Genomic DNA, 115,343 nt, shown 5'->3' with positions numbered 1-115,343 from the left:
CGCGGCGTCACCATCCTGATGATCGAGCAGAACGCGCGCTCGGCGCTGGAGATCTCCGACATCGGCATCGTGCTCGAGCTTGGCCAGACCCGCATGATCGATGACGCCAGGCGCATTCTGAACGATCCGCGCATCGGGCAGCTCTTCCTCGGCGGCGCCATGGAGGAGAGCGCGGCATGAGCGCGAAGATGCGGATCGCCGTGGCCGGCGCCGGCCTGATCGGCCGTCGGCATATCGAGTTGATCGAGTCCTCCGGGGATTGCGTGCTTGCCGGCATCGCGGACCCCTCGCCCGCTGCCAAGGAGTATGCGCGGGCGCATGGCGTGCCCTGCTACGCGGACCATCGTGCCCTGCTCGCAGAAGAGAAGCCCGACGGCCTCATCATTGCCTCGCCCAACACGCTGCACTTGCCGATGGCGCTCGACTGCGCCGAATCCGGCATACCGGCTCTGATCGAGAAGCCGGTGACCGAGACGGTTGCCACCGCGCAACGCCTGTGCGCGGCGGTGAGACGCACCGGCGTGCCGATGCTGGTCGGCCACCACCGGCGGCACAATCCGATCATCAAGTCGGCCCGAGAGGCCGTGACGAACGGAAAGCTCGGCCAGCTCACGGCCGTGGTCGGGCTGTGGCTCCTCAAGAAGCCCGACGATTATTTCGAGGTCGCCTGGCGGCGCGAGGCAGGCGGCGGGCCACTGCTGATCAATCTCATCCACGACATCGACAATCTCCGCTTCATCTGCGGTGAGATCGTCGAGGTGCAGGCGCTGACCTCGAACAAGGTGCGCGGCTTCGCGGTCGAAGACACCGCCGCGCTGCTGCTGCGCTTTGCCAACGGCGCGCTGGGCACGGTGACCGTGTCGGATGCGACGCCGGCGCCGTGGAGCTGGGAGCTCTCCTCGGGCGAGAACCCAGCCTATCCCAGGCAGGATCAGCCCTGCTACATCTTCGCAGGGACTGCGGGTTCGCTCTCCGTGCCGAACATGGAGCTGTGGTCATACATGGAGCAGCCCGGCTGGTACGCGCCGCTGTCGCGCGCGACCATCGCGCCGCCCGCGTTCGATCCGCTGATCGAGCAGCTCCGGCATTTCTGCGCAATGATTGCCGGCCACGAACAGCCGCTGATCTCGGTCAAGGACGCAATGGGAACGCTTGCCGTCGTCGAAGCCGTCAGCGCGGCCGCGCGTACCGGGCAAACGATCTCGCCGGGGCAGATTATGGAGCAGGCCGCATGAACAAGCGCTCGATCGCCACCGTCTCCCTCTCAGGCAGCCTCGACGAAAAGCTCCGCGCCATCGCCGCCGCGGGCTTCGATGCGGTCGAAATCTTCGAGAACGACCTGCTGTCGTTCGGCGCCGGCCCACGCGACATCGCGAAGATGTGCACGGACCTCAATCTCGAGATCTGTGCGTTCCAGCCGTTCCGCGATTTCGAGGGCATGCCGGAGCCGCAGCGCGCGCGCAACTTCGCCCGCGCGGAGCGGAAGTTCGATCTGATGCAGGAACTCGGCACCGATCTGTTGCTGATCTGCTCCAACGTCTCGCCCGCCGCGCTCGGCGGCATCGACCGCGCGGCTGACGATTTTCGCGAGCTCGGCGAGCGCGCCGCGAAACGTCGTTTGCGCGTCGGCTATGAGGCGCTGGCCTGGGGCCGCCACGTCAACGATTATCGCGACGCCTGGGAGATCGTGCGTCGCGCCGATCATCCCGCGATTGGCGTCATCCTCGACAGCTTTCATGCGCTGGCACCTGGCTTTCCGACCCGCGCCATGGCCTCGATCCCCGGCGACAAGATCTTTCTGGTGCAGCTCTCCGACGCGCCAAGGCTCGAGCTCGACATCCTGTCATTGAGCCGGCACTTCCGCTCCTTCCCCGGCCAGGGCGACCTTCCGGTCGGCGCGTTCATGGCGGCGATCGCAGCGACCGGCTATGCCGGACCGCTGTCGCTGGAAATCTTCAACGACCAGTTCCGCGCCGGCTCGGCCGCACAGACCGCCGTCGACGGCCTGCGCTCGCTGATCCTGCTGGAGGACCAGCTCGCACCGGACTGGCCGAATTTCGCCGGCAAGGCGCTGGCCCCGAAGGCGAAGAGCCGCGGCACCGGCTTCATCGAATTTGCCGTCAACGAGAGCAAGGCCGCCGAGCTTGGCCGCCTGTTCTCGCAGCTCGGCTTCCGCAAGAGCGGCCAGCACCGCAGCAAGGCGGTGGAGCGCTGGTCGCAGGGCAAGGTCGAACTCGTCATCAATTGCGAGACCGACGGCTTTGCGCATTCGCACTATGTCACCCACGGGCCCGGCGTCTGCGCCATCGCGCTCGACGTCGACGCTGCCGGCCGCGCCATGCAGCGCGCCGAGACGCTGAAGGCGCGCACCTTCTACCAGCCGGTCGGGCCGGGTGAACTCGAGATTCCCGCGATCCATGGCGTCGGCGGCAGCCTGCTCTATTTTCTCGACCAGGCCGGCAAGAACTGGGACACCGATTTCGAACCTGTCGCAAGCGATTCAAGCGCCGATGCCCTGCTCGCGGTCGACCACATCGCGCAGTCGATGCCCTATGACGAGATGCTGACCTGGCTGTTGTTCTACACCGGCATTCTCGATCTGAAGCGCCTGCCGCAGATGGAGATCGCCGACCCCAGGGGCCTCGTGCAGAGCCAGGCCGTCATCAACGCCGACCAAAGCCTGCGCTTCGTGCTCAACGGCTCCTCGGCCAACCGCACCCTGCCGGCGCGCTTCATCTCGGAGTTCTTCGGCTCGGGCGTGCAGCATGTCGCCTTCGCGTGTCAGGACATTTTTGCGACCGTCGCGGCGATGCGCCAGCGCGGCGCGGGTTTCCTGGACATCCCCGACAATTACTACGACGACATCGAAGCCAAATACGATCTTGCGCCCGAACTAATGGCGCAGCTGCGCGCCAACCACATCCTCTACGACCGCGAGGGCGACGGCGAGTTCTTCCAGGTCTACACCCACATCTTCGACGAGCGCTTCTTCTTCGAGATCGTCGAGCGCAGGAACTATCAGGGTTTTGGCGCGGCCAACGCCGGCATCAGGCTCGCAGCGCAAGCGCGCGAGGTGCGCCCCGCAAACATGCCGAGGGTGTAGGTCTTCGCCTCTCCCAATCTGCGGGAAGAGGCCGACGCGCGTAGCGCGGGTGAGCGGCCTCCGCGAGACACATATCCGCTGGGACGACGGTCTCTCAACACGTCATTGCGAGCGCAGCGAAGCAATCCAGAATCCCTCCGCGGAAAGACTCTGGATTGCTTCGCTGCGCGCTCGCAATGACGGTGTGGGACTGGCGAGGAATTCGAGCAACTCCGTCCTCGGGGAGAGAGCCCCTCACCCCACCCCTCTCCCGGTAAGAACGGGGAGAGGGAGAGGAGAGATCTCACTTCATCTTGCACTTCTCGTGGAAGCGATCCTGGTCGTTCTCGACGATGGTGGCGACGGTCTTCAGGGCGAGCTGGCCTTCGGAATCCTTGACCACGTCCTGCAGGTAGAAGTTCTGGATCGGGATGTGGTTGTTGCCGAACTTGAACGCGCCGCGCACCGACTTGAAGTTGGCCTTCTCCATCTCGGCCTTCATCTCGTCCTTCTTGGAGGTGTCACCCTTCACGGCGACGACGGCGCTGTTGATCAGGTTCGCGGCGTCATAGGATTGCGCACCGTAGAAGGTCGGGCGCAGGCCGGGATACTTCTTGCGGTAGTCGGCGACGAAGCGCTTGTTCTGCTCGTTGGGGAGGTCATTGACCCATTGCTGCGCACCGGGCACCCCGAGCGCATTCTCCTTCTGGAGCGGCAGCGAGAGCTCGTCGATGGTGAAGGCGGTGTAGAGCGGCATCGTGCTCTTCAGTCCGGCCTGCGCATATTGATTGAGGAATTGCACGCCGGCGGCACCGGGGTAGAACACGAAGATCGACTCGGCGCCGGAGGCGCGCGCCTTGGAGAGCTCGGCGGAGAAGTCGAGCTGGCTCGGCCACACCGTGTATTCCTCACCCACGACCTGTCCCTTGAAGGTGCTCTTGACGCCGGCCAGCATGTCCTTGCCGGCGGCGTAGTTCGGGCCGATAAGGAACACCGACTTGACACCCTTCTGGTTCATATAGGTGCCGACCGCCTGCGGGGTCTGGTCGTTCTGCCAGGAGGTCGAGAACACGTAAGGCGAGCACAGCTCGCCCGCGAGCTGCGACGGACCGGCATTGGCCGAGATCAGGAAGGTCTTCGAATCGACCGCGGTCTTGAGCGAGGCGAGCAGCACGTTCGACCAGATATAGCCGACGATGAAGTCGACCTTGTCCGACTGCACCAGCTTCTCGGTCTTCTGCTTGCCGACGTCGGGCTTCTGCCCGTCGTCCTCGTAGAGCACCTCCACCGGCTTGCCGCCCATCTTGCGGCCGAGATGATCGAGCGCGAGCTCGAACGAATTGCGCATGTCGTTGCCGATCACGGCGGTCGGGCCGCTGAAGGTCGAGACGAAGCCGATCTTGATGGTGTCTCCGGCGAATGCCTGATTTGCCAGCACCAGCGCCGCTGCGCCCGCCAGCCAGAATGCCGTCCTCATAACACTCCCTCCTTAATTATCGGTCCTGGAAGCAGGGTGATCGCCGCTCCAGGCCTGTCTCTATTGAACGCAAAATCTGTCGCGCCGCCAATGGCTCAGCGCCCGCCCTGCACCATATTTCGCCCCGATTGGAGATGGCAAGAATTATAATTCTACTCACTTCGGCCGAGGCCGGCCCAGGGCCGGTCCGGGAGGCCGCGGCGCTTTTTCGCGCCGGATCGATACAGCAGGCCTATGCGACGATTGATGACCTCTATTGGACCGCGGCGCCCAATCCGCACTTAAATGAAGGCGAGCAGCAGCGAGATTCGAGGGTTAAATCATGGCCGCAAATCCCCATCGCGTCGTCATCGTTGGCGCCGGCTTCGGCGGGCTGGAGGCGACTTACCGGCTTGCGGGCGCTCCCGTCGAGATCACGCTGATCGACCGCCGCAATCATCATCTATTCCAGCCCCTGCTCTACCAGGTCGCGACCGCCTCGCTCGCAACCAGCGAGATCGCCTGGCCGATCCGTCATCTCATGCGCGACCGGCGCGAGGTGACGACGCTGTTCGCCGCCGTGAGCGGCGTCGATGCCGAGCGACGCTGCGTGCTGATCGACGACGGCAGCGAGGTGCCCTACGACACGCTGGTGCTGGCCACCGGCGCGCGGCACGCCTATTTCGGCCACGATGAATGGGAGCAGTTCGCGCCCGGCCTGAAGACGCTGGAGGATGCGACCACCTTGCGCCGGCACATCCTGGTGGCGTTCGAGCGCGCCGAGCGCGAGACCGATCCGAAGCGGCGCGCGGCGCGGCTGACCTTCGTGATCGTCGGCGCCGGCCCGACCGGCGTCGAGCTCGCCGGCACCATCGCCGAGATGGCGCATCACACCTTGCCCGCCGATTTCCGCAACATCGACACGCACAAGGCCCGCGTCGTGCTGATCGAGGCGGGTCCGCGCGTGCTCGCCGGCTTTCCCGACGAGCTCTCGGCCTATGCGCAGGCCTCGCTGGAAAAGATCGGCGTCGAGGTCGTGCTCGGGCAGGCCGTCACCGAGATCAATCGCGAGGGCGTCGTGTTCGGCGGCAAGCTACTCGAGGCCAAGACGCGGATCTGGGCCGCCGGCGTGCGCGCCTCGCCCGCGGCCGAATGGCTCGGTGCGCCCAGCGATCGCGCCGGGCGCGTGCTGGTCGAGGCCGACCTCACCATATCAGGCCATCCCGAGATCTTCGCGATCGGGGATACCGTCAGCATCAACGCCTGGGACGGCAAGCCGGTGCCCGGCATCGCGCCGGCCGCCAAGCAGCAGGGCCGCCATGTCGCCGAGACCATCAAAGCGCGCCTGCGCGGTGCTGCGACCGGCCCGTTCCGCTACAAGCATGCCGGCAGCCTCGCCCAGATCGGCAAGCGGCTCGCGGTGATCGATTTCGGCAAGGTCAAGCTGCGCGGCACCATCGCCTGGTGGATCTGGGGCATCGCCCACATCTACTTCCTGATCGGCCTGCGCCACCGCCTCAGCGTCGCGCTGAGCTGGCTCTGGATCTACGCGCGAGACCAGCGCGCCGCGAGGTTGATCACGCAGGGGTCGAGCAAGGTGGTGTAGGAGTCACTGATGCAGCGCGGCCCTCTTACCCTCCCCTGGAGGGGGAGGGTCGGCTCACATTGAGCGCAGCGAAATGTGTGCCGGGGTGGGGTGACGGTCTCTCCACATCCAACACTGCCCGCGTGGAGAGATCACCCCACCCCGCTCGCGCTGCGCGCGATCGACCACGGGCGAGCTACGCTCGTCCCGGACCCCTCCAGGGGAGGGTCAAAGCAGATCGCGCTCGCGGCCGCTACTTCACCAGCTCACACCCACCTTCCGCGAGCGGGCGAAACGCCTGGTCTGCCGGAATCGTCGCGACCAGCTTGTAATAATCGTACGGATATTTCGACTCCTCCGGCTTCTTCACCTCGAACAGGTACATCGGATGCACGACGCGACCGTCCTGACGGATCGCGGTGTCGCCGAACAGCTTGTCCTTGCCCTTGAACTTCTTCATCTCGGGCACGACCTGCTTGGCATTGTCGCTGCCGGTGGCGGCGACGGCGTTGAGATAAGCGAGCGTGGAAGCATAGACTCCGGCCTGATTGCCGCTCGGCATCTTGCCGTTCATGCCGGGCCGTGCAGCAAAACGCTTGGCGAACGCGCGGGTATCATCGTTCATATCCCAGTAGAAGGCCTCCATGAGCTGGAGGCCCTGCGCGACCTTGATGCCCATGCCGTGAACGTCGTTGATGAAGAGCAGGAAGGCGACGAGCTTCTGGCCGCTTTGCTGGATGCCGAATTCGGAGGCCTGCTTCACCGCGTTGATGGTGTCGCCGCCTGCATTGGCGAGCCCGATGACCTGCGCCTTCGAGCTTTGCGCCTGCAGCAGGAAGGACGCGAAATCGGAGGTGCCGAGCGGATGCTTTGACGAGCCGATCACCTTGCCGCCGTGGCCCTCGATGTATTTCTGCGCCTCCGCCTCGATGCCCTTGCCGAGCGCGTAATCGACCGTGAGGAAATACCAGTCCTTGCCGCCGCGCGACACCATGGCAGCTGCGGTGGTGTTGCCGGTCGCCCAGGCATCGTTGACCCATTGGATGGTGTTGGGCGAGCACGCTTTGCCGGTCAGATCCGAGCTCGCCGTCGATGACGCCAGGAAGGTCATGCGGCTGTCGCGCAGAAGCGCGTTGATGGAAAGACCGACGGCCGAGTTCGGCACGTCGACGATCGCGTCGACGCCCTCGACGTCCAGCCATTTGCGCGCGATGGCGTTGCCGACATCGGCCTTGTTCTGGTGATCGGCATAGACGATCTCGACCTTGATGCCCTTGCCGCCGCCGTTGAAATCCTCCGCCGCCATCCGCGCGGCCTCGACCGAGCCCATGCCATTGGTGTCCTGGAAGATGCCGGAGATGTCGTTGAGCACGCCGATGCGCACGACGTTGTCCGATATTTCGGCGTTGGCCGCGCCGGTCACCAAGCTCGCAGCCAGCGCGAGCGTCCACTTCAGATGTTTCATCATTCCCTCCCTGTTTGATATTTTGCGAAGATCCGACGGCTTGGCAGATCAGACCTGCCGCTCTGGCAACTTCAGGACGAGCCCATTGAGATCGGGCGTGATCGTGATCTGACAGGACAGCCGGCTCGTCGGTCGCCGCTCAGCGGCGGTGCCGTCGAGCAGCGCATCCTCGTCGTCGGCCATCGCAGGCAGGCGCGCGAGCCAGCTCTCGTCGACATAGACATGGCAGGTCGCGCACATCGCGTTGCCGCCGCATTCGGCCAGAATGCCGTCGAGGCCGTGACGGGTCGCGGCCTGCATGGCGCTCTCACCGCCCGCGGTCTCGACGCGATCGGACTTGCCGTCGGGATGGATGAAGGTAATGGCAGGCATCAAGCTCCTCGTCAGGCCGGGGTGATCGTCACAGGCAGGCTGTCGAGCCCGCGCAGCGTGTTGTTGAAACGGCGCTTCGGCTCGCCCGTGATCTCGATTCTCGCGATGCGGCGCGCCAGCGCCGTCAGCATCACCTCGCCTTCGAGGCGGGCGACGAGCTGGCCGACGCACATGTGGATGCCGGAGCCGAAACCGACATGGCCGGAGGTGCGGCGGGTGATGTCGTACCTGTCGGGGGCATCCCAGCGCCGCGGATCGCGGTTGGCGGCGGCAAGGAACATCAGCACCTTCTCGCCCTCACCGATTCGCGCACCGGAGAGCTCGACCTCACGGGTGGTGGTGCGGAAGAAGGTCTGCACCGGGCTCTCGAAGCGCACGGCCTCCTCGAAGGCACCGCGCGCGAGCGTGAGGTCGTCGCGCAGTCGCTGCCATTGGCCGGGAAAGCGCGCGAGGCAATACACCGCAGCGCCGATGCCGTTGACTGTCGTGTCGAGTCCGGCCGACAGCAGCGAACGCACCAAGAGCGGCGCCTCAGTGGCCGTGATGGCGCCCTCTTCCACCTGCGCATGAATGCAGGCGCCGAAGCCGCCGGGTGCCAGGTTCTCGCGCTGGCACTGCTCGGCGACATAGGCCTGATGCGGCGCCGAGCGTTCAATCGCCTCCTGGCGCAGCTGGTTGGGCGGGCCGAACGCGTTGAATACCACGCTTGCGTAGGGAATCAGATGCTCGCGCCCTTCCGGTTTCAGGCCCAGCGCATCGGGAAAGATCGACAGCGGATAGGCCTCGGCAAGGTCGGTGATCGCGTCGAAGCTGCGCCGGTCGAGCAGCGCGTCGACCCGTTCCTCCGCCGCCGCGGCAAAACGGTCGCGCACCTGCTTCATCACGGTCGGCGACAACACTTTTGACAGGACGGCGCGGGTGCGGGTGTGCGCCGGCGGATCGGCCTCGAGGATCAGGCTCGGCGGTCGCCACGGCGCCTCCTTCTTGAAGTCGGAAAGGCCGACGCCGCGGCTGGAGCAGAAGGTCGCGGGATCGTTCAAGACGGCGTGGACCTCGGCATAGCGCGCCACGCCATAGACGTTCCACTTGTCGAGATAGACCACGGGGCCGGCTTCCCGCAGCAGCTCATGCGCCGGATAGGGGTCGGCAAAAAAGCTCATGTCGAAGGGGTCGACGTCGAGATGCGGGACGCCCGATCCCGCAGCACCGAATGCGGTCATGGAAGACCTCCCTCATTTTGATCTTGTGAAAGGGCGGCGCATGCCCTTAGGTCTTTGGGCCCGCCGCGAGTCAGAAACCCGATATGCCGCCGTCTTCGACCAGAGCCCGCCAGAAGCCCGCACCCAGTGATGCGGGGCCGACGCTCGATCTCGACCGTTACGTCCCGGCGTTCATCACCTTCATCGCCAACAAGCTGTCGAACAGCGCGACCGCGTTCTATCAGAAGCAATTCGGCGTCAACGTCACGGAATGGCGGATCATGTCGCTGCTGGCGATCGAACCCGGCATCCCGGCCTCGCGCATCTGCCACGTCATCGGCTTCGACAAAGGGCCGGTGAGCCGGACCTTGGCAGGGCTGGAAAAGCGTGGGCTGGTGTCGATCCGCACCGACCCGAACGACGGCCGCACCCACTCGATCTCGTTGACGGCAAGGGGCCGCGCCACCCATGACAAGGTGATCGTCGCTGCGTTCGAACGCGAGCGGCGGCTGTTGTCGTGCCTCAGCAAGGACGAGCGCGAGGTGCTGATCGATCTCTTGCGCCGGCTGCACGAGAACCTCGGTGCCGTGACGGACAGCAGCTATAGCTGACGCGTCGCGTCGCGGAAGCACCCTGTCTTCCGGCATGCGTCGGCATTTGCCGACGGCACCATTCCTGCCGCGCATTGTTTCCTCCACGATCGGACGCAGCGGTTCCGCCCGCCGTCATCTCTGTCTAGAAGGGTTCGCACAAATTAGTTGCTTAGGCAACAAAAGAATCGGCAAGATAATGCGGCAGGGTTGCTGAAGTATCCCACTCGTCATTCCGGGGCGCGTCTAGCGCGAACCCGGAATCCATCGTGCACTACCCTTGCGGTGAAATGGATTCCGGGCTCGCGCCAAGAGGCGCGCCCCGGAATGACAGCGGAATGTGGCGTCGCTAACTCGGCCTTACAATCCGATCCACTCACCCGACGCATCATCGTTCAGCCGCGCCACCGCATCGGCGCGGCGCGTCAGCACGGCGCGCTGGTTGATGTAGCCCTTGTCGGTGATCTCGCCGCCGTCGACCGAAGGTGGCTCGGCGAGCAGCAGCGCGCGGGTGGCGTGACCGGACGAGTTGGCGCTCTGCTGTTTCAGCTTCGCCAGACCCTGCGCGATGGCGCTGCGGACCTTGTCGTGCGCCAGCACGTCGCTGGCCGCCGCTGTTTCGGGCAGACCGGCATGGGCGCGGCAGGCCACGATGTTCGGAAACACGAGGAAACGCACCTCGTCACCGCCGTGACCGGCGACGACGATGTCCTGAGCCAGCGGCGCCAGCGCGGCGATGCCGGCAACGCGCAAGCCGCCGACGCTGACCCATGTGCCGGAATTGAGCTTGAAGTCTTCGGCAACGCGGCCGTCGAAGAACAGGCCGCGCTCGGGGCGCGCGCTATCGGCAAGCTTCACCGCATCTCCGATCAAGTAAAAGCCCTCCTCGTCGAACGCTTGCCTGGTCAGCTCGGGTGCCTTCCAATAGCCGGGCGTGACGTTGGGGCCGCGCACCCGCACCTCCAGCTTGTCGCCGGAGGTGACGAGCTTCAGCTCGGTGCCGGGAATGGGCACGCCGATGTTGCCGGAGCGCTCGGCGAGGAAATGACAGTCGGTGGCGAGCGGTGAGGTTTCCGTCGAGCCCCAGGCCGAGACCATCGGCAGCTTGCGGCCGACCGTCTCGAGTGAGAGCTCTTCGAGAGCATCCCACAGATTCTGCGGCAGCGCGGCCCCGGCATAGAAGGCGAATTTCACCTCGCCGAAAAAGCGGCGGCGCAATTCCTCGTCGCTGCGCAGTGCCGCGATCAGCATGTCGAAGCCGCGCGGCACGTTGAAATAGACCGTCGGCATCACGCTTCTGAGGTTGGCGAGCGAGGTCGCGAACAGGCCGGGCGCGGGCTTGCCGCCATCGATGTAGAGCGCGCCGCCGTTGCGCAGCACGAGGTTGAAATTGTGGTTGGCGCCGAAGGTGTGGCTCCAGGGCAGCCAATCGAGAATGACGAGATCGCGGCTCCGTTCGAGGAAGGTCCAGGTCTGCGCCTTGGCCTGCTGGCTCGACGTCAGCATGCGCTGGGTGTTGATGACGGCTTTCGGCGTGCCCGTCGAGCCCGAGGTGAACAGGAATTTTGCGATCGTATCAGGCGTCACCGCGGCGAAGGCTCTTGCGACGTCAGGCGTCTCGGGCGTTGCCGCAATGGCGTAGAACGCGAGCACGTCGACGTCATCGGCATTGCCGCTGATGATGTGTGCGTTGTGCAGCGGCTTGATGGCGGCCAGCGCTGGCGCGAACGGCTGGAGCGCAGAGACGTAGATCGCGCCGGGATCGAGCAGCGCAATCATGCTCTTGAGCTTGTCGAAATCTTTTGACATCAGCGAATAGGCTGGCGAGATCGCCGCCGAGGGCACGCCGACATGCTGGGCGGCGAGCGCGAGCAGCGCATGATCGATGCTGTTGTCCGAGAGGATCGCGACGGGGCGATCCGCGCTGAGCCCTTGCGCCAGGATCCAGGACGCGGCGGCGCGCACCTTCCGCAGCGCCTGCGCATAGGTGACGGTGGTCCAGGGCATTTCGACATTGCCGCGCTCGGCCAGGAAGATCGCATCCGGCCTTTGCTGCGCCCATTGCTCCAGCCAATCGCCGGTGCAGCGCGCACTCTCGCCGAGAGGCTCGGGCGAGCGCAGAACGATGCTGCCGTCGGGCCGATGCTCTGCGACGGTCCTTGGCGTTGCGAACAGGCCTGCAACGTCACCATGTGGGGCGGCTGTCATGTGCTTCCTCCTCCATCCCGGTTACAGGATCGGCCGCAGCCTCGTTCCGGGCTGCTTTGGCCTATAATGTTGGGCACGCCAATTGTTGTCGTCAACAACAATCTTTCGCTCTTGGCCCAAGGGCGCTAGGGTTGCGCGACAGGAGACACGACGTGACAGCCACAGCATCCCGGGCCGACGGCCGCCACGCCCCGCGCAAGCGCGCCGGCAACGGCGCAGCACCACGCGATGGTGCCGACGACGTTGGCCTCGACGCGCTGGTCGGCCATGCCGGCTATGCGGTACGGCGCTTCCAGATCTGGATCTTTCAGGACTTCATCAAGACGCTCGGCGAGGTCGACATCAGGCCGACGCAATATTCGGTGCTGACCGTGATCGGCGCCAATCCGGGCCTGTCGCAGATGGCGGTGGCAAAGCGCCTCGGCATCGAGCGCGCCCGGCTGGTACACCTGCTCGACAGCCTCGAACAGCGCAAGCTGGTGAAGCGGATCAAGTCGAAGCAGGACCGGCGCTCGCATGCGTTGCACCTCACCGCGCAGGGCGAGACGGCGCTTGAGAAGTTCAAGCGGCTCGCGGCCGAGCACGAGCGGCACGTCGAGGCGAAGATCGGCAAGGAGAACCGGGCACAGCTGCTCCGGATCCTTTCCGGCTTCACCTGATCCCGACTGCCTATGATTTGGGCAGATAGGTCACTGGGGCGACCGGCCGGGCGCCGGCCGAAATGTCCCCCAAGCCACTGATCGCACGATAGGATCCGGCACGATCCTCCTGCCCGGATTCTGTACACAATGGCACATCGCTTGCTTCACTCCGGGCGAAGACGAATTGCCGGAGTTTTGCCGCCATGGGGGCCGAGCAGCCTGAAACGATCGCCGCGATTGTGGCCGCGCACTGCGCGGGCCGGCTTTCGCCGGCAGAGACCGTCGCGCGGACCTATCGGCGCATCCGCGATTACGACGATCCCGCCGTGTTCATCAGCCTGCGCGAAGAGAAGGACGCGATCGCGGAAGCGGAGAAGCTCGCGGCCCGGGCGGATGCTGCCAGCCTGCCGCTTTACGGCGTGCCGGTCGCGGTGAAGGACAATATCGACGCGCTGGGCTTCCCTACCACCGCGGCCTGCCCGGCTTTCTCCTACACGCCCACCCACGACTCGACCGCCGTCGAGCGCCTGCGCGCGGCCGGGGCGATCATCATCGGCAAGACCAATCTCGACCAGTTCGCGACCGGCCTCGTCGGCGTCCGCTCGCCCTACGGCGTCCCCAGGAATTCGATCCGCGAGGATCTCATTCCCGGCGGCTCGAGCTCGGGCTCGGCCACCGCGGTCGGCGCCGGGCTGGTGCCGCTGTCGCTCGGCACGGATACCGCCGGCTCGGGCCGCGTGCCGGCGATGCTCAACAACATCGTCGGGCTGAAGCCGAGCCTCGGCATGATCTCGACCGCAGGCCTGGTGCCGGCCTGCCGCACGCTCGACTGCATCTCGGTGTTCGCACTGACGGTGGACGATGCCGCGCTTGCGCTGTCGGTGATGGCCGGGCCCGACCAAGCCGATCCATTCTCGCGCGACCGGCCGCTCGGCGCCATCACGCCGATGCCGGCAAACCTGCGCCTGGGTGTGCCGCGCAACGGGCAGTTGATCTTCTTCGGCGACAAGAAAGCGGAAGCCGCCTACAGCGATGCGCTGAAGCGATGGACCGCGCTTGGGGCAACGCTGGTCGAGTTCGACCTCGAGCCGTTCTACGAGACGGCGCGGCTGCTCTATGAGGGTCCCTGGGTCGCCGAGCGTTACCTCGTGATCAAGAACCTGCTGGCGTCCGCGCCTGACGCGATCCACCCCGTTACCCGCGAGATCACCGCGGCCGGCGCGCGGCTCACGGCCGCGGAAACCTTCTCCGCGCTCTATCGCCTGCAGGGCCTGCGCAAGATCGCAGAGCGCACGTTCGCCAACATCGATGCGCTGGTGCTGCCGACGGCGCCGACGGCCTATACGACCGCGCAGGTGCTCGCCAATCCGATCGAGCTCAACAGCCGGCTCGGCACCTACACCAATTTCGTCAACCTGCTCGACCTCTGCGGCCTCGCCGTGCCGGCTGCGATGCGCAGTGACGGCATTCCGTTCGGCATCACGCTGCTGGCGCCCGCAGGACGCGACGCGCTGCTCGCGAGCATCGGCCGGGTGTTCCACGCCGATACGAAACTGACGCTCGGCGCGAAGGGTGTGACGCAAGCCCCGCTCGCGCCGCTCCCGACCGGCGGCGACGACGAGATTCCCATCGCAGTGGTCGGCGCGCATCTCACCGGCATGGCGCTGAACGGGGAATTGACCGCGCTGAATGGCAAGCTGGTCGAGGCGACGAAAACCGCGCCCGACTACAAGCTCTATGCGCTCAAGACGACGCCGCCGAAGCCCGGCATGCTGCGCGTCGAGACCGGCACGGGCGCGGCGATCGAGCTGGAGATCTGGTCGCTGTCGTCGTCCGCCTTCGGCAAGTTCGTCAACGCGATCCCCGCGCCGATGGCGATCGGCACAATCAGGCTCGCCGACGGACGCAGCGTGAAGGGATTCCTCGTCGAGCCGGAAGTGCTGGGCGATGCGCGGGACATCACGGCGTATGGGGGATGGCGAAAATTTATGATGGAAGCTGCGAAGGCGTAGCTCTCGTAGGGTGGGCAAAGCGAAGCGTGCCCACCATCATCGTCAATTTGGAGAGACGGTGGGCACGGCGCTTCGCGCCTTTGCCCACCCTACGACACCGAGCGTGTCGTCCTACACCGACACCGCGTAGATCTCGTACTCTCCGCGCACCAGCTCGATATGCGCGCGCATGGCGGCGGCGGCGCCCTGCTTGTCGCCGCGCATGATGGCGACGACGACGCGGTCGTGCTCGGCCTGCGACTTGGCGAGGCGGCCGAGGTTGCGGAACTGGGCGCGGCGGAACGGCTGCACGCGGACGCGGGTCGCGAGCGTGATCTCGGCGATGTAGCCGTTCTGCGAGCCGGCATAGATCGCGTTGTGGAAGCGCTCGTTGACCTCGTGGAAACGCTCGGGATTGCCGGTGTAGCTCAGCACCCGCAGCTCCTCGTGGACGGCTTCCAGGCCATGACGCTCGGTCGCCGACATGCGTTCGGCGGCAAGACCCGCGCACAAGGCCTCGAGCTCCGCCATCGCCTCGAACATGCCTTTCAGCCGCTCGATCGAGGGCTGCGCCACCACGGCGCCGCGATGCGGTCGCGCCTCGACGAGGCCGCTCGCCACCAATTGCCGCAGCGCTTCGCGCACCGGCGTGCGCGAGACGTTGAAGCGCCGCGCGATATCGGTCTCGTCCAGCGGCGAGCCCGGCGCCAGCGTTCCGCGCACGATCTCGTCGGCAAGCTGCAGCCGCAGCTCCTCGGCGCGCGTGACCTTCAGCAGCGACGGCGATGCACGGTCGACGCGCGGCACCACCGGCTCGGCCGGCAATGCGCCCTGCGGAAGATCATCAAGCGTCATACGGTCTCTTTCGGCTCCTCGATGATGCTGACATGAGCGGCGACGACGCGCCAGCCCTCCGGGAAACGTATCCACGTCTGCATCTGCCGGCCGACCTTGCCGGGAGCCGTATCGCGATAGAACAAGGTGGACGCCACGGCCGTGTCGCGGCCATAGCTGGTGATCACGGTTTTGGCGGTGCGGCGGTTCAGCCCGACCGGCGAACGGCCGGCGCGGAAACCGGAGATTGCCTCGTAGCCATAGAGGTTCTCGCCGATGCCGTAGCGCAAGGTGCGCGGGTCGTTGCGGAAGAGCTCGCCGAGCACGGCGACGTCGTTGCTGACGAGGGCTTGCTCATAGCGCTCGAACGCGGCTTTGACTTCCGCGATCACGTCGGGGAGATCGATCTGCATCTTAGAACCCTCTCGGCGCGGGCGCAGCGACGACGCCCATCTTCTCCAATGCGTGCGCGACGCGCAGCGCGATGTCCTCGCGCCAGGGCGCACAAATGATCTGCACGCCGATCGGCAGCGGCTCGAGCGGCAAGGGGACCGCGACCACCGGCAAGCCGATGAAGGATATCGGCTGGGTGTGGATGCCGATATTGGCGCGCACCGGCAGCTCGACGCCGTCGAGATTGAAATTGACCTGTCCGAGTTTTGGCGCGGTGCAGGGCGTTGCGGGTGCCAGCAGAACATCGACCGATTTGAAGATCTCGGTGAGTTGCGCACGATACCAGCGACGGAATTTCTGGGCGCGATCGACCAGCGGCGCCGGAACCATGGCGCCCGCGATCAGCCGATCGCGCACCGCCGGATCGAAGTCGTTCGGGCGCTTGCGCAGGCGATCGAGATGGAGCGAAGCGCCTTCGGTGGTGGTGATGACATAGGCGGCGGCGCGGGCGCGCGAGGCTTCGGGAACATCCACCACTTGCGTTGCGCCCAGCGCCTTGGCGACGCGGCTGACGGCTTCGACCGCTTCCGGAAACACGTTCTTCTGGAAGTGGCCGCCGGCGATCGCAACGCGCAAGCCGGAGATGGACTCATCGAGCAGCGGCGTGACGGGCTCTGGCCCGCGCGTGGTGCAGGCGCCGTCGTCTGCGTCCGGACCCTGCATCGCGTCATAGGCGAGCGCGAGATCGGCGACGGAGCGCGCAAACGGGCCGAGATGATCGAGGCTCGCCACGAACGGGAACGAGCGCGCACGTGACAGCCGGCCATAGGTCGGCTTCAGGCCGAAGATGCCGCAGAAGGAGGACGGCACGCGGATCGAGCCGTTGGTGTCGGAGCCGAGCGCGATCGGCACCAGCGCGCCGCCGACGGCGCTGCCCGAGCCGCCGGAGGAGCCGCCGCTCATCCGCGTGGTGTCATGCGGATTGCGCGAGGGGCCGTCATGGATGTTCTCGCCCGTGAAATCGTAGGCGTATTCGCCCATGTTGAGCGCACCGACGAGAACGGCGCCGGCCGCTTCCATCCGCTCGATCAAGGTCGCATCGCGCCTGGCGGGCGCGAGGTCCCGGTTGATCTTCGAGCCGGCGCGCGTTGAAAGGCCCGCAACATCGAACAGGTTCTTGACGGCGAAGGGTACGCCGGCGAGCGGACCGATTGTCCTGCCCGCCGCGATATCCGCATCGATCGCGCGCGCTTTGGCGCGGGCGCGTTCGGCGGTGACGTCGGTGAAGGAATTGAGGATGCGGTCATGCTGCGCGATGCGGGCGAGCGCAGCTTCGGTGGCAGCGAGCGCGGTCATCTTGCGCCCCGCAACCGCACTCGCGATCTCGGAGGCCGTCATCTCTGGCTTGGTGGTCATGGCAGCATCAGGCCGTGAAGATCGGCGCCGGCTCGGTCTCGTCCGGCAGCGCGAATTCGTCGACCAGACGGCCAAGCCGCAGCGAGACCTCGAGGTTGGCGCGAACCGCAGGCCGCCAGGCCTCCTCGATCGACAGCGCCAGCGCCTTCGATACGGCGTCGATATAGTCGTCCAGGGGTTCGGCCATCACGCTCTCAAGCAATCCGTGTCTCAGTGTGTCGGCAACGGCGGATGCGGGATCGCCGTCAGCAGCTCCTTGGTGTAGTCGTCCTTGGGATCGCCGAGCACCTGCTCGGAAGAGCCCTCCTCGACGATCCGTCCCGTCCGCATCACAATGACACGATCGCACAACAAGCGCACCACATTCAAATCATGCGAGACGAACAGATAGCTCATACCTAGCCGCGCCTTGAGGTCCTGCAGCAGGTTGAGGACGACGGCCTGCACGGAGACGTCCAGCGCCGCGGTCGGCTCGTCCAGGATGACGAGCTTGGGATGCAGCGCGATCGCCCGGGCGATGCCGACGCGGGCCTTCTGGCCGCCGGACAATTGGTGCGGGAAGCGGTCGAGCAGATTGTGCGGCAGGCCGACCATGGTGGCGAGTTCCTCGCAGCGGGCGCGGAGCGCGTCGCGACCCCTGATATCGCCAAGCTGCATGATCGGGTCGGCGATCGCGCGCGCGGCGGTGAAGCGCGGGTTGAGGCTGTCGGTGGGGTCCTGGAACACCATCTGGATGCGGCTGCGCTGCGGCAGCCGGGCGAAGGCGGCAGGCTGAATGCCGCCGATGTCCTCGCCGTCGAACTGGATCAGGCCGGAGGTCTGGTCGAGCAGACGCATCACCATCATCGAGGCGGTCGATTTGCCGCAGCCGGACTCGCCGACGAGGCCGACGCTCTCGCCATGGCCGATCGAAAAGCTGATGCTGTCGACGGCGCGGAACACGTCCGGCTCCACCGGCGGCTTGCGGCCGAACAGTTTACCGAGCACGGCGGTCGCGCCCTGGCGGGGATATTCCTTGACGAGCTTTTCAACGCGGAGGAGGAGCGTCTTCTCCCTCTCCCCGCTTGCACCGCTCTGCTCCCTCTCCCCGTCCTTCACGGGGAGAGGGCTGGGGTGAGGGGCAGCCTCGGCGAGCTCGACTCGTGGAGAGTCCCCCTCACCCGCCACGCTCTGGAGCGCAACTGCGCTCCCGAGCGTGTCGGCTTCTCCCCGCGTGCGGGGAGAGGCAAGAGTCTCCTCCTCCGGCAGCAAGTCTCTCAGCGACACCCCGAGCCGCGGCGTCGCGCGCATCAGCTTCTTGGTGTAGGGGTGCTGAGGGTTGGCAAAAATGTCGGCAGCCGTGGCGGTCTCGACGACGCGGCCCTTCTCCATGACGACGACGCGGTCGCAATAGGCGGCAGCCAACCCGAGATCGTGCGTGATCAGGATGGTCGACATCGCGCGGCGTTTCGTCAGCTCGACGATCAGGTCCATCACCGCCTTCTGCGTGGTGACATCCAAACCGGTGGTCGGCTCGTCCGCGATGAGGAGCTGCGGATTGCAGGCCAGCGCGAGCGCGATGACGACGCGCTGGCACATGCCGCCCGACAGCTCGAACGGATAGGCGTGATAGCGCTCGCGCGGGCGGGCGATCTTGACCTGCTCCAGCGCCTCGATCGCCTTCTCGCCGTGATCTGCGACCTGGGCCTGCTGCACATGGGTGCGCAGCACGTCCTCGATCTGGTCGCCGACTTTGCGGATCGGGTTCAGCGCGGCGCGCGGGTTCTGGAAGATCATCGAGACTTCGCGGCCGCGCAGATCGCGCATCTGGTCTTCGGTCGCCGCCTTGACGTCGATGCCGGAGAACATCACCGAGCCCTCGGCGATCTTGCCGGCGCGGTCGAGGATGCGCATCACCGCGTAGGATGTCACCGACTTGCCGGAGCCGGACTCGCCGACGATGGCCAGCGTCTCGCCCTTGGCCACGGAGATGTTGACGTGCTGCACCGCCTTGACGATGCCGCGTCGGGTGGTGAATTCGACCGTGAGGTTCTGGACGTCGAGCAGGGGCTGGGCGGTCATGGACGGCTCCCGTCACTCAAACGGTCGAAAACAACCCCATGCACAGTAGAGCGGCGACTGAAATCATTGGAGAATTTCGGACGTACGTCTGCCATCACGTTCTCCGCTGGGGGTCGACGATGTCGCGCAGGCCGTCGCCGAGGAGGTTGAAGCAGAACACGGCAATCATCAGGGCAAGGCCGGGGAAGAGCGCGATCCACCATTCGCCCGACACCATGAAGCCCGCGCCTTCGGCGACCATGATGCCCCATTCGGCGGTCGGCGGACGGACGCCGAGGCCGATGAAGGACAGGCCTGCGGCATTGAGGATGGCGTAGCCCATGGTCAGCGACATCTGCACGATCATGATCGGCATGATGTTCGGCAGGATCTGCACCAGGAGGATGCGGAATTCGCCGTTACCTGAGAGACGCGCGGCCTGCACGAAGCCGGCATTGCGGCGGACATTGGCTTCGGCGCGCGCGACGCGGGCATAGAGCGGGAAGTTCACGATCGCGGTGGCCAGGATGATGTTCTGCACGGTGTTGCCGAGCGCGGCGACGATGCCCATCGCGAGCACGAACAGCGGGAACGCCATGATGGTGTCGGCGATGCGGCCGACGATGCGGTCGGTCCAGCCGCCGAAATAGCCGGCCGCGATGCCGGCAAGGCCGCCCATCAGGAACACCAGCGCGACCGAGGCGATCGCGATGAAGAAGTCGAGGCGCGTGGCGACGATGACGCGGCTGAAGATGTCGCGCCCCAGCTGGTCGGTGCCGAACCAGTGCGCCGCCGACGGCGGCTTCAGCGCGGCGGCGGTGTCGGAGGCAAGCGGGTCGTACGGCACCACGTAAGGGCCGAACAGCGCGGCGAACACGATGATCAGGAGCAGAGCGAAGGCAAAGGCCGTGACCTTGTTCTCGCTGAGGACATAGCGGGTCTGTTCAAGGATCGCGACGAGGCCTGACGTGCGGGCGGGGCCGACAGGTTCAACAGCAGGCGCAACGGAGCTCATTGTTCACTCCTGGTGCTTCATGACGAGCTGGGAGTTGACTTCACCTCTCCCGCTTGCGGGAGAGGTCGGCGCAACGCGCCGGGAGAGGGCTCTCGCCTCTTGGGGGTTCTCGACCGCGGATACACCCTCTCCCCAGCCCTCCCCCGCAGGCGGGGGAGGGAGCGCACCGTTCGCGTGGCTTGCATCGAACGCGACCATGATCGGGTTAGCCCTCCAACCGCACGCGCGGATCGATTACGCCGTACAAAATGTCGATGATCAGATTGAGCAGCACGTACATGACCGCCATGGTCAGCACGAAGCCCTGCACCGGCGCGAAGTCCGAGGAGATCAGCGCTTCCACCGCGTAGGAGCCGATGCCCGGCCAAGCGAACACTTTCTCGACGAGCACGTTGGCGCCCAGCAGGAACGAGAACACCATGCTGAGCGTGGTGATGACAGGCAGCATCGCGTTGCGGAACGCGTAGGTGACGATCACGGTTGCCGGCGACAGGCCGCTGGCGCGCGCGGTGCGGACGAAATCGGATGCGAGCACCGCGAGCATGGAGGCGCGGGTCATGCGCGCGATCGGCGCCAGCGAGAAGATCGCGAGCGTCGTTGCGGGAAGGATGAGCTGGCTCAGCGCCGAGCGGAACGCCTCGAGATCGCGCGCGATCAGGGTATCGATCAGATAGAAGCCCGTTACCGTCGGCGGCGCGCTGTAGAACACGTCGAGACGGCCGAGCGGCGCCGGCGACCAGCCGAGCCGGAAGTAGAAGACATAGACCAGCACGAGGCCGGTGAAGAACACCGGCAGCGACACGCCGGCCGTGGTCGTGATCCGGCAGAGATGGTCGATCCACGATCCCGGACGCGTTGCCGCGAGCACGCCGAGCGGAATGGCGATCGCAACGGACACGAACAGGCCGAGCAGCGTCAGCTCGGCTGACGCCGGCAGGCGGTTGCGGATCTCGGTGGCGACCGGCTGGCCCGTCGTCAGCGAGTTGCCGAAATCGCCATGCGCGAGATCGTTGGCATAGCGGAAGAACTGTTCGATCAGCGGCTTGTCGAAGCCGAGTTTTTTCCGGATCTGCTCGACGGCTTCCTTGGTCGCGGCGGGGCCGGCGAAGTAGGCCGCGGGATCGCCCGGCAGCGCACGCGTCAGCAGGAAGGTGACGATGACGACGCCGATCAACGACGGGATCGCGAACATCAGGCGCTTGCCGATCATGGTCAGCATGGGGCTCGCTCCGCTCGCGCGATTGGCGAATAGCGAGTGGCGAATGGACATTCGCTCCTGTCGACCATCACGTCCCCCTATTCGCTATTCGCCACTCCCTATTCGCTTTCCTCACCCCTTCGCCATCGCGCGATAATCGAGCCGCCGGTGGAACCAGTATTGGTAGCCGCTGATGTTCTTCTGCATCGCGACGTTGACGAAGGGCTGATAGAGCGGAATGCGCGGGACGTCGGCGAAGGCGAGATCGACGAAGCCTTTCACGTCGGCATCGTAAGCGGTCTTGTCGCCGGTGGCGGCCGCCGTACGCGCACCGTCGATGAACTTGTCCATCGCCGCCGACTTGTAGCTCATGGTGTTGAAGACGGAATTGTTGCCGTGATAGCACCAGTAGAAGAAGTACTCGGGGTAATCGAGCCAGCCCGAGAACACGTTGGTGAAGAGCGGCATCTCCTTCTTGTTGAGCTCGGTGCGCCAGTTGGCGCCGGGCACCTTGTTGATGGTGGTCTTGATGCCGAGCTGGGCGAGGCTTTCCTGCACCAGGATGCAGAGCGGCTCGTTGACGCCGGCGAAGTTGAGATCGAACGAGATCGTGGTCTCGAAGCCGTTGGCGTAACCGGCCTCAGCCAGCAGCGCCTTCGCCTTCTCCATGTCGGTGTTGTACTTGTGCGGCTGGGGCCAGGCGACTTCGGTCGCCTTGTCCTTTGCGCCGAACATGGGATTGCCGAGGCCGAACAGCACCGCGTCCATGATCTTCTGATACGGCAGCGCATAGGCGATGGCCTGCCGCACCTTGACGTTATCGAACGGCGGCTTGGTGACGTTCATGCCGATATACTGGATGCCGTTGGAGAACGGCAGCGACACCACGTTGAGCTTGCCGTTCGCCTTCATCTCCTGGAAATCCTTGAACGGCAGCTCGTACGAGATGTCGGCATCGCCGCGCTCGAGCAGTGCACGGCGGTTGCCGGCCTGCGGCACCATGCGCCAGATCACGCGCTTGATCTTGGGAAGCGGACCGCCGACCCAATCCTCATTGCGCTCCATGATCACTTCGGTGCCGGCGGTCCACTTCGTCACCTTGTAGGCGCCGGAGCCGGCGGTCTGCTGTTTTGTAAACTCGAGGCCCCAGGGATCCTTCTCGCTGGCATTCTTCTTCACCAGCTCGGAATTGACGATGCAGGGCACGATCACGGCGAGATCGGGGATCGTCAGCTTGTCCTTCTTCAGGAAGTCGACGCGCACGGTGTGATCGTCGACCACGACGAACTGCTCGGCCTTGGTGAGCGAACCCGCGCTCATCTGGAAGGTCGGGAAGCCGCCGACGCTGACGGCGCGGTCGAGCGACCATTTCACGTCTTTCGCGGTAACAGGCGTGCCGTCGTGGAATCTGGCGTTCTTCTTCAGCTTGAAGGTGACCGACATGTCGTCGATCTTCATGTCGTCGGCGAGCTCGCCCTTGAACTTGTCCCGGTCGTAATAGGGCACGCCGCCGGGACCGCTCTTCATCTCGTGGCTGATCAGGCGGTCGTAGCAATTCCAGGAGACTTCATAGCCGGGCACGTTGGTGCCGATGCCATGGATGTCGAGATTGTTCGGGCCGCCTTCGGAAACGATCAGCAAGGTCTCCGAGCGGGCATCGGCCTTGGCCGAGGAGATCACGGACGGCATGGCCGGAAGCGCCGCGCCAGCGGCCAACCCGGAAACGGATTTGAGGAAATCGCGGCGCTTCATGAAATTCGCTCCAACACAAAGGTTTTTTGGCTGGAGCTGGATTCGCAAGGTTTGTGCCAAGGCTTAACGGAAGACTAAAGTCCATATAAGCCACTGATATCACAAAGTATTCCTGTTCTCACCACTCTGCACCGCAACGCGCAATTGCATACAAAGATGCGCGATTGCGTAAAACTTAGGCTGTTCGGCTTGAGGGATCATTATGGAGACAGTCGCCGGCGCTCGCCCGGCCCCAGGAGTCATTCCGGGGCGATGCGCAGCATCGAACCCGGAATCCATCGGGCGGCAGAACGCACGGCACAATGGATTCCGGGCTCGCCGCTGCGCGGCGCCCGGAATGACGGAGGGGGCGCTCAGCCCGGCCAGATCAACTCCTGCAGTTCAACCAGATCATCCGCCCGCTCCTGCCAACCCTCGATGCAGATGTGGCTGTCGAGGTCGCTGGCGCGGTGCAGCAGCATCAGGGCCATCAGGCGGCGCTTGAGGGTGAAATCCAGCGTCGCATAGCCAAAGCCTTCGAGCAGGCTCTTCACTCTGCCCGGACGGCCCGCCGCCATGAAGGCGCTGGGGCCGAGCAGATCGTAGTCACGCCACCCCGTGAGCACGTCGCCGAAATCGAACAGGCCGCCGAGCGACCATTGGCCGTCGTCACAGGCGAGCAGAAAGTTCTCGGGGATGTATTCGCCGGTCAGGATCACGGGCGCTGCATCCATCGGGATCAGCTTGGCGGCGTCGCGCAGGAGATCATCGAGGCCGGCGAGGAATTTTGGTGCGAGGCCGAGACGCGTGTGCCGCGCGCGGCAGCCCTGCATCTGGGCGCGCATGAACGCGTCCCAGCGCGGCTCGATATGCGCGAGCGGTCCAAGCGGCGCGCGCTGCACGCTCGCAATGGTCTCGCCGATCTGGCGCAGCAGGCGCTCCTTCTGCGGCTCCGGCAGTGATGGCCAGACCTCCGAGCCCAGCGTGCCGGCAAGACGCGTGATGACGAGATAGGGCCAGCCGTTGCGCATCCCCTCCGCGACAATCTCGGGGATCGGCAGCTGCAGACGGCCTTTGAGCTGCGCCAGCGCGGCGCGCTCCGAGACGAATTGCGCTGCGAGCGGCGGCGGAAAGATCTTCAGGATCAGCTTGTCGCCGAGGCCGACCACGAGATTGGTGCCGGCCGCGAACACATGCGGCGAGCCGGCATCGAGGCCGTGGCTGCGCGCGATGTCGAGAGCGATTGGCAGCCATTGTAAGGGATCGGAGCGAAAGGCGCGGAGGCTTGCGGCGTCGGCGAGGTGAGGCAGCTGTTGCGGCGTGATTGTCATTGGCGCTTGCGTATTGAGAGCAGGGTTAACTTTGGTTGGCTCGATGCGAGCCAAGGAGACGGTGCACCTCTCCCGCTTGCGGGGGAGGTCGGCGCGAAGCGCCGGGTGGGGGCTCTCTCCACGTGGGGACACTCTCCGCAGACTTCAGGCAATCCCAACGTGGAGAGAGCCCTCTCCCCAACCCTCCCCCGCAAGCGGGGGAGGGAGCGCACCTCGTTCGCAGCGGCGGCGAAACCTAATCGCAACACACCCTACCGCTCGGGACTCGCGCGCTCGAACTGGCGCAACAGCTTGTTGCCGCGCTCGACGGCGGAATCGAGCGCTGATTGCGCGCTCTTGTGGCCGGCGAAGGCCTGCTCGAGCTCGTCCTCGATCACGCCGCGAATCAGGACGAAGGAGCCGAGCCGGATGCCCTTGGAGTTCTCGGTCGGCGGATTGAGCGTGATCTGCTCGAACGAGATCGCCGAGCCCGGATTGCGCTCATAGAAGCCCTGCGAGCGCGTCAGCTCGAAGGCGGCGCGGGTCACGGGGAGATAGCCGGTGTTCTGGTGCCAGGCGGCCTGCACGCCGGGCTGGGACAGATAGGCGAAGAAGCGCGCCACGCCCTTGTATTCCTCGCGCGGACGGTCGCGCAGCACCCACAGCGTGGCGCCGCCGATGATCGAGTTCTGCGGCGCGCCCTTCACGTCGGGCCAATAGGGCATCATGCCGTAGCCGATCTCGAACTTCGAATTGGCCTTGATGTCGGCGCGCGTCGCCGAGGAGCCGATGAAGATGCCGCACTCGCCCTTCTGGAAGCGCGGCTCGGCCGACTGGCCACGGCCGCTATAGTCGAACAGCTTGGTCTTCTGCCACTCGCTGAGCGCCGCGACGTGATGCACCAGCCTCGGATTGTTGATGGTCAATTCCGCATCCAGCCCGGCGAAGCCGTTGGCCCGGCTCGCTAGCGCCAGATTATGGAAGGCCGAAAAATTCTCGACATGGATCCAGGACGGCCAGGACGTGGTGAAGCCGCAAGCAGCGCCGCGGTCGCGCAGGCGCTTGGCGGCCGCTCCCAATTCCGGCCAGGTCTTCGGCGGCGCCTCCGGATCGAGGCCGGCGTCGCGGAACATGGTCTTGTTGTAGTACAGGATCGGGGTCGAGGAATTGAACGGGAACGACAACAGATTGCCGGCGGCATCGGTGTAATAGCCGGAGACCGCCGGCAGATAATCGCCCAGCGAGAACGGCTCGCCCTGGTCGCGCATCAGGCTGAACACCGGATAGATCGCGCCCTTGGCCGCAGTCATGGTGGCGGTGGCGACCTCGTTGACCTGCACGATGGCGGGCTGGCTGCGCGAGCGGAAGGCGAAGATCGCGGCCGTCACCGTCTCGGTGTAATTGCCCTTGTAGACGGGCACGATGCGGTAATCGGATTGCGAGGCGTTGAAGTCGGCGGCGAGCTTTTCCAGCTGCCGGCCGAGCTCGCCGGACATGGCGTGCCACCAGGCGATCTCGGTGGCAGCCCGCGCAGGGGCGGCCAATGCGAGGGCCGCAAAGACGGCAACGAGCTGCAAAAGGCGCAAGGCTGACATCAGGATGGCTCTTCCCAGGCCGCGGTCGACGTGGCGGCTGTCCTGCTTAAGGCCCGGCAGTGGCCGTTTCAACCGGGAATGAACGCCGGCCGCGCCGCACAATCAGCCCGCTGGCCGGGCGCGGGATGGCCTTCCCTTCACCATCTGCTAGAGCCCCGTTCCGATCGGAACAGGCTCTAGATTCTCAATTTGACGCGTTTTCTTTACGCGAACCGGTATCCACTTCGCTTGAAAACGCTTTAGATTGCATTGAACCTTTTCCTTCCGCCATAGACTCCACCACTGAGGGGTTGAGTGTGCCAGTGTTGAGCCGTGCCGAACTCTCGCGGACCGGGGTGGTCTTCGTTGCGCTTCTGCTTGCCGCAGTCTCGTCGAGCATGGGCACGACGAGCGCGGTTGCGCGCGAATTTCGCGCCGCCGACACCCAGGCCGAGGATTACCCGACCGTCCAGGCGCTGCGCTACATGGGCGCCCTGATCGCCGAGCGCACCAAGGGCCGCCACGAGATCAAGGTGTTCCACTCCCGCCAGCTCGGGGAGGAAAAGGAGACCATCGAGCAGACCCGGGCCGGTGCGATCGACCTCAACCGGACCAATGTCGCCCTGATCGGCAATTTCGTCCCGGCGATGAACGTGCTGGCGATGCCGTTCCTGTTCCGGTCCATCGAGCACATGCAGAAGGTGCTGGACGGACCTGTCGGCAGCGAGATCCTCGGTAGCTTCGAGCCCTACGGCTTCGTCGGGCTCGCCTTCTACGATTCGGGTGCGCGGTCGATCTATAACGGGGTCCGCCCGGTGAAGACCATCGCGGACCTCAAGGGATTGCGGATCCGCGTGCAGCAGTCGGAGTTAATGAGCCAGATGATGCGCGCGCTCGGCGCCGAACCGGTCGAGCTGCCCTACGGGCAGGTGCTCACCGGGCTTGCCAACCATCTGATCGACGGCGCCGAAAACAACTGGCCATCCTTCGTGACCACGAATCATTACAAGCATGCCGGCCATTACACGCTGACCGAGCACACGATGAGCCCGGAGGTGCTGGTGATCTCTCTGAAGGCCTGGAACAGCCTGTCGGCGGAGGAGCAGACGATCTTTAAGGAGGCCGCGCAGCGCTCCAGCCGGTTCATGCGCGAGAAGTGGCACGACCTCGAGGAACAGTCGCAGCGCAAGGCGCAGGAAGCCGGCGTGACCATCATCAGGGACATCGACCGCAAGCCGTTCGAGGACGCCATGGCCGCAATCTACGCCAAGGCCGCGCGCGACCCCGCGGCGGCCGCGCTGATCGAACGGATTCGCAAGGTGGAGTGAGGCCTGTTGGCTGCGCTTGGACATAGCGAACACGCGGACAAGCCGCCCGGCCCGATCGGGCAGCTGCGCGCGCGCATCGTCGGCCTCTTGCGGGCGGTGCCGATCCGCTGGCGCATCCTGTCGATCGCCGCGCTGAACTCCGCCGTGGTCGTGGTGCTGGTGGCGATGATCTGGAACGGCGCCAAGGTGCTCGGCTCAGCCTGGGACGACGTGCGCCAGGTGCGCGAGTCCGACCGGATCCTGGCGCTGCTCGAGAGCGAGACCGGGCGGCTGCAAAACCTGATCCACCGCTACATCAACCAGCCGAGCCCGGACCTGTTCGCCGAGATCCTGTTGCTGCGCGAGGCGGTGCTGGGCACGCTGACCAACCGCGCTGCCAAGGACCCGATGCTGTCGGGCTCGGTCGAGGAGCTGGAGCGCACCACCGACCGCTTCCTCAACGGCTTCGGCGAGCTGCGCAGCGTGCAGTCCACCATCGCCAAGACCTATGAGGAGCAGGTGCAGGGCCCGGCCAGGGACATGGCGGGCCTCTACTCCATCATCGAGGGTGCCACCGGCCATCGCGACGCGCTGATCTGGCCCTCGCTTGGCAAATCCCGCGAAGCCTTCACCGCGATGCTGGTCGCGGCCAATTCCTACTATCTGTCGCAGTCGTCGGGCGCCGCCGACGACGCGCGCCGCCACACCGAGACGATCGAGAGGACCATCCCGGTCATGATCGATCTCGCCGACAACGACCTGCAGAAGATGGCCTTGCAGCGGCTCGCGGCCCGCACCGCCGCACTTCGCGAGGGTTTTGCAAAACTCTCCGAGCAGCTTGCGAGCCGCACGGAGCTGTTGCGCAACACCATCGACGCCAGCCAGGCCGAGGCGATCGGCGCCATCGACGACCTCTCGACCAAGATGCGCCAGCGCGAGCAGAAGGCGCAGGAGGTGTTCGACCGCACGCTGGCGGATATCTCACGCCGGGTGCTGTCGATCGCGGTGATCTTCCTCGGCATCATCCTCACCGCGGGCGTCCTGATCGCGCTGTCGATCCGCCTGCCGCTGCAGCAGATCATGTCCGCGATGCGCGCGATCACGCTCGGCGATCTCGACCGCGAGGTGCAGGGCACGAAAGCGCGCGACGAGGTCGGGGCCATGGCACGCGCGGTGGAGGTGTTCCGCGAGAACGCGATCGCCAAGCGCCGGACCGAGGATGAGCTGCGCGCCTCGAAGGAAAAGGCCGAGAGTGCCCTGCTCGAGCTCAACACCGCGCAGCAGAACCTGATCGACGCCGAGCGGCTGGCCGCGCTCGGCGGCCTGGTTGCCGGCGTCGCGCACGAGGTCAACAACCCGATCGGCATCAGCCTGACCGTGGCATCGAGCTTTGCCCGGCGCACCGAGATTTTCGAAGCCCAGCTCAAGGGCGAGGGCGGCCTGCGCCGCTCGCAGCTGGAGGAGTTCGTGCAATCCTCGCGCGACGCCTCGCAGCAGCTCGTCGCCAATCTCCAGCGCGCCGGCGAGCTGATCCAGTCGTTCAAGCAGGTCGCGGTCGACCGCTCCCATGCCGAGCGGCGGCAGTTCTCCTTAAGCGAAGCCACCGACCAGATCATCGCCAGCCTCAAGCCCGTGCTGAAGCGCTCGCCGATCACGCTGGAGGTCGACGTCCCCGAGGGGCTGCTGCTCGACGGCTATCCCGGCTCCTACGGCCAGATCCTGACCAACCTCTTCCTCAACGCCGCCAACCACGCCTTCGCCGACGGCCGCGCCGGCCGGATCGCGATTTCGGCGCGGCCGCGCGGCACCGAGGACATCGAGATCAGCTTCTCCGACGACGGGGCCGGCATGACCCCGGACGTGCAGCGCCAGGCCTTTGACCCTTTCTTTACCACCCGGCGCAATGAAGGCGGCACGGGACTTGGCCTTCATATCGTCTATAACCTCGTCACCCAGCAGCTCGGCGGCCGGATGATGCTGGAATCCAAGCTGGGACAAGGCACTACTTTTCGCATTATCATGCCCCGCGTCGCCAAGGGCGGCGCGCAAAGCACAGAAAGTGACGGATCTTCGCAATGGCCGAACAGGACGATGTCCTCCACCTGATCGACGACACCGGTACCGCGTCGGAGGACAGCAACGCCCGGAAATGGAAGATCGCCGTCATCGATGACGATCCGGCCGTGCATGACGGCACGCGTTTCGCGCTGTCGGACTACAGCCTGAACGGCCAGAGCCTGGAGATCCTGTCGGCCTATTCCGCGGCCGAAGGGCGCAAGCTGATGGCCGAGCACCGCGACATCGCCGCCGTGCTGCTCGACGTCATCATGGAGACCGACGTCGCCGGCCTCGAGCTGGTCGAGTTCATTCGCAACGAGATCCGGAACGAGACCGTGCGCATCATCCTGCGCACCGGCCAGCCCGGCCAGGCGCCGGAGCGGCGCGTCATTGTTCAGTACGACATCAACGACTACAAGGCCAAGACCGAGCTCACCGCCGACAAGCTGTTCACCTCGCTGACCGCGGCGCTGCGCTCCTACCAGCAGCTCGAGCGCATGGTGCAGACCCGGCGCGGGCTCGAGATCATCATCGACGCGGCCTCGACGCTGTACGACTTCAAGTCGATGCAGCGGCTCGCCGAGGGCGTCCTGACCCAGCTCGCTTCGCTCCTCAACGTCGACTGCGCCGGCATCCTGGTGCTGCGCGACAATGGCGGCATCGATCCCGAGCTCTCGGTGCTCGCCGGCAGCGGCTGCTACAGCCGCTTCATCGGCACCACCTCGTCGAAGGCGCTCGACCCCGAGCTGCGCGAGATGGTGGAGGCCGCGTTCCAGCGCCGCAAGAACGAATTCGCCGACCACCGCAGCGTGATCTATTTGCGCACCGGATCGGGCCGCGAGGTCGTGGTGCTGCTCCAGGCCGAGCGCGAGCTGTCGGAGACCGACCGTTCGCTGGTCGAGATCTTCTCCTCCAGGCTCTCGATCGCCTTCGACAACGTCATCCTTTATCAGCAGCTGCAGGACGCCAACACCCAGCTGGAGGACCGCGTCGCCCAGCGCACCCGCGCCCTGATGCAGGCCAATCGCCGCCTCTCGGCGCAATGGCTGCGGCTGCAGCGCGCCAACGGCTTCAAGAACGAGATTCTCGGCACCGTCGCGCACGACCTGAAGAACCCGCTCGGCGTCATTCTCGGCCGCACCGAGATGCTCAAGGAGCTGATCTCGACCGGCGCCTCGGAAAGCGGGGTCGTCGCCCAGGTCGACCACATCCGCGACGCCACCAAGCGCCTGACCACGATGGTCGATCATTTGATCTCGGACGCGATGGCCGATGCCTTCGACATCACCATCCGCCGCGAGCCGGTCGACGTCGCCGCCCTGGTCAAGGAGGTCGCCGAGGCCAACCAGCCGCTCGCGGTCAACAAGCAGCAGGCGATCAGCGTCACCGCGCCGCCCAACATCGTCACCATGTGCGACACCGACCGCATCCGCGAAGCGATCGACAATCTCATCAGCAACGCCATCAAATACTCACCGATCGGCGGCAAGATCGACGTCACCGTGGTCCACGAGGGCAGCGACACCATCGTCAGCGTCAGCGACGAGGGCGCCGGCCTGTCGCCGGAGGATCTCGGCCGGCTGTTCGGCCGGTTCCAGCGGCTGTCGGCCAAGCCGACCGCCGGCGAGAGCTCGACGGGACTTGGTCTCTCCATCGTCAAGCGTATCATCGACATGCACGGCGGCGAGGTGACCGCCGAGAGCGAGGGCCCCGGCAAGGGCTCGACCTTCACCATCACCCTCCCTGCGACTGAAGCGCCGTGATGTCAAAGCCCGTGATGTCAAAGCCCGTGATGCAAAGCCCATGACCCAAAGCCAGCACATCATGATCGTCGACGATGAGGCTCCGGCCCGGGAGATGGTCGGCGATTACCTCAAGATGCACGGCTTCACCGTGACGCTGTGCGACGGCGGCAAGTCCTTGCGCGCCGCGATCCAGGGCAGCATGCCCGATCTCGTCGTGCTCGACCTCAACATGCCCGAGGAAGACGGGCTCTCGATCATCCGCGACCTCAAGAGCCGCATCAACGTGCCGGTCATCATGCTGACGGCGACCGCGAGCCCGATCGACCGCGTCGTCGGCCTCGAGCTCGGCGCCGACGATTACGTGGCAAAGCCCTGCGAGCTGCGCGAGCTGATGGCGCGCATCCGCTCGGTGCTGCGGCGGAGCGGACCGGCCAAGGCGGCCGACGCGCCGGCGGCGAAGTCGGACAAGGAGCAGCTGGTGCGCTTCGGCACCAAATGGCTCGACCTCGAAGCGCAGGCCTTGCGCGATGACGAGGGCAACGAGCATCCGCTGACCGCATCCGAGTTCGGGCTGCTCAAGGTGTTCGCGGCCAATCCGAAGCGCGTGCTGTCGCGCGAGCGCCTGCTCGAGCTTGCCAACGCCCGCGACGCCGAAGCCTTCGACCGCGCGGTCGATCTGCGCATCATGCGCATCCGCCGCAAGATCGAGCCCGATCCTGCCAAGCCCGCGGTGATCCGCACCATCCGCGGCGGCGGCTATCTGTTCTCGCCGCAGGGCGAGAAGGCGTAGGGCGAGCGGCACAGCCCGCTCTGCCGTAGCCCGGATGGAGCGCAGCGCAATCCGGGGTGCTGTAGCCGCGGATGGAGTTGCCCCGGATTTCGCTGCGCTTCATCCGGGCTACGGATTATCGCCACGGGACGACAGCGGTAGGTGTGGCGCGACCAAACGCAATCCCCCTAAATTCGTTCCGCGGCGCGCCCGTCCGGCCCCGAATCCCCACCCCGTATTTTCCGTACGTTGAAATCACAAGGTTTTTTGCCCCGAATGTTTCGTCGCGCCCTGTCCGGCGAAACAATTTGACGGCGCACGAAACCATTTTCCGCTTTTCGTGCAGACGTCCCGAAACGTTGGCTCATTAACACTTTGACCCAAGGAAACGCCGCTCGGTTGCGGCGCTACGGGGAGCCAAGTCCATGCCGAACGTCATTGCCATCAACGCCCAAGCCAGCCAGAGCATCATTGCCGCTCAGGCGACCTCGGACGACATGCTCCTCGCAAGCATTGCCGACGGCAACCGGACGGCCATGCACATCCTTTACTGCCGGCACAATGTACGGGTGTACCGCTTCATCCTGCGCATCGTGCGCGACGCCACCACGGCGGAAGATCTGGTCAGCCAGGTGTTTCTGGACGTGTGGCGGACCGCCGGCCAATTCCAGGGCCGCTCGCAGGTGTCCACCTGGCTGCTCTCGATCGCCCGCTTCAAGGCGCTGACCGCGATGCGCCAGCGCCGCTTCGAGGACATCGATCAGGAGGACGTGCGTCAGATCCCTGATGATTGCGACACGCCGGAGACTTCGCTCGACCGCAGCGACACCAGCGCCATCCTGCGCGCCTGCGTGCAGAAGCTGTCGCCGGCGCATCGGGAGATCATCAACCTCGTCTATTACCACGAGAAGTCGGTGGAGGAGGTCGGCCAGATCATCGGCATTCCCCAGAGCACGGTGAAGACGCGGATGTTCTACGCCCGCAAGCAACTCGCCGATTTGCTTAAGGGCGCCGGCGTCGACCGCTTCGCCGCTTAACAATAATGATTTCAAGGGGATAGGACCTCCGTTTTGGCCTCTCCCCGGACACGGAAGCGTTACCGCCGGCGAAACAATTGAAACAAACGACAACATCAGGCGGAAAAACTTCCCCTCTATAAAGCTCCCATACGGTTTCGTTAAACCTCCCAAGACCTCCAGCGACCCGGACGATGCCCCGTCCGGGTCGTTTTTATTTGGGGGTGGCGCGCAGCGCCGTCGTGTCGAACAGAATGCCTCAAAGCCCCGTCACGAAGCCGTGACGCTGCGTAACGACCGCCCCACCGCACGCGAACAGCCCTCGTGACCTCCCTCACGAGTGCCTCATGCTCGACCTGCTCTTTGCTCTCCTCGCCGGCATCCTCACCATCGCCGCGCCCTGTACGTTGCCGATGTTGCCGATCCTGCTCGGCGCCTCGATCGGGCGCGCGGGGCATCTGCGACCCGCGATGATCGCGCTCGGCTTCGTCGTTTCCTTCTCGGTGGTCGCGCTGGCGCTCGGCGCGATCACGCGGGCGTTCGATTTCGATCCGAACGTGCTGCGCGAGGCGGCAGCGGTCCTGCTGCTCGGCTTCGGCCTGTTGATGCTGTGGCCGGCGCCGTTCGAATGGCTGTCGATCCGGATCAACGGCTGGCTCGATCTCGGCAACACCGGCGTCACGCAGCGCGAGGGCGCAGTCGGAGGGCTGATCCTTGGCACGACGCTGGGCCTGGTCTGGACGCCCTGCGCAGGGCCCGTGCTCGGCTCGATCCTGACGCTGGTTGCGACATCGAAGAATCTCGGCTGGGCCGGCACGCTGCTGGTCGCCTATGCCATTGGTGCTGCGATCCCGATGCTGGGAATAGCCTACGGCGGACAGGCCGCGACCACGCGCGTGCGCAGCCTGGCCCGGATCTCACCGCGGCTGCAGCAGGGCTTTGGCGTCGTCGTGATCGGCTTCGCGGTCGCCGCCTATTTCCAATACGACACGCTGATCTTGGCGTGGCTCACCGGCTTCTACCCCACCGGCCAGATCGGCCTGTGATCCCACCTCATCTTCACCGGAGGACGCTTTCCATGACTCTCAAGCTGCTCGCAATGTCTGCTGCACTGATCGGCATCACAGTGACCGGCGCCGTCATCCCCGGCATCTGCGACGAGGCCGCACGCGCCGCGCCTGTCGTCACCGCCGCCGCGAACCAGCAGGCCGCGCCCGACTTCACCGGTATCACCAACTGGTTCAACTCGAAGCCGCTGAGCATCGCCGATCTCCGCGGCAAGGTCGTGCAGGTGGATTTCTGGACCTATGGCTGCGTCAACTGCGTCAACACGCTGCCGCACGTCACCGAGCTCTACGCCAAGTACCGGGATCGAGGCCTCGTCGTGGTCGGCGTGCACACGCCGGAATTCCCGTTCGAGCGCTCCGCCGCCAACGTGCAGGCCGCGCTGAAGCGCCATGGCATCACCTATCCGGTCGCGCAGGACAATGAGTCCAAGACCTGGAACGCCTATCGCAATCAATATTGGCCGGCGCAATACATCGTCGACCAGAGCGGCAAGATCGTGTTCCAGCACGCCGGCGAAGGCAGCTATGACGAGATCGATCGCACGGTGGCCAAGCTGCTGAACGCGAGCAGCTGACGCCGCACGGTCATCGCGCGGCGGGCTGCAATTGTCGCCCTTGTTGCTTGACTCCACGGAGCCGTCCGTGGAGGTTCGCAACCGACGCAATCAGCCGCCCGCAATGGACGCGACCACCAGCACCGACATCCGCCTTCGTGAAGGTTCCTCGATCGCGCAGCGGCTGGTCGTGGCCGGCTGTGCGGCTGCCGTCGCGCTCTGCTTCACGCCGGGTCTGTTCACGCAGGACCTCCTGGAAATCACGATATCGACGGTGGCGCTGCTGGTGGGAGCCGGATTCGTCGTCGGCATCATGATGGCGCCGGCGGTGGTGTGGATCATCACGGCGGACGAGATCCTGATCGGCCGGCAACGGCCGTTCGGAAAACTAAGGACGCGCCTCGTCGGGAAGGACGAGATCACGGCGCTGCAGGTCCCCGGCAGCAAGAGGGTGAAGGCCCGCTTCCAGCTCGTCTTCACCCTGGCCTCGGGCGAGCGGCTGACCTCGCCGCCGATTTCCGATGTCACTCATGTCCGCGACACCGTGGCGTGGATCGCGGCACATTTCGACGTTCCCAATGTCGAGGCGCCGAGCAACCCGCTCGATGCCAGCAATCCCGAGATGCATCTCGGCGAGCCGCTCGAGGCGTTTCCTGCACGGGAGATCCGCATCGTCGCACTGATCGCGGTGGCTTTGTCCGCGGCTCCCTATGCCTACAAGCTGTGGCGCGGCCTCTCGCCGAGCCATGTCGATATCCTGCTGCTGCCGCTGGGCGCGATCGCCGCATTCGCCGTCTATCGCTATGCCAACCTTGCGACCGGCGCGTTCTGGATCATCGGGCCGAACGATATTCGCGTCGAGCGCCTGTGGGGCGACGGCAGCCTGCGCGCCGACCGCATCGCCGGACCCGACGTGAAAACGATCACGGTCGAGCGCCGCGGCCGCTCCGAGGACGAGCATTGCATCGTGGTGATCCGGCTGCATTCGGGGCGGCGGTTTCGCAGCCCCCGCATCGGCTCGCGCGTCGAAGCCCGCGCCGTGGGAGCCGAGATCGTGCGGCGGCTCGGGATCCCGGCGGAGAGCAACAAGATCTGACTGGCGCAAATTGTCGGCCTCGATCTCACCGCGCGTTCGGTCTGGGCCTCTCCCGCTTGCGGGAGAGGTCGCCGCGAAGCGGCGGGTGAGGGTTCTATCCTCTCGGGGAATCCCATTGCAGAGACACCCTCTCCCCAGCCCTCCCCCGCAAGCGGGGGAGGGAGCGCACCTCCACCGCGGCGCAAATCACTGCTTTTCGCGCCAACCCACCCTGTTCATGGTGTTGATCTACGTCAAAAAACCAAAGCATTCTCGTGACATGCCGGGGCAGCGCGCCATCAACTTGCCATGAACTTGCCCCTCAGGTTTGATGGTTCCGAATGATTTGCGCTGTGTGGCAGCGGGGAGAGCTTGAATGACGGATTTTCGTCGCCTGACCGGGATTTTCGTGGCTGCGATGGGACTGGCCCTGTCCACACCGCACGCCTTCGCCCAGCAGCCGGACCGCGGCGACGAGCCAGGCCTGATCGCCGATGACGGATACCAGCTCGAGCCGGAATGGCAGAAGCAGGTGGTCTACTTCCGCACCACCGAGCCGCCGGGCACGATCATCGTCTCGACGGCCGAGCGTCACCTCTATTTGGTGCAGCCCGGCGGGCGCGCCATCCGCTACGGCATCGGCGTCGGCCGCGACGGATTCCAGTGGCAGGGGCTGGTGACCATCACCAACAAGAAGGAGTGGCCGGACTGGACACCGCCGCCGGAGATGATCCAGCGCCAGCCCTATCTGCCGCGCTTCATGGCCGGCGGCCCGGGCAACCCGCTGGGGGCCCGCGCCATGTATCTCGGCACCACGGTCTACCGCATCCATGGCACCAACCGACCCGACACGATCGGCACCAAGGTGTCGTCGGGCTGCTTCCGCCTGGTCAACGCCGATGTCGCCGACCTCTACGATCGCGTCCCTGTCGGCACCAAGGTGGTCATCCGGCAGAAGCCCGAGCTCTAAGGTTCATGATCCCGGCATGATTGCTTCGGACGGCCGCAGCGTGCCTTGCGCCAACGCGGCTGTCCGGATCCGGATCATGCACTCCGTCCTCGCCTGATTCCTTTTCCCGATTTTTCGAGAGAGCAACATGATGCGCACTTTTCGTGGCGGCCTATTGATCGGGGTCGCCATCGCCGTGCTGGTCGCCATCGGCGCGATCATTTACGAGTTTTACGACACCCGCACCCTGAGGCGCACGGTTCGCCGCGGCGAGGTGCTGTGCGGCGTCAACAAGGGCCTGCCGGGCTTCTCGATCCCCGACGACAAGGGCAACTGGACCGGCTTCGACGTCGATTTCTGCCGTGCGGTGGCCGCTGCGATCTTCAACGACCCCGGCAAGGCGAAGTTCGTTCCGCTCGACGCCAACGAGCGTTTCAAGGAGCTGCAGAGCCGCAAGGTGGACATCCTCTCGCGCAACACGACCTGGAGCATGGCGCGCGAGCTCGACTTCGACCTGTATTTCCCGGCCGTAGCCTATTACGACGGCGTCGGCTTCATGGTGCCGCGCACGCGCAACAAGGAGACCTCGCTGGACCTGGCAGACAGCAAGGTCTGCGTGCAGAACGGAACCACGACGACACTCAACGTCGCCGATTACTTCCGCATCAACAACATGAAGTATGAAGAGGTGAAGTTCGATAACCTCAACGACGTGGTGAAGGCCTACGACACCGGCAAGTGCGACACGTTCTCCGCCGACGTTTCTCAGCTCTATGCTCTCAGGTTGAACCTGACGAAGCCCGGCGACCACATGATCCTGCCCGACATGATCTCCAAGGAGCCGCTCGCCCCCGTGGTGCGTCAGCGCGACGACGACTGGATGATGATCGTGAAGTGGACGCTTTACGCGATGATCAACGCCGAGGAGCTGGGCGTGACCTCCGAGAACATCGACGAAGCCCTGAAGTCGAAGAAGCCGGAAGTCATGCGCCTCGTCGGCACCGAAGGCCGCTACGGCGAGCAGCTCGGCCTCACCAAGGACTGGGCCGCCCGCATCATCCGCCACGTCGGCAATTACGGCGAGATGTATGATCGCAACATCGGCGAGAAGTCGAAGCTGAAGATCCCGCGCGGCATGAACCAGCTGTGGAACGCAGGTGGCGTGCAGTACGCACCGCCGATGCGGTAGGGCGGTCTCTCCGCCGTCATTGCGAGCGAAGCGAAGCAATCCGGAGTCTTTCCACGGCGACAGTCTGGATTGCTTCGTCGCAAGCGCTCCTCGCAATGACGAGGTTGATACAGGCTCGCGCCACACTTCATTCGTCGTGCCCGGGCGTCCCGCCTGCGCGGCCGAAGCCGCTTCGGCGAGGCGAAGGCCCGGGCATCCACGTTTCCGAGGCACCAAAGAACGTGGATGGCCGGGACAACCCCGGCCATGACGGTTCGCGCTATTGCCCCAGCCTCAATAGCCCCGCGCCCTGGCCAGCTGCTCGGTGTGGTAGTTCGCATCGCCGAACAGCTCCTCGCAGACACGGGCGCGCTTCATGAAGAAGCCGATGTCGAACTGGTCGGTCATGCCCATGCCGCCGTGCATCTGCACGCCTTCCTGCACCGCGCGTGTGGCGGTGGTGCCGGCGCGGGCTTTTGCCACGGCGACGGCGGGTGCGGCCTTGACAACGTCGGCATCGAGCGCCTGCAGCGCCTTCATGGTGGCAGCGCGGGTGATCTCGATGTCGATGTAGAGCTCGGCGGCGCGATGCTGCAGCGCCTGGAATTCGCCGATCAGCTTGCCGAACTGCTTGCGGCTCTTCAGATACTCGACGGTGCGGCCAAACACTTCATCGCTGAGGCCGACCATTTCGGCGGCGACCGCGCCGCGGCCGATATCGAGCACGCCATCGAGCAGGCCGGCCGCCTGGTCGACCTCGCCGAGCACGCTGTCGGCGGTGACCTCGACATTGGCGAACTCGATTCGCGCCGCATTGTGCGCATCGACCATGATGGTGCGCTCGATCGCAACGCCCTTGGCCTTGGGGTTAACCAGGAACAGCGTCAGGCCCTCGCGCTCGCCGGCAGAGCCCGCGGTGCGCGCGGCGACGATGAGGAGATCGGCGACATGACCGTCGACCACCAGCGCCTTGGCGCCGGAGAGCTTGAAGCCGTTGCCGGCGCGCACGGCCTTGAGGCTGGTCTGCAGCGGGCGATGCTTGGCGCCCTCGTCGATCGCGAGCGTCGCGAGCAGCGAGCCGTTCGCGATTTTCGACAGATATTCCGATTTCTGCGCGGCATTGCCGCCGCGGGTCAGCACTGATGCCGCCACCACTGATGTCGCGAGGAAGGGCGACGGCATCAAGGTGCGGCCGATCTCCTCCATGACGATCCCGGCTTCGACGTAGCCGAGACCGCTGCCGCCGAATTCTTCGGGCACGAGCAGACCGGCGAAACCCATCTCGGCAAAGGAATGCCAGAGCTCCCTGGAGAAGCCGGTGGGGTCCTTGCTGTCGCGCAGATGGCGCAGGTGCGACACCGGCGCCTTGTCGCTGATCAGCCCGCGCGCGGAGTCGCGGAGCATGGATTGTTCTTCGGTGAGGACGAGGGCCATGTGCGTGTTTCCGATTCGAAATCTATGTTGTCTCGTCATTCCGGGATGCGCCGCAGGCGCAGGCCCGGAATCCATACTCCCGACTGGTGGTTATGGATTCCGGGCTCGCGCTACGCGCGCCCCGGAATGACAGAAAGGCTTACGCCCCCGGCAGATCCAGGATGCGCTTGGCGACGATGCCGAGCATGACCTCGGACGTGCCGCCCTCGATCGAGTTGGCCTTGGTGCGCAGCCAGGCGCGCGGGCGGGCGCCCTGCCTGGAGCGCTCGCTCTCCCATTCCAGCGCATCGACGCCGCCGGCCGACATCAGGATCTCGTGGCGGCGCTTGTTGAGCTCGGTGCCGTAATATTTCATCGCCGAGGAGAACGCCGGATGCGCCTGGCCGGCCTTGGCGAGATCGACCGCGCGCTCGGCGCAGGCAGCCAGCGCGGCTTCATCGACGTCGAAGCGCGCGATCTGGCCGCGCAGCATGGCGTCGTCGAGCTTGCCTTGCCCATCGGTGCCGACTGAATCGGCCGCGATCTGGCCGAGCGGCCGGCCGACGCCGCGCTCGCCCATCCCCGAGATCATCGCGCGCTCGTGCTGGAGCAGATATTTCGCAACATCCCAGCCGCGGTTGATGGTGCCGACCACATGCGACTTCGGCACGCGGACATTGTCGAAGAAGGTCTCGCAGAACGGCGAGTAGCCGGAGATCAAGAGGATCGGCTTGGTCGAGACGCCCTTGGAGGTCATGTCGAACAGGATGAAGCTGATGCCGTCGTGCTTCTTGGCGGTCGGATCGGTGCGCACCAGGCAGAAGATCCAGTCGGCGTAATTGGCGTAGGACGTCCATATCTTCTGGCCGTTGATGATGAAGTCGTCGCCGTCGCTCTCGGCGCGGGTCTGGAGCGAGGCGAGGTCGGAGCCGGCATTCGGCTCCGAATAGCCCTGGCACCAGCGGATCTCGCCCGCAGCGATCTTCGGCAGATGCTCCTTCTTCTGGGCCTCGTTGCTGTACTTCAAAAGCGCCGGCCCCAGCATCCAGATGCCGAAGCTCGACAACGGCGGCCGCGCGCCGATCCGCGCCATCTCGGCGCGCAGCACCTTGTGCTCGGCAGCGCTTAAGCCACCGCCGCCATATTCCCTCGGCCAGTCCGGCACGGTCCAGCCCTTGTCGCGCATGCGCTCGAACCAGATGCGCTGCGGCTCGGACGAGAATTTTGCGTTGCGTCCGCCCCAGAACACGTCGGCGTCCGACGTTGCGGGCTTGCGCATCTCCGGCGGGCAATTGGCTTCCAGCCAGGCGCGTGTCTCGTTGCGGAATGCTTCGAGATCGGCGGATTCAGAATCGCTGGTCTTGAGATCGGTCATTGGTCGTTTCCATCACCCAACATTCGAATTGTTGACAGCGAGTCTGGGCCAAGCCCCCGCGGAATTCAACCACTTATCATTTATAGTCGCGGCGACAGCGAGCCTTGAAAACACAGAGGAAACGACCATGCGCCTAAAACTTCTTTCGCCTGGCGAAATGAACGAGAGCCAGCGGCAGACCTATGACGAGTCAATCGCCGGCAAGCGCGGCAAGCCGCCGCCGCCAATGATGGCCTGGCTGAACAGCCCCGAGATGGCGCGCCATGCCACGCGGCTCGGCGAGGTGCTGCGCTTCGACACCATCTTCCCGGCCAAGCTCTCGGAGATCGCGATCCTGGTGACGGCGCGGCACTGGACCGCGCATTACGAATGGTACGCGCACAAGCGTCTCGCGCTTGCGGGCGGCATGAAGCCCGAGATTATCGATGCGATCCGCGACCGCCGCACCCCCGACTTCGACGATCCCAAGGCTAAGATGATCTACGATCTCGCCAAGTCGCTGCACGAGGGCCACGGCGTCGAGAAGGGCCTCTACGACGACGCCGTGAAGCTGCTCGGCGAGCGCGGCGTCGTCGAGGTGATCGGGCTGTGCGGCTATTACACGCTGGTGTCGATGACGCTGAACACGTTCGAGTTCGACCTGCCCGAGGGCGAGGTATCGGAGCTTAGCTAGAGCGAGATGAGATCAGGTTTGATTGCTACGAGGAAAGTGCACTCCCTCTCCCGCTTGCGGGAGAGGGTTGGGGAGAGGGTGCTTCCGCGATGGGATAGTCCCCTAGAGGAGAAAGCCCTCACCCGCGCCTTCGGCGCGACCTCTCCCGCAAGCGGGAGAGGTTGCACCGAGCCCGCGGCAATCGCTTCACCCTGAAGCCATTCCGGTTTAGTTGCCGATCCAGAAACGATGGGTTTCGCGTTTGGCCGTAGCACTGGCTCGAAGCCGAGCTTACGTGCATGTTTTCGAGGGAGCATTCACATGTCGCAAAGCCCAATCATTCCTGCCGGCACCAGGATCGGCCACGTCCACCTCAAGGTCGCCGATCTCGATCGTGCGCTCGGCTTCTATTGCGGCGTGCTCGGCTTCGAGCTGATGCAGCGGATGGGCTCGGGCGCGGCCTTCATCGCGGCCGGCGGCTATCATCACCACATCGGGCTCAACACCTGGGAGAGCAAGGGCGGCTCACCGCCGCCGCGTGATGCGACCGGGCTCTATCACACCGCGATCCTGTTTCCGACGCGCCCTGCGCTGGCGGATGCGCTGCATCGGGTGCTCACGGCCGGCATTGCGCTGGATGGCGCCAGCGACCACGGCGTCAGCGAGGCGCTCTACCTGCGCGACCCCGACCAGAACGGCGTGGAGCTGTATTGGGACAAGCCGCGGGAGCAATGGCCGTTCGGGCCTGACGGGAAGCTCGCGATGTTCACCAAGCGGCTGGACGTCGAAGCACTGTTGCAGCAGCGGCAGGGGTGATGCCTAGAAGTAGGCACGGCGCGAGGAGCGCCTTTACCCACCCTGCATGCGCTGCGTGATCAGCGCCCCGCATCCATATCCCCCGCTTCGCGCTGGCCGCTGAGCCAGAGCGCGAGCAGGGTCCAGAAAGCGCCGGAGAGCAGATACGCACCCGAGGCGATGACGCCGAGATTGGTGGCGAGCAGCAGCGCGACCAGCGGGGCGAAGCCGGCGCCGAACAGCCAAGCCATGTCGGAGGTCAGCGCCGACGCCGTGTAGCGATAGGCCTGCCGGAAGTTCGAGGCGATCGCACCCGACGACTGGCCGAAGGACAGGCCGAGCAGGATGAAGCCGATCACCATGTAGATGGTCTCGCCGAACGCGCCGGCGTCGAGCAGCTGTGGCGCGAAGCCGCTATAGATCGCGATCGCGATCGCCGATCCCATCAAGAGCGACTTGCGCCCGACGCGGTCGGCAATGATGCCGGAGGCCACGATCGCCGCGACGCCGAACACGGCAGCGACGATCTCGATGATCAAGAAGCGCACCGGGCTTTCGTGGGTGAACAGGAACACCCAGGACAGCGGGAACACCGTGACCATGTGAAACAGCGCGAAGCTCGCCAGCGGCGCAAAGGCCCCTAGCATGATGGTCTGGCCTTCGCGCGCGACCGTCTCGGAGATCCGTGCCGGCTGGAGTTCGCGGGTCTCGAACAGCGTGGCGTATTCTTCCGTCGTCACCATGCGCAGGCGCGCGAACAGCGCGACGACATTGATGGCGAAGGCGACGAAGAACGGATAGCGCCAGCCCCAGTCGAAGAAGTCATCGGCCGAGAGGAGACCGGCGAAATAGGCGAACAGCGCGCTCGCCACGATCAACCCGAGCGGGGCGCCGAGCTGCGGCACCATCGCGTACCAGCCGCGCTGCGAGGCCGGCGCATTCAGCGCCAGCAGCGAAGCCATGCCGTCCCAGGCGCCGCCCCAGGCCAGACCCTGCGCGATGCGCGCCAGCGCCAGCAGCCAGATCGCGGCGACGCCGATCTCCTGATAGCCGGGCAGGAACGCGAGCGCGACGGTGGCAGTGCCGAGCAGGAATAGCGCCGAGATCAGCTTGGCCGTCTTGCCGTATTCGCGGTCGATCGTCATGAAAATGACGGTGCCGATCGGACGGGCCATGAAGGCCAGCGCGAAGACCATGAAGGAATAGAGGGTCCCGGTCAGCTCGCTCGCGAACGGAAACACCAGGCGCGGAAACACGATCACCGAGGCGATCGCGAAGACGAAGAAGTCGAAGAATTCCGAGGTACGGCCGATGATGACGCCGATGGCGATCTCGCCGGGACTGGCCTGGTCGTGGCCGTGCTCGCCCGTGTGGAGGTCTGCCATTGCGGGGGTCTGTGCCGTCGCCATTCGTGCGCCCTTAACGTCCTGAAAACCAAAGCCGACCGCCCGGCGGGCGCCAGGCAATCTAGCCCTATCTGGCGCAACCTCCCGCACCGCAACATTGGACAAATTGTCCAATGTCCCCATTGTTGCGCCGCAGCTACCCCTTGGCCCCGCAAAGGAAACTCATTCTCATAAGGCTCGGCCCGTGTCTCGTCTCAAGATCCTGGCGCTACTACCTCTGGCTGCCGCGCTCAGCGGCTGCGACTACGTCGTGCTGGCGCCAGCCGGCGATATCGCCGCGCAACAGCGCGACCTCGTCATCATCTCCACCGTCCTGATGCTGCTGATCGTCGTGCCCGTGATGGCGCTGACGGTGCTGTTCGCCTGGCGCTACCGCCAGTCCAACACCGAGGCCCGCTACGAGCCGGACTGGGATCACTCGACCAAGCTCGAGCTGGTGATCTGGTCCGCGCCTCTCTTGATCATCGTCTGCCTGGGCGCGCTGACCTGGATGGGCACGCATCTGCTCGACCCCTATCGCACCCTCGGCCGCATTCATGCCGAGCGCGCGGTGGACAGGTCCAAGGCCCCGCTCGAGGTCGACGTCGTCGCGCTCGATTGGAAGTGGCTCTTCATCTACCCGGATTACGGCATCGCCACCGTCAACGAGCTCGCAGCTCCGGTCGATCGCCCGATCACCTTCCGCATCACCGCGTCCTCGGTGATGAACTCGTTCTACATCCCCGCGCTCGCCGGCCAGATCTACGCGATGCCGGGCATGGAGACCAAGCTCCACGCCGTGGTCAACCGTGCCGGCACCTACAAGGGTTTTTCGGCGAACTATAGCGGCGCCGGCTTCTCGGGCATGCACTTCAACTTCAGGGGCCTCGACGACAAGGATTTTGATGCCTGGATCGCCAGCGCCAAGTCGGCCGGTGGCTCGCTTGGCCGCGCCGAATATCTCCAGCTGGAGAAGCCCAGCCAGAACGAGCCGGTGCGGCGCTGGGGCACCGTCGATGCCGATCTCTACCGCCTGATCCTCAACATGTGCGTCGAGACCGGCAAGATGTGCCAGAGCGAGATGATGGCGATCGACGCCAAGGGCGGCAACGGCCATCAGGGCCTGAACAACACCCTGCCGCTCGCCTACGACAAGTATGCCCGCCGAGGCACGGTGCTCGGACCCGAGCCGACCTTCGTCGCCGGCACCTGCACGCCGGATGCGCCGCAGGGGCAGACCACCGCCTCGATCAAGGCTCCGACCGATTTCGCGCCGCTCCTGGGTGCCGGCCTGAAGCGGCCGTCGTTCACGCCGCTGAAGTCCTCGTCCTTCTTCCTCGGACAGCGTCCCAAGTCCGATTCCTGAAGTCAGACTCCTAAAGAGAGTTCGCATGTCTCCTGATCTTCTCAAGCTCATCTTCGGCCGGCTCGGCCTCGAATCGCTGCCGCTGCACGAGCCGATCGTCGTCGGCACCTTCGTAGTGGTCGCGCTCGGCGGCGCCGCGCTGCTCGGCGGCCTCACCTATTTCCGCCTCTGGGGCTATCTCTGGCGCGAATGGTTCACCACGGTGGACCACAAGCGCATCGGCATCATGTACATGATCCTCGGCATCGTGATGCTGCTGCGCGGCTTTGCCGACGCGCTGATGATGCGCGGCCAGCAGATGCTCGCGTTCAACGGCTCCGAAGGCTATCTCAACGCCCATCACTACGACCAGATCTTCACCGCCCACGGCGTGATCATGATCTTCTTCGTGGCGATGCCGCTGGTCACCGGCCTGATGAACTACGTCGTGCCGCTGCAGATCGGCGCGCGCGACGTCTCGTTCCCGTTCCTGAACAATTTCAGCTTCTGGATGACGGTCGGCGGCGCGGTGCTGGTGATGGCCTCGCTGTTCATCGGCGAATTCGCCCGCACCGGCTGGCTGGCTTATCCGCCGCTGTCGAACATCGGCTACAGTCCCGACGTCGGCGTCGACTATTACATCTGGGCGCTGCAGGTCGCCGGCGTCGGAACGACGCTATCCGGCATCAACCTGATCTGCACCATCGTCAAGCTGCGCTGCCCCGGCATGACCATGATGAAGATGCCGGTGTTCACCTGGACCTCGCTCTGCACCAACGTGCTGATCGTCGCCTCCTTCCCGGTCCTGACCGTGGTGCTCGCGCTGCTCTCGCTCGACCGCTATGTCGGCACCAACTTCTTCACCAACGATTTCGGCGGCAGCCCGATGATGTACGTGAACCTGATCTGGATCTGGGGTCACCCCGAGGTCTACATCCTGGTTCTGCCCGCGTTCGGCATCTTCTCCGAGGTCACCTCGACCTTCTCGGGCAAGCGGCTGTTCGGCTACACCTCGATGGTCTACGCCACGGTCGTCATCACCATCCTGTCCTACCTGGTGTGGCTGCACCACTTCTTCACGATGGGCTCGGGCGCCAGCGTCAACTCGTTCTTCGGCATTACCACGATGATCATCTCGATCCCGACGGGCGCGAAGATGTTCAACTGGCTGTTCACGATGTATCGCGGCCGCATCCGCTACGAGCTGCCGATGATGTGGACCATCGCCTTCATGCTGACCTTCGTGATCGGCGGCATGACCGGCGTTCTGCTCGCGGTGCCGCCGGCCGACTTCGTGCTGCACAACAGCCTGTTCCTGATCGCGCACTTCCACAACGTGATTATCGGCGGCGTGGTGTTCGGCGCGTTCGCCGGCATCAACTACTGGTTCCCCAAGGCGTTCGGCTTCAAGCTCGATCCGTTCTGGGGCAAGATGTCGTTCTGGTTCTGGGTCACGGGCTTCTACCTGGCCTTCATGCCGCTCTACGTGCTCGGCCTGATGGGCGTGACCCGCCGCCTGCGCGTGTTCGACGATCCGTCCTTGCAGATCTGGTTCGTCATCGCTGCGATCGGTGCCGTGTTCGTCTTCATCGGCATTCTCGCGATGCTGATGCAGTTCGCGGTCAGCCTGCTCAAGCGCGAGCAGCTCAAGGACGTCACCGGCGATCCCTGGGACGCGCGCACGCTGGAATGGGCGACCTCCTCGCCGCCGCCGGACTACAACTTCGCCTTCACCCCGGTCGTTCACGACAATGACGCGTGGTGGGACATGAAGCGGCGCGGCTATCAGCGTCCGCTCACCGGGTTCAAGCCGATCCACATGCCCAGCAGCACCGGCACCGGCATCATCCTCGCCGGCTTCGCCACCGCGATGGGCTTTGCTCTCGTCTGGTACATGTGGTGGCTCGCCGCCCTGAGCTTCATCGCGATGCTCGCCGTCGGGATCGGCCACACCTTCAACTATCACCGCGACTTCGACATTCCGGCTGACGACGTCATCCGGACCGAGGACGCGCGCACCAAGCTGCTCGCCGGAGCCAAGTAAATGACCGTTGCCGTCAATCCCTCGCAGACCGGCGAGCCGGTCTTCTACCTCGCTGACGAGCATCCGCATCCGGAAGGCTGGAGCACCTCGCTCGGCTTCTGGATCTATCTGATGAGCGACTGTCTCATCTTTGCGATCCTGTTCGCCACCTACGGCGTGCTCGGCGGCAACTATGCCGCCGGCCCCGCGCCGAAGGACCTGTTCGACCTCACCCTGGTCGCGGTGAACACGTCCATGCTGCTGCTGTCGTCGATCACCTACGGCTTTGCGATGCTGACGATGCAGCAGAACAAGATCGCGCAGACGCAAATCTGGCTCGCGATCACCGGCCTGTTCGGGGCCGCGTTCATCGGCATCGAGCTCTTCGAGTTCGCCCACATGATCCACGAGGGCGCAACGCCGCAGCGCAGCGCCTTCCTCTCCGCCTTCTTCACCCTGGTCGGCACCCACGGCCTGCACGTCACCTGCGGCCTGATCTGGCTGGTGACGCTGATGGTGCAGGTCGGAAAGTTCGGCCTGATCGAGGCCAACCGCCGCCGCCTGATGTGCCTGTCGATGTTCTGGCACTTCCTCGACGTGGTCTGGATCGGCGTCTTCACCTTCGTCTATCTCCTGGGAGTTCTGCGATGAGCACCGATACCCACGCAGCCGGCGCGCACGACCATCACCACGAGGGCGGCCACGCCCACAGCACGTTCTCGGGCTACATGCTCGGCTTCGTGCTCTCGGTCGTGCTCACCGCGATCCCGTTCTGGCTGGTGATGAGCGGCGCGCTGCCGAGCAAGCAGATCACCGCGCTGGTGATCATGGCCTTCGCAATCGTGCAGATCGTCGTGCACATGGTCTACTTCCTGCACATGAACACGACGTCCGAGAACGGCTGGACCATGATGGCGCTGATCTTCACCATCGTGATGGTGGTGATCGCGCTGTCGGGTTCGCTGTGGGTGATGAGCCACCTCAACAGCAACATGATGCCGATGCACCAGATGAGCGGAATGAAGTGAGCGAAACAGGGACCGTGACGGGCGAGGACGGAGATGCGCGCAGCAAGGCTGCGCGGTCGGCGTCCTTGTGGCTCACGATCCTGTCGCTCATTGCTTTCGTGCTTCTGATTGCGCTCGGCGTCTGGCAGATCGAGCGCCGCGCCTGGAAGCTGGCGCTGATCGACCGGGTCGAGCAGCGCGTCCACGCGCCGGCTCAGCCGATCCCCTCGCCCGGATCATGGCCCGCCGTCAGCGCCGCAAGCGACGAATACAGGCACGTCAGCCTCAGCGGGCGCTTCCTGCATGAGAGCGAGACGCTGGTTCAGGCCGTCACCGAGGAAGGCCCCGGCTATTGGGTGCTGACGCCGCTTCAGCGCGACGACGGCACGCTGGTCCTGATCAATCGCGGCTTCGTGCCGTCCGAGCGCCGCGACGCATCGACGCGCCGGGACGGCAATCCGCAAGGTCGGGTCGAGATCACCGGCCTCCTGCGCATCACGGAGCCGAAGGGCGGTTTCTTGCGCACCAACGTGCCCCAGCACAACCGCTGGTACTCGCGGGACGTCGCCGCCATTGCGACGGCGCGCGGTCTTCGCGAGGTCGCGCCCTTCTTCGTGGACGCCGACGCCGGATCACAAATCGCCGGCGGCCCAATCGGCGGATTGACCGTGATCCGCTTTCCCAATAACCACCTGATCTACGCGCTGACGTGGTTTGCCCTGGCTTTCATGCTGGCCGGCAGACTTTTCGTCACATTCGGCGGCGGGCTGTTCCGTCGCAAGCGCTTCGTCCACGACAAGGCCGGCGGCTCGGATGCCGACGCCCGCAGGACGGGATCAGATGCTGGAACGATCGTCGAGCCGACCTGACGACGGGAAAACGCTTTCCCAGACGCTTGGGCGTGACGGGCAAGCCGTCACGCTGCAATCGCAGGCCGACGCGCGCAGCGAGCTGATCGGCACCATGCCGACCGAGGACGAGACCAACCGCAAGAACATGGCGCTGCTGATCCAGCTGCGCTGGACCGCGGTGGTCGGCCAGATCGTGACCATCGGTACCGTGCATTTCGGCCTCGGCATCCCCCTGCCGCTGGAGCGGATGGGCGCGGTGATCGGCGCGCTGGTGCTGCTCAACGTCTCCAGCCTGGTCTGGGTGCGCCATCGCGCTGCGATCACCAACAATGAGCTGTTGGTCGCCTTGATACTGGACGTCGCCGCGCTGACCGCGCAGCTCTATCTCTCCGGCGGCGCCACCAATCCCTTCACCTCGCTGTTCCTGCTCCAGGTGACGCTCGGTGCGGTGCTGCTCGATGCCCGATCGACCTGGTCGCTGGTGGCGCTGACCTGCGCCAGCTTCGTCTGGCTGACATTGGCCTACCGGCCGCTCGATCTGCCGCCCAATCCGTTGAGCGAGACCTATACGCTCACCGTAACAGGCATGCTCCTGGGCTTCGTGCTCAACGCCGTGCTGCTCGTCGTGTTCGTCACCCGCATCAACAGGAATTTGCGCGAGCGCGACGCGCATCTGGCGGCGCTGCGCCAGCATGCCGCCGAACAGGACCATATCGTGCGCATGGGTCTGCTCGCCTCCGGTGCGGCGCATGAGCTCGGCACGCCGCTCGCCTCGCTCTCGGTAATCCTCAGCGACTGGCGCCGCATGCCCGATCTTGCCGCCGATCAGGAGCTTGCCGAGGACCTCGCGGAGATGGAAACCTCGTTGCAGCGCTGCAAGTCGATCGTGACAGGCATCCTGGTGTCGGCGGGCGAAGCGCGCGGTGAAGGCTCCTCACCGACGACGGTGACGGCCTTCGTCACCGCGCTGGTCGACGAATGGCGCAATGCGCGCTCCGCCCGCACGCTCTACTTCGTCAACACCTTCGGCGAGGACGTCGCAATCGTCTCCGACGTCGCCCTGAAGCAGGTGATCTTCAACGTGCTCGACAACGCCTATGAGGTCTCGCGCGAGTGGCTCGAGCTCGTCGCCGAGCGCGAGGGCGATAATCTCGTGCTGTCGATCTCCGACCGCGGCCCGGGCTTTGCGCCGGAGATGCTGGCGCAGCTGGGGAAGCCCTATCAGTCGAGCAAGGGTCGCGCCGGCGGCGGGCTCGGCCTGTTCCTGGTGGTGAACGTCGTGCGCAAATTGGGGGGCACCGTGAGCGCCAAGAACCACAGGAAGCGCGGCGCCACGGTGCGCCTCACGCTGCCGCTCGCAACATTGGCGATCGGAGGGAATTTTGACGCCTGACCGTTCGCTGATCGTCGTCGAGGACGATGCGGGTTTTGCCCGCACGCTGAAACGCTCGTTCGAGCGCCGCGGCTACGAGGTGGTACTCGCCGCCTCGATCGAGGAGGTGCGCCAGGTGCTGGAGGAACGCTCTTTCGGTCATGCCGTGGTCGACCTCAAGCTCGGCGGCGCCTCGGGTCTTGCCTGCGTCGAACTCCTGCACACGCATGACCCGGACATGCTGATCGTGGTGCTGACCGGCTTTGCCAGCATCTCCACCGCGGTCGAGGCGATCAAGTTAGGGGCCTGCCACTATCTGGCAAAGCCGTCGAACACCGACGACATCGAGGCCGCCTTCCACAAGGCCGAAGGCAACGCCGAGGTCGCGCTCGATTCGCGGCCGACCTCGATCAAGACGTTGGAATGGGAACGCATTCACCAGACCTTGATCGAGACCGACTTCAACATCTCGGAAGCGGCCCGCCGGCTGGGCATGCACCGGCGGACGCTGGCGAGGAAGCTCGAGAAGCGGCCGGTGAAGTAGGAGCGCTATCGCATTTGGCAGCATTCCCTGCGGCCATCCTTCGAGACGCCCGCTTGAAGCGGGCTCCTCAGGATGAGGACGAAGTGCGCGGCTGCAGTTTACGAGCACTGATGCTGATGAGCCTCATCCTGAGGAGGCGCGTCAGCGCCGTCTCGAAGGACGAGGCGTGCGCACCGGCCGCTATTTGCCGAACTGCGCGATCAATTCGGCCAGCGCGACGTGGCCTGTGCACGATCCCGTTCCCCGATGCGAGCCGCCGTCCTCCAGAGCGGTGGCGTAGAGGACCGCGGGATCGGACTCGAGGCGCGCGCGCAGTGCCGCCAGCTTCGGCCAGCGGCTCCTCTCCGCAACCGCATGGAAGTCGAGCCAGCGCGCGACGCCGACAAGCACGGCGTCGGCAAGGGTCGGCCGCTCCCCGAGCAGGAATTGCCGCGTTTCGATCACTTCTTCGAGCTTGTCATGACGCTCGATGACCCTTGCTGTGCCAAATGCGCGCAGGACCGACTTCGCGGCGGGCTCCATCGCTTCGGCTTCCAATGCGGCCCACAGCGGCGCGAAGGCGGCGGTGAAACCGGTATTCACGAACGCCATGAGCTGATGCATGCGATCGGCTTGCCGCGATGAGGGATCGAAGCTGATGCGGCGTTCGACATCCCTGGCCTCTAGCCAGGCCGCGATCGCCATCGTTTCCGTCAGCACCTCGCCCTGCTCGGTGATGAGGACCGGCGTCTCGTGTCGCGGATTGATGCGGGCGTATGACCGGTCTCGCATCTCGCCCAACATATCGACCCGACACAGCCGATATGGCTTGCCCAGCCATTCGAGAGCCGCAACGAGCCCCATGGAGCTTCCCTTCGGGAAGCCGTAGAGTAGAATTGGGTCCATGATCCATTCTCCGTGATTTCTGATGATCACGCTGCGCAGCGGTGATGCGACCCTAGCCGCTCGCCGCATCAAGTAAATTACGAACTTTTTTGTAACCTGGAGGCACCGATGAAGGATCTCGTGTCGAGATGTCCCATCGAGGAAGTGATGCAAATTCTCAGCGGTCGCTGGCCGACGCTGCTGATCTATTATTTGAAGCAGGGCACCAAGCGCTTCAGCGATCTGCGCCGCGACAATCCGACCATCTCGCACAAGATGCTCGCGCTCGAGCTTCGCAAGCTGGAAGACGCCGGGATCGTCAGCCGCACAGAATTTGACGGTTATCCGCTGCGCGTGGAATACGATCTGACCTCCGCCGGTCACGCGCTCGTGCCATTGATCGATGCCTTGGGGGACTGGTGGACGTCGGTTGCGGCAGCGGCTGACGGAGAAGGCAGCCCGAATGGAATCAGCGTCTCGGCAAGGGCGCAGCGAACCAGCGGCTGAAGGCCCAAGCGAGGAGACTGCCGTGACAATGCTCGTCGAGCGCTTCAACCTGCCGGCTGCGCCTTCGCCCGCGCCGAGCGAGCGCGATGCCGAAACAGTTCAGTTCGCACAGGCCGCGCTCGCTTCCGCCAAGCGGGAGGGCCTGCAACTCGCGGTGCGGGCGCGCTATGTCGCCCTCGTCGTCATTGGCTGCCTGATCATGGTGATCAACCCGGCTTGGGAGCAGCTCTATTACGTGGCGCTGCTCGGCTTGTTCGCACTGATCGGCTGGGCCCAGGTCCGGGTTGGGCGGGTGGGCCTGTCACGGCCGGAATTGGCACTGCTGTTCTGCGACTTGGCGCTGCTGACGTACCTGATTGTGGTTCCGAATCCGTTCGGAGCCTCGCATTGGCCGGTCGCAATGCAGTACCATTTCGGCAACTTCATTTATTTCTTCGTCCTGCTCGCAGGCGCCACATTGGCCTATACTTGGCGGACCGTCATTGCGGTCGGCATGTGGACGACCGCGCTCTGGTTGATCGGCATCGCCTGGGTCTGGTGGCAGCCCGATCGCGATCCTGCGCTGACGGCCCGCATCGCGACCGCAACAGGCAGCGATGAGCGCCTGTTTGCAATGATCTCGCCCAGCGCGATCGGATTCCACGTTCGGGTCCAGGAGATCGTCGTATTCCTGATCGTGGCCGCGACCTTGGCGCTCGCGGTCCGCCGCAGCAACGACCTCTTGATTCGGCATGCCGCGGTGGAGCGCGAGCGCGGCAACCTCGCACGCTACTTTTCACCGAATGTCGTGGCGGAATTGTCGAAGCAGGACGAGCCGTTGAAGCAGGTCCGCACGCAACACGTCGCGGTGCTGTTCGTCGACATCGTCGGCTTCACGGCCTTTGCCGATGCGCGCTCGCCGCAGGAGGTGGTGCGGACGTTGCGGGAATTCCATGGGCTGATGGAGCAGGAGGTTTTCCGCCATAGCGGCACGCTCGACAAATATCTCGGGGACGGATTGATGGCGACGTTCGGGACGCCCTTCGCGGGCGCGCGCGACGCCAGCAACGCGCTGCGATGTGCCCAGGCGATGATCGCGGCGGCGGAGAGTTGGAACGATCGGCGGGCAGCGTCTGGCGAGCCAAAGCTGCATGTGAGCTTTGGCTTGCATTATGGGCCGGTGGTGCTCGGCGACCTCGGGCAGACCTGTCTGGAATTTGCCGTGATCGGCGCGACCGTCAACGTGGCAAGCCGCCTCGAGGCTTTGACCCGCACCTTCGACTGCGCGCTGGTGGCGAGTGACGACCTCGTCAGCCAGGCGAAGGCCGAGCTTGGCGGTGCAGCCGCAACGTTTCAGTCATTGGAAGCGCGAGAGGCGCGGGCGGTCCGCGGCATTCAGCAGCCGATCTCGATCTGGACCCAGCCGCGCGGCGCGTAGAGCCGAACTCCCGCGGCCTCAGGAAGCCAAACAAAAAGCCCGGCCGAACGGCCGGGCTTTTGATTGCTTGCGTTCGGTGCCGGCTTACGCGGCCTCGTCGGCGACGGTGCTGTCGTCGCCATCGGTATCGTCGGTATCGCCCTCGGCATCCGTGTCAGCTTCGCCCTCGGCAGCTTCCGCCTTGGCATTGCGGCGCGGGCTCTTGGCAAGCTGCGCCTCGATCTCCTTGACCGCTTCGGTCTCGGTCGAGTGCTGCACCACCGCGATTTCGCGGGACAGACGGTCGAGCGCCGCTTCATAGAGCTGGCGTTCCGAGTAGGACTGCTCGGGCTGCGATTCCGAGCGATAGAGGTCGCGCACGACTTCCGCGATCGCGACGATGTCGCCCGAATTGATCTTCGCTTCGTATTCCTGGGCGCGGCGCGACCACATGGTGCGCTTGACGCGGGCGCGGCCCTTCAGGGTCTCCAGCGCCTTCTTGACCAGCGCCGGATCGGACAGCTTGCGCATGCCGACATTGGCGACCTTGGCGGTCGGCACGCGCAGCGTCATCTTGTCCTTGATGAAGTTGATGACGAACAGCTCGAGCTTCGCACCGGCGATCTCCTGCTCCTCGATGGCCAGGATCTGGCCGACGCCGTGAGCGGGATAGACCACGAATTCGTTGGCCTTGAAGCCCTGACGCTGGGTCACGACCTTCTTTTCCTCGACCTTCGGCGCAGCCGCGGGCTTGGCGGCCGGCTTGGCAGCGACGGGAGCCTTGGCCGGCGCAGCAGCAACGGGAGCCTTCGGCGCGGCGGGCTTGGCAGCGGGGGCCTTGGCGGTCACAGGCTTGGAAGTTACAGGTTTGGCGGCAGCAGGCTTGGCAGCGGTCGCTTTCGCGGCCGGTTTGGCAGTCTTGTTAGGCATTGCGCTTCTTTTGTTCTTCGAGGACTTTGCAGCCGGCGCCTTCGTCGCGGTCCGACCCTTGGATGCGCTACGGCTGGCCGCGGCGACTTTTTTGGCCTCCTTATGGGAAGCCCTCGCTGAAGTACTCTTTTTACGCGTTTTCTGTGACACAGCCTGCGCGCGGAAACTGCCACGCCCCTGTTCGACATTTGGTTTCACGGGAACCCAGAGGGGCCAACGGGGCTGACGGGGTTCGGCTTAATGTGCCCAATATAGCACATTTCCCGCAAAAATCAATGATTTAGGGGTCTTCAGGGCTGGTTTTCGGCGGCAGCGCCGCTATTAGGGTTAAGTTTGGGCGCGAATTAGTCCCCAGAGCCGGGGTTCGGAGAAAAATATTTCTCGAACTTGCCTTCCATGCCGTCGAATTCCTTGGCGTCGGCAGGTGATTCTTTCTTCTGGGTGATGTTCGGCCAGCTCTTGGCGTAGTCGGCGTTGACCTGGAGCCACTTTTCGAGGCCCGGTTCCGTGTCCGGCTTGATGGCGTCGGCGGGGCATTCCGGCTCGCACACGCCGCAATCGATGCACTCGTCGGGATGGATGACGAGCATGTTGTCGCCCTCGTAGAAGCAATCGACCGGGCAGACCTCGACGCAGTCGGTGTACTTGCACTTGATGCAGTTTTCAGTGACGACGTAAGTCATCCAACGCTCCGAAAAGCTCTTTTAGAAGTCGCGGCTTGCCTAGCGCGGATGGCCGGGCGCCGCAAGGTCGGGAAGGCCCGAACATGACGGCTTTATGCGTTTGATCGATCAAGAAATGAATAACAAGCGCAATTAATTGCGCGTGCCGAGCTCCTCATAGAGCACGCGAGCCGAGGCGGCATCGCCACGGCGCTCGTTGAAGGCGGTGACCTTCAGTACGCGCACGGTGCGATCGAGCGCAATGGTGAGGACGTCGCCAAGCTTGATCGCATGGCCCGGCGATGTCTCGCGCACGCCGTTGACGCGGACATGGCCGGTGACGACGAGCTCGGCCGCAGAGGTGCGCGCCTTCACCACCCGCGCGTGCCACAGCCATTTGTCGATACGCTGCCGCTCGGTCGTCGTCGTCGTGGGATTACTCCTTCCGCCCCAGCTGCTCTTTCAGCGCGGCGAGCTTGGCGAAGGGCGAGTTCGGATCGATCGGACGATCGCGCTCGCGCGGATTCGCGCTGGAGGCGTAGGGACGCAGTGAGGGACCCGACTCGCGATCACGGCGGTCACGGCCCTTGTCGCGGTCGCGGCCGCGATTGTCGCGGCCCTTGTCGCGATCTCCGCCGAACTTCTTGTTGTCGCGGTTGCGATCGCGATCCTTGTCGCGGTCCCCCTTGCCCTGGAAGCTGCGATTGCGGTCGTCGCGGCGCTCACCGCCCTCGCCGCCTTCACGCGGCTTGCGGAAGTCGCGTCCGCCATCGCGGCGATGGCCGCCGCCATGACGATGGCCCGGCTTCGCGCCGTCGGCGGCTTCGCCGGGCGCGGCGCTCGCTGCATCGGGTGCAGCGCCAGCCTCGGCGCCGGGCCGCGGACGCTGGTTGTTGTGACGCTGGTGGCGATGGCGCTCGTGGCGCGGCTTGCGATCTTCGTGACGGCCGGCGGGGCGCCAGACCTCGACCAGCTCGGGCTCGGCCGGTGCGACTGTTGCCTCAGGCGCGGCGGCATCGGGGGATGCAGCAGCTTCCGTCGCGGCGGTCTCGGCGGCAGCCGCTTCGAGGCCGGCAGCCTCGGCGGGCGTCGCAGCCTCTTCTGCGGGCGGCGCGATGCCGGGGGCGTCCTCGGGGGTGACGGGGGTTTCCGGAGACGCTTCCAGCGCCGGCTCCTCGTGAGCCTCCGCAGGAGCGGGCTCGTCGTGCGGCTCCATGCCGGGCGCGTCTTCGACGGTGACGGATTCGGCCGTAGCCTCAGCGGCCGCGGCCTCAGCCGGCAGGCCGGCAACGGCTTCCGCTGCAGCCTCGGTCGAGGTCTCCGCGCTGCCTTCAGCGGGCGGCGTCTCGGCCGCGACCGTCTCAGTCACGACCGTCTCGGTCACGACCTGCTCGGTCACGACAGGCTTCGGCGGCAGCGGCGGGCGCTTCTCCATGCGATAGCCGAGCGCGCGCAGCACGGAGGCGAAATCCTCGCCGGCAGATCCGGTCAGCGAGGTCATCGCCTGCGTGACCACGAAGCTGCGGCCGTCGAACGCGCCGGCGGGCTTTTCGCCCGGCGAATTCTCGCGCCAGGCCAGCGCCGGGCGGATCAGGTCGGCGAGGCGTTCCAGGATGTCGACGCGCACGGCGCGCTCGCCGGCCTGCTTGTAGCCGAGCACGCGATAGGCATCGCGCGGCAGCGCCTTGTCGACCGGGAACGAGGTGCGCCCCGAGGAGGCCAGATGCTGCGCGCCCGAGAGCGCGGAGAGATCGACATTGTCCTGCTTCAGCGCCCAGAGCAGCGCGGCGAGCGCACGCGCGGCGGGCTTGAGCAGGCCGGGGAAATAGATGTGATAGGCGCCGAAGCGGACGCCGTATTTGCGCAACACGGCGCGCGAGGGCTGGTCGAGATCCTTCAGCTCGCTGGCGATCTTCGGCCGCTCGAGCACGCCGAGCGCCTCGACCAGCTGATAGGCGATGCCGCGGGCAATGCCGGTGACGTCCTCGGCCTTCGACAGCTCGAACATCGGCCCGAGCAGCTTTTCGATGTGGGTCTTGAGCCAGAGCTCGAGCCGCGCCTGCACCTTGTCGCGGGGCGCGCCGGTCAGGCGCTCGTCCGAGATGATGCGAATGCGCGGATGCAGCGCCTCGTCTGCGGCGGCAAGGCGCGCCACGGCATCGCCGGTCCAGCGGATGATGCCTTCGGAGGTGAGCACGAACTGCTCGTCCGGCGCATTGCCCAGCTTTTCGGCGCGCGCGTTGATCTCGCCGGCGAGCACCGCTTGCGCTGCAGCCTGCAAGGCTTTCGCATCGGAGCCGGCTTCCGCCGCATCCGGTGCAAAGGTGAAGCCATCGAGGCGGCCGATGACATGGCCTTCGACGATGACTTCGCCGGTCTTGCCGATTTCAGTATTCAAGCTCGTGTTCTCCCGCAGGCGGCGCATCAATACACTGGTCCGGCGATCAACGAAACGCTCAGTCAAGCGTTCATGGAGCGCATCCGATAATTTATTTTCGACCTCCCGCGCGATCCCCTGCCAGCGTTCCGGGTCTTTCAGCCAGTCCGGGCGGTTGGCGACGAAGGTCCAGGTGCGGATCTGGGCGATTCGGGCCGACAGCGTGTCGATGTCGCCGTCGATGCGGTCGGCCTGAGTGACCTGGGACTCGAACCAGGCATCGGGAATGCAGCCCTTGCGCATCAGGAAGCCGTACAGCGTCGTCACCAGCTCGGCATGGGCGGCCGGCGACAGCTTTCTGTAGTCCGGGACCTGGCAGGCTTCCCAGAGCCGCTCCACGGCGGCCTTGCCATGCGCGATATCGCGCACCTCGCCGTCGCGGGCGGCGTGATCGAGCACGCGCATGTCCTCGGCGATCGGCGCGCGCGTCAGCGTCTCGTGGCCGGGCGCGAGGTTCAGCGAGACCTGGAGCGCACCGAGCGAGGAGAAATCGAGCTTCGAATTGCGCCATTGCAGCACCTTCACGGCATCGAAGGTGTGGTTCTGCAGCGCGTTGACGAGCTCGGGCTCGAACGGCGCGCAGCGGCCCGTCGTGCCGAAGGTGCCGTTGCGGGTGGCGCGGCCGGCGCGGCCTGCCACTTGCGCGAATTCGGCCGGCGTGAGGCGGCGGAACTGGTAGCCGTCGAACTTGCGGTCGGAGGCGAAGGCGACGTGATCGACGTCGAGATTGAGGCCCATGCCGACGGCGTCGGTGGCGACGAGATAATCGACGTCGCCGTTCTGGAACATCGCCACTTGCGCGTTTCGTGTGCGGGGCGAGAGCGAGCCCAGCACCACGGCGGCGCCACCATGCTGGCGGCGGATCAGCTCGGCGATGGCGTAAACTTCATCCGCGGAGAAGGCGACGATGGCGGTGCGGCGCGGCTGGCGCGTGATCTTGCGGTCGCCGGCGAATTCGAGCTGCGACAATCTGGGCCGCGTGATCATGGACACGCCCGGCAACAGGCGCTCGATGATCGGGCGCATGGTGGCGGCACCTAACAGCAGCGTCTCGTCGCGGCCGCGGCGGTTGAGGATGCGGTCGGTGAAGACATGGCCGCGCTCGAGATCGGCGGCGATCTGGACCTCGTCGACGGCGAGGAAGGAGACGTCGAGATCCCTAGGCATCGCCTCGACGGTCGAAACCCAATAGCGCGGGTTCTTCGGCTTGATCTTCTCCTCGCCGGTGACGAGCGCGACGCTGGCCTCGCCCGCGCGATCGGCGATCTTGTTGTAGACCTCGCGCGCGAGCAGGCGCAGCGGCAGGCCGATCATGCCCGAGGGATGCGCCAGCATCCGCTCGATGGCGAGATGGGTCTTGCCGGTGTTGGTGGGGCCGAGCACCGCAGTGACGCCCGCACCGGGTGCGCGCTCGGAGGCGAAGGGGGAGGAGGAAAAAGCCATGTCTATCGGATTAGGTAATGGCGATTTGGGCGAATGTCAGTGCTATCCGGGGCGGTGTGGCGACGCCGAGGTGTCAGCTATGTCTCCGAACGCTGGGGCGGGGCGCAGCACTCTGCTGTCATGCCCCGGCTTGACCGGGGCATCCAGTACGCCGCGGCCCGTCGGCTCAACCCCAACCGCTTGGGCGTACTGGATCGCCCGGTCAAGCCGGGCGATGACACCGACGGTGTGAGAGCGCCCTCCCAAAATCCCGCGCAACTGTCTCACTTTGCGACGCTTTTCCCGTTCGCTTTAAGCTTCGGAACGACTCTAGAACGAATCGCGGCCGAATCGCTGACTCCCGATTGAGTCCCGTTCCGTTCACGCAACATGTCGCGGGACTCGTCTTGGTTGCGCACTAGATGGAGTTTTGCGGGGGCGCACAAGCGAGCGGGGTGGTTAAAGCTGGGGACGGCCTCGAGTCGAATCAGAATCGGGGAGGAGTCAAATGGATTCGCGTCTTCGTCATGCGCGGGCTTGACCCGCGCATCCATCGAAAGACGAGCATCCCTCGAAGGGATGGATGGCCGGGTCAAGCCCGGCCATGACGGCCTTCCGAACTCATTGTTACGAGAACAACCCCATGCACAGTAGGTAAGTGCTTGATTTTGCTAGGCCGCCACCGAACGCTCGTCATTCCGGGGCGCGACGCAGTCGCGAGCCCGGAATCCATCGTGAAACCGTCGCTGTAGCCCGATGGATTCTCAGGTGCGCAAGGGCGCACCATAGTTCGCGCCAAGGGGCGCGCCCCGGAATGACGGCGGAGAGAGCGGTGCGGCCTCCTCGCCTACTGCGTCTTCGCGACGCGTGGCGGCTGGGGCGACGTGATGAAGCTCGTCGCTTCCAGCATGGCCGGGCCGAGCGGGGTCGGCACTTTCAGCCAGAACGGGACCAGGATGCGCGTGCCGGCGATGGGGGCGAACGCGATCTCCATGTTGCGCTGGGCGGCGAGGTATTTGATCACGGGGCGGTCGGGAATGTAGCCGGCGACGGGGACGAAATAGATCGAGCAGACCACGACCGGGCCACGATAGCCCTTCTCCGCCTTCACGGTCTCCATGCGCTTGAAATCGAGCTTGAGCTCGTAGCGCATGCGGCCGTCGAACACGGGCGCGGAGCTGTGGCAGGCGTCCTGCGAAACGGGATCACCGGTGCCGGGCACGCGCAGCAGCGAGGCCGTCATGGGGTCCCAGACGCCGCGGCGATGCGCCTCGGTGACGACGATACGATCAGGATCGACCGGCGGCTCCGGCAAAATCGCAAAATCCTTCACATTGCCCTTGTCGAGGGTGATGCGGATCTCTTCGGTCTTCTTCTGGGTGGTGGTGGAGGCCTGGTAGCCGGTCGCAACCAGCGCGCCATTGACCACGCGCCCCTGGCTGGCGCCGGTGCCGGACCCGCCCGTGAACGACTTCAAAAGCCCGGTGGTGCCGCCGGCGGCCGCCGCCGAGAACACGTCGTCCTGGATATCGATGTTCCAGGCGCCCTTGCCGACAGGAATGCCCGCCAGCGTCGCCTCATATTGCGCCTCGAGCTTGCCTTGCGCGGCCGCCGGCGCCACGCCGGACGCCAGGCCCAGCACCACCGCCGGGCCACAAAGCGCCATCAGCCGGCCGGCCGGACGCAGACAGGCTGAGCGCAGGACTTGCGCGAAATGAAGGGTTATCGGCACGAAATAATCCAATCGGGGCGCGATCCGCTGTTATTTAAGCCAAAAACCGCGACAAACAATGTGTCGGAGCATGCAGCCCCGGGAACTCCACCGGACTCTTCGACGGCGAATACGCCCTTTATGTGATGGTAAGGCGCGACAATCATTGCCGTTTTGGTGATTGGAAGGTAACGGGGGGCGCTTCGGCCTCGCCGCTGTCATGCCCCGCGAAGGCGGGGCATCCAGTACGCCGCAGCCTCTCGACTATGGCCGCCCCGCCGCGGAGTACTGGATCGCCCGCCTTCGCGGGCGATGACACCGAGGGTGGGGCGCAAAACCCGCATCCCAACAGCCCCAAATCCTTGACTACCCGCCCCTTCCCCCCTATACGTCCGCCCGCTCCCTGCAAGGACGACAGAATTTGCCCCCGTGGCGCCGAGATGGCGGCCGCACTCGTTGGGGGTTCGAACTATAAGGATTTCTACCATGTCTCGCCGCTGCGAACTGACGGCCAAGGGCCCCCTCGTCGGCCACAAGGTCAGCCACTCCAACATCAAGACCAAGCGCCGCTTCCTGCCGAACCTCGTCAACGTGACGTTCATCTCGGAAGCCCTCGGCCGCAACGTGCGCCTGCGCGTCTCCACCAACGCGATCAAGAGCGTCGACCACAATGGCGGCCTCGACCCCTTCCTGCTCAAGGCCAACGCCGACGCGCTCTCCCCGCGCGCCCTCGAGCTGAAGCGCGCCATCCAGAAGAAGGTCGGCGACGCCCAGCCGGCGAAGCAGGCGAGCTGAGATTTTACGGAATTGGGCGGGGGCTAAGTTGCGTCGCGTGGCGTAGGCTTAGCCGAGTAGAGTTTGCGTTGCGGCCGGATCGGGAGATCCGGCCGTTTTTGTTTTTTGACCGGGCTAGCCTCATAGTACCTCTACCTATCTTGCCCCGACTCGATTGCCCGCTATGATCGTGGAAAACGATGATTCAACTTGGGGCAATCTGGTGGGGCTCAGCATCAGCCAGCTGCGGGCTATTGCGCAGCAGCGCGATAGATATCAAACGCAGCTAACTCGACTGAAGGGCCTGGGCAAACAGACCTCATGCATCGAGGCGGCGGTCTCAAGCGCGTGCGACACGCTTGAGAGCGGCACCACCTCATTTGTCATCTACGGAGAACCTCGTCATCTGCTGTGACGGCACCGGCAACGAGATCTCGGAGAACATCTCCAACGTCCTGAAGCTCTATCGCTGCCTGCGCAAGACGGACAAGACGCAGCCGCTGCAGATGCTGCCCTGCGATCCCGCGCCGGCAACCGCAGCGCCACCCGTAAACGCCCCCCGCGCTCGTTAACCGTCCATTAACCAACGCACCCTAGCCTGCGGTAATCGTCCAGCCATCATTAGCTCGAAATGCCTTCCCGGTTCGCTCCAGGAGAAGCGCCGATGTGCGTTGCGTTGTTGACGTATGCCGATCTCAGTGCCCGCCTCGATATCTCGCGCGAGGCCGCGCGGTCGCTGGCGAGACGTCGCGGCCTGCCGCGCTCGCGCTCGGCCGACGGCAAAGCCCTGGTGAGCGTCGATCTCGCCGCGCTCCGGTACACGCCCCGCTCACGAAAGGGCCGCCGGGCAGACCCCATCGATGCCTCCATGGCAAAGATCGAGGCAATCAAGACCCAGGCCCTCAAGGCGGAGATCGCGCGGCTCGAAGACGTCGCAGCCGCCTACAGGGCCGTGTTCGAGCGCGAGCGCGAGCGTGCCGATCGCCTCGCCGTCGAGCTGACGCAGGCGGCCGCCGAGACGACGGCCGCCAATGCGTGGGCGGCACGACTGGAAGACGAAGCGACGGCGCTGCGGAGCGATCGCCGCCCTGGCGGGACGCTCGCGGGATACGCCGCGCGTCGATTGGGACATCTGGCCGCTTCCATCGTGCAAGCAGACCGCGCGGCCCGCAGCTAGCACGCGAGACTTTCTTTAATCCCCGGCTTGCCGGAGCAATCGCGAGGGAAGAATGACTGGCAATACCGATATCCATGAAATGAAAGCCCGCATCGTCGTGTTCGGCGTCGGCGGCGCCGGCGGCAATGCCGTCAACAACATGATCACGGCCGGGCTGCAAGGGGTCGAGTTCGTGGTCGCCAACACCGACGCGCAGGCGCTGGCGATGTCGAAGGCGAAGCGCCTCATCCAGCTCGGCACCCGGGTGACCGCAGGCCTCGGCGCCGGCTCGCAGCCGGAACTGGGACGCGCCGCGGCCGAAGAGGCGATCGACACGATCCGCGATCAGCTGACCGGCGCGCACATGGTGTTCGTGACGGCCGGCATGGGCGGCGGCACCGGCACCGGGGCTGCACCCATCGTCGCCAGAATCGCGCGCGAACTCGGCATTCTCACCATCGGCGTGGTCACCAAGCCGTTCTACTTCGAGGGCCAGCGCCGCATGCGCTTTGCCGAAGCCGGCATCGAGGAGCTGCTGAAGACGGTCGACACCCTCTTGATCATCCCGAACCAGAACCTGTTCCGGGTGGCGAGCGAGAAGACCACGTTCGCCGATGCCTTTGCCCTTGCCGACCAGGTGCTTTATTCGGGCGTGGCCTGCATCAGCGACCTCATCGTCAAGGAAGGCCTGATCAATCTCGATTTTGCCGACGTCCTCTCCGTCATGAAGGAGAAGGGCAAGGCCATGATGGGACGGGGCGAGGCTTCCGGCGAGAAGCGCGTGCTCGCCGCCGCTGTCGCAGCGATCTCCAATCCATTGATCGAAAATCCCTCGATCAAGCGCGCCAGTGGTCTCATCATCTCCATCACCGGCGGCAAGGATCTCATGCTGTACGAGGTCGACGAAGCGGCAACCCGCATTCGCGACGAGGCCGACCCCGACGCCAACATCATCGTCGGCGCGTCCTTTGACGAAAGCCTCGAAGGCATCGTCCGCGTCTCGGTGGTGGCGACCGGAATCGATAATCTCGATCCGGCGCAGGCGCACCCGGTGGAAACCGCCCTCACGCAGCTCGCCGGCAGGCTGCGCAGCGACGGCCGCCGCATTGCCGATCGCATCGAGCGCAGCGCCGCCCTTCCGCAAGCGGGCAGCCCGCCGCTCCGCCCGCAGCCGCATCACCCCGTGGGGCCACCGGCAAGGCCGGGCCTGGACTATGCGCGGCAGGCGGCGCTTCAGCCGCTCGATCCTTACGGCCGCGCGCCTGCGCGCAATGCGCCCGACGAGGCCGTTCTCGATATCCCGGCCTTCCTGCGCCGCGCGGCGAGCTGAGTGGTGGCCCAACACTAGATCGTCATCCGGGGCGCGACGAAGTCGCGAGCTATGATGCGCAATTGCGCATCTGAGGATCCATTTGGCCGCAGTGACTGTTGAGGGATGGATTCCGGGTTCGCGCCAAGAGGCGCGCCCCGGAATGACCGCGTATAGCGTGCACAGCCGCCGATGCTTCACGCCGCCGTGCTGCGCGGGCTCTCGGCGGTTTCCTTCTTGTCCGTTTCCTTGTCGCGGGACAGCCAGGCCGGAAAGCGAAGCAGGCGTTCGTTGGTGTCCTTCGGCAGCTCGATGGGCGGCGCTTCAACGGCCGAACTCGGCAAGTCCAGAGCTGCCTGGCCGGATCGCACCGCATCCGCGCGCTGATCCAGTTCACGCAAGAGGGGATCGAGCACGCTGTCGATCTCGGTCGCCACCGACACCAGGAAACTATTGAGCTCGCGCGCCTCGGGCACAACTGCCGCAGCCGATTCGACCGCCCTGGAGAGACCGTCGACGACAGGTGCAAACGCGCCGGCGGCTTGCTTGATTCGCGTCTTGATCAGTTCGATCTCGCTCAGGACGCGCTCACGCTCCCGCCTTTTCTTCTCCTCCGAAAGGCGAGCTTCAATTTCGGCGATCTGGGCCGTCAGGGTCGTCGCTTCGGATGCGAGCGCATCACGTCTTCCGCGCGCGCGATCGAGATCGCGGCAGAGATTGTCCACTAAGTCGTCCCTTGCGAACATGGCTTTGCTCCATAGGACAGGCGTTCTGCCCTGTAGGACGGCCTTGACGCGAACCACCAGCCTCGCCACCGACCGGATGGCCGGATCGGCCGAAACAGGCATCAATTTCCGTCGCGTCACATGGGCCGACATGGTGATCCCCCATCGTCAACATTAGGCGACCGCATGGTTAACAAGAGGTTAATGTCAACAGACGATGCGGCCATGGGGCTGCTTGCCGGCGGCGCCGCCTTCCTCTCCTCGCTGCCGCTCATTTTCCGCTATACTCGCCCCGGTAGCATCCCCCGGAGGCGCATCCATGGAGACCGCAGCCAGTTCCGAACACAAGCCCGCCGGCAAGAACCTCGTCATCTGCTGTGACGGCACCGGCAACGAGATCTCGGAGAACATCTCCAACGTCCTGAAGCTCTATCGCTGCCTGCGCAAGACGGACAGGACGCAGCCGCGGCAGATGGTGTTTTACGATCCCGGGGTCGGCACCATGACGGAGCCGTCGACGTGGGGGCGCTGGAAGGCCAACATCAAGCTGGTGTGGGGGCTCGCCACCGGCTACGGGCTCGATGACAACGTGCTGTCGTCCTATTGCTTCCTGGTTCAGCATTACGCGCCCGGCGACAGGATCTATCTGTTCGGCTTCTCGCGCGGGGCCTACACGGTGCGCGTGCTGGCGGGGCTGATCCACAAAATTGGTCTGATCTCGCCGGAGCAGGCGAACCTCGCAGGAAGCGGCCTCATCGCCTACAAGCAATATTCCGGCAGCGGACGCGGCAACGACGTCGAGGATATCAAGAACATCGTGTTCGACGAGAGCGGGCCGCTGCCGAAGGACGAATTCGACCTCGCCGCGCAGTTCGCGCGCATCACCTCGACGCGCTGGCCGACCATCCATTTCGTCGGCGTGTGGGACACGGTGGCGAGCGTGATCGTGCCGCGCGCCGATCGCTTCTACTGGCCGAGCCTGGAGGAGCTCGCCTTCACGCTGCGCGACCCCAGCATCAGGATCTTCCGGCAGGCGATCGCGATCGACGAGCGGCGGCGCATGTTCCGCCTGAAGCCATACAAGGAGCCGCAGGAATTCTGGAGCAACCGCTACGTGCCCGACGAGAAGAAGGTACCGCAGGACATCATGCAGGTGTGGTTCGCCGGCGTGCATTGCGACGTCGGCGGCGGCTATCCGGAGGCCGAGAGCGGCGAGTCCAAATATCCGCTGCTGTGGATGATCGACGAGGCCGAGAAGGCCGGGCTGAAGTTCAACCCGCGCACGGTGAACCAGCTCGCCTGGGGCATCCAGCGCAAGAACTCGCCGTTCACCTACGTCGAGCCCGCCTTTACCGGCAAGAGCGGCATGCTGCACGATTCCATGACGGCGGTCTGGCGCGTGCTGGAGTTCTTGCCGAAGCGCGCGAAATACCGGGAATGGCCGGCGCGGAAAGTCTATTTCGGCTTCTACATCCCCGATGGCGAACCGCGCCTGATTCCCGAAGGCGCGCATGTGCATGAGAGCGTGCTGAAGCGCATGGCGGTGGAGCCGGGCTATCGGCCGGTGAACTTGCCGAAGGATTACGTGACGGTGCCGATGCCGGTGCCGCCGGGGGCGGACCTGGCGGCGGGGGCGGAGGTGGAAGGCGTGACGGGGTGAGGTGGCATGGCGCGCTTATCCCCTTGGAGAGCAGGGCTATCGCATGTGACTCGTGGCGGCGGCCTGCGCGCACGCCTCGTCCTTCGAGACGGTGCTGACGCGCCTCCTCAGGATGAGGCTAATCAGCATCAGTGCTCGTTGAAACTGCTGCCGCGCACTCCGCCCTCATCCTGAGGAGCCCGCCCAAGGCGGGCGTCTCGAAGGATGGCCGCAGGGAAAAGCTCTCAAATGCGATAGCCCTGCCCCTCCAAGGAAGGGTGGCACTCCGCTACCGCCGCTTTTCCTATTCGCTGACACTTTTCGTTAAAATTCTCGGGCGCGCCTTAGGCGGATCGCATCAACTCTTTTCCATGATTGGGACAGATCAGCCGCCGCGACCTGCGGAATTGGAGGAGACGTGCCAATGCATCCGCGAAAGTTCGTTCGTGTGAAGCCCGCGGGCCTGGTGTCACGCCAGGCCAAAATCATCACCGACCCGCGCGCGCCGGTGATCCCGTGCACGCTGATCGACTATTCGCCGGGCGGGGCCTGCGTCGATCTCGGCGGGCAGGTGACGATTCCCGATCGCTTCGAGCTGCTCCACGTCAACACCAAGAAGCGCTGCCGCATCGCCTGGAAGCGCGGCACGCGCGTGGGCGTGGTGTTTTGAGGGAATAGTTCCTGACCTCACATGCAGCGGCATCGGCAGTGTGCTCCCTCCCCCGCTTACGGGGGAGGGTTGGGGAGAGGGTGTCTCCGCGTTGGGGTTGTCGAGAATTTGCCGAGACTATCCCTGCGCGGCGAGAGACCTCTGCGGGATACCCGCGACGGCCCCGCTGCGGAGAGAGCCCTCTCCCCAGCCCTCTCCCGCAAGCGGGAGAGGGAGCGCAGTCCCGACGTTGAAGCATCGTTGACACGATCTGCAACAGCCCTGCCCCTGCGCTGCCAAACGGGCCAGCGTCTTCGCGCATGACGGCTCCGGCGGGGTCGGGTAGATTGCGGTCACAACAACAACGAATTGTCCGGGGAGGACGGGCGTGCACCAGGGACGTGTCGTGTTCGGCGCGATCGAGGAGGTCGTGTTCGGCCATCCTGCGGCGGAAGCCATCGTCGCGCAGATGGACCGGCTGGGAACAAGCCGCGCCTTCCTGATGGTGTCGGGGACGCTGAACCGGCAGACCGACGAAATCACGAAAATCAGGGACGCGCTCGGCTCCCGCTGCGCCGACCTGTTCGACGCCATGCCGGCCCATACGCCGCGCGAGGCGGTGATCGCGGCGACGAAAGCGGCGCGCGAGGCGGAGGCCGATCTGATCGTCACAATCGGCGGCGGTTCCATCACCGACGGCGCCAAGGCGGTGCAGCTCTGCCTGGCCAACGGCATCGACGATATCGCCGGCATCGACCGCATCCGCGTGCACAAGGGCGTCACGCCCGAGATGAACGCGCCTCGCGTGCGGCAGGTCAGCGTGCCGACCACGATCGCCGGCGGCGAGTTCTCGTCGATCGCCGGCGTCACCGACCGCGCGAGCCACGTGAAGCAGATGCTGCGGCACCCGCTCGCCGTGCCGCGCGCGACCATCCTGGATCCTGCCATCACCGTGCACACGCCGGAATGGCTGTTCCTGTCGACCGGCATCCGCGCCGTCGACCATTGCGTCGAGGCGATCTGCTCGCGCGAGACGCATCCTTACGCCGATGCGCAGGCGGTGAAGGGCCTCGCCATGCTCGCCGACGCGCTGCCGCGGGTGAAGGCCGACGCTGGGGATCTCGATGCGCGGATGGACGCGCAGATCGGCACCTGGCTGTCGATGGGCGCGCTTGCGGCCGGCGTGCCGATGGGCGCGAGCCACGGCATCGGCTACGTGCTGGGCGGGGCCTTCGACGTGCCGCACGGCTACACCTCCTGCGTCATGCTGCCGGCGGTGATGCGCTGGAACGCGCGCGACAATGCCGAGCGGCAGATGATCGTCGCAGCCGCGATGGGCTATCCCGGGCGTGACGCCGCCGACGTGCTCGATGCCTTCATCCGCTCGCTCGGCATGCCGCGCAGCCTTGCCGACGTGCGCATCTCCCCGGAGCATTTCGATGCGATCGCGCAAGCCGCGATGCGCACGAACTGGATTCCGCGCAACCCGCGCAGGATCGAGGGCCCCGCCGATGTGCGCGAGATCCTGCTGCTCGCCGCCTGACGGCTGCTGCGGGAACAAAGTCTCGCGGATCGTGTGAGGGTTGTACCGGATAGCGCGCACCGCAAGCGCCACAAGATCTGCTGTCGTCCCGGGGCGCGACGAAGTCGCGAGCCCGGGACCCATAACCCCAGGAAGGAGTTGCGGCATGAGCTGGCAACTCCGAGTCTTCGCCAAACATCTTCCTGGGGTTATGGATCCCGGATCTGCGCGCGCTGAGGGCGCGCTTGTCCGGGATGACGACCGGGTTTCAAAGCACTATCTCTTCGCACCTGCACTCTCACATCGCGAGAGAAGCACCCGAGATATTCCGTCATCCGAATTGTCGAGAGCGCAGCTGGCCTTGCGGGTTGCCTCGCTGCACGCGCCTCGCTATCGTCGGGATAAACAGGCCGCAAAAGGCCGAGGTCCAGGGAGGATGAGCATGCGGAGCGTGTGGGCGCTCGCCGCAATGGCGGCGTTATCTGTGCTGACGGCCTCAACTGCCACGCTCGCCGGCGAGCCCAAGCAGGGCGGCATCTTGCGGATGTATCACCGCGACAGTCCGGCCAACGCCTCGATCCTCGAAGGCGCGACCTATTCGATCAACATTCCCTTCATGGGGGTGTTCAACAATCTCCTCATCTACGATCAGCACATCGCGCAGAACAGCCCCGATACGCTGCGGCCGGACCTCGCCGAAAGCTGGTCCTGGAGCAGCGACAACAAGAAGCTGACGTTCAAGCTGCGCCAGGGCGTGAAATGGCACGACGGCAAGCCGTTCACCTCCGCCGACGTCAAATGCAGCTTCGATCTGCTGATGGGCAAGTCGCAGCAGAAGCTGCGGCAGAATCCGCGCAAGGCCTGGTACAGCGAGGTCAACGAGGTCACGACCAACGGCGAATTCGAGGTCACCTTCGACCTGAAGCGGCCGCAGCCCTCGCTGCTGGCGATGCTCGCCTCCGGCTACACGCCGGTCTATCCCTGCCACGTCTCGCCGGCGGACATGCGCACCCATCCGATCGGGACCGGACCGTTCAAGTTCGTCGAGTTCAAGGCCAACGAATCGATCAAGCTGACGCGCAATCCCAACTATTGGAAGAAGGGTCTGCCCTATCTCGACGGCATCGAATACACCATCATCACCAACCGCTCGACCGCGATCCTGGCCTTCGTCGCCGGCAAGTTCGACATGACCTTTCCGACGCACATCACGATCCCGCTTTTGAAGGACATCAAGTCGCAGGCGCCGAACGCGACCTGCGTCGTCGAGCCGACCAACGTCTCGACCAACATCATCGTCAATTCCACCTCCGCGCCGTTCGACAACATCGACATCCGCCGGGCGATGGCGCTCGCGCTCGACCGCAAGGCGTTCGTCGACATCCTGTTCGAAGGCCAGGGCGACATCGGCGGCACCATGCTGCCGCCGCCGCAGGGCCTCTGGGGCATGCCGAAGGACAGGCTGGAGACCATTCCGGGCTATGGCCGCGACATCAACGCCAACCGCGAGGAAGCCAAGAAGCTGATGCAGAAGGCGGGCTACGGTCCGGACAAGCGCCTCGCCGTGAAAGTTTCGACGCGCAACATCGCGGAATATCGCGACCCCGCCGTGATCCTGATCGACCAGCTCAAGACCATCTATATCGACGGCGAGCTCGACGTCGTGGAAACCGCGAACTGGTTCCCGAAGGTCGCGCGCAAGGATTACATGCTCGGCCTCAACCTGACCGGCAATGCCGTCGACGATCCCGACCAGTCGTTCTACGAGAACTATGCCTGCGGCTCGGAGCGCAACTACACGAATTATTGCAACAAGGAGATCGAGAAGCTGTTCGACGTGCAGTCGCAGGAGACCGACCTCGCCAAGCGCAGGCCGCTGGTCTGGGACATCGACAAGAAGCTGCAGGAGGACGTCGCCCGCCCGATCATCTTCCATGCCCGCGCCGGCACCTGCTGGCACCCCCACGTCAAGGGCGTCACGATCATGTCGAACAGCTCCTACAACGGCTTCCGCTACGAGGATTTGTGGCTCGACAAGTGACGCAACGCTAACGGCTAGCGCGGAGGGCGGTGCATGTTTGCCTATCTGGTGCGGCGCCTGTTCCTGATGTTCGTGACCCTGTTCGGGATCTCGATCGTCATCTTCTTCCTGCTGCGCATCGTGCCGGGCAACATCGTCGACATCCTGTTCGCCGCCGCCGGCTATGTCGACCCGGCCGACAAGGCCAATCTGGAGAAGGAGCTCGGCATCGACCGTCCCTTGATCGTGCAATATTGGCACTGGATCAGCGGCTTCATGCGCGGCGATTTCGGCTTCTCCTATGTCTCGGAGAAGCCGGCGCTGCAGGAGATCCTGCCGCGGATCCCGATCACGGCAAAGCTCGCGGGCCTCGCGCTGTTGTTCTCGGCATCGATCGGCATCCCCTTGGGCGTCATCAGCGCGGTGAAGCAGGGCACGAAGCTCGACTACGCGCTTCGCGTCGTCAGCCTCAGCGGCCTGTCGCTGCCCTCGTTCTGGCTCGGCCTTCTGATCCTTACAGCGTCGGTGGCGATGTTCGGGCAGATGCCGATCTTCAATCCCAATCCGAAGACCTGGCTCGAGGCGTTCGCGACCTACGCCGTGCCGGCCGCCGCCGTCGGCTTCCGCAGCGCGGCGCTGACCATGCGCATCACGCGCTCCTCGATGCTGGAGGTGCTGCGCCAGGACTACATCCGCACCGCACGCGCCAAGGGGGCATCCGAGGCGGCGGTGAACTATCACCACGCGCTGAAGAACGCGATCCTGCCCGTGATCACCGTGATCGGCATCGAGGCGGCGTTCCTGATCGGCGGCCTGATCGTCACCGAGACCGTGTTCAACATCCCCGGCGTCGCGCGCTTCCTGGTCGAGGCGATCCGCTGGCGCGACTATCCGATCGTGCAGAACCTCGTGATGTTCATCGCGGTCGTGGTGGTGTTCGCCAATTTCACCGTCGACATGCTCTACGCGGTGTTCGACCCGCGGATCAGGTACACGGATTAGCGCAATGATTGTCGTCCACACCGCGCTCGCGCGTTCCTTCACCTCTCCCCGCTTGCGGGGAGAGGTCGGATTGCATCGGAGATGCAATCCGGGTGAGGGGGAGTCTCCGCGAGTCCAACTCTCACCTCCCCCGTGGAGAGCCCCCCTCACCCCAACCCTCTCCCCGCTTGCGGGGAGAGGGGGAAGATAGAGCTCACATGGCCGCGATCGACTTCGACCTTGAGCTGAGGCGGGCCGGGGCGCATGCGACCGGGGGCTGGCGGCGCGTGCTGTTCATGGCGCAGCGCCACGTGCTGGGCGCGGCCGGGCTCGTCATCATGACATTGTTCGTGCTGACGGCGATCTTCGCCGATTTCATCGCGCGCTATGATCCGCTGACGGTGGATTCCGCCCGCGCGCTGGCGCGCCCGAGCCTGGCGCACTGGATGGGCACCGATTCGTTCGGCCGCGACGTGTTCAGCCGCATCATCCACGGCGCGCGGATCTCGCTCGCGGTCGGCATCGGCTCGACCGTGCTCGGCGGCACCATCGGTGTGATCGTCGGCCTCACCTCCGGCTATCTCTCCGGCTGGTTCGATCTCGTGTTCCAGCGCGTCTCCGACGTGCTGCAGGCGCTGCCGCTGCTGGTGCTGGCGCTGGTGATGACGGCCGCGCTCGGGCCCTCGCTGCCGAACGTGATCATCGCCATCGCCATTCCGCTGATCCCGACGGTCGCGCGCGTCATCCGCGCCAACACGCTGGCGCTGCGCGAACAGCCGTTCGTGGAGGCCGCCAAGTCGATCGGCATGAGCGAGATGCGGATTGCGCTGCGCCACGTGCTGCCGAACACGCTGGCGCCGCTGATCGTGCTCGCCACCGCCCAGCTCGGCTCGACCATTCTGACCGAGGCCTCGCTGTCCTTCCTCGGCCTCGGCATTCCCGAGCCCTATCCGTCATGGGGCCGCATGCTGTCCGAATCCGCCGCCGAATATGTCCGCACCGCGCCGTGGCTGGTGATCTTCCCGGGCGTCGCGATCAGCCTCGCCGTGTTCGGCGCCAATCTGTTCGGTGACGCCCTGCGTGACATCCTGGATCCGAGGCAGCGCGGCTGATGGCGGACAAGACCGATCTCGTGCTCGATGTGAAGAACCTGAAGACGGTGTTCTTCACCACTTCCGGCCTGTTCAGGGCTGTCGACGACCTCTCCTTCAGCGTCAGGCGGGGCGAGACGCTGGCGATCGTCGGCGAATCCGGCTGCGGCAAGAGCGTGACCGCGCTGTCGGTGATGCGGCTCGTGCCCGATCCGCCCGGCCGCATCGTCGGCGGCTCCGTCTCGCTGGAAGGCACCGACCTGCTGGCACTGGATGAGGCGCAGATGCGCGCGGTCAGGGGCAATCGCATCTCCATGATTTTCCAGGAGCCGATGACCTCGCTCAATCCGGTGATGCGGATCGGCGACCAGATCGTCGAGGCGGTGCGGCTGCATCGGCATATCTCAGCGAAACAGGCGCAAGATATCGCCGTCGAGATGCTGCGGCTGGTGCGCATCCCCGAGCCGGCGCGGCGGGCGCGGGAATATCCGCACCAGCTCTCCGGCGGCATGCGCCAGCGCGCGATGATCGCGATGGCGCTGGCGTGCCGGCCGGCGCTCTTGATTGCGGATGAGCCGACCACCGCGCTCGACGTCACCATCCAGGCGCAGATCCTGGCGCTGATCCTCGACCTCCAGAAGGAGCTCGGCACCGGGCTCGTGCTGATCACGCACGATCTCGGCGTGGTCGCGCAGACCGCGCAGCGCGTGATCGTGATGTATGCGGGGCGGAAGGTCGAGGAGGCCAGCGTCGAGGCGCTGTTCGCCGCGCCGAAGCATCCCTATACGCGCGGGCTGATGGCCTCGATCCCAGCCGTGCCGGCCTCCGGCGCCGCCGCTCAAGCGCGGCTGAACGAAATCCCCGGCACGGTGCCATCGCTGGTGCGGCTGCCGCAAGGCTGCGCCTTCGCGCCGCGCTGCAAGCTCGCCATCAAGCGCTGCGAGGCCGAATATCCGCCGCTGGCGGATTGGGGCGGCGGCCATCTCGCCGCCTGCTGGCGGGCTGAAGAAGTCGCGGAGGTGGCATGACCGAGGCGCTGCTCGAAGTCACCGATCTCAAGAAGCATTACCCTGTGCGCGCCGGCGTGCTGCGAAGGCAGGTCGGCACCGTGCACGCGGTCGATGGCGTCTCCTTTGCGCTTGGCACTGGCGAGACGCTCGGCCTCGTCGGCGAATCCGGCTGCGGCAAGTCCACGGTGGCGCGCAGCGTGCTGCGGCTGGTCGAGCCGACCTCGGGTCAGATCCGCCTCGACGGCGAGGACATCACGCATCTTTCGAAGACGGCGCTGCGCCCGCACCGCCGCTCGATGCAGATCGTGTTCCAGGACCCGTTCGCCTCGCTCAATCCGCGCATGACCGCCGGTGACATCGTCGGCGAACCGATCGCGGTGCATGGGCTCGCGACCGGCAAGGAGCTGGAGACGCGGGTCGCAAGGCTGTTCGAGCAGGTGGGACTACGGCCCGACCAGATGCGCAATTTCCCGCATCAATTCTCCGGCGGTCAGCGCCAGCGCATCTGCATCGCTCGCGCGCTGGCGCTGGGGCCACGCCTGATCGTCTGCGACGAGCCGGTCTCCGCGCTCGATGTTTCTATCCAGGCGCAGGTGATCAACCTTTTGATCGACCTGCAGCGGCAGCACGGCTTTTCCTATCTCTTCATCGCGCACGACCTCGCCGTGGTCGCGCATATCAGCCACCGCGTCGCCGTGATGTATCTCGGCCGCATCGTCGAGATCGCCGACAAGGACGAGCTGTTCCGCAACCCCAGGCATCCCTACACCCAGGCCCTGCTCGCCTCAGTGCCGGTCGCCAATCCGCTGGCGAAGAAGCTCGCGCCGCTGGTCGACGGCGACGTGCCGAGCCCGGTCAATCCGCCGTCGGGCTGCGCATTTCACACCCGCTGCCGGTTTGCGATGGAGCGGTGCAAGACGCAGCGGCCGGCGCTGGTGGATGCCGGAGACGGGCATCAGGTGGCGTGTCTGCTCAATGAGGGGACGGGGCGGAGCCAGTAGGGCGTGTACTCGTAAAAGCGATGTCAGCTCCTGAAGGAAGAGAGGACATCTTCTGCTGGGCAGAGCGTTTCCGCTTGTGACCCAAAGCAGAAGGTGATCAATGCACAACACTTCTTCCTGACAGTACGCCGGTGGTCTTGTAGTTGCTTATGCGGCTCCGAGCTGATGACGCTTCCAGGCTGTGAGCACGACAACGGCCGCGCATCCAATCGCGTTGAGCATGCTGACCACGAACAGGGCCAGGCTTGGAGCAATGACCAGTGCGTAAGCCGCGGTCGAACCGTTGGCACCGATCCATACGAACCACGTCGTATACGAGATCGCCCTGGCACCATCGCGATCAGCCGCGACACGCAGAATCTGCGGAAGGTAAGCAGCAATCCGCAATACGTTGAACACGTAGAAGAAGATGAGCGTGATCTCTGGCAATTGCATGGCCGCGCCTCTTTTGCATGCGCTGCTGGCGGCGGGCTCATCGACGCGCCGATTGGAATCTGCGCTGCTTGAGCCCCCTCCCGCTCAAGCTCAAGCCCCGCGACGAGCAAGAAACTGCGCAGGGATGGCGAGACTGAAAAGCCAAAGCGGGAAGAAGTTCACTCATGGCGGCCTTTTAAGTCGAGAGAACGACGCCGTCGACGCGCCAGCGCATGCGTCGTGGCGGCAGTTCTCAGAGGCGCTCGATGTTGGCGTCGGCGACGACGCTCGTCCATTTGGCGACATCGAGGATGACACGAGCCTTGAACTCGTCTGGGGTCGACGATCGCGGCTCGTTGCCGAGCGCACGCAGGCGCTCGGTGAAAGGACGCTCCGCCAGGATAGCGGCGATCTCGGCATTCAGGCGTTGCACGATAGACGCCGGCATTCCGGCCGGTCCCGCGAGGCCCTGCCAGGATGTGACGGCGTAGTCGGGAAGGCCTGCCTCCGCGATGGTTGGGACCTCCGGTAGGCTGAAGAAACGGGTGGTGCCGGTGGTCGCGAGGGCGCGCATCTGACCTTCACGTGCCATTTTGGCTACCAGTGTCGGCGGATCGACCATGAAGTCGATTCGCCTGCCGACGAGGTCGGTAACGACCTGAGCGCTACCCCGATAGGGGACGTGCTGGAATCGGACCCCGGCTGTCTTTGCGAGAAGCTCGATCAGCAGGTGATGCGTCGTTCCGACGCCGGGCGTGCCGTAAAGCAGCGGTGCGCCGCGCGTGCGCGCTTCGCCGAGTAGGTCCGTCATCGACCTGATCGTGTGGTCCTGGTAAGTTGCAACGACGAACGGATAGTCGGCGATCATTCCGATCATCGAGAAGTCTTCGACGGTGCGATAGGGCAGCTTGCTGTAGAGCGCGGCGGTGCTCGCATGTCCGCCCGGGATCGCAATTAACGTGTAGCCGTCAGGTGCCGTGCGAGCGACGTGCGCTGCGGCGATTGTTCCGGCTGCTCCGGGCCGCGGGTCGATCACGACCGGTTGACCAAGACGGCGCCCAAGCCCCTCGGCGATAAGGCGAGCGACGGTGTCGGTTGGTCCGCCTGGCGGCCAGCCGTGCACCAGGGTGACGGGACGGCTCGGCCACACGGCATCGGCGTGAAGGGGCGTGACCACGGAAGCTGCGAGACCGCCAAGTACAGAGCGACGTGTGAGTTTGGTCATAGCCATCTCCTTCAGGCTGCTGGGGGATTGAAGGAGTGCGACTGCGGCGCCGTCGAATCTTCGACCGTGGTGCGGCGCATGTCGCGGCGGCATCGCATGTCGTCGTACGGCCGGGCGCGATGCAAGGTGCAGCGATTGTCCCACATGACGAGATCGCCGACGCGCCAATGGTGCTGGTAGACGAAGCGCGGCTGGGTCGAGAAATCCGTCAGGTCCTTGAGCAGCGCGCGACCCTGCGGGATCGGCCACCCGACGATGTGCGATGCGTGCGATGCGAGGAATAGCGTCCTGCGCTGGGAGCCGAGATGTAGGCGTACCAAGGGCTGCTGAACCGGCGGCAACGCGGCGCGCTCCTCGTCGGAAAATTCCGTGTAGCCGACGAGGCTGCGCGAATGAAAGATCGAATGCTCGGCGACGAGCGGTGCGATCTTGTCCTGGGTCGAAGGGTCAAGCGCTTCGTAGGCGGCTCGCAAGTCGGCGAATTCAGTCTCGCCACCTTCCGGCGGAACCTCGCGCGCCGACAAAAGCGAGAATTTCGCCGGAACAGGCTTGAACGAGCTGTCGGTATGCCAAAGCTCGTTGGCGCGCAGCATCATGCGCCAGCGGTCGGACGATGCGCGGATATTGTCGTTCTCATCGAGGTTCGAAATGTCCGCGAGCTCGCGACCCAGGCGGTGCTTGCGATCACGGCGGATCGTTCCAATCGGGGCTTCCAGCGACCCGAACAGCCTGCTGAACTCGACCTGGTGCCTGTCCTCGAGTGCCTGCCCGCGAAATACCAACACGCCGTGGCGCTCAAGTGCCGCTGCGATCTCGACGGTCGTTGAGGGACCGCAGGTACGCAGGTCGACGCCGGTTATCTCGGCGACGAAGAGGGGATGCAATTGCCGACTCTGGATTGCCACCGCGAACCTCCGTCCTCGAAATCTGCTGCGGAGGATATGGGGGCGCGCTATAAAGGGAATACGCGAATTGGGACTATCTAAATGAGGAAAAAGTTATGCCTTCGCGTGAGCATTGGGACACTCGGATCGGTCGCCGCATCCGTCTGCGCGACCTGCACGTACTGCTGACCGTCGTGCAGCGCGGCAGCATGGCCAAGGCGGCGCAGCAGTTGTCCATCACGCAGCCCGCGGTTTCGAAGTCCATTGCCGATCTGGAGCATGCGCTCGGCGTGCGACTATTGGATCGCGGTCCTCAGGGCATCGAACCCACTGCCTATGGCAGCGCCTTTGTGCAACGCGGCCTTAGCGTATTCGATGAGCTGCGGCAGGGGGTCGGCGAAATCGAGTTCATGTCTGATCCGCGCGTTGGCGAGGTCCGGGTGGGATGCCCCGAAACCTTGGCGGCGACCCTGCTTCCGGCCGTCGTGGAACAGCTTGGCGATCAGTATCCCGGCATCAAGTTGCACGTGATCCAGACCAACCCCCTGGCCCTGGATATCCGTGAGTTGCGCGACCGGAACGTCGACCTGATGCTCGGCCGTATCGGGCCGGCATTCGCCGAGGAGGATTTGGACGCCGAGATTCTGTATCACGACCCGCTCGTTGTCGTTGCCGGAACGGCAAGCAGGTGGGCGCGGCGTCGGACGCTCGAACTCGCGGACCTCATGGACGAGAAGTGGATTTTGTATCCGCCGAACGAAATGCCGGGCATCTTCATCGAGGAAGCTTTCCGCAATTGCGGCCTGAGCGTTCCGCAGGCGAGCGTGCTGACCTATTCGTTCCAACTGCGCGACATGTTGCTAATGACCGGCAAGTACCTGAGCATCGTCGCCGCCTCCGCGGTCCCCGTCCTCAACGTGAAACGTTTGGTCGTGAAGACCTTACCGATCGATCTCGGCCCACAGGCGACAGCGCGGCCCGTAGCGATCTTTACCTTGAAGAATCGCACCTTGAGCCCGGCCGTCGGCCTTTTCGTGGAGCACATCCGCAAAGTCGGGAAGGCGATAACTTCACAATCCAGTCGCTAGTACGCTTGATTGGACTGAGTCTGCTGTTGGCCCTTCGCGGCTATTCTCCACGGTAGGCTGCCGGTCAGCTCTTGGAGGTCGACCGGACATTGCGGAGCCTCGGCCGATCTGACCTGAATGACCCAAAGCGACCATCCCAGTTCCGGATTCATCCAGCAGTCTGAGGTCACCCTTGGCTAGGTCTTATCGAGAGGGGCTGGCGCGTCGGTCGATTCCCGCTCAACTATAAGGAGCGCAAAAAGCGCAAGGGACCCGGGTGTTCACTTTTGAACTTACCGGGGATTGCCGAGGTGATTTGAATTAGTCTTTGACGTAGACAGTCACGAAGAATGATGCTGCGGATTAAAAAAAGGAATTACGATCGCAGCCACTAGCGAAGCTGGGAGGTGCTAAGGCTAATGTTGAAGTGGTGCTCCTACTGTCAGAGGTTTCAAGGCGAAACCTTTCCCTTTGAAGAGTTGTCGGTCACTTACGGACTCTGCCGGAGGTGCGAGTCAGAGCACCCGGATATATTCGCAAGCGATGTGGTCCAGCACTCCGAGCTTCTCCGCCGTGTTTACAATTCGCTCTACGAAGCAGGGCGACGAAATGATATTCGTTTGGCTCAGCAGCTTGTTGAGGAAGCGATCGCCGCTAACTTCAAGCCCGTTGATATTCTCCTCGGAATTTTGGCCCCGCTGCTCTACAAGATCGGCGAACAGTGGCATTCCGGCACCATCACCGTTGCGGACGAACACGAATTCACTGCTTTTAGCGAGCGCGTCATCGAATTGATCGAAGGAAGCATGCGACGGGGTAGGACACGACGTCGAAAAGGGGCACCCCGGTACTTTCTCATGAATGCGCCGGGCAATACTCATACTCTGGCCGTCCGCATTCTCGCTCTTTGGTTGGAAAGTAACAGCAACTGTACACCAACTGTCGTCGACCATCTCGATTTGCATGAACTAGCTCAGCAAATTATCGCGGTTGCCCCCAAAGCGCTGTTGATCTCGATGGCTTTGCCCCAACAACTCACCGGTGTGACGGCTATCTCCGGTCTTGTCAGAGAATTGCCGGGCGGTGCTCGTCCGAAGGTCATAGTCGGCGGATATGCGATTAAATCAGGGTGGTGAGGTTTGTGCCTGGCGCTGAGCTGGCTACCGACATCAACTTGCTGAGCACTTCCTGATTAGAGCACTTCCGCTTCTGGCCCGTTCGAGACCTGCGGGCCCGATCTGACCACGTCCGCTTGTCCGGCTAGACCGGAAGTCATTGCCGCACCGGCAAACCGACGCGAATGACCCTGGCTGTGTGAAAACGGCGAGCGGCTGTTATGATTCTCCCGTGATTCTTTTGGGGGAATCGATGAGGCGCTTTGTTGAAGAGGCGGATCGTGGGCAGCGGACGCTGTTGCCCGAATGCCTCGATGATTTCATTGACGAGAGTAACCCAGTTCGCGTGATCGACGTATTTGTCGATGCGCTCAGTTTGGCTGAGATGGGCTTTGAGGGTGCGGAGCCGGCGGCCACCGGTCGGCCGTCGTACCATCCCTCGGTTCTCCTGAAGCTTTACATTTACGGCTATCTAAACCGAGTGCAGTCGAGCCGGCGGCTGGAACGAGAGGCTGGGCGCAATGTCGAGGTGATGTGGCTGCTGGGTCGGCTCGCTCCCGATCACAAGACGATTGCGGACTTCCGCAAGGACAACGGCCTGGCGCTGCGCAAGGTATGTGCGCGCTTTGTTGAGCTCTGCCGCGGGATGGGTCTTCTCACGACGTCCAGCGTCGCCATCGATGGGAGCAAGTTCAAGGCCGTGAACAACCGGGACAGGAACTTCACGCGCGCGAAGGTGGAGCGGCGGCGCGCTCAGTTTGGAGGAGAGTGTCGCGCGCTATCTAAGCCAACTTGACACGGCCGACCGACAGGAGCCGAGCGAGGCGCTGGCGGCGAAGGTGACGAGGCTTACCGAGAAGCTGACGAAGCTGAAGGAGGAGATGGGCAAGCTCGCCACCTACGAGAGGCAGATGCTCGCTTCGCCGGATCAGCAAATCTCCCTGACCGATCCGGACAGCCGTTCGATGGCAACCAGTGGCCGCGGATCCGGCGTTGTCGGCTACAATGTCCAAGTCGCCGTCGATACCGACCATCACCTGATCATCGCGCATGAGGTGACGAACAGCGGCTCAGATCGGGCACAACTTGCCAATATGGCCATGCAGGCGAAGGCTGTTCTGAAGACTGAGACGCTCGAGGCCGTTGCCGATCGCGGCTACTTCAGCAGCCCGGAGATCCTCGCCTGCCACGAGGCCGGCATCACGGTAACTCTACCCAAGCCGATGACTTCGGGCGCCAAGTCGGACGGACGCTTCGGTAAGCAGGACTTCGTCTATTTGCCTGAGGAAGACGCCTATCGTTGTCCGGCCGGGGAGCGATTGCCGTATCGCTATACAAACGAAGAAGCCGACAAGATGCTGCGGCGCTATTGGACCAACGCCTGTAAGAATTGTTCGATCAAACCCCAGTGCACGCCCGGGTCAGAGCGCCGGATCACGCGATGGGAGCACGAGGATCTACTCGACGCCGTGCAGCAGCGGCTCGATGCGAACCCGCTCGCCATGCGCCTTCGTCGCGAGACCGTCGAGCATCCGTTCGGCACGATGAAGGCACGCATGGGAGCGACGCACTTCCTGACCAAAACTCTGCCAAGGGTAGCCTCCGAGATGGCGCTCTCGGTTCTGGCCTACAATCTGACCCGAGCAATGAATATCCTCGGGATTAGGCCGCTGATCGCCGCGCTCGCGGCCTGAGGCCGGCCTAGTTTTGCCTTCAGACTGACGACCCTGTTAGCACGTTTTTACACGGCCAAGACCCAAAGCGGACCTCCCGTGACTCCATTAGCTATCTTTGAACGGTAGGCTCCTGCCCAGCCAATTGGCGCGCTGCGTCGAGGGAGTCGATGATGGCGCAAAAGTCGATGATGCGGTTTTTGCGAAACCGAAGAAAGTGTGCTGCAAGGTAGTGGGCAGACCGTGCCGTGGCGCGATCCTTCACCTTAATAATAACCGAGAGAGCCGCGCGGTCATCATTGACCACAATGGTCATAGGCCAAAACGACAGAACTTCCAGCTTTTCATGCACTTCAGCGAATGCTCGCAGAACATCGGCCCGGCCGCCCGCCTTCCGAGGTACGGGAAAAGATCAGGCGGAGCATGGCTCAGAAAATCGATCTGCTCGTCTAAAGCATCCTCAAGGTCCCTTAAACGACCATGGGCGAAATGCTCGTAAATCTCACGGACGCGTTGTTCGCTCAAAGCAGTCACAGCATCCTCCCGAGCTATGGGCAAACCTTAGCGAACGGCCGAAAAGAACTCCAAGCCTAGTGCAGCCTTTCCGCCCCCCGTTCGGAAAAGCAGGTTAGTACATGACCTGTGTAATTTAGAGCGATAGAATGATTTTGGAATACGTTTACACAGGCCGTCGCGCGGCCCCAGCAGGAATTCACCTGCCCTAACTGATACCAGGCAGGAACTTGCAGAAGGCCGGTAATGTTGCCCCTAACACGGGTGAGTTCTACCCCGCCGGAAGGGTCCTAATGCCAACCATTGACCAATGCAGAACATATGCGGCGAACTACAAAATCCTCGCAGCCGATCCAGCCAATTCGGCCCGCCGAGCTGCCGTGTTGACCAATATTTCGCATAGCTGGACGGCGCTGGGAAACCAGCTTGAGACGCTTGCCCTCATCGTGAGCGAAGAAGGATAGACCACTGACGCTTGCGGGGGTCACCATCGTCGGACGGTCACCGCCCGCGCTTGTGCGCAGAGGGCCAGCCGGGCTATCGCGCGGCGCCACGGATTAATAGGCGCAAATATAGTTTCCGTACGCATCGTAGCAACTGCGGCGGTACGCAGCAGCGCCAACCGCAGCCGCGCCTACCGCTGCCGCTCCGACACCGTAGCCCCGATAGCCGTAACCGCGATAGCCGCCCCGATAGCCGTAGCCCCGGTAGCCAGCGCCGCGCACCGCAACAGCGCCGCCGCCCCGCGGTCCTCGAACTGCGACCGCACCGCCGCGGTAACCGCCGCCACCCCGATAGGCACCTCCGCCGCGCCGAGCCTCGGCATCATCGGGGATCAAGCAGACCACGAGCAAAACGAAAGCGGCAAGGGGAGCGAGAATATAGCGGAGCATGAGGGAACCTTTCGTTGAATTCTTCAAGCCCCGCTTGCCAGATTGCGGCTCTCTCTGCACAGGAGGTTGATGTAGATCAATCGAACCCGCTGGTTGCGAGCCGAATGGCCTCTGGTCAGGCGCACATGTCCTCCCTTATTTCCGCTTTTGGCCCGAAGGCGAAGATCGCGATGGCGCCGTGCACGTCAGCAGCCGGGGCTAGACCGGACGTGGTGGTGACGCGGCGAAATCGACGCGAATGACCCATAGCCGACCTCGCCGCGTCGGGCAGCATCGCACCACCCGAGCTGCAGCTAGTTCACAGGTCCCCGTCCGCCGATCGTCTCCATGTCTGGCTGCTCGGGCCTGACGCCTTGGGCGCGGTTGACGAGCGTCGTGATCACCCAGAGCACGACGCCGATGGCGATCAAGACCCCCGCGACCTGGTACTGGACCATCGCCCGTCCGGTCCATGGCCCGGCCAGGAATGCGCAGGAGATTGCCCCCAGCACCGGCAGGATCGTCGGCGTACGAAAATGGTCGTGTGCGACGTTGTCCTTGCGCAGCACCAGCACCGCGATATTGACCACCGTAAACACGCAGAGCAGAAGCAGCGCGGTCGTTCCGCCGAGCGCCGGCACTTCGCCGACAAAGGTGATCAGTGCGAATGCCAGCAGCGTGGTGAAGCCGATCGCGATGTAGGGCGTACGCCGGCTCGCATGCACCTTGCCAAGCACCGGCGGCAGCACATGCTCGCGGCTCATGCCGTAGACGAGCCGGCTCGCCATCAGCATGTTGATCAGCGCGGAGTTGGCCACCGCAAACATGGTGATGAAGCCGAAGATCCAGAGCGGAAAGTTCGGCGCGCCGGCCCTCACCACTTGCAACAGCGGCGTCTCGCCTTCGCCGAGCTTCTCCGGCGGAACCAGCGTAATCGCCGAGATCGAGACCAGCACGTAGATTGCGCCGGTGATGAGCAGTCCGGCAAGCAGCACGATTGGAAAATGCCGTGTCGGATCCTTGCATTCCTCCGCCATGTTGACGGAATCCTCGAAGCCGACCATGGCAAAGAACGCGAGCGTGGTCGCAGCGATCACCGGCCAGAACATGCCGGCATCGCCTGCCTTGAACTGCGTGACGCGCGAGACGTCACCCTGGCCGAGGCCGATCGCCCAAAGGCCGATGATGATGATGATCAAGAGGCCCGTTAGCTCGACGCAGGTCAGAACAACGTTCGCCTTGACGCTTTCGCCAACGCCGCGAAAGTTGACCGCGGCAACAACCGCCATGAAGACGAGCCCAGTCATGGTAATGCCGAACCCCGACAGGCCCAGGCCAAACGCGTTCGACATGTTTGCAGAGAAAGCGCGAGAGGCAGTGGAAGCGGAGGTAATCCCCGAGCACATCACCGCAAACGCAACGATGAACGTGATAAAATGGATGCCGAACGCCTTGTGGGTGTAGAGCGCGGCGCCTGCGGCCTTCGGATACTTGGTGACGAGTTCGAGATAGCTCAGCGCAGTGATCAGCGCCACGACGAAGGCGACGAGGAACGGCAGCCAGACGACGCCGCCCACCTGGTTGGCGACCTGGCCGGTGAGCGCATAGATGCCGGTGCCGAGAATGTCGCCGACGATGAAAAGCAGGAGGAGCCACGGGCCCATGACCCGGCGCAGGCTCGGCTCGGCATCGGTGTCGGGTGGAGCAGGTGTCGCGGCTTTCAAGGAAAGATCGGTCATCGCGCAGCCTCTCAACGGATCTCACGCACGCACTCTTGTCCGCAATGCTGATACCCGCTGTTGCGACCCACGAGTGCGTCTGGCGTCATTGCCACCACACAGCGTATTGGCTTTCACGCCGCACGGCCAAGACTTATTGTGGGGATGATCGATCTGCGATGTGGAAAGTGGGTGCGGGTGCGAAATGGAACCGAATGCAGGCTTGTTCTTTTGGCGAGTGACGTCCCGGGACAAAATCAGCCTGGTATTCAGCCTCCAGTGATGGTGCGAACACTACCCCTGCTACGCCGCTGTCCGTTCGCATGCCCTCCAACGGAGGGCTGGACCTGCTCGTTGTGCTTGCGCGAGTCTTTCCGTTGATGAGTGCAGCCCACCGCCTCGGTATTCAATACGTCGCCAGGAGGCGACCGGATCAGGTCGAGCGACTTATAGCGCCTGGCGAGGTCTCGAGGGCGACCTTCAAGATCACCACCGGACATTATGCAAGTTTAGGATGTAGTTCGCCAGCCATCCGGATACAACGGCAGTGAGCGTGCACAATTGGAGTGTTTGATGCCGAGACTACCGAGCGCCGATTTCCTCCATCGACTGGCAGATATCGCCGATCGCGAAACCTTGCCACGCTTTCGCACCGCCCTTGCCATCGATTCCAAAACTGGAGAGGGCTACTTCGACCCGGTGACCGACGCTGACCGGCAGGCCGAGATTGCTATTCGAGCTGCGATCGAGGCCGAATATCCCGACCATGCCATTCTGGGCGAAGAACTCGGTCTAACCGGAAGCGGTTCCTGCCGCTGGGTCTTAGACCCCGTGGATGGGACGCGTCCCTTCATCTGCGGCCTTCCCGTCTGGGGCACACTGATCGGGCTCACCGTCAATGGTCGAGCCGAACAGGGAATGATGAGCCAGCCCTTCACGCGTGAGCGTTTCTGGGCCACCGCTGATGGAGCCTGGTACGAATATGCAGGCAAGCGCGAGCGACTGTCCACGCGAGACGTCGGCACGCTGTCGCGGGCCATCCTGCATACGAACTCGCCTGATCGCTATGATGGTGAGCTCAAGCAGGCCTTCGATCGCCTTGCCGCCTCAGTCCGGATGACTCGCTACGGCGGCGAATGCTACGCCACTGCGATGGTCGCTGCTGGTCGCATTGACCTCGCAGTCGAACCTTCGCTCCAATCCTACGATATCGTCGCGTTGATCCCCATCATCGAAAAGGCGGGCGGAGTGGTGACGCGCATCGATGGGGGAAGGGCTGAGGAGGGTGGTCCGGTCTTAGCTTCAGCAACTGCCGGTCTTCATGCAGCGGCCCTTCACCTCCTCAATTAACGGAGTTAGCCTGCGGGGTTGATGGACATCTCTGCCGCAGCGACAGATTTCCGCTTCTGGCCCGAAGGCAAAGTTGCGGCTCCGCTGGCGGAGGTCCGCTCATCGTAGTGAACCTGACTAGATTTTCTCAACCTGAGTTCTTCGCATTTTGACCCGAAGCAGACCTGATGCTTTCAGTTTCCGAGGCCACCCGAGCAGCCATATCTGAGGTAATGGTTGTAGATCAGGCGACCTTTGATCCCTACTTCGCGCGGAGCCTCTGCAGCTGCTTCACGGCAAATTCGTCGCCTGGATGTAGTCTTAAGACGGTCTCGTAGTCGCGATACGCACGATCAAGCTCACCTGCCCGTTCGTAGGCTAGGCCTCGGTACCTGAGGGCTGTAATCGAATTCGGGTCGAGTTCGACAGCCTTATCCAAGCTTTCGATCGCGGCCTTCTCATTCTTCAATTTGAGATGAGCGGCTCCGACGCCCACGCGAAGTCGATAGGTATCGTTTAGCGCGAGATGTCCGAGTGCCATCGCCTTGTCGTAATCCCCCAAAGCGGTTTGCGGTCGGCCCGAACGATTGTAGGCCTCGGCCCTTCCAAGCGTGAATAGACCTGATGTCGGCGCAAGCTTTATCGCTTCGTCAAACCGTTTGATCGCTTCGTCGAATCTGCCCTGCTCCATAAGCGCCAGCCCCTGACCGTTGGGGAAAGCCCCGTTATCCGGGAACAGCTTCGCCGCTGCGGTGTAGTCGGCTAGCGCAAGTTCGAAGTGACCTCTGTGGTGATAGAAAAAGCCGCGGTCCCGATAAGCGCGCGGGTCGGTAGAACCGACCATTTCGACGGCCGCGGTAAAATCAGCTTCGGCTTGATCCCATCTTTTTGCCAGCTGAGCAGTTACACCCCTCATCCGCAGCAGCTCCGCCCGGTCCTTGAGACTGAATTGCTGTTCAAACCCTTTGGAGTAGATTTGAATGGCTCGGTCAAAATCCAGCTTGCTTACGGCAACGGCAGCAGCCGTCTGGTAAGTCTCGGCGTCAGACGCAATTGCCGCAGAACAGAAGGGCAAGAGCACGGACAGGAAAGCAATCCCGCTCAGGACCCGCCTTAGCTCTAAGCCCAATTTCATTTACTTCTCCGGGCTGAAAAACGCTTGCCGATGGTAACTCAATCGGTAGCAAGGCCCATGGAACACTGCAACGTTAACGCGGATTTCGGTTAAACAATCGTCAAGCGAGTAGAGGCTATTGGCCCTTGCGAAGGTAGATCAGCGTGGGCTTCGCATGTGATTTGGGCCGTGGCTGAGGCTAACGGTAATGTCATTCGCGATTCAACATCAGAACTTTACCCATCTCCTGGGCCTATCGGTTGACGTACTAGAGCTAGGTTGGTGCGCATTGCAGCTGGTCCAGTGACGGAGTGGTCGGGAAGCATGCCGATAAACAAGATGCCGGATTTTCCCTCGTATATTGGCTATTTGCTTCTTTGGCTGGTTGCGGGTTTCGTCGTTTGGCTATTCATCATTGCGCTATTCGGGTCTGGACACTGGATCATTGGCGTTATCGTCATTCTCGCGACCATCGCTCTCTACTTCCGTCACGGAAGGGCAATCGCAAAGCAGCGGGAACGACGGCTGCGGTTTTCATACGGCGCCCACTATCGGCGATATTCTCTCCGAGAGCTTTTCGGCACACTGTGTCGACGTCGCAACGAGAGCTGATCCGGCGCAACTCAGACTTCCGCTTCTGGCCGATTCCGTTGAAAAAGGCCGGCAGTATTTTGTTGTAATAGCTCCGTCGCGACGTGACCGAACTGCTCCATCGACCCTATGCGAGCCTCGCGGTGGGCATCGGGATGAGCTTGGCCATCTTTCGAAGGTTCTGGGCGGTGGCCGCGAGGATGAACTCATCGCGCGCGCCGTTCGGGCCTCGTAAACGCAAACGGTCGAGCTTGAGGATGCGCTTGAGGTGGGCGAACAACATCTCGATTTTCTTGCGAAGCCGGCGCGAGGTGCCTCCCTCCCACGATTTGGCGATCTGGCGCGCCATGTCGCGAGCGCCTTCGTAGATGGAGCGCGGCACCCTCCGTGATGCCTGCTTGGGGCAACACCGAGCCTTCAATGCGCATCGATCACAATCGCGCTTGCTGGCGAGGTAAAGCATGGTGGCACCATCATTCACCAACGTTCCGGTGGTGGTAAGAACTTTGCCACCAGGGCAACGATAGATGTCGCCAGCATGGTCATAGGTGAAGTCGTCGCGCGAGAAGATACCGTCTGTGCGGGCGGACTTATCGAAGACTGTAACGTGCGGTTCGATGCCGTGCTCATAGACCAGCCAAGCGAGCATCTCGGCCGAGCCATAGCCGCTGTCACCGAGTAGCCGGCTCGGATAGAGATCAAACCGCTCTAGCGATCGTTCAATCATGCGCTTGGCGGCCAATACCTCCGCCTGCCGGATCGCCGTCGTTGCCTCAACATCGACGATGATCGCGTTCTCGACGTCGACCAGGTAGTTCGTCGAATAAGCGAAAAACGCTTGGCCACCGTGCGCCCCCGTCCAGCGCGCCGCCGGGTCGGAGGGCGATACGAACTTCGGGGTAACCTCGGTCGCCGCTCCGAACGCGGCATCATCGAGGACAGCCAGATACTCATCGATTGCTCGGCCGGCAGCCTCCGGCGGAAGTCCCTTATCGCCTTCGATGCCCTTCTGCCGATTGGCATCGGCCTTGATTAGGCTCGCATCAACCGCAAATCCCTCACCGCCAACCAGTCGTTCCTCGATGCAGCGGCGCAGCACGCTCTCGAACACGCGACGGAAGAGGTCGCTGTGCCGGAAGCGGCCGTGCCTGTTCTTGGAGAATGTCGAATGATCCGGCACCGCTCCATCCAGACCGAGCCGGCAGAACCACCGGTAGGCCAAATTGAGGTGAACCTCATCGCAAAGGCGCCGTTCCGATCGAATGCCGAAGCAGTAACCGATCAGGAGCATCCGGATCATCAGTTCAGGATCGATCGAAGGTCGGCCGATGCTACTGTAGAAAGGTGCCAGCTCCCGCCTGATCTCTTGCAGGTCGACGAACCTGTCGACCGATCTCAAAAGATGGTCGGAGGGAATATGCTTCTCGAGCGAGAACTCATAGAACAACGCAGCCTGCTCGACTTGCTGATGCCCCATCATGATCTTCAGTCCTGCCAATTAGACAGACTGAATCACTGCTATCCTTGAGTCGCAACTGCCGCGTTTTTCAACAAAATCGGCCCAAACGCGAAGTCTCGGCGCGTCACGGTTGGTCGCCTCATTGGAGTAGACCGGAAGCAGGCAACCGTCGCTCCGAAGAGAGCTCATGATCCCAAGCGGACATTCCGGCTCGAATTAGAAGCGCTTACGCTTCGGAGCTGATACACCATAGGTTCTTTCCCGCTGGTGTTAGCCTGTACTGCTTGGCGTTTACGCGGCGACCACTCAATGGGACTTGGAACAATGTCCAGGCGATCCGATTGGAAAGTGGTATGTCAAGCTGGCTGGACCAGCAAGTTTCCTGGAAAGCCCCTTTATCAGGGGGGGTTCACAAATGGCTCACGAACCAAAATCATCAAAAGCGGGGGAACAGGCCGCTGAAGGTTTGCACGAAGCGGCTTCCGAAGACGAAGCGAAAAACGAGAGCAAGATTGGGCATGATCTAGCCAAGGGCGCTGATCGTTTCGAAGAGCGTTCTAAAAGCTCCGATGGAAAAAGCGCTGAAGAGAAACAACGAGGGTGAATGCAGGCAGCAACCTGTCGCAGCCTCCTAAGAACGCTTCCGCAATGACTCCGGGGCAGGCGGCCTGAACCTACAAGTTCTCTCCCGCGACAGATGTCGCGAGGTCTTGGTGCCCGGCTGGTCTCAAGTGCCGATCGTGGACGCTGGAGAGATTAGAATGAATTGGATGGGACCGGTCATCGGCGGGACGTTGTTTGTAGCTGGTTTGCTGACATCAGCGGGACCGGGGCTTGCGGCAGGGAGCAATGACGGTTTCGCAACGTTCTGGACGCAGTTCAAAGCTGCAGTCGGTAAGAGCGACCAGAAGGCCGTATCGGACATGATTAAATATCCTGTCCTCTACCAGGATCTGCGGCGAGCGGCGGAGTTTCCTGTGATCTGGAAGGGTGCTTTCAGACCTGCGCACCGGGCGTGTCTTGCCAAGCAGAAGCCTGTCAAGGACACATCTCCCAAGGGGGTGGTTAGCTACTCTGCCTTTTGCGACTCGATCATCTACTCTTTCGCTAAGGATGAATCCGGCTGGAAATTGACGGACTTTGGCGTAGACGATTGACCAGCCTTGTAAGAACTGATTGCCAACTGGGCCGCTGTTGGCGCGGATTCTCGATAGCCGTCACAATATTTGCCTGCAGGAAAGGCACAAGCGGCATCGCAATCCGGTTGCACTAGGCCGACCTTCTCGTAGACCAGAGGATAGCGTTAGTCAGGATTTTCTGGCAGCGCGGGTCCTGCCAGACCGACGCCTCGTGGCCAAGCGCCGAATAGAATACTCGCCCCTGGCCGTAAAATCGTTTCCAGGCGAGCGGCCAACCATAGAAGCGTCGATGCACACCGGCCTTATTGAGGTCCACCGAACTTTGATCGAGGCGCAGGAGCACGCGTGATCGGCGATAGTCGAAGTCGCTGATCTGGTAGATTTCATCGTTCAACTGCAACGAATTCCCCAGAAACGCCACCAGTGGATCTGCAACATCAGCAACCTCGATGGTCACACCCTGATGCCAGGGATGACCGTTGAAGTAGCCGCCGATCAGATCGAGATAGTCTGGCCAAGTGTAGAATGTGTCCGTGGCCGAGTGAACGCCGAGAAAGCCACGGCCCGAACGCACAAAGTTGAGAAGTGCCATCTTCTGGGCGCCGCTCATCGGAATTTCACCGCTTGTGTAGAACATCACAGCGGCGTACCGCTCGAGGTTTCCGGTCGAAAATTCAGACAAGTCTTCGGTTGCGATGACCTCAAAGGCACCGGAATTCCTTCCAAGCTGCGTCAGGATTGCTTCGGAAAGTGGTATGACGTCGTGCCGATAGCCGGCCGAGTATGTGAAATAGAGGACACGTTCTGGCGGGCGCTCTGCACGCGCGCCGAGCGGTCGGACTGCCGCCGCGCTGCTGACGAGTGCGACGAACTCGCGTCGCGTCACAATCCTCTCCCGATGCTTAACCGGCCAGAAAAGCTTAGCACATATCGGCGCGCCGCGCGCCCTGCGGCGCCGCCCTACGCAGGGGACATCAAGCGGCGGCCAGCCGCTCAAGAGTACCCGGCCTAGATCCCAGCGCCCGGATCACCGGCCACGCCGCCAGTGCCGCAGCCAGATGCTTGAGCGTATGGCCGGAGACGATATGCCCCGTCGCTTCGAACACGGTCACGTCGCCGAGTTCGAACAGCTTAGCCAGCACATAGAAGACGATCACGCCGCCGAGCGGCACGCCAAGTGCGCCGGGCCGCGGGCGTGTGAACGCCAGGCCCATGGCCAGCGCCATGCCGCCGAACTGCACGACCACCCATGGCGTGAGATTCTCGCGTGCGACCCAGGCCGCCAGCAGGCCCGCGATCATCGTCAGCACCAGCACCGCTTCGCCAGCGCGCGTGCTGATCCGCTCGCTGGCCGCGATGCCCAGAAATCCTGCGAACGCGACCGCCATGCCGAGACGATCGGCGACGAGCCGTTGCGGCGCATCGGGGTCGAGATGATAGAAGCCCGAGCCGAGGCAAGTGAGGATCAACCCCACGAAGAACCAGCTCGCACCCACCGGCGCATCATAGCGGGCGCGCAGCCGCTCCGAGCCCCACACGCCCATCGCGAGGAAGGCGAGATTGCTCAGCACGTCGCCGGCGTTGGGCACGCCGAGCCAGGCGCGGCTGTCGACGAAGTGCGGGATGTGCCAGGCGGCGGCGGGCAGTGCGGGCGCCAGAAGCGCGGTGAGCGTCAGGACGAGGAGCGCACCGATAAGATATTTCTCGCCGGTTTGGAGTGGGGCGTTCGAGACTCGGCGAATGACTGGCGGGACCGGTGCATTGGCCGGTTGAGCTTGGTCGCGCGCGCGCAGCATGAACATCTCCAGAAATGAACATCGTTCAATATTGGTAGCTTTAAAATGAACTATGTTCAATGAGAAAAGCCGTGAGGTTTACGCGACAATCAAGATATTGAAATTACTTCATTTTCGGAACGTGAGCGGCTGCCACAGCCGTAGGGTGGGCAAAGCGAAGCGTGCCCACGATCCCGCTTGCGATCGACATTCCTGGGCACGGCCCTGCGCGCCTTTGCCCACCCTACGAGACCGCGTTTGTGGCGCTAACCCGCCCCGATCTCCGCGACGATGCGGCCCGTCGTGACCTGATCGCCTTCGGCGACGTCGATCGCGCTAACCACGCCGTCGATGCCGGCCTTGTGGACATGCTCCATCTTCATCGCTTCCAGCGTCAGCACCGGCTGGCCGGCGGTGACGCGGTCGCCGGGCTTGACGAGGACGGCGACCACGCGGCCGTTCATGGCGGCGCGAACCTTGCCGTCGCCGCCATTGCTTGCGGCCGCCTGCGGTGCGGCGAGGGTGAGGTCGGTGACCGCGAGCGGGATGCCGCGGTGCTGGACGTACAGCCGTTCGCCATCCCGCAGGAATTTTGCGCTGTCCATCACGCCGGCGTGCCGGAAGCGAATGGCCTCGGGATCGAGTTGGTCGATCTCGAACTTTTCCTGGCGTCCTTCGGCGGCGACCGTGTAACTGCCGTCGCGTTCGCGCGTAATGTCGAGCTCGTGCACATCGCCGCCGATGTCGATTTTCGCCGGCAGCGGAAAGGTGACGGCAAGGCTCCGTCCGCCCTGCCACGATGGCGCGCGCGGATTGGTGACGTAGAGCAGCAGGCCCGCCAGCGCGGTATCGAACGCGGCATCCGCCCGCGGCGCCAACAGCTCGTCGCGATGGGCGCCGATGAAAGCCGTCGTCGCCTCACCCTTGGCAAAGCCGGGATGACGCAGGCACGACAACAGGAACGCCTGATTGGTCGTCACGCCGAACGCGGTGAGCTGCTCGAGGCCAACGATCAGCCGCCCCCTCGCCTCCTCGCGATTGGCGCCATGGCTGATCAGCTTGGCGATCATGGAATCGTAGAATGGCGGAATCTCCGAGCCCGGTTGCAACGCGTGCTCGACGCGGATGCCGTCGGGCACTTGCCAGCGTGCCATGCGGCCGGACTGCGGCATGAAATCCTGCGCGGCATCTTCGGAGCAGAGCCGCACCTCGATGGCGTGGCCGGAGTACTTGATGTCCTGCTGCTTGATCTGCAGCGGCTCGCCGCGCGCGATACGCAATTGCAGCTCGACGAGATCGAGCCCGGTGATCGCCTCTGTCACGGGATGCTCGACCTGCAGCCGCGTATTCATCTCCATGAAGTAGAATGCGCCACTGGCATCGAGCAGGAATTCGAGCGTGCCGGCGCCTTCGTAGCGGAGCGCCTTGACGGCGGCGACCGCGACCTCGCCCATTTTCGCGCGCAGCTCAGGCGTAACGGCAGGCGACGGCGCCTCCTCGATCAGCTTCTGATGCCGCCGCTGCACCGAGCAATCACGCTCGCCGAGATGGATGGCGTTGCCGTGGCTGTCGCCGAACACCTGGATCTCGATGTGGCGAGGGTTCTGGATCGCGCGTTCGAGGATAAGTGTGGGATCGCCGAACGCGGCCTTCGCTTCCGACCGCGCGCTGCGTAGCGCATCGAGGAAAGACGCGGCATCGGTGACGAGCCGCATGCCGCGGCCACCGCCGCCGGCGACCGCCTTGATCATCACGGGGAAGCCGATCTTCCCGGCTTCGGCGAGCATGACCTCGTCGCCCTGCTCAGCGCCCTGGTAGCCGGGCACGATGGGCACGCCGGCCTTCTGCATGATCTCCTTGGCGCCGGCCTTGTTGCCCATCGCCTCGATCGCTTGCGGCGACGGGCCGATGAAGACGAGGCCGGCATCCTTGCAGGCGCGGGCAAACGCCTCGTTCTCGGCAAGAAAGCCATAGCCGGGATGAACGGCATCCGCGCCGCTCGCCTTCGCCGCTTCGATGATCGCGGGGATGTCGAGATAGGACTGCGCCGGCAAGGCTTCGCCGATGCGCACGGCCTGGTCGGCCTCGCGCACATGGAGCGCATCGCGATCCGCATCCGAATAGACCGCGACGACACCGAGGCCGAGACGCCGCGCGCTGCGCATCACGCGCAGCGCGATCTCGCCGCGGTTGGCGACCAGGATCTTGAAGAACGGCCGGTGCTGCACTGATCCGTTCCTCATGGGCGGGCCACCGAAAACTGCATGCGCTGGGGCGTGCGCGCATCGCCCTCGCGGCAGATCGCGAGCACCTCCGACAGCACTGCGCGGGTGTCGCGCGGGTCGATCACGCCATCGTCGAGCACGCGGGCGCTGGTCGAGAACACGTCCATCTGGCCGTCGAACACACCGATGATCTCAGCCTTCATGGCGTCCAGCCTGTCCTTCTCGATCGGCTTGCCGCGGCGCGCGGCGGCGGCCTCGGTCACGATCGCCATGGTCTCGGCGGCCTGCTCGCCGCCCATCACCGCGGTCTTGGCGTTGGGCCAGGAGAAGCAGAAGCGCGGATGGAAGCCGCGGCCGCACATGCCGTAATTGCCGGCACCGAACGAGGCGCCGCAATAGATGGTGATCTGCGGCACGGTCGCCGACGTCACCGCCTGGATCATCTTGGAGCCGTGCTTGATCATGCCGGCCTCTTCATAGGCCTTGCCGACCATGTAGCCGGTGGTGTTGTTGAGATAGAGGATCGGCGTGCGGGTCTGGCAGCAGGCCTGGATGAAATGCGTCGCCTTGTTGGCCCCGGCCGGATCGAGCGGGCCGTTATTGGTGATGATGCCGATGGCCTGGCCCTCGATGCGGGCATGGCCGCAGACGGTAGCCGGGCCGTAACTCGGCGCCATCTCGGTGAAATCGGAATCGTCGACGATGCGCGCGATCACCTGTTTCATGTCCACGGGGCGCTTGTGGTCCATCGGCATGATGCCGAGCAGCTCGTCCTGGTCGTAGCGCGGCGGTTTGAATTGCACTGAGGCTTTGCCCGGCCGCTCCCATTGCAGCGCCGCCATGATTTCGCGGGCGATGCGAAGAGCGTCGCGATCGTCCTCGGCGAGGTAGTCGCCGAGGCCGGACACTTGCGTGTGCATCTCGGCGCCGCCGAGTTCTTCCTCGGTCGCGATCTCACCGGTCGCGGCTCTCAGCAGCGGAGGCCCGGCGAGGAAGGCGCGGGTGCGGCCGCGGACCATGACGATGTAGTCGGAGAGGCCGGTCTGATAGGCGCCGCCGGCGGTGGACGAGCCGTGCGTGACGGTGACGACAGGCAGACCGGCAGCGGAGAGCCGCGCCAGGTTGCGAAAAATGTTGCCGCCGCGAACGAAATCCTCGACGCGGTAACGCAGCAGATTGGCGCCGGCGCTTTCGACCAGCTGCACATAAGGCAGCTTGTTCTCCAGCGCGAGCTCCTGCACCCGCAAGGTCTTGTCGAGGCCGTAAGGCTGCAGCGCGCCGGCGTCGATGCCGGAATCGCTGGCGCTGACCATGCAGCGGATGCCCGAGACGAAGCCGATGCCGGCGATGACGCCGCCGCCCGGCACGCTCTTGTTCGCATCCGGCACGTCGAACATGTAGCCGGCGAGCGTCGACAGCTCGATGAAGGGCGCCCCGGGATCGAGCACCAGCGCGACGCGCTCGCGCGGCAGCAGCTGGCCGCGCTTGTGGAAGCGGTCCTTGGCCGCGGCAGATGCCGCGCGCGTGCGCTCCTCGAGCGCGCGCATGCGGTCGATCAGGCCGAGCATGCCGTCGCGGTTGGCCTGATAGGCGGCGCTGCCGGGGGAGATGGTGTTTTCGATGGTGGACATGACTTGATCCTGCTCGTCATTGCGAGGAGCGAAGCGACGAAGCAATCCAGGCTGCATCCGCGGAGAGATTCTGGATTGCTTCGCTTCGCTCGCAATGACGGGTGAGGCGATACCTTACCTGTTCGTCCCAAAGATCTTCCGCGCCTCGGCGGGGCTCGCGATCTCGCGCCCGGCGCGCCTGGCGCAGGCGGCGATGGCCTCGATCAGCTGGCCGTTCGACGTCACCTTCTTGCCGTCGGCGAGATAGAAGGTGTCCTCGAGCCCGGTGCGGAGATGGCCGCCGAGCTCGGCGCAGCGCTGGTGCAGCGGCCAGATCTCCTCGCGGCCGATGGCGGTGACCTGGAAATGCGCTTCGGGCCGCTTCAGCTTGATCAGGATCGGCAGCAGTTCGGGATCTGCGGGCATGCCGGAGGCGACGCCCATGACGAAATTGTATTCGAGCGGGCCCTTGTACATGCCGACCTGGTGGTACATGCCGACGCAGCGGACGATGCCGACGTCGAAGCATTCGAACTCGGGGATGGTGCCGACCGCGTTCATGACGTCGAGATAGTCCTTCACCTTCTCGACCGAATTGTCGAACATCATCGGCGGCCAGGCCCAGCTGTTGTCAGCCTTCACCTTCAGGTAGTTCAGCGAGCCGGCGTTGCAGGCGGCGATCTCGGGCCTAGTCTCGCGGATGCAGTCGAGCGCGCCGGAATAGTTCGGCCCCGACACGCCGGGAGGTGTGGTTGATGATCACGCCCGGGCAGGCTTCGCGGATCGCTTGCTGGATCTCCTTGCTGACCGCGACCTCCCAGGACGGCAGATGTCCCTTGCCCGGCGCCTGCTGGCGCAGATGGATGTGCATGATGGACGCGCCGGCCTCGAACGCAGCCCTGGCCTCGCGCGCCATCTGCTCCGGCGTCACGGGCACGTTGTGCTGCTTGGGGTCGGTGAGCACGCCGTTCAGCGCGCAGGTGATGACGGCCTTGTCGCTCATGCGTTCAATGTCTCGCACGTTGAGAATTCAACGGTTGCGATCATGTGACGCGCGACAAGCGGCTTCTTGCGCGGAGAAGCTGGGAAAAGACGAGCTTTCGTAGGGTGGGCAAAGGCGCCCTTGCGCCGTGCCCACCACTGTCAGTGTTTGGCAAAGATGGTGGGCACGCTACGCTTTGCCCACCCTACGAGAGCGTGCCTAGCTCGCCTCCGCCATCCGCACGGTCTCGGTGCTGCGATAGATCGCAAGATCGCGCGAGCCGACGAAGATCGCCCGCGGCTTCAAGCCGTAGAAGCGGCGGATCGAGTGGCTGAAATGCGTGGAATCGGGATAGCCGATGTCCTGCGCCAGATGGGCGAGGTTGAGGTCCTGGTTGGCGAAGTGCAGCAGGTGCCGCGCGCGCTTCCAGGCGCGGAAGGAGCGGAACGAGATGCCGGTCTCCTCCTTGAACAGGTGCAGGAAGCGCGAGGCCGAAAGGCCGGCTTCGGCGGCGCAGGTATCCGCCGTGACAGGCTCGCCGGAGAAGCGCTCGATGCGGGCCACCGCACGCATCACGCGCGGATCCAGCACGCGGCGCGGCAGCGCCTCGCCGAAGCACATCTCGTCGAACTCGGCCGTGGTGATGTCGCCATAGCGGCGCTGACGCAAAAGTGCGTAGGCGGCGAGGATCTTGCGGACATAGGCGGCCTGGTCGGGTCCGGTGAGGCGCGCGGCCAAGGCTTCGATCACGCCATCCGGCATGCTTTCCGGCTCCAGCGTCACGCTGATCACGGTGCGGTAGTCGCTGGCGATGGAGTGCCGCTGGTTCGGCAGGGTGACGAACAACTCGCCGGTGGTGAGAACGTCGTCGATCGTCAGGTGCAGATTGCCTTTCACCGCGACATAGACATGGCAGCAGCCGGGTGTCCGTTTGCGCGGACGGCCGAGCAGGCCTGCATAAAACACCCGCTCCGGCGTGATCAGCATCAGGTGGTCGGATTCGCGACCGTTATATTCCATTGGGTTCCTCCTCGCGCGGCTCTCTGGCCGCTGCGGACGGTGGTCACCTTAGCGGAAATTTCGGCGCTGTCACGGTAGGATAGCGCTGTCAAAAGACATGGCGCGTCGTGGACGCGCAATAGCGCGAACCGGGAATCTCGAGGTTCCGGGATCGCGCTTCCGCGCCCCGGAATGACAGCCCTCCTTACGCCCTCACCCTCGGCGCGACATTCTGCTCTTGCCCGGCCTTTTGCTCCGCAGCAACCGCGCGCTTGAAACCCTCGCGCTGCTGCAGGCGCGCCCAATAGGCTGCGACGTTTGGCCCGAAATCCTTGGCAAGCCCGATATTGCTCGCGAGCCGAAGCGCGTAGCCGATGACAATGTCAGCGGCGGTGAAGCGGCCAGCGCACAATGTTTCGGCATTCGCGGTCGCTGCCTCGACCGCGCGCAGTCTCCCCAGAAACCATTTCGCGTAATCGGTGGCGACCTGCGGGTTGCGGCGCTCCTCCGGCTCAAGCTGGGTGTATCTCAGCACCAGCGTTTGCGGGAAGGTTAACGTGGCGTCGCTGAAGTACATCCAGTTCAGGAACATGCCGTAGGCGGGATCTTCAGGGCCGACCATCAAGGGCGTCGGGCCGTATGTGATGCCGAGGTAGTGGCAGATGCCGGAGGACTCCGTCATCCTGGTCTCGCCGTCGATCATGAAGGGGATGGTGCCGAGCGGATTGAGCGCGAGATAATCCTTGGCGAAGACGCGCGGCGGGAACGGCAGCATCTTCAATTCATAGGGCAGCCCCATCTCCTCCAGCATCCAGAGCGGACGGAACGAGCGCGCGGCGTCGCAATGATAGAGCGTGATCATCAGGCGTTTCCTTTGCTGCCGGGCAGCGTGCCCATCATCTTGCACAGGACCATCAGCATGACCTCGTCGGCGCCGCCGCCGATCGAGGTCAGGCGGCTGTCGCGATAGGCGCGGCTGACCGGTGTCTCGTTGGTAAAGCCCATTCCGCCCCAATATTGCAAGCAGGCGTCGGTGAGCTCGCGGCCGAGCCGGCCGGCCTTCAGCTTGGCCATGGTCGCGAGCCGCGTCACATCCTCGCCGGCGACCAGCTGCTCGCCGGCGCGATAGATCAGCGCGCGCAGGAGCTCGACCTCCGTCTGCATCTCCGCGAGCTTGAAGTGCACGACCTGGTTGTCGAGGATGGACTTGCCGAAGGCTTTGCGGTTGCGGGTGTATTCGATGGTCTGGTCGATGATGTATTCGTGCGCCTTCAGACAGGCGGCCGCGCCCCACAAGCGCTCCTCCTGGAACTGGATCATCTGGTAGGTAAAACCCTGGCCCTCCTCACCGATCCGGTTGCGCTTGGGCACACGGACATTGTCGAAGAAGATCTGCGCGGTGTCGGAGGAGCGCATGCCCATCTTGTCGAGCTTTCGCGCGACGGTGACGCCCTTGCTCTTCATGGGAACGCAGATCAGCGACTTGTTGCGGTGAACGGGGCCGTCGCCGGTGTTGGCGAGCAGGCAGATCCAATCGGCCTGAGTGCCGTTTGTGATCCACATCTTGCCGCCATTGATGACGTAATCGTCGCCGTCGGAACGCGCCTGGGTCTTGATCGAGGCGACGTCCGAGCCTGCGCCGGGCTCGGAGACGCCGATGCAGGCGACGTAGTCACCGGAGATCGAGGGGGTGAGGAATTCGCGCCGCACCTCGTCGGAGCCGAACCGCGCCAGCGCGGGCGTTGCCATGTCGGTCTGCACCCCGATCGCCATCGGCACGCCGCCGCAGGTGATGGCGCCCAGCTCCTCCGCCATCATCAACGCGTAGGAATAGTCGAGGCCCGAGCCGCCGAACTCCACCGGCTTGTTCAGGCCGAGGAAGCCGAGGCTGCCCATTTTCTTGAATAGCTCGTGCGCGGGGAAGATGTCGGCCTTCTCCCACTCATCGACGTGCGGATTGATCTCGCCCGCGATGAATTTTTGCAGGGAGCGGCGGATGTCGTCGTGGTCGGCGGTGAATAGCATTCTGTCCTCTCGTCATTCCGGGGCGCGCGTAGCGCGAGCCCGGAATCCATTCTTCTACGGTACGTGCGGCCCGATGGATTCCGGGTTCGTGCGCGTTGCGCACGCCCCGGAATGACCGGGCTCACAACCCCATCTGCCGCGACGCCAGATCCTTCATGATCTCCTCGGTGCCGCCGCCGATGGCGTTGACCTTGACCTCGCGGTAGATGCGCTCGGCCTTGATGCCGCGCATGAAGCCGGCGCCGCCGAAGATCTGCACCGCTTCCGAGGCGCAGAACGCCATGGTCTGCGTCGCCTGGTTCTTCATCATGCAGATTTCGGCGACCGGGCTCTCGCCCTGCTCGAGCCTCCAGGCCAGCATCTCCAGCATGGCTTGCGATGCCGCGACCTTCTGCGCCATGTCGACGATCTTGTGGCGGATGACCTGGTGCTGTGCGAGCGGCTTGCCGAAGGTCTGGCGCTCCCTGGCGTAGGCGATCGCCTCGTCGAGGCAGACGCGGGCAAAAGCGGTGCAGCTCGCGGCCATGCCCATGCGCTCGCTGTTGAAGTTCTGCATGATGATCTTGAAGCCCTGGCCCTCCTCGCCGATCAGGTTCTCGGCTGGCACGCGGCATGCGTCGAAATGCAGCGTCGCGGTGTCGGAGGCCCACCAGCCCATCTTCTTCAGCTTGGTGCGCGACAGTCCGGGCGTATCGCCGTCGATCAGGAGCAGGCTGACGCCGCCGGCGCCCTCGCCGCCGGTCCGCACCGCAACCGTCAGGTAATCGGCACGCATCCCTGACGTGATGAAGGTCTTCTCCCCCGCTCACGACGTAATGATCGCCGTCGCGCCGCGCGCGGGTGCGCAGGTTCGCGACATCCGAGCCGCCGCCCGGCTCGGTGATCGCCAGTGCGGAGATCTTCTCGCCGGCCAGCACCTGTGGCAGCACGCGTGCCTTCACCTCGGCCCGTGCGGCCCGCGCGATCGGGGGAGAGCCGATAGTGTGGCTCATCAGACTGGCGCTGACGCCGCCCGCGCCGGCACGCGCAAGCTCCTGGCTCGCGACGATCTTCATGAACTGGTCGGCGGCGATGCCGCCATATTCCTCCGGGAATCCAAGTCCCAGCAGGCCGATTCCAGCCGCCTTGCGATAGAGCTCGCGCGGGAATTCGCCGGCTTCGTCCCAGTCATGGGCGAACGGCGCGATCTCCTTCTCGACGAAGCGCCGCATCACGTCGCGGAACGCGTCATGCTCGGCGGTATAGAACGGGCTCTTCATCGCGAGACTTGCCTCGACCGGATTCGTCTCGGCCACCATGGCTCGAACCTCGGCCGCTCACTTGCGCGGAGTGGCTGATCGGCGCGGACGCTTCGAGCAAGCCAGCAACGCACCCCCCAGCGGATTGCTGTCACAACGTCAGAAACAGCGCAAACGGCTCTTCCACCGTGCGGCGCAAGTGCTGTCGGTACAGGACATGGTTGGGATCCTCGGGCGCGACCCGGCCCAAGGAAGGTTTTGGGATATTCCTGAGCGGCACATAGGCGATCGGCGCCGCGATCGGCGTGAGCTGCGAGCCGGGTCCGGCGCGCAGCGTCGAGATGATGCCGTACATCTCGCCTGATACCGTCGGCCGCGACACCGTGATCACGCGGTGCTGGCCGTGCTTGATGATGACGAGGTAGATGAAGCCGGACTGATGGGGGACGGCGACCTCGCCGGTATGCTCGTAGGCGGCATCGGTCCGCTCGCCCTCGCGAAAGACCAGCGACGAGATCTTCGGCTCCCAGGCGATCTCGGTGCGATAGGCGAAGATCGCGTCCTTGTCGCCGAACGACGGCCGCAGGGTGATGTAGACGTCCTCGAGCCAGGTCACCGCGCGGTGGGCATAGGAGCCGAGGCTGTCGGGCGCGACGTCGTTTGCGGCCGGCGGCGTCGCCACGACGACACTTTTGCGCAAGGAGACGCCGAGCGCCTGCTCCAGCCGGACCGTCGTCGCCAGCGTGAACGGCCGCCGACCACCGAGCACCTTCTCCAGCGTCGACAGGCTGAGCTTGGCCTGCTCGGCCAGCGCCTGCCGCGACATCCGGCGCCGGGCGAGCTCCTCGCGAATGGTCTCGGCGATCTCGCGGCTCTGCTCGTCGGAAAGCTGCTTGTCGGTGAGTTTGTCCTGCGTCTGCATCGTCAGCCCCGCTCCAGGCCGTCACTCTAGCAGGGCGGACAAACCAGCACAAAACCGCACATGACCGCCCCGGCTCAAGCGAGCCTGGGCCGGCCGCGGCGGAACATTGCCGATCATTCTGCTCGCGAAACGCCGCCCCGCGGGCGGATGCTGAGGACCAGCAAACCTGCTTCGGAGCAAGCCAAATGAACGCCTACGACACGGCCGATAGCGACGACCACCCGCTGTTGAGCCGCCTCATCAAGGTCGGACTGTTCCTTCTGGCGCAAGGCATCGCCGTGATGCTGGTCGCCTTCCTGGCCCTGCTGGTGAGTTTCGGGGCGAGCTGGTCGGCAACGACCGAACAGGCCAGCCTGCTCCAGCCCGGCGAAGCACGGTCGGGCAGCCTGCTGCTGAAGGAGGACGGCGCCACGACAGAGGCGATCCGCCTCGGGACCGATATCGACATCACCGTGTCGGGCGCGACCTTGCGCGCCCGCGTCACGCAAGCATTCCGCAACCCGACCAAGGATTGGGTCGAGGCCACCTACGTCTATCCGCTCGCAGCCGGCGGCGCCGTCGACACGCTGAAGATGGTGGTCGGCGATCGCGTCATCATCGGCGACATCAAGGAACGCCAGCAGGCGCGCGTGATCTACGAGGAGGCGCGCCGCGCCGGCCAGAAGGCCGCGCTCACCGAGCAGGAGCGGCCGAACATCTTCACCAACTCGGTTGCCAATATCGGTCCCGGCGAAACCGTGCTGGTGCAGATCGAGTACCAGGAGCCGGTGCGTCAAGTCGGCAACGAATATTCGTTGCGCCTGCCGCTCGTGGTCGGGCCGCGCTACAATCCCGCACCAATCATCCAGAGCGTCGAATTCCGCAAGGATGGCTCGGGCTGGGGCGCGGCGACGTCGGACCCGGTGCCTGATCGCGAGCGCATCTCACCCCCTGTGCTGGATCCCGCCAAACATGCGCCGGTCAATCCGACCAGCATCACGGTGCGCCTGCAGGCCGGCTTTGCGCTCGGCGAGGTCACGAGCCACCATCACAACGTCAAGACGGAAAGTCCTGATAACATGACGCGCGTGGTGACGCTCGCCGATGGAGCCGTTTCCGCCGACCGTGATTTCGAGCTGACCTGGAAGCCGGTTGCCGAGAACGCACCGTCGGTCGGCCTGTTCCGCGAGCACATTGGCGATGCCGATTACCTGCTCGCCTTCGTCACCCCGCCGAGCGCCGAGCAGGCGGCGCAGAAGCTGCTGCCGCGCGAGGTCGTGTTCGTGATCGACAATTCCGGCTCGATGGGCGGCACGTCCATCGTGCAGGCCAAGGCAAGCCTGCTCTACGCTCTCGGCCGCCTGCAGCCGAATGACCGCTTCAACGTGATCCGTTTCGACGACACCATGGACATGCTGTTTCCGGCCTCCGTACCGGCCGATGCAACGCATATCGGCGAGGCGACCTTCTTCGTCGGCGCCTTGCAGGCGCGCGGCGGCACCGAGATGGTGCCGGCGATGCGCGCGGCGCTGACCGACAGGCTCGGCGACACCGGCATGGTCCGCCAGGTCGTGTTCCTGACCGACGGCGCGATCGGCAACGAGCAGCAATTGTTCGATGCGATCACGACGATGCGCGGCCGTTCGCGCGTCTTCATGGTCGGCATCGGGTCCGCGCCCAACACCTATCTGATGACCCGCGCCGCCGAGCTCGGCCGCGGCGCCTTCACCCATATCGGCTCCACCGAGCAGGTGGAGGAGCGCATGCGCGGCCTGTTCGCCAGGCTGGAGAATCCGGCCGTGACCGGCCTCACCGCAACGTTCTCCGAAGCGCAGGCCGACATCACCCCGGCGATCATTCCCGACGTCTATCGCGACGAGCCCCTGGTGCTGGCGGCGAGGCTCGACAAGCTCGCAGGCTCGCTCGATATCAAGGGCCGCGTCGGCGACCGTCCGTGGTCGGTGACGCTGCCGCTGCAGAACGCAGCCGAAGGCAAGGGCTTGTCGAAGCTCTGGGCCAGGCGGAATGTCGCCGATGCGGAGGTCGCGCGCACCCTGCGCGAGATGACGCCGGAGGAAGCTGACAAGGCGATCCTGGCGCTGGCGCTCGACCATCAGATCGTCACGCGGCTGACCAGCCTCGTCGCGGTCGACAAGACGCCAAGCCGTCCCGAAGGCGAACCGCTCAAGCTCAGCGAGCTGCCGATTAACCTGCCCGCGGGCTGGGACTTCGAGAAGGTATTCGGCGAGCGGCCGCATCTGACGCCAACGCAGCTGCACGAGCGCCATGCCGATGCGCGCAATCAGCCGGCGACGCGACGGCCGATGCCTGCTGCGCCCGACGCGATCCGCCTGCCCAAAACCGCGACCTCGGCCGAGCTGAAGATGATCGCAGGCTTCATCCTGATCGTGCTTGCCCTGATCCTGTTCGTGTTCAACCGGCGTCGGACCTTGCTCACCGACGCCGCTTGAGAGAGGAGCCCCCCGAACTCCTCTGTTAGCGCGCGCGGCTGCCCGTCCCTTCCAAACGGCCGCGCGCGCCTTTTTTCTCACCGTCATTGCGAGCGCAGCGAAGCAATCCAGGCTGCCTCTGCTGAAAGACTCTCTGGATTGCTTCGCTTCGCTCGCAATGACGAGTGTGGATAAAATGCCCCGCGTCATCTCTCCGCTGATCCTGGCGCTGATCGGCCTCGTCCTGTTCGGCGACGGCGCCTATATCCACGCCAAGGCGTGGCTGGCGCAGGTGCTGCTGGAGCGCGCTTTCGACACGAGTGTGGCGACGGGCGTCGCGGTAAAGCCCTGGTCATGGGCCGACACCTGGCCGGTCGCGCGGATCGAGGTGAAGCGGATCGGTGCCAGCGCCATCGTGCTGGAAGGCGCGAGCGGGCAGGCGCTCGCTTTCGGGCCCGGCCATATCCAGCACACGGCTGATGCGGGCGAACGCGGGATTGCCGTCTATGCCGCCCATCGCGACACTCATTTCCGCTTCCTGAAGGATGTTGCCATTGGCGACGTCATCGATGTCACGCGCAGTGACGGTCGACACTTTCGCTATCGCGCGGATTCCTCGGCCGTGGTTCGCTTCGATGCATCCGGCATCGATCCCATGGCACAGGGTTTCGAGCTTGTTCTCGCGACCTGCTGGCCATTCGATGCAGTCACATCCGGACCCGAGCGCTACATCTTGCATGCGACATTGATTGGCGCCGACGGATAGATCGCCGATCGGACTGACACGCACCGGTGCGCGCTTCATTCCACCACACGGCATACCAGCCACACAGTTGCCAAAGGACTCGCCATAGAACAGAGTGACGCGACACCAATAAGAACAACAGGTGAGGTCACGCCATGGAAGCCCATGTGTCTGCTGCGTCCGCGTCCCGTCCATGGTTTCCGCCACCCGATGCCAGCGACATCGTCAAGGGCATCCATGCCATGCTGCACCCGCATAACGTCGTGCTGGTGGGCGCGACCGACAAGCCCGGCAACTATGCCGAGCGCATCTGGAACAATCTGATCAAGTACGGTTTCGAAGGCGGGCTCTATCCGGTCAACGCCAAGCGGGACACCATCTGGGGCGTTCCCTGCTACAAGGATTTTGCGAGCCTTCCGGAGAAGCCCGATCACGTCCTGGTGCTGGTGCCTGCGCGCTTTGCCGTGCAGGTGATCCGCGATGCCGCCGCAGCCGGCGCGCGTTCGGCCACCATCGTCACCTCCGGCTTCAGCGAGCTGCAGGATGACGAAAGCCAGAAGCTCGCTGCCGAACTGCAGGCGGCCGTGCGCGAGACGGGGCTCGCCGTCACCGGCCCGAACTGCCTCGGCAATTTGAGCGCCGGCGAAAAGCTCTTCACCAATATCGACGATCGCATCGTCACTATGGAACAGGGCGCGGTGGCGATCGCCGGCCAATCCGGTGCCATCGTCATGGCGATCCGCCAGACGCTGGAAGACCGGGGCGTCGGTGTCGGCTACATGGTGACCACGGGCAACGAGGCCGGGCTCGAAACGCCGGACCTGATGCGCTATTTCGCCGAGGATCCGAGCATCAAGGTGATCGTCGTCTATCTCGAAGGGGTGCGCAACACCAAGGCGTTCCGCGATGCCTGCAAGGCGGCGCGCGCGGCGAGCAAGCCGGTGATCGCGCTCAAGCTCGGCGCCTCCGAAGGCGGCCGCGCCGCGGCGATGGCGCATACCGGCGCGCTCGCCGGCTCGATCGAGACGTTCGACGCTATCGCGACGCGCGAAGGTGTGATCCGGGTCGGCGGCCTCGACGAGCTGATCGAGACCACCGAGTGCTTCGTGCACGCGGCCGTTCCGAAAGGCGACCGGCTCGCCGCGGTGACGCTCTCCGGTGGCAAGCGCGGCATGCTGATCGACGCCTTCTACGCTGCAGGCCTGAACTTCGCGCCGCTGAGCCCGCATGTCAGCGCGGAGCTGGCGAAGATGCTCGGCCCCGGCTCGATCGTCGGCAATCCGCTCGATGCCGGCTTTGCCGCGGTGGTCGATCCCTCCGTCTACATGAAATCGATCAAGCTGATGATCGACGACCCCGATATCGACATCGTCATCGTCGATGCCGAACTGCCGAAGGCGCCGCACGAGCTGCGCGAGCGCAATTTGCGTATCGTCAACGAGATGGCGAGCAAGGCGGGCAAGCCGGTGATCTACATCAGCGCGATGTCGATCGGCTTCACCGAGTACACCAAGGATTTGCGGAAGTCGCTGCCGCATCTCGCGGTGATGCAGGGCATGGACCGCGCGGTGACCGCAATCAAGTCGCTGCTCGCCTATGCGAAGCTGCGCAAGGAGGTGCCCGATATCGTCTCGAGCTCGAAACCCGCCGCGCGCGCCGTGCTGGAGAAGACGTTGACATCGGCGACCGGCGCCGCGCTCGACGAGGTCGCCTCGAAGAAGCTGCTCAAGGCCTACGGCATCCCGATCTCGAAGGAGGCGATCGCACAGACCGCGGCAGACGCCGTCAAGATTGCCAAGCAGATCGGCTTTCCGGTCGTGGCAAAGCTCGTCAGTGCGGAGATCCTGCACAAGTCCGACATCGGCGGCGTGGTGCTGAACCTCAACAGCGCCGCCGAGGTGAAGAAGGCGTTCGCCGACATCACCGCGCGGGTGGCGAAGCTCAAGGGCAAGCCGAAGCTCGACGGCATCCTGATCGCACAGCAAGTCAAGACCGAGCTCGAGCTGGTGGTCGGCGCCTCGCTCGATGCGGAGATGGGGCCCGTCGTGCTGTTCGGCACCGGCGGCATCGACATCGAACTGATGAAGGACGTCGCGCTCGCCGGCGCGCCGCTGGACGAGGCCGAGGCACAGCTCCTGATCGGCCGCACCAAGGCCGGCATCAAGATGCGCGGCTATCGCGGCAGGCCGGCCTTGCACGAGGCCTCGGCGGTGAAGGCCCTGGTCGGGCTATCCAACCTGATTGCGGATGCGGGCGATCGTATCGCCTCGATCGACATCAACCCGTTCCTGATCAACACCAGGACTGGCGTGGCCGTCGATGCCCTGATTGTGCTGAACAATGCAGCCGCAAGGCGGGCGGCAGGACATTGAGAAGTGTAGGGTCGATTAGCGTAATCCACCAAATTACATGGCTGCGGAGCGAAAGCGGCGGGTTACGCTTCGCTAACCCGCCCTACGTAGCATCGCGGGCTCCTTCCAACTTCCCCGCTTTGGCCCTAAACTCAGCCTGCATGGCACGCGCGAGCAATCTTGTGATCGGAACGGCAACGCTGGCGGCGATCGCCGTGGCGTTCGGGGGCCTGCTCGGCGCGCAGAAATGGCGCACCATCCAGAGCCGCAGCCAGTTGCGCGTGGTGTTCGAGGGCGGCTCCGCCAGCGGGCTGCGCCGCGGCGGGCCGGTCAATTTCGACGGGGTGCCCGCCGGCCAGATCCAGTCGATCAAGCTGGAGAGTCCGCGCAGGATCGTGGCGCTCGTCATGCTCGACAACACCGCGCCGATCCGCAAGGACACCGTGGCCGGAATCGAGTTCCAGGGCCTCACCGGCATTGCCGCGATCTCGCTGATCGGCGGCGCCCCCTCTGCACCGCCGGTGCCGCTGGACGCGGATGGGATTCCCGTGCTGACCGCCGATCTCAGCGACGCCGAAACCATCGTCGAAACCTTGCACAGCGTCGACCGCACCATCGTGAACAACGCCCCAGGGATCAAGGAGGGCCTGCACACGTTCGAGACCTATACCGCCGACCTCAGGAGCAAGGGCGCCGAGATCGATTCGGTCATGGCCAAGGTCGATAGCGCCTTTGCGGGCTTCGACAAGGCGGTCGCCAAGATCGAGGGCGCGGTGCCGGGCTTCGTCGATGGCAAGGCCGACGAGCTGTTCGAGAAGATCCAGGGACTGCACGAGCTTGCCGGCACCATGAAGAAGAAGTCGGCGTCCTACCTCGAAGACATTCGCCGCTCGCTGCTCGACGTCAGCGAGGCCGCCAACAAAATGAGCGGCACGCCGGCGCCGCCGCGGCCCCCGCGCCGGCCCACGGAGCAGAAGCAACGCTAAAGGGCGATGCGATTAGGATGAATCGTCATCGCGCTTTAGCTTATGTTTGAGCATGATCTTTTCGGAAAGCCGCTACACACTTTTCCGGATCATTCTCTAGCCTACCACGCGTAGCGCACCAGACCCTTGCCGGCATAGGAGCGCGTGACGTTCGAGAACTCGCCCTCGAAGGTCGCCGATGCGGACCAGCCGTTCATCCAGTTCATCTGCATCGATGCCGTGGTCAGCGCCGAATCGCGCGCCAGGGCGGCGCCGCTCACGACGAAGGCCGAACCCGGCAGCGTCTGGAACACGGCTGCGGCCGTGCGGTCCGGATTGTAATCATGCGCCCAGGCGAGCCGGCCGCGCAGGGTCATCAGGCCACCGGCCGCGGCAAAGGACCGGTCCGCGCGCAGGCCGAGCTCGGAGCGGGTGCTGGTCACGTCCTTGGCACCATAGCTGAGCGCGAAGACGTTGCTGCCGACCACGGCCGACTCTGCGTAGGAGGGAAGGCCAAACAAGGTGGCCTGTAGTGCGGCGTAGGGCGTGACGCCGGCCCATTGCATGGCGTAGCGATAGCCGCCCTCGATGCGGCCCGAGACCGCGTTGGCGTTGAACTGCGCCCGCAACTGGTCATAGCCCGCGGCCGTCACGACGCGATTGGTCGTAACGTCCTGCCAGCCATAAGCGAGCGCCGCCGTGACATAGGCAGGTCCGGCCGCATGACGCACGAAGGCGCCGGCCTGGAACAGATCGGAGCGCCCCCAACCGAGCCCGCTGACGTTGAATCCGGTCCCGCCGCCTGCGAGGGAGAAGCCCGCAATCGTCGACGGCGATAAGCGGTAGTCGAGGCCCACGGCGGTGCCATAGACGCTGCTGGTGGTGTTGTTCGAGCCGAGGCCGGCGTTGCCGTCGGTGGTCTGCGAGCCGCCATAGCCGGCCGCCCACACGTCCCAGCGCTGCTCGAAGGTCGCCGCCGGAGCCTTGATCGCGGCGAACGCGTCGCGCGCGTTCTTGCCGCGCGCTTGAGCATCGGGGGCAAACGGCGTCGCACCGGACGTGCCGCTGCGTCCCGAGTCGAAGACATCCGTCAGCAGGCCGAGAAACAGGTTCATCGCGTTGAAGGTGGTCTGCTGCGCCCCGGTCGCCGGCTCGCCGGAGGCCTGCGCCAGGCCGCTGGGCCCGAGGCCTGCGAATTCGGCTTGCAGGAAACCGTTGGCATTGAAGAAGTCCTGAAGCGTCGTCGCGACGTTCTTCTGATTGACGTTGAGCGCGTACTTCGCGCCGTAGTCGAGCGCAAAATCGAGAAAGACCTCGTTCGATCCGACACTCGTCGTCCCGATGAGGCCGCCCGGCGCGGCAACGCCGGAAAAATTGCCGCTGGAAGTGCCGAGGAACTGCATGATCGAGTAGTGCTTCATCACGGCGGCGCCCGCATACAGCGCGACACCGACCGTGCCGTTCAGCGCCACATTGCCGCTGACGAGCGCATGGCTCGCGCTCGATCCGCTGCCGACCTGCACGACGTAAACCGAGCCGGGCTGGAAGGCGAGATCGCCCTGAACCTGCATGCTCGAGCCCGGTCCCCCGTCACCCGGCGCATAGATGCCGCCGCTGGCGATCGCGGTATTGCCGACGATGCCGGCGCCGAACAGCGCGCCGCCCGAATTGACGGTGGTCAGGCTGGATTGGGAGATATCGCCATCGACCCGCAGGATGCCGCCATTCACCGTAGTGGTGCCGGTGTAGGTGTTCGTGCCCGAGAGGATCAGCGTGCCGCTGCCGACCTTTTCCAGCGAACCCGGCCCGATCGGGCCGCAACCGCAGGGATCGTAATCGCCGATGACGCCGCTGACGTCGGTCGAGAGGTTGTTGCTGCCAACGACGAGGGTATTGGCGCCGCCGATGTAATAGAAACCGCTGCCTTCGATCGAACCCGCGGTGATGCGGCCGTCGCCGTTCGGACCGACGCTGACGCCGAAATCGACGATGCCCGTTCCGGTGGTGATGAAGCGGGCGTTTCCGCCGGTGGAATTGTCGAAGAACTCGGTTTTGCCGCCTGCCTTTGTGATGATCGTCGCATCGGCCGGCCGTCGTGAACGCGCCGAAATTGGTGAGACCGTCGGCTTCATTGATGATGGTTGCATGGCCGGCGGTCGCCGTATCGGAGCCGGCCAGCGTGCCGAACACGGTCCCGCTGAAATCCTTGTTCACGATCGCCGCCGAGCCTGCCGAGGCCTGTTCGACGAATGCGGTGCTGCCGCCGTTCTGGTTGGTGATGCTGGCGGTGCCGGCATTGGTCCGTGCGAAGAAGCCGATCAAGCCGCCGTCGTTGACGATGGTCGCCCGACCGGCGGTCGCGGTGTCGGAGCCGCCCCCGTTCGGGTCGCCGAAATACAGCTGGCCGTTGTTGGTGATGGCGATCGAGCTGGCGGAGCTGGCGTTGCGAAACAGCGTCGTCCCGGAGAAGGCGTTCAGGAGCGAGGTGACCCCGGACGTGTCGGCATTGACGACGCTGAAGAGGCCTTCATTGGTGACGGCGCCGACGATGCTCGCGGTATGCGTCGCGTCACCGAGCTGCAGGGATCCGCAATTGCAGATGAATGTGCCTCCGGCATAGGTGTTGGCCCCGAGCAGCGCCAGGGTGCCCGAGCCCTGAACGTTGATGCCGCCGCTGCCGACGATGCGCGAAGCGATCATGGCCGACGGATCGCTGGTGCCGGTTACGTCCGCGGTGATGAAGGTGGTGCCGCCCGGAGCCAGCCTGAGATCGCCGCCCTGGATGGTGTAGATCGAACTGTCGCCCGTGATGTCGAACCCCACCAGGTTGGTGAGTTGCACGCCAACCGGCGTCACCGTCACCGTGCCGCCCGTGGCCGGTGTCGAAGGACCGCTGCTGCCGAATTGTGTGCCGGCTGATGCGGGGTCATAGGCGGTGCTGACCGCGCCGAAGGCGTCCGTCCAGTTGGTCGCGGTGTTGTCCCAAACGCCGCCTCCGCCGTTGACGGCGCCGTTCGGCGTGATCTGCGATCCGTTGAAGACCTGCTGTGCCTGGCTGGGACCGGCCAGAGACACCGCGCTGAAGACGAGGCCCGCCCCGGATGCCGTGCGCATGGCCGCGGCACTCCGAAGCAGGCAGCCCCACCCGCTCGAACGCAACCAGGCCCTCAACACGCGTCCCCCAACCTGCGGCGCTCCCCAATGGCGCCGCGGGAACTTAGGCGATGAAGACGGGCAGTAGAACTACGGGAGCTCGAGAATCCGCCGATGCGACCGAGATTCGGCCAGATTCGACAGCCCATGTTGCGGCCGCGCCACGGTTTTGCAGCGCCATTCCCATTCCGCGCATGAACGAATGCGTCAGGACGACCGCCGTCATGGATGGCTATTCACATCTGGCTGGTCGTCCAACACGCAGGGCTGGCGAAGGCTCAATAGTTGCTCGGAGACGACCCATTCGGAATGCCATCGATCGGACATTCATCAGTGCCCGGCGTCGCACGGGTCATCGCCTCGACCATATCGCGCGTGCCTTCGGGATCCCTAATCCAGTTCTTGTAGAAATCATACGGGCACGCGGCGACGCCGCGCGGGCTGTCGCCGGAATTGATCATGCCGGTGTAGCCGCGATGAACGAGCTTGTAGAGATGGTTCTGCGACTGGCCGTTGCGGCGCGCGTCGCGTATCAGATGCTTCGACAGCTGGGCGTACTGGATGCCGTAATCCTCCTCGCCGCATTCGCCGAGCGTGCGTCCGTCGAAGCCGATGATGGCGGAATGCCCGAAATAGGAATAGACGCCGTCGAAGCCGGCGGCGTTGGCAACGGCCACATAGACGTTGTTGGCCCACGCCATCGCCTTGGAGATCATGACCTGCTGCTCCTTGGCCGGATACATGTAGCCCTGGCAGCGCACGATCAACTCCGCCCCCTTCATGGCGCAGTCGCGCCAGATCTCCGGATAATTGCCGTCGTCGCAGATGATCAGGCTGACCTTGAGGCCTTTCGGCCCCTCGGAGACATAGGTGCAATTGCCGGGGTACCAGCCTTCGATCGGCACCCAGGGCATGATCTTGCGATACTTCTGCACGATCTCGCCCTTGTCGTTCATGAGGATCAGGGTGTTGTAGGGCGCCTTGTGCGGATGCTCCTCGTGGCGTTCGCCGGTGAGCGAGAACACGCCCCACACTTTGGCCTTGCGGCAGGCTTCCGCGAAGATCGCGGTCTCCTCGCCCGGCACCATCGAGGCCGTCTCGTACATCTCCTTGGCATCGTACATGATGCCTTGTGTGGAATATTCCGGGAAGATCACGAGATCCATGCCGGGCAGCCCGACCTTCATGCCGACGATCATGTCGGCGATCTTGCGGGCGTTGTCGAGCACCTCGGCCTTGGTGTGCAGGCGGGGCATCTTGTAATTGACCACCGCGACGCCGACCGTGTCGTTGCTGCTGGAGATGTCACCGTGAAGCATGTCGAGCGCTCCTGTTGTCTGATGCTGGCGTGGGTTAGTGGCTGATCATCCAGGGGCGTGCGGTCGGAAAGCCCTTGGCGCCGCTCCTGGTCTTGGTCATCAGCCGCGCCGGCTTCTTCCTGTCCGCCGAGCCCTTGTCCTTCACGGTCTTGCCCGAGGAGCAGCAGCCGCAGCCCGGGCCGTGCGAGGCCTTGTATTGCGCCAGCGTCTGTGGCGCGTGCGTGCTGCGCTCGTTGACGGCGTGGGCCTTGCGCTTCTCCGCCGGCATGCAGAAGAAGTTCGGCGCCGTCAGGATGACGCGGGGCGCCATCATCTCGCAGTGCGGGCAGCTCTGCGGATCGTCGCATTCCGCCATCGGGCGCAGGTCCTTGAAGGGACCGCAGTCGTCACAGAGATATTCGTAGACCGGCATCGCATCACCTACGCTCTTGCCTGTTCACACAACGCGCTGCCTCCGGGCGTCCGGGACAGCCCCTCACCCCGCCCCTCTCCCCGTGAGAACGGGGAGAGGGAGCGCGGCGTCACTTGTCCGGCGAGATCGGCATTTGGATGTCGCCGGTGATGTGCTTGATGGGACCGGCCGCCGACGGCATCACGTCGAAGTCGAAGATCTCGGTCGGCAGCCACAGCGTGGCGCAGGCATTGGGCACGTCGACCACGCCGGAGATGTGGCCCTGGCACGGCGCGGTGCCGAGGATCGAATAGGCCTGGGCGCCGGAATAGCCGAACTTCTTGAGATACTCGATCGCATTCAAGCAGGCCTGGCGATAGGCGATGTGGACGTCGAGATAGTGCTGCTTGCCGGCCTCGTCCACCGAGATACCTTCGAAGATCAGATAGTCCTTGTAGTTCGGCGTGATCGGCGACGGCTTGAAGATCGGATTCTTGATGCCGTACTTCGACATGCCGTCCTTGATCACTTCCACCTTCAGGTGGAGCCAGCCGGCCATCTCGATCGCACCGCAGAAGGTGATCTCGCCGTCGCCCTGGCTGAAGTGCAGGTCGCCCATCGATAGGCCCGCGCCGGGGACGTAGACCGGGAAGTAGATCTTCGAGCCGCGCGAGAGATCCTTGATGTCGCAATTGCCGCCATGCTCGCGCGGCGGCACGGTGCGCGCACCCTCGGCACCGATCTTGGCTTTGACGTCGCCCTTGGCGCGGCCGCCATGGGCGGTCGGCGCGAACGGCGGGTTGGCAAGGCCGGGCACGCGGGTTGGGTTGGTCGAGATCAGCTCGGCCTCGCGCTTGTTCCAGGTCTCCAGCATCTTGGGATCGGGCAGACAGCCGATCAGGCCGGGATGGATCAGACCGGCAAAGTTGACGCCGGGCACGTGCCGGGACGAGGTGTAGAGACCCTTGATGTCCCAGATCGACTTCTGCGCCAGCGGGAAATGGTCGGTGAGGAAGCCGCCGCCGTTCTGCTTGGAGAAGAAGCCGTTGAAGCCCCACAGGCTCTCCTTGAGCGGACCGACGTCGAGCAGGTCGACCACGAGAAGGTCGCCGGGCTCGGCGCCCTTGACGCCGATCGGGCCGGAGAGGAAGTGCACGATCGACAGGTCGATGTCGCGCACGTCGTCAGCGGAATCGTTGTTCTTGATGAAGCCGCCGGTCCAGTCATAGGTCTCGATGATGAAATCGTCCCCGGGATTGACCCAGGCCACGATCGGGATGTCGGGGTGCCAGCGGTTGTGCACCATGTCGTTTTCATAGGCCGACTTGGTGAGATCGACCTTGATCAGTGTCTCTGGCATCGAGATGCTCCCCTTTTACACGGTTGGTTAGACGGACAGATATTTCGAGACCTGCGCGGCATCGACGGCATCGCGCGGATCGTCGCGCACGATCTCGCCGTTCTCGATCACCAGCACGCGGTCGGCGATGTCGAGCGCGAAGCTCAGGACCTGCTCGGAGACGACGATCGAAAGCCCCTTCTCGTCACGGATGCGCTTCAGGGTGCGCGCCATCTCCTTGATGATGGAGGGCTGGATGCCTTCGGTCGGTTCGTCCAGCAGCAGCACCTTCGGCTTGGTGGCGAGCGCACGGGCGATGGCCAGTTGTTGCTGTTGCCCGCCGGAGAGATTGCCGCCGCGGCGGCCCTTCATCTCGAGCAGCACCGGGAACAGTTCGTAGATGTCGTCAGGCACCTCGGAGCCGCCGGAGACGACGAGGCCGGTCTCGATGTTCTCCTTCACCGTCATGGTGGAGAAGATCATGCGGCCCTGCGGCACATAGGCGAGGCCCTTGGCGACGCGTTCGAAGCTCTTGAGGTTGCCGAGCTCGGCGCCGTCCATGCTCACCGAGCCGCTTTTGGCCGGCAGGATGCCCATCAGCGACTTCATCAGCGTGGTCTTGCCCATGCCGTTGCGGCCCATGATCGCGACGATCTCGTTCGCCGCGACCTTGACGTTGAGCCCGTGCAGCACCTCGCTCTGGCCGTAGGCGACGTGGAGATCGGAAATAGCCAGCATGATGTGCTCCTAGGCTCGGTGCTTCTTCACCTCTCCCCACCGGGAGAGGTCGGCGCGTAGCGCCGGGTGAGGGGGCGCAGTTCCAACAAGAAAGCGAAACCCCTCACCCGAATTGCTGCGCAATTCGACCTCTCCCTATGGGAGAGGTGGACGGAGATCGCCGCGCGTGCTTGCTCCTCGCGCGCCATCGTCAATGCCCCAGGTACACTTCGATGACCTTGGGATCGTTCTTCACCTTCTCCATGGTGCCCTCCGAGAGGATCTGGCCCTGGTGCAGCACGGTGACCTTGTGCGCGATGTCCTCGACGAACTTCATGTCGTGCTCGATCACCAGCACCGAACGGTTCTTGATGATGCGGTTGAGCAGCTCGGCCGTCTTGGCGCGCTCGGACACGCTCATGCCGGCCACGGGCTCGTCGAGCATCAAGAGGTCGGGGTCCTGGATCAGCAGCATGCCGATCTCGAGCCACTGCTTCTGGCCGTGGCTGAGCTCGTCGGCGTAGGTGTTGAGCTTGTCCTTGAGGAAGATCATCTCCGCGATCTCCTCGACCCGGTCCTTCACCAGCTGGTCGCGCTGGAAGGTCAGCGAGCCGAACACGGTGCGGCCGCGCGGGAACGAGATCTCGAGGTTCTCGAACACGGTGAGAT

General features: G+C 64.4%; 98 protein-coding genes and 6 pseudogenes (2 of these 104 only partly in view). 52 read left to right on the top strand and 52 right to left on the bottom strand.

What is annotated here, in order from left to right:
* The 3 genes in view from ABIA45_RS30030 to ABIA45_RS30020 are tightly spaced (each overlapping or abutting the next) and all read left to right on the top strand, a layout consistent with a single transcriptional unit that may run on beyond the window.
* Positions 1–180 carry the 3' portion of an ABC transporter ATP-binding protein gene (locus ABIA45_RS30030; RefSeq protein WP_404545375.1) on the top strand. Its footprint begins 558 nt before the window's first position, so the window shows 180 of its 738 coding nt (coding positions 559–738); its start codon lies beyond the left edge, outside the window; its stop codon occupies positions 178–180.
* Positions 177–1,235 (top strand): Gfo/Idh/MocA family protein, encoded by a 1,059-nt coding sequence (locus ABIA45_RS30025; RefSeq protein WP_404654628.1) that lies wholly within the window; start codon positions 177–179, stop codon positions 1,233–1,235. Before ABIA45_RS30030 ends, ABIA45_RS30025 begins: the two co-directional genes overlap by 4 nt.
* Positions 1,232–3,103, top strand: a complete 1,872-nt coding sequence (locus ABIA45_RS30020; protein ID WP_404654627.1) for a bifunctional sugar phosphate isomerase/epimerase/4-hydroxyphenylpyruvate dioxygenase family protein — start codon at positions 1,232–1,234, stop codon at positions 3,101–3,103. Before ABIA45_RS30025 ends, ABIA45_RS30020 begins: the two co-directional genes overlap by 4 nt.
* Before the next feature lie 283 nt (positions 3,104–3,386).
* Here ABIA45_RS30020 and ABIA45_RS30015 read toward each other — a convergent pair whose 3' ends face one another.
* The gene (locus ABIA45_RS30015) at positions 3,387–4,559 is read right to left on the bottom strand and encodes an ABC transporter substrate-binding protein (RefSeq protein WP_225171920.1); all 1,173 of its coding nucleotides are present in this window, start codon (positions 4,557–4,559) and stop codon (positions 3,387–3,389) included.
* Positions 4,560–4,881: 322 nt separating this feature from the next.
* On the opposite strand from ABIA45_RS30015, the gene ABIA45_RS30010 reads away from it, so the two are divergent.
* On the top strand, positions 4,882–6,144 hold the full coding sequence (locus ABIA45_RS30010; RefSeq protein ID WP_404654626.1) for an NAD(P)/FAD-dependent oxidoreductase: 1,263 nt from the start codon (positions 4,882–4,884) through the stop codon (positions 6,142–6,144).
* Between the two features lie 232 nt (positions 6,145–6,376).
* Here the strand turns inward: ABIA45_RS30010 and ABIA45_RS30005 are convergent, their stop codons facing one another.
* Genes ABIA45_RS30005 through ABIA45_RS29995 form a run of 3 tightly spaced genes read right to left on the bottom strand, consistent with a single transcriptional unit; the run spans position 6,377 to position 9,180 of the window.
* Positions 6,377–7,588 carry an ABC transporter substrate-binding protein gene (locus ABIA45_RS30005; protein WP_404654625.1) on the bottom strand — a complete coding sequence of 404 codons (1,212 nt, stop codon included), beginning with the start codon at positions 7,586–7,588 and terminating at the stop codon, positions 6,377–6,379.
* Positions 7,589–7,636: 48 nt separating this feature from the next.
* Positions 7,637–7,960 (bottom strand): 2Fe-2S iron-sulfur cluster-binding protein, encoded by a 324-nt coding sequence (locus ABIA45_RS30000; protein ID WP_404654624.1) that lies wholly within the window; start codon positions 7,958–7,960, stop codon positions 7,637–7,639.
* A gap of 11 nt (positions 7,961–7,971) precedes the next feature.
* Positions 7,972–9,180 carry a cytochrome P450 gene (locus tag ABIA45_RS29995; protein ID WP_404654623.1) on the bottom strand — a complete coding sequence of 403 codons (1,209 nt, stop codon included), beginning with the start codon at positions 9,178–9,180 and terminating at the stop codon, positions 7,972–7,974.
* An 83-nt stretch (positions 9,181–9,263) separates the two neighbouring features.
* Here ABIA45_RS29995 and ABIA45_RS29990 point away from each other — a divergent pair, with 83 nt between their 5' ends.
* Complete coding sequence (locus ABIA45_RS29990) at positions 9,264–9,770, top strand: MarR family winged helix-turn-helix transcriptional regulator (protein ID WP_271546419.1); 507 nt, start codon at positions 9,264–9,266, stop codon at positions 9,768–9,770.
* Between the two features lie 339 nt (positions 9,771–10,109).
* Here ABIA45_RS29990 and ABIA45_RS29985 read toward each other — a convergent pair whose 3' ends face one another.
* The gene (locus ABIA45_RS29985; protein ID WP_404654622.1) at positions 10,110–11,957 is read right to left on the bottom strand and encodes a feruloyl-CoA synthase; all 1,848 of its coding nucleotides are present in this window, start codon (positions 11,955–11,957) and stop codon (positions 10,110–10,112) included.
* Positions 11,958–12,109: 152 nt separating this feature from the next.
* Between ABIA45_RS29985 and ABIA45_RS29980 the strand changes: the two genes are divergently transcribed.
* Positions 12,110–12,616, top strand: a complete 507-nt coding sequence (locus ABIA45_RS29980; RefSeq protein WP_338122808.1) for a MarR family winged helix-turn-helix transcriptional regulator — start codon at positions 12,110–12,112, stop codon at positions 12,614–12,616.
* Positions 12,617–12,801: 185 nt separating this feature from the next.
* Entirely contained in the window at positions 12,802–14,610 is a 1,809-nt protein-coding gene (gene atzF, locus ABIA45_RS29975) for an allophanate hydrolase (RefSeq protein WP_404654621.1), read from the top strand.
* Positions 14,611–14,721: 111 nt separating this feature from the next.
* On the opposite strand, the gene ABIA45_RS29970 is transcribed toward atzF, so the two are convergent.
* From ABIA45_RS29970 to ugpB, 10 genes are all read right to left on the bottom strand, one after another.
* Positions 14,722–15,444 carry a GntR family transcriptional regulator gene (locus ABIA45_RS29970; RefSeq protein WP_271546426.1) on the bottom strand — a complete coding sequence of 241 codons (723 nt, stop codon included), beginning with the start codon at positions 15,442–15,444 and terminating at the stop codon, positions 14,722–14,724.
* The gene (gene hpxZ / locus ABIA45_RS29965) at positions 15,441–15,836 is read right to left on the bottom strand and encodes an oxalurate catabolism protein HpxZ (protein ID WP_157286601.1); all 396 of its coding nucleotides are present in this window, start codon (positions 15,834–15,836) and stop codon (positions 15,441–15,443) included. Before hpxZ ends, ABIA45_RS29970 begins: the two co-directional genes overlap by 4 nt.
* A 1-nt stretch (position 15,837) precedes the next feature.
* A complete protein-coding gene (locus tag ABIA45_RS29960; protein WP_404654620.1) occupies positions 15,838–17,232 on the bottom strand; it encodes an AtzE family amidohydrolase in 1,395 nt (464 codons plus the stop codon).
* Positions 17,233–17,239: 7 nt separating this feature from the next.
* Positions 17,240–17,419: a DUF4089 domain-containing protein gene (locus tag ABIA45_RS29955; protein WP_404654619.1), complete on the bottom strand. Its 180-nt coding sequence runs from the start codon at positions 17,417–17,419 to the stop codon at positions 17,240–17,242.
* 23 nt (positions 17,420–17,442) lie between these two features.
* The gene (locus ABIA45_RS29950) at positions 17,443–19,293 is read right to left on the bottom strand and encodes a dipeptide ABC transporter ATP-binding protein (protein ID WP_404654618.1); all 1,851 of its coding nucleotides are present in this window, start codon (positions 19,291–19,293) and stop codon (positions 17,443–17,445) included.
* A gap of 94 nt (positions 19,294–19,387) precedes the next feature.
* Positions 19,388–20,287 carry an ABC transporter permease gene (locus ABIA45_RS29945; protein WP_404654617.1) on the bottom strand — a complete coding sequence of 300 codons (900 nt, stop codon included), beginning with the start codon at positions 20,285–20,287 and terminating at the stop codon, positions 19,388–19,390.
* 205 nt (positions 20,288–20,492) lie between these two features.
* Entirely contained in the window at positions 20,493–21,506 is a 1,014-nt protein-coding gene (locus tag ABIA45_RS29940; protein ID WP_404654616.1) for an ABC transporter permease, read from the bottom strand.
* 111 nt (positions 21,507–21,617) lie between these two features.
* The gene (locus tag ABIA45_RS29935; protein WP_404654615.1) at positions 21,618–23,237 is read right to left on the bottom strand and encodes an ABC transporter substrate-binding protein; all 1,620 of its coding nucleotides are present in this window, start codon (positions 23,235–23,237) and stop codon (positions 21,618–21,620) included.
* A gap of 353 nt (positions 23,238–23,590) precedes the next feature.
* Positions 23,591–24,547 (bottom strand): aminoglycoside phosphotransferase family protein, encoded by a 957-nt coding sequence (locus ABIA45_RS29930; protein ID WP_404654614.1) that lies wholly within the window; start codon positions 24,545–24,547, stop codon positions 23,591–23,593.
* 251 nt (positions 24,548–24,798) lie between these two features.
* Positions 24,799–26,121, bottom strand: a complete 1,323-nt coding sequence (gene ugpB / locus ABIA45_RS29925) for a sn-glycerol-3-phosphate ABC transporter substrate-binding protein UgpB (protein WP_404545353.1) — start codon at positions 26,119–26,121, stop codon at positions 24,799–24,801.
* Between the two features lie 296 nt (positions 26,122–26,417).
* Between ugpB and ABIA45_RS29920 the strand changes: the two genes are divergently transcribed.
* The 10 genes from ABIA45_RS29920 to ABIA45_RS29875 all read left to right on the top strand — a co-directional run bounded on the left by ABIA45_RS29920 (position 26,418) and on the right by ABIA45_RS29875 (position 37,829).
* The gene (locus ABIA45_RS29920; RefSeq protein ID WP_338025316.1) at positions 26,418–27,428 is read left to right on the top strand and encodes a TRAP transporter substrate-binding protein; all 1,011 of its coding nucleotides are present in this window, start codon (positions 26,418–26,420) and stop codon (positions 27,426–27,428) included.
* A 54-nt stretch (positions 27,429–27,482) separates the two neighbouring features.
* Positions 27,483–29,513 (top strand): ATP-binding protein, encoded by a 2,031-nt coding sequence (locus ABIA45_RS29915; RefSeq protein ID WP_271546531.1) that lies wholly within the window; start codon positions 27,483–27,485, stop codon positions 29,511–29,513.
* Entirely contained in the window at positions 29,483–31,228 is a 1,746-nt protein-coding gene (locus ABIA45_RS29910; RefSeq protein ID WP_157286606.1) for a DUF3369 domain-containing protein, read from the top strand. Before ABIA45_RS29915 ends, ABIA45_RS29910 begins: the two co-directional genes overlap by 31 nt.
* 40 nt (positions 31,229–31,268) lie before the next feature.
* A complete protein-coding gene (locus ABIA45_RS29905) occupies positions 31,269–32,000 on the top strand; it encodes a response regulator (RefSeq protein ID WP_036020286.1) in 732 nt (243 codons plus the stop codon).
* Positions 32,001–32,404: 404 nt separating this feature from the next.
* Positions 32,405–33,016, top strand: a complete 612-nt coding sequence (locus ABIA45_RS29900) for a sigma-70 family RNA polymerase sigma factor (RefSeq protein ID WP_128266044.1) — start codon at positions 32,405–32,407, stop codon at positions 33,014–33,016.
* A gap of 326 nt (positions 33,017–33,342) precedes the next feature.
* Positions 33,343–34,041 (top strand): cytochrome c biogenesis CcdA family protein, encoded by a 699-nt coding sequence (locus ABIA45_RS29895; protein WP_404654613.1) that lies wholly within the window; start codon positions 33,343–33,345, stop codon positions 34,039–34,041.
* Between the two features lie 32 nt (positions 34,042–34,073).
* On the top strand, positions 34,074–34,637 hold the full coding sequence (locus ABIA45_RS29890) for a thioredoxin family protein (RefSeq protein WP_404654612.1): 564 nt from the start codon (positions 34,074–34,076) through the stop codon (positions 34,635–34,637).
* A 103-nt stretch (positions 34,638–34,740) separates the two neighbouring features.
* The gene (locus ABIA45_RS29885) at positions 34,741–35,712 is read left to right on the top strand and encodes a hypothetical protein (RefSeq protein ID WP_275511038.1); all 972 of its coding nucleotides are present in this window, start codon (positions 34,741–34,743) and stop codon (positions 35,710–35,712) included.
* A 355-nt stretch (positions 35,713–36,067) separates the two neighbouring features.
* Positions 36,068–36,661 carry a L,D-transpeptidase gene (locus ABIA45_RS29880; protein WP_128266048.1) on the top strand — a complete coding sequence of 198 codons (594 nt, stop codon included), beginning with the start codon at positions 36,068–36,070 and terminating at the stop codon, positions 36,659–36,661.
* Between the two features lie 130 nt (positions 36,662–36,791).
* On the top strand, positions 36,792–37,829 hold the full coding sequence (locus ABIA45_RS29875) for an amino acid ABC transporter substrate-binding protein (protein ID WP_128266141.1): 1,038 nt from the start codon (positions 36,792–36,794) through the stop codon (positions 37,827–37,829).
* 273 nt (positions 37,830–38,102) lie between these two features.
* Here ABIA45_RS29875 and ABIA45_RS29870 read toward each other — a convergent pair whose 3' ends face one another.
* Complete coding sequence (locus tag ABIA45_RS29870; RefSeq protein WP_404654611.1) at positions 38,103–39,242, bottom strand: acyl-CoA dehydrogenase family protein; 1,140 nt, start codon at positions 39,240–39,242, stop codon at positions 38,103–38,105.
* Between the two features lie 139 nt (positions 39,243–39,381).
* Positions 39,382–40,596, bottom strand: a complete 1,215-nt coding sequence (locus ABIA45_RS29865) for an acyl-CoA dehydrogenase family protein (protein ID WP_404654610.1) — start codon at positions 40,594–40,596, stop codon at positions 39,382–39,384.
* A 127-nt stretch (positions 40,597–40,723) separates the two neighbouring features.
* Between ABIA45_RS29865 and ABIA45_RS29860 the strand changes: the two genes are divergently transcribed.
* Together ABIA45_RS29860 and ABIA45_RS29855 are read left to right on the top strand one after the other, a co-directional pair.
* The gene (locus ABIA45_RS29860) at positions 40,724–41,269 is read left to right on the top strand and encodes a carboxymuconolactone decarboxylase family protein (protein WP_275501438.1); all 546 of its coding nucleotides are present in this window, start codon (positions 40,724–40,726) and stop codon (positions 41,267–41,269) included.
* Between the two features lie 300 nt (positions 41,270–41,569).
* Complete coding sequence (locus ABIA45_RS29855; RefSeq protein WP_404545339.1) at positions 41,570–42,064, top strand: VOC family protein; 495 nt, start codon at positions 41,570–41,572, stop codon at positions 42,062–42,064.
* A 59-nt stretch (positions 42,065–42,123) separates the two neighbouring features.
* Here the strand turns inward: ABIA45_RS29855 and ABIA45_RS29850 are convergent, their stop codons facing one another.
* Positions 42,124–43,452, bottom strand: a complete 1,329-nt coding sequence (locus ABIA45_RS29850; RefSeq protein WP_157286616.1) for an MFS transporter — start codon at positions 43,450–43,452, stop codon at positions 42,124–42,126.
* Between the two features lie 181 nt (positions 43,453–43,633).
* On the opposite strand from ABIA45_RS29850, the gene cyoA reads away from it, so the two are divergent.
* Genes cyoA through ABIA45_RS29815 form a run of 7 tightly spaced genes read left to right on the top strand, consistent with a single transcriptional unit; the run spans position 43,634 to position 50,570 of the window.
* Positions 43,634–44,794 (top strand): ubiquinol oxidase subunit II, encoded by a 1,161-nt coding sequence (gene cyoA, locus ABIA45_RS29845; protein ID WP_404545335.1) that lies wholly within the window; start codon positions 43,634–43,636, stop codon positions 44,792–44,794.
* A 25-nt stretch (positions 44,795–44,819) separates the two neighbouring features.
* Positions 44,820–46,817 carry a cytochrome o ubiquinol oxidase subunit I gene (gene cyoB / locus ABIA45_RS29840; protein WP_109142142.1) on the top strand — a complete coding sequence of 666 codons (1,998 nt, stop codon included), beginning with the start codon at positions 44,820–44,822 and terminating at the stop codon, positions 46,815–46,817.
* Positions 46,818–47,447: a cytochrome o ubiquinol oxidase subunit III gene (gene cyoC / locus ABIA45_RS29835; protein ID WP_404654609.1), complete on the top strand. Its 630-nt coding sequence runs from the start codon at positions 46,818–46,820 to the stop codon at positions 47,445–47,447.
* A complete protein-coding gene (gene cyoD / locus ABIA45_RS29830) occupies positions 47,444–47,824 on the top strand; it encodes a cytochrome o ubiquinol oxidase subunit IV (protein WP_036001948.1) in 381 nt (126 codons plus the stop codon). The genes cyoC and cyoD overlap by 4 nt, the downstream gene beginning before the upstream one ends.
* The gene (locus tag ABIA45_RS29825) at positions 47,821–48,672 is read left to right on the top strand and encodes an SURF1 family protein (RefSeq protein ID WP_404654608.1); all 852 of its coding nucleotides are present in this window, start codon (positions 47,821–47,823) and stop codon (positions 48,670–48,672) included. Before cyoD ends, ABIA45_RS29825 begins: the two co-directional genes overlap by 4 nt.
* On the top strand, positions 48,644–50,047 hold the full coding sequence (locus ABIA45_RS29820; protein ID WP_404654607.1) for an ATP-binding protein: 1,404 nt from the start codon (positions 48,644–48,646) through the stop codon (positions 50,045–50,047). Before ABIA45_RS29825 ends, ABIA45_RS29820 begins: the two co-directional genes overlap by 29 nt.
* A complete protein-coding gene (locus ABIA45_RS29815; protein ID WP_057028497.1) occupies positions 50,037–50,570 on the top strand; it encodes a response regulator transcription factor in 534 nt (177 codons plus the stop codon). Before ABIA45_RS29820 ends, ABIA45_RS29815 begins: the two co-directional genes overlap by 11 nt.
* A 180-nt stretch (positions 50,571–50,750) precedes the next feature.
* On the opposite strand, the gene ABIA45_RS29810 is transcribed toward ABIA45_RS29815, so the two are convergent.
* Positions 50,751–51,455, bottom strand: coding sequence for a glutathione S-transferase family protein (locus ABIA45_RS29810; RefSeq protein ID WP_404654606.1), 705 nt, complete (start codon positions 51,453–51,455; stop codon positions 50,751–50,753).
* A 108-nt stretch (positions 51,456–51,563) separates the two neighbouring features.
* Here ABIA45_RS29810 and ABIA45_RS29805 point away from each other — a divergent pair, with 108 nt between their 5' ends.
* A complete protein-coding gene (locus ABIA45_RS29805; protein WP_404654605.1) occupies positions 51,564–51,941 on the top strand; it encodes a winged helix-turn-helix transcriptional regulator in 378 nt (125 codons plus the stop codon).
* A 28-nt stretch (positions 51,942–51,969) separates the two neighbouring features.
* Positions 51,970–53,358 (top strand): adenylate/guanylate cyclase domain-containing protein, encoded by a 1,389-nt coding sequence (locus tag ABIA45_RS29800; RefSeq protein WP_404655777.1) that lies wholly within the window; start codon positions 51,970–51,972, stop codon positions 53,356–53,358.
* An 84-nt stretch (positions 53,359–53,442) separates the two neighbouring features.
* On the opposite strand, the gene ABIA45_RS29795 is transcribed toward ABIA45_RS29800, so the two are convergent.
* The 5 genes from ABIA45_RS29795 to ABIA45_RS29775 form a co-directional block, all read right to left on the bottom strand.
* Positions 53,443–54,267 (bottom strand): CarD family transcriptional regulator, encoded by an 825-nt coding sequence (locus tag ABIA45_RS29795; RefSeq protein WP_404654604.1) that lies wholly within the window; start codon positions 54,265–54,267, stop codon positions 53,443–53,445.
* 344 nt (positions 54,268–54,611) lie between these two features.
* Positions 54,612–54,950, bottom strand: coding sequence for a ferredoxin FdxA (gene fdxA / locus ABIA45_RS29790; protein WP_018643465.1), 339 nt, complete (start codon positions 54,948–54,950; stop codon positions 54,612–54,614).
* Between the two features lie 132 nt (positions 54,951–55,082).
* Positions 55,083–55,334, bottom strand: a complete 252-nt coding sequence (locus tag ABIA45_RS29785) for an RNA-binding S4 domain-containing protein (protein ID WP_074447665.1) — start codon at positions 55,332–55,334, stop codon at positions 55,083–55,085.
* A 31-nt stretch (positions 55,335–55,365) separates the two neighbouring features.
* Positions 55,366–58,809 (bottom strand): helicase-related protein, encoded by a 3,444-nt coding sequence (locus ABIA45_RS29780; protein ID WP_404654603.1) that lies wholly within the window; start codon positions 58,807–58,809, stop codon positions 55,366–55,368.
* Between the two features lie 826 nt (positions 58,810–59,635).
* Positions 59,636–60,454, bottom strand: a complete 819-nt coding sequence (locus tag ABIA45_RS29775) for a DUF3108 domain-containing protein (protein ID WP_404655775.1) — start codon at positions 60,452–60,454, stop codon at positions 59,636–59,638.
* A 531-nt stretch (positions 60,455–60,985) separates the two neighbouring features.
* On the opposite strand from ABIA45_RS29775, the gene rpmB reads away from it, so the two are divergent.
* From rpmB to ftsZ, 5 genes and pseudogenes are all read left to right on the top strand, one after another.
* Positions 60,986–61,294: a 50S ribosomal protein L28 gene (rpmB, locus tag ABIA45_RS29770; protein ID WP_404654602.1), complete on the top strand. Its 309-nt coding sequence runs from the start codon at positions 60,986–60,988 to the stop codon at positions 61,292–61,294.
* A 163-nt stretch (positions 61,295–61,457) separates the two neighbouring features.
* Positions 61,458–61,688 carry a hypothetical protein gene (locus tag ABIA45_RS29765; protein WP_404655859.1) on the top strand — a complete coding sequence of 77 codons (231 nt, stop codon included), beginning with the start codon at positions 61,458–61,460 and terminating at the stop codon, positions 61,686–61,688.
* Positions 61,633–61,821 (top strand): annotated as a pseudogene (locus ABIA45_RS29760) (phospholipase effector Tle1 domain-containing protein); the annotation flags it as partial. The gene ABIA45_RS29765 and the pseudogene ABIA45_RS29760, both read left to right, overlap by 56 nt.
* Positions 61,822–61,937: 116 nt before the next feature.
* A complete protein-coding gene (locus tag ABIA45_RS29755) occupies positions 61,938–62,450 on the top strand; it encodes a hypothetical protein (protein WP_404654601.1) in 513 nt (170 codons plus the stop codon).
* 52 nt (positions 62,451–62,502) lie between these two features.
* Positions 62,503–63,759, top strand: a complete 1,257-nt coding sequence (gene ftsZ / locus ABIA45_RS29750; protein ID WP_404654600.1) for a cell division protein FtsZ — start codon at positions 62,503–62,505, stop codon at positions 63,757–63,759.
* A gap of 176 nt (positions 63,760–63,935) precedes the next feature.
* Here ftsZ and ABIA45_RS29745 read toward each other — a convergent pair whose 3' ends face one another.
* Positions 63,936–64,616: a hypothetical protein gene (locus ABIA45_RS29745; RefSeq protein ID WP_157288088.1), complete on the bottom strand. Its 681-nt coding sequence runs from the start codon at positions 64,614–64,616 to the stop codon at positions 63,936–63,938.
* Between the two features lie 166 nt (positions 64,617–64,782).
* Here ABIA45_RS29745 and ABIA45_RS29740 point away from each other — a divergent pair, with 166 nt between their 5' ends.
* The 8 genes from ABIA45_RS29740 to ABIA45_RS29705 all read left to right on the top strand — a co-directional run bounded on the left by ABIA45_RS29740 (position 64,783) and on the right by ABIA45_RS29705 (position 74,376).
* On the top strand, positions 64,783–66,123 hold the full coding sequence (locus ABIA45_RS29740; RefSeq protein WP_404654599.1) for a DUF2235 domain-containing protein: 1,341 nt from the start codon (positions 64,783–64,785) through the stop codon (positions 66,121–66,123).
* Positions 66,124–66,526: 403 nt separating this feature from the next.
* On the top strand, positions 66,527–66,772 hold the full coding sequence (locus tag ABIA45_RS29735; RefSeq protein ID WP_036002017.1) for a PilZ domain-containing protein: 246 nt from the start codon (positions 66,527–66,529) through the stop codon (positions 66,770–66,772).
* A gap of 367 nt (positions 66,773–67,139) precedes the next feature.
* A complete protein-coding gene (locus ABIA45_RS29730) occupies positions 67,140–68,294 on the top strand; it encodes an iron-containing alcohol dehydrogenase (RefSeq protein WP_404654598.1) in 1,155 nt (384 codons plus the stop codon).
* 421 nt (positions 68,295–68,715) lie between these two features.
* Positions 68,716–70,314, top strand: a complete 1,599-nt coding sequence (locus ABIA45_RS29725) for an ABC transporter substrate-binding protein (RefSeq protein WP_275501911.1) — start codon at positions 68,716–68,718, stop codon at positions 70,312–70,314.
* Positions 70,315–70,347: 33 nt separating this feature from the next.
* The gene (locus ABIA45_RS29720) at positions 70,348–71,295 is read left to right on the top strand and encodes an ABC transporter permease (RefSeq protein WP_036002026.1); all 948 of its coding nucleotides are present in this window, start codon (positions 70,348–70,350) and stop codon (positions 71,293–71,295) included.
* A 197-nt stretch (positions 71,296–71,492) separates the two neighbouring features.
* The gene (locus ABIA45_RS29715; protein WP_404654597.1) at positions 71,493–72,386 is read left to right on the top strand and encodes an ABC transporter permease; all 894 of its coding nucleotides are present in this window, start codon (positions 71,493–71,495) and stop codon (positions 72,384–72,386) included.
* A complete protein-coding gene (locus tag ABIA45_RS29710) occupies positions 72,386–73,393 on the top strand; it encodes an ABC transporter ATP-binding protein (RefSeq protein WP_404654596.1) in 1,008 nt (335 codons plus the stop codon). The genes ABIA45_RS29715 and ABIA45_RS29710 overlap by 1 nt, the downstream gene beginning before the upstream one ends.
* Positions 73,390–74,376 carry an ABC transporter ATP-binding protein gene (locus ABIA45_RS29705; RefSeq protein ID WP_404654595.1) on the top strand — a complete coding sequence of 329 codons (987 nt, stop codon included), beginning with the start codon at positions 73,390–73,392 and terminating at the stop codon, positions 74,374–74,376. Before ABIA45_RS29710 ends, ABIA45_RS29705 begins: the two co-directional genes overlap by 4 nt.
* A gap of 147 nt (positions 74,377–74,523) precedes the next feature.
* Here the strand turns inward: ABIA45_RS29705 and ABIA45_RS29700 are convergent, their stop codons facing one another.
* From ABIA45_RS29700 to ABIA45_RS29690, 3 genes are all read right to left on the bottom strand, one after another.
* Positions 74,524–74,811 carry a hypothetical protein gene (locus tag ABIA45_RS29700; protein ID WP_271541830.1) on the bottom strand — a complete coding sequence of 96 codons (288 nt, stop codon included), beginning with the start codon at positions 74,809–74,811 and terminating at the stop codon, positions 74,524–74,526.
* A 232-nt stretch (positions 74,812–75,043) separates the two neighbouring features.
* On the bottom strand, positions 75,044–76,015 hold the full coding sequence (locus ABIA45_RS29695) for a tripartite tricarboxylate transporter substrate binding protein (protein ID WP_271541828.1): 972 nt from the start codon (positions 76,013–76,015) through the stop codon (positions 75,044–75,046).
* Positions 76,016–76,026: 11 nt separating this feature from the next.
* Positions 76,027–76,920 carry a TauD/TfdA family dioxygenase gene (locus tag ABIA45_RS29690; RefSeq protein WP_271541826.1) on the bottom strand — a complete coding sequence of 298 codons (894 nt, stop codon included), beginning with the start codon at positions 76,918–76,920 and terminating at the stop codon, positions 76,027–76,029.
* Between the two features lie 95 nt (positions 76,921–77,015).
* Between ABIA45_RS29690 and ABIA45_RS29685 the strand changes: the two genes are divergently transcribed.
* The 3 genes and pseudogenes from ABIA45_RS29685 to ABIA45_RS29675 all read left to right on the top strand — a co-directional run bounded on the left by ABIA45_RS29685 (position 77,016) and on the right by ABIA45_RS29675 (position 80,775).
* Positions 77,016–77,987, top strand: coding sequence for a LysR family transcriptional regulator (locus ABIA45_RS29685; protein ID WP_404654594.1), 972 nt, complete (start codon positions 77,016–77,018; stop codon positions 77,985–77,987).
* Positions 77,988–78,385: 398 nt separating this feature from the next.
* Positions 78,386–79,102, top strand: a complete 717-nt coding sequence (locus ABIA45_RS29680; RefSeq protein WP_404654593.1) for a B12-binding domain-containing protein — start codon at positions 78,386–78,388, stop codon at positions 79,100–79,102.
* Positions 79,103–79,334: 232 nt separating this feature from the next.
* A pseudogene (locus ABIA45_RS29675) lies at positions 79,335–80,775 on the top strand (IS1182 family transposase).
* Positions 80,776–80,866: 91 nt separating this feature from the next.
* Here the strand turns inward: ABIA45_RS29675 and ABIA45_RS29670 are convergent.
* Together ABIA45_RS29670 and ABIA45_RS29665 are read right to left on the bottom strand one after the other, a co-directional pair.
* On the bottom strand, positions 80,867–81,106 hold the full coding sequence (locus tag ABIA45_RS29670) for a hypothetical protein (protein ID WP_404654592.1): 240 nt from the start codon (positions 81,104–81,106) through the stop codon (positions 80,867–80,869).
* On the bottom strand, positions 81,067–81,288 hold the full coding sequence (locus ABIA45_RS29665; RefSeq protein WP_404655857.1) for a hypothetical protein: 222 nt from the start codon (positions 81,286–81,288) through the stop codon (positions 81,067–81,069). The genes ABIA45_RS29670 and ABIA45_RS29665 overlap by 40 nt, the downstream gene beginning before the upstream one ends.
* 272 nt (positions 81,289–81,560) lie before the next feature.
* Here ABIA45_RS29665 and ABIA45_RS29660 point away from each other — a divergent pair, with 272 nt between their 5' ends.
* Complete coding sequence (locus ABIA45_RS29660) at positions 81,561–81,731, top strand: hypothetical protein (RefSeq protein WP_271541819.1); 171 nt, start codon at positions 81,561–81,563, stop codon at positions 81,729–81,731.
* Positions 81,732–81,824: 93 nt separating this feature from the next.
* On the opposite strand, the gene ABIA45_RS29655 is transcribed toward ABIA45_RS29660, so the two are convergent.
* Together ABIA45_RS29655 and ABIA45_RS29650 are read right to left on the bottom strand one after the other, a co-directional pair.
* The gene (locus ABIA45_RS29655) at positions 81,825–82,160 is read right to left on the bottom strand and encodes a hypothetical protein (RefSeq protein ID WP_271541817.1); all 336 of its coding nucleotides are present in this window, start codon (positions 82,158–82,160) and stop codon (positions 81,825–81,827) included.
* Between the two features lie 293 nt (positions 82,161–82,453).
* A complete protein-coding gene (locus tag ABIA45_RS29650) occupies positions 82,454–83,803 on the bottom strand; it encodes an APC family permease (protein WP_198399861.1) in 1,350 nt (449 codons plus the stop codon).
* Between the two features lie 627 nt (positions 83,804–84,430).
* Between ABIA45_RS29650 and hisN the strand changes: the two genes are divergently transcribed.
* The gene (gene hisN / locus ABIA45_RS29645) at positions 84,431–85,207 is read left to right on the top strand and encodes a histidinol-phosphatase (protein ID WP_271541815.1); all 777 of its coding nucleotides are present in this window, start codon (positions 84,431–84,433) and stop codon (positions 85,205–85,207) included.
* A 241-nt stretch (positions 85,208–85,448) separates the two neighbouring features.
* Here the strand turns inward: hisN and ABIA45_RS29640 are convergent, their stop codons facing one another.
* Both ABIA45_RS29640 and ABIA45_RS29635 read right to left on the bottom strand, forming a co-directional pair.
* Entirely contained in the window at positions 85,449–86,321 is an 873-nt protein-coding gene (locus tag ABIA45_RS29640) for a tetratricopeptide repeat protein (RefSeq protein WP_404654591.1), read from the bottom strand.
* A gap of 697 nt (positions 86,322–87,018) precedes the next feature.
* On the bottom strand, positions 87,019–88,371 hold the full coding sequence (locus tag ABIA45_RS29635; protein ID WP_271539860.1) for an IS1182 family transposase: 1,353 nt from the start codon (positions 88,369–88,371) through the stop codon (positions 87,019–87,021).
* A gap of 394 nt (positions 88,372–88,765) precedes the next feature.
* On the opposite strand from ABIA45_RS29635, the gene ABIA45_RS29630 reads away from it, so the two are divergent.
* Both ABIA45_RS29630 and ABIA45_RS29625 read left to right on the top strand, forming a co-directional pair.
* Entirely contained in the window at positions 88,766–88,954 is a 189-nt protein-coding gene (locus ABIA45_RS29630; protein ID WP_260375729.1) for a hypothetical protein, read from the top strand.
* Between the two features lie 157 nt (positions 88,955–89,111).
* Complete coding sequence (locus tag ABIA45_RS29625) at positions 89,112–89,507, top strand: hypothetical protein (protein WP_404654590.1); 396 nt, start codon at positions 89,112–89,114, stop codon at positions 89,505–89,507.
* A gap of 112 nt (positions 89,508–89,619) precedes the next feature.
* Here the strand turns inward: ABIA45_RS29625 and ABIA45_RS29620 are convergent, their stop codons facing one another.
* From ABIA45_RS29620 to ABIA45_RS29575, 10 genes and pseudogenes are all read right to left on the bottom strand, one after another.
* The gene (locus tag ABIA45_RS29620) at positions 89,620–90,375 is read right to left on the bottom strand and encodes a ThuA domain-containing protein (protein WP_275501904.1); all 756 of its coding nucleotides are present in this window, start codon (positions 90,373–90,375) and stop codon (positions 89,620–89,622) included.
* A gap of 88 nt (positions 90,376–90,463) precedes the next feature.
* The gene (locus ABIA45_RS29615; protein WP_404654589.1) at positions 90,464–91,285 is read right to left on the bottom strand and encodes a hypothetical protein; all 822 of its coding nucleotides are present in this window, start codon (positions 91,283–91,285) and stop codon (positions 90,464–90,466) included.
* 245 nt (positions 91,286–91,530) lie between these two features.
* Positions 91,531–93,507 (bottom strand): acetyl-CoA carboxylase biotin carboxylase subunit, encoded by a 1,977-nt coding sequence (locus ABIA45_RS29610; RefSeq protein WP_404654588.1) that lies wholly within the window; start codon positions 93,505–93,507, stop codon positions 91,531–91,533.
* Positions 93,504–95,120, bottom strand: a complete 1,617-nt coding sequence (locus ABIA45_RS29605) for an acyl-CoA carboxylase subunit beta (RefSeq protein WP_404654587.1) — start codon at positions 95,118–95,120, stop codon at positions 93,504–93,506. The genes ABIA45_RS29610 and ABIA45_RS29605 overlap by 4 nt, the downstream gene beginning before the upstream one ends.
* Positions 95,121–95,234: 114 nt before the next feature.
* A pseudogene (locus ABIA45_RS29600) lies at positions 95,235–96,102 on the bottom strand (3-keto-5-aminohexanoate cleavage protein).
* Positions 96,103–96,300: 198 nt separating this feature from the next.
* Positions 96,301–97,101 carry a helix-turn-helix domain-containing protein gene (locus tag ABIA45_RS29595; protein ID WP_404654586.1) on the bottom strand — a complete coding sequence of 267 codons (801 nt, stop codon included), beginning with the start codon at positions 97,099–97,101 and terminating at the stop codon, positions 96,301–96,303.
* Positions 97,102–97,285: 184 nt separating this feature from the next.
* The gene (locus ABIA45_RS29590) at positions 97,286–97,942 is read right to left on the bottom strand and encodes a glutathione S-transferase family protein (RefSeq protein WP_404545276.1); all 657 of its coding nucleotides are present in this window, start codon (positions 97,940–97,942) and stop codon (positions 97,286–97,288) included.
* Positions 97,942–99,105, bottom strand: coding sequence for an acyl-CoA dehydrogenase family protein (locus tag ABIA45_RS29585; RefSeq protein ID WP_271541794.1), 1,164 nt, complete (start codon positions 99,103–99,105; stop codon positions 97,942–97,944). Before ABIA45_RS29585 ends, ABIA45_RS29590 begins: the two co-directional genes overlap by 1 nt.
* A gap of 121 nt (positions 99,106–99,226) precedes the next feature.
* Positions 99,227–100,364: pseudogene (locus ABIA45_RS29580) on the bottom strand (acyl-CoA dehydrogenase family protein).
* A 130-nt stretch (positions 100,365–100,494) separates the two neighbouring features.
* A complete protein-coding gene (locus ABIA45_RS29575) occupies positions 100,495–101,265 on the bottom strand; it encodes a helix-turn-helix transcriptional regulator (RefSeq protein ID WP_275501893.1) in 771 nt (256 codons plus the stop codon).
* A gap of 185 nt (positions 101,266–101,450) precedes the next feature.
* On the opposite strand from ABIA45_RS29575, the gene ABIA45_RS29570 reads away from it, so the two are divergent.
* From ABIA45_RS29570 to ABIA45_RS29555, 4 genes are all read left to right on the top strand, one after another.
* Positions 101,451–103,715, top strand: coding sequence for a marine proteobacterial sortase target protein (locus ABIA45_RS29570; RefSeq protein WP_404654585.1), 2,265 nt, complete (start codon positions 101,451–101,453; stop codon positions 103,713–103,715).
* A gap of 175 nt (positions 103,716–103,890) precedes the next feature.
* Positions 103,891–104,460: a class GN sortase gene (locus ABIA45_RS29565; protein ID WP_271541788.1), complete on the top strand. Its 570-nt coding sequence runs from the start codon at positions 103,891–103,893 to the stop codon at positions 104,458–104,460.
* Positions 104,461–104,594: 134 nt separating this feature from the next.
* Positions 104,595–106,811, top strand: a complete 2,217-nt coding sequence (locus ABIA45_RS29560) for an acetate--CoA ligase family protein (protein WP_404654584.1) — start codon at positions 104,595–104,597, stop codon at positions 106,809–106,811.
* Between the two features lie 140 nt (positions 106,812–106,951).
* A complete protein-coding gene (locus ABIA45_RS29555) occupies positions 106,952–107,776 on the top strand; it encodes an MlaD family protein (RefSeq protein WP_404654583.1) in 825 nt (274 codons plus the stop codon).
* Positions 107,777–107,877: 101 nt separating this feature from the next.
* Here the strand turns inward: ABIA45_RS29555 and ABIA45_RS29550 are convergent, their stop codons facing one another.
* The 8 genes and pseudogenes from ABIA45_RS29550 to urtD form a co-directional block, all read right to left on the bottom strand.
* The gene (locus ABIA45_RS29550; protein WP_404655773.1) at positions 107,878–109,485 is read right to left on the bottom strand and encodes an autotransporter outer membrane beta-barrel domain-containing protein; all 1,608 of its coding nucleotides are present in this window, start codon (positions 109,483–109,485) and stop codon (positions 107,878–107,880) included.
* Positions 109,486–109,503: 18 nt separating this feature from the next.
* Positions 109,504–109,887, bottom strand: a pseudogene (locus ABIA45_RS29545) (hypothetical protein); the annotation flags it as partial.
* Positions 109,888–110,365: 478 nt separating this feature from the next.
* Positions 110,366–110,455, bottom strand: a pseudogene (locus ABIA45_RS29540) (hypothetical protein); the annotation flags it as partial.
* Between the two features lie 731 nt (positions 110,456–111,186).
* Positions 111,187–112,227: an aliphatic amidase gene (locus tag ABIA45_RS29535; protein ID WP_404654582.1), complete on the bottom strand. Its 1,041-nt coding sequence runs from the start codon at positions 112,225–112,227 to the stop codon at positions 111,187–111,189.
* A gap of 34 nt (positions 112,228–112,261) precedes the next feature.
* Positions 112,262–112,639: a zinc ribbon domain-containing protein gene (locus ABIA45_RS29530; RefSeq protein ID WP_404654581.1), complete on the bottom strand. Its 378-nt coding sequence runs from the start codon at positions 112,637–112,639 to the stop codon at positions 112,262–112,264.
* Between the two features lie 109 nt (positions 112,640–112,748).
* The gene (gene fmdA, locus ABIA45_RS29525) at positions 112,749–113,978 is read right to left on the bottom strand and encodes a formamidase (protein ID WP_157285379.1); all 1,230 of its coding nucleotides are present in this window, start codon (positions 113,976–113,978) and stop codon (positions 112,749–112,751) included.
* 27 nt (positions 113,979–114,005) lie between these two features.
* A complete protein-coding gene (gene urtE / locus ABIA45_RS29520) occupies positions 114,006–114,695 on the bottom strand; it encodes an urea ABC transporter ATP-binding subunit UrtE (RefSeq protein ID WP_025033327.1) in 690 nt (229 codons plus the stop codon).
* 190 nt (positions 114,696–114,885) lie between these two features.
* Positions 114,886–115,343, bottom strand: the 3' portion of a protein-coding gene (gene urtD, locus ABIA45_RS29515) for an urea ABC transporter ATP-binding protein UrtD (protein ID WP_404654580.1). 298 nt of this gene lie beyond the right edge of the window; 458 of the gene's 756 nt are visible here — the last part of the coding sequence; the start codon falls outside the window, past its right edge; its stop codon occupies positions 114,886–114,888.

This window comes from Bradyrhizobium sp. USDA 336, from assembly GCF_044908355.1.
In the GTDB taxonomy this organism is placed as follows: Bacteria; Pseudomonadota; Alphaproteobacteria; order Rhizobiales; family Xanthobacteraceae; genus Bradyrhizobium; species Bradyrhizobium yuanmingense.
The sequence above is the reverse complement of the archived record's forward strand: the minus strand, read 5'-3'. Positions and strand labels throughout refer to the sequence as shown.

Bases quoted from the DNA above. Each gene is read 5' to 3' on its own strand.
- cyoC (WP_404654609.1), top strand. From the start codon at position 46,818: ATGACCGTTGCCGTCAATCCCTCGCAGACCGGCGAGCCGGTCTTCTAC.
- ABIA45_RS29900 (WP_128266044.1), top strand. From the start codon at position 32,405: ATGCCGAACGTCATTGCCATCAACGCCCAAGCCAGCCAGAGCATCATT.
- ABIA45_RS29985 (WP_404654622.1), bottom strand. From the start codon at position 11,957: ATGACAGCCGCCCCACATGGTGACGTTGCAGGCCTGTTCGCAACGCCA.
- ABIA45_RS29955 (WP_404654619.1), bottom strand. From the start codon at position 17,419: ATGGCCGAACCCCTGGACGACTATATCGACGCCGTATCGAAGGCGCTG.
- ABIA45_RS29710 (WP_404654596.1), top strand. From the start codon at position 72,386: ATGGCGGACAAGACCGATCTCGTGCTCGATGTGAAGAACCTGAAGACG.
- ABIA45_RS29740 (WP_404654599.1), top strand. From the start codon at position 64,783: ATGGAGACCGCAGCCAGTTCCGAACACAAGCCCGCCGGCAAGAACCTC.
- ABIA45_RS29700 (WP_271541830.1), bottom strand. From the start codon at position 74,811: ATGCAATTGCCAGAGATCACGCTCATCTTCTTCTACGTGTTCAACGTA.
- ABIA45_RS29590 (WP_404545276.1), bottom strand. From the start codon at position 97,942: ATGATCACGCTCTATCATTGCGACGCCGCGCGCTCGTTCCGTCCGCTC.
- ABIA45_RS29880 (WP_128266048.1), top strand. From the start codon at position 36,068: ATGACGGATTTTCGTCGCCTGACCGGGATTTTCGTGGCTGCGATGGGA.
- ABIA45_RS29555 (WP_404654583.1), top strand. From the start codon at position 106,952: ATGGCACGCGCGAGCAATCTTGTGATCGGAACGGCAACGCTGGCGGCG.
- ABIA45_RS29660 (WP_271541819.1), top strand. From the start codon at position 81,561: ATGCCAACCATTGACCAATGCAGAACATATGCGGCGAACTACAAAATC.
- ABIA45_RS29820 (WP_404654607.1), top strand. From the start codon at position 48,644: ATGCTGGAACGATCGTCGAGCCGACCTGACGACGGGAAAACGCTTTCC.
- ABIA45_RS30010 (WP_404654626.1), top strand. From the start codon at position 4,882: ATGGCCGCAAATCCCCATCGCGTCGTCATCGTTGGCGCCGGCTTCGGC.
- ABIA45_RS29935 (WP_404654615.1), bottom strand. From the start codon at position 23,237: ATGAAGCGCCGCGATTTCCTCAAATCCGTTTCCGGGTTGGCCGCTGGC.
- ABIA45_RS29905 (WP_036020286.1), top strand. From the start codon at position 31,269: ATGACCCAAAGCCAGCACATCATGATCGTCGACGATGAGGCTCCGGCC.
- ABIA45_RS29625 (WP_404654590.1), top strand. From the start codon at position 89,112: ATGAATTGGATGGGACCGGTCATCGGCGGGACGTTGTTTGTAGCTGGT.
- ABIA45_RS29725 (WP_275501911.1), top strand. From the start codon at position 68,716: ATGCGGAGCGTGTGGGCGCTCGCCGCAATGGCGGCGTTATCTGTGCTG.
- ABIA45_RS29615 (WP_404654589.1), bottom strand. From the start codon at position 91,285: ATGCTGCGCGCGCGCGACCAAGCTCAACCGGCCAATGCACCGGTCCCG.
- ABIA45_RS29680 (WP_404654593.1), top strand. From the start codon at position 78,386: ATGTTGAAGTGGTGCTCCTACTGTCAGAGGTTTCAAGGCGAAACCTTT.
- ABIA45_RS29865 (WP_404654610.1), bottom strand. From the start codon at position 40,596: ATGACCGATCTCAAGACCAGCGATTCTGAATCCGCCGATCTCGAAGCA.
- ugpB (WP_404545353.1), bottom strand. From the start codon at position 26,121: ATGTCAGCCTTGCGCCTTTTGCAGCTCGTTGCCGTCTTTGCGGCCCTC.
- hisN (WP_271541815.1), top strand. From the start codon at position 84,431: ATGCCGAGACTACCGAGCGCCGATTTCCTCCATCGACTGGCAGATATC.
- ABIA45_RS29655 (WP_271541817.1), bottom strand. From the start codon at position 82,160: ATGCTCCGCTATATTCTCGCTCCCCTTGCCGCTTTCGTTTTGCTCGTG.
- ABIA45_RS29575 (WP_275501893.1), bottom strand. From the start codon at position 101,265: ATGCAGACGCAGGACAAACTCACCGACAAGCAGCTTTCCGACGAGCAG.
- cyoD (WP_036001948.1), top strand. From the start codon at position 47,444: ATGAGCACCGATACCCACGCAGCCGGCGCGCACGACCATCACCACGAG.
- ABIA45_RS29960 (WP_404654620.1), bottom strand. From the start codon at position 17,232: ATGACCACCAAGCCAGAGATGACGGCCTCCGAGATCGCGAGTGCGGTT.
- ABIA45_RS29800 (WP_404655777.1), top strand. From the start codon at position 51,970: ATGCTCGTCGAGCGCTTCAACCTGCCGGCTGCGCCTTCGCCCGCGCCG.
- ABIA45_RS29895 (WP_404654613.1), top strand. From the start codon at position 33,343: ATGCTCGACCTGCTCTTTGCTCTCCTCGCCGGCATCCTCACCATCGCC.
- atzF (WP_404654621.1), top strand. From the start codon at position 12,802: ATGGGGGCCGAGCAGCCTGAAACGATCGCCGCGATTGTGGCCGCGCAC.
- ABIA45_RS29595 (WP_404654586.1), bottom strand. From the start codon at position 97,101: ATGGAATATAACGGTCGCGAATCCGACCACCTGATGCTGATCACGCCG.
- ABIA45_RS29805 (WP_404654605.1), top strand. From the start codon at position 51,564: ATGAAGGATCTCGTGTCGAGATGTCCCATCGAGGAAGTGATGCAAATT.
- ftsZ (WP_404654600.1), top strand. From the start codon at position 62,503: ATGACTGGCAATACCGATATCCATGAAATGAAAGCCCGCATCGTCGTG.
- ABIA45_RS29635 (WP_271539860.1), bottom strand. From the start codon at position 88,371: ATGATGGGGCATCAGCAAGTCGAGCAGGCTGCGTTGTTCTATGAGTTC.
- ABIA45_RS30005 (WP_404654625.1), bottom strand. From the start codon at position 7,588: ATGAAACATCTGAAGTGGACGCTCGCGCTGGCTGCGAGCTTGGTGACC.
- ABIA45_RS29850 (WP_157286616.1), bottom strand. From the start codon at position 43,452: ATGGCGACGGCACAGACCCCCGCAATGGCAGACCTCCACACGGGCGAG.
- ABIA45_RS30000 (WP_404654624.1), bottom strand. From the start codon at position 7,960: ATGCCTGCCATTACCTTCATCCATCCCGACGGCAAGTCCGATCGCGTC.
- ABIA45_RS29605 (WP_404654587.1), bottom strand. From the start codon at position 95,120: ATGTCCACCATCGAAAACACCATCTCCCCCGGCAGCGCCGCCTATCAG.
- ABIA45_RS29910 (WP_157286606.1), top strand. From the start codon at position 29,483: ATGGCCGAACAGGACGATGTCCTCCACCTGATCGACGACACCGGTACC.
- ABIA45_RS29970 (WP_271546426.1), bottom strand. From the start codon at position 15,444: ATGACGCTTGATGATCTTCCGCAGGGCGCATTGCCGGCCGAGCCGGTG.
- ABIA45_RS30025 (WP_404654628.1), top strand. From the start codon at position 177: ATGAGCGCGAAGATGCGGATCGCCGTGGCCGGCGCCGGCCTGATCGGC.
- ABIA45_RS29535 (WP_404654582.1), bottom strand. From the start codon at position 112,227: ATGCTTCACGGTGACATCTCCAGCAGCAACGACACGGTCGGCGTCGCG.
- ABIA45_RS29775 (WP_404655775.1), bottom strand. From the start codon at position 60,454: ATGGCGCTTTGTGGCCCGGCGGTGGTGCTGGGCCTGGCGTCCGGCGTG.
- ABIA45_RS29855 (WP_404545339.1), top strand. From the start codon at position 41,570: ATGTCGCAAAGCCCAATCATTCCTGCCGGCACCAGGATCGGCCACGTC.
- ABIA45_RS30020 (WP_404654627.1), top strand. From the start codon at position 1,232: ATGAACAAGCGCTCGATCGCCACCGTCTCCCTCTCAGGCAGCCTCGAC.
- ABIA45_RS29720 (WP_036002026.1), top strand. From the start codon at position 70,348: ATGTTTGCCTATCTGGTGCGGCGCCTGTTCCTGATGTTCGTGACCCTG.
- ABIA45_RS29940 (WP_404654616.1), bottom strand. From the start codon at position 21,506: ATGCTGACCATGATCGGCAAGCGCCTGATGTTCGCGATCCCGTCGTTG.
- ABIA45_RS29755 (WP_404654601.1), top strand. From the start codon at position 61,938: ATGTGCGTTGCGTTGTTGACGTATGCCGATCTCAGTGCCCGCCTCGAT.
- ABIA45_RS29685 (WP_404654594.1), top strand. From the start codon at position 77,016: ATGCCTTCGCGTGAGCATTGGGACACTCGGATCGGTCGCCGCATCCGT.
- ABIA45_RS29890 (WP_404654612.1), top strand. From the start codon at position 34,074: ATGACTCTCAAGCTGCTCGCAATGTCTGCTGCACTGATCGGCATCACA.
- ABIA45_RS29560 (WP_404654584.1), top strand. From the start codon at position 104,595: ATGGAAGCCCATGTGTCTGCTGCGTCCGCGTCCCGTCCATGGTTTCCG.
- rpmB (WP_404654602.1), top strand. From the start codon at position 60,986: ATGTCTCGCCGCTGCGAACTGACGGCCAAGGGCCCCCTCGTCGGCCAC.
- ABIA45_RS29705 (WP_404654595.1), top strand. From the start codon at position 73,390: ATGACCGAGGCGCTGCTCGAAGTCACCGATCTCAAGAAGCATTACCCT.
- ABIA45_RS29570 (WP_404654585.1), top strand. From the start codon at position 101,451: ATGAACGCCTACGACACGGCCGATAGCGACGACCACCCGCTGTTGAGC.
- ABIA45_RS29715 (WP_404654597.1), top strand. From the start codon at position 71,493: ATGGCCGCGATCGACTTCGACCTTGAGCTGAGGCGGGCCGGGGCGCAT.
- ABIA45_RS29695 (WP_271541828.1), bottom strand. From the start codon at position 76,015: ATGACCAAACTCACACGTCGCTCTGTACTTGGCGGTCTCGCAGCTTCC.
- ABIA45_RS29565 (WP_271541788.1), top strand. From the start codon at position 103,891: ATGCCCCGCGTCATCTCTCCGCTGATCCTGGCGCTGATCGGCCTCGTC.
- ABIA45_RS29885 (WP_275511038.1), top strand. From the start codon at position 34,741: ATGGACGCGACCACCAGCACCGACATCCGCCTTCGTGAAGGTTCCTCG.
- ABIA45_RS29860 (WP_275501438.1), top strand. From the start codon at position 40,724: ATGCGCCTAAAACTTCTTTCGCCTGGCGAAATGAACGAGAGCCAGCGG.
- ABIA45_RS29990 (WP_271546419.1), top strand. From the start codon at position 9,264: ATGCCGCCGTCTTCGACCAGAGCCCGCCAGAAGCCCGCACCCAGTGAT.
- ABIA45_RS29780 (WP_404654603.1), bottom strand. From the start codon at position 58,809: ATGGCTTTTTCCTCCTCCCCCTTCGCCTCCGAGCGCGCACCCGGTGCG.
- ABIA45_RS29875 (WP_128266141.1), top strand. From the start codon at position 36,792: ATGCGCACTTTTCGTGGCGGCCTATTGATCGGGGTCGCCATCGCCGTG.
- ABIA45_RS29950 (WP_404654618.1), bottom strand. From the start codon at position 19,293: ATGACCGCCCAGCCCCTGCTCGACGTCCAGAACCTCACGGTCGAATTC.
- ABIA45_RS30015 (WP_225171920.1), bottom strand. From the start codon at position 4,559: ATGAGGACGGCATTCTGGCTGGCGGGCGCAGCGGCGCTGGTGCTGGCA.
- ABIA45_RS29810 (WP_404654606.1), bottom strand. From the start codon at position 51,455: ATGGACCCAATTCTACTCTACGGCTTCCCGAAGGGAAGCTCCATGGGG.
- fdxA (WP_018643465.1), bottom strand. From the start codon at position 54,950: ATGACTTACGTCGTCACTGAAAACTGCATCAAGTGCAAGTACACCGAC.
- ABIA45_RS29995 (WP_404654623.1), bottom strand. From the start codon at position 9,180: ATGACCGCATTCGGTGCTGCGGGATCGGGCGTCCCGCATCTCGACGTC.
- ABIA45_RS29610 (WP_404654588.1), bottom strand. From the start codon at position 93,507: ATGAGGAACGGATCAGTGCAGCACCGGCCGTTCTTCAAGATCCTGGTC.
- ABIA45_RS29930 (WP_404654614.1), bottom strand. From the start codon at position 24,547: ATGACAATCACGCCGCAACAGCTGCCTCACCTCGCCGACGCCGCAAGC.
- urtE (WP_025033327.1), bottom strand. From the start codon at position 114,695: ATGCTGGCTATTTCCGATCTCCACGTCGCCTACGGCCAGAGCGAGGTG.
- ABIA45_RS29650 (WP_198399861.1), bottom strand. From the start codon at position 83,803: ATGGGCCCGTGGCTCCTCCTGCTTTTCATCGTCGGCGACATTCTCGGC.
- ABIA45_RS29640 (WP_404654591.1), bottom strand. From the start codon at position 86,321: ATGAAATTGGGCTTAGAGCTAAGGCGGGTCCTGAGCGGGATTGCTTTC.
- ABIA45_RS29630 (WP_260375729.1), top strand. From the start codon at position 88,766: ATGGCTCACGAACCAAAATCATCAAAAGCGGGGGAACAGGCCGCTGAA.
- ABIA45_RS29870 (WP_404654611.1), bottom strand. From the start codon at position 39,242: ATGGCCCTCGTCCTCACCGAAGAACAATCCATGCTCCGCGACTCCGCG.
- ABIA45_RS29745 (WP_157288088.1), bottom strand. From the start codon at position 64,616: ATGTCGGCCCATGTGACGCGACGGAAATTGATGCCTGTTTCGGCCGAT.
- ABIA45_RS29530 (WP_404654581.1), bottom strand. From the start codon at position 112,639: ATGCCGGTCTACGAATATCTCTGTGACGACTGCGGTCCCTTCAAGGAC.
- ABIA45_RS29735 (WP_036002017.1), top strand. From the start codon at position 66,527: ATGCATCCGCGAAAGTTCGTTCGTGTGAAGCCCGCGGGCCTGGTGTCA.
- ABIA45_RS29945 (WP_404654617.1), bottom strand. From the start codon at position 20,287: ATGAGCTCCGTTGCGCCTGCTGTTGAACCTGTCGGCCCCGCCCGCACG.
- hpxZ (WP_157286601.1), bottom strand. From the start codon at position 15,836: ATGCAGATCGATCTCCCCGACGTGATCGCGGAAGTCAAAGCCGCGTTC.
- ABIA45_RS29795 (WP_404654604.1), bottom strand. From the start codon at position 54,267: ATGCCTAACAAGACTGCCAAACCGGCCGCGAAAGCGACCGCTGCCAAG.
- fmdA (WP_157285379.1), bottom strand. From the start codon at position 113,978: ATGCCAGAGACACTGATCAAGGTCGATCTCACCAAGTCGGCCTATGAA.
- ABIA45_RS29765 (WP_404655859.1), top strand. From the start codon at position 61,458: ATGATCGTGGAAAACGATGATTCAACTTGGGGCAATCTGGTGGGGCTC.
- ABIA45_RS29585 (WP_271541794.1), bottom strand. From the start codon at position 99,105: ATGCTATTCACCGCCGACCACGACGACATCCGCCGCTCCCTGCAAAAA.
- cyoB (WP_109142142.1), top strand. From the start codon at position 44,820: ATGTCTCCTGATCTTCTCAAGCTCATCTTCGGCCGGCTCGGCCTCGAA.